The sequence below is a fragment of the Devosia sp. J2-20 genome (assembly GCF_055808475.1).
On sequence record NZ_CM147870.1, the window covers coordinates 113,775 to 229,117 of the forward strand.

A 115,343-nucleotide genomic window follows, 5' to 3' on the forward strand; every position below is an offset into this window, starting at 1 on the left:
GTTACCAGCGCGACCGCGGCATCCCACAGGCCGATGGAGTAGAGCTTGCCATCCCACATGCCCTTGGTGCCGGGCAGGAAATTGGCGATCTTGGATCTCGTCGATCTGCAGCGGCTGCATGTAACCCGACCATGCCCAGTTGGGCATGACGGGGCCATCGACGTCCAGAATGTCGGGTAGATTGCCGGCCAGGGCGCCCGCGACCACGCTGTCGTTATAGGCGGCCTGGGGGAAGCTCTCGAGCTCAACCACCCAATCGGACTGGCTGGCGTTAAAATCGCTGACCAGATCGTTGATGATGCCGGCTTCCACCTCATTGCCGGCGCCGTGATACCACATGGACAGCGTGGTCTGGGCCATGGCCGAACCACTGAACAGCGTGGCGCCCATGAGCAGGCCGGTGACGGCTGCGAACTTGTTCATTCTCAATCCTCCCTGAGTATTTTTAGCTGCGTGACGTTGGAGCGGCGCTGCTCGGTGACAGAGCCACGCCAATGCACCGGCCCGCCCACAATGGCGGGGTTGGCGCTGTCCCGGCTTTCGCCGGAAATCATGCCAAGCAGGCGCTGCGCTGCGCGCACGCCGATGGCGGTATAGGGCAGTTCCACCGTGGTGAGCGGGGGATAAAGGGTCTCGGCGATGACACGGTAATTGTCGTAGCCGGCGACCGAAATCTCATCAGGCACCTTCATGCCGCGCGAGCGCAGAATGCCGTAGACCTTGAGCGCCAGCCGGTCATTGCCGCAGCAGATCACGGTGGGCGGCTGGTCAAAGCGCAGCATGGTGTCGATGGCATCCCAGAGCACCTGGGTTTCACCTTCGGGATTGTCGATTTCGCAGGCCTGAACCAGTGCTGGATCATAGGGCAGGCCAGCCGCCTCAAGGGCATCGCGATAGCCCTGCTTGCGCAGGGGCGTGGCAATGATGTTCTCGCGCAGGGTGAGATAGGCGATACGATCGTGGCCGGCCTGGATCAGGCGGCCGACCAGTTCGCGCTGGCCGCGCCGATCATCGGGAATGACGGCAGGCGTGTTGTTCTCGTCAAAGCAGTTGACCAGCACCATGGGGGTGTTGGCCGGCACCTTGGGCAGGTGCACCTGCTGGTGGTATTCGGCGACGTAGAGCAGGCCTTCGACGCGGTGCTGGATGAAGGTATCGATCAGGCCAGGGACGCGGCTGGAATCGCCACCGGTATCGGCGATCATCAGCGTATTGCCGCTGGGCGCGATGACGGTCTGAATGCCCTGGACGATCTGCAGTTCGGGCAGGCCCGAAATCTGCGTGTCCTGCGCGGTGGTGGAAATGGCGCCGGTAATCAGGCCGATCAGCCCGGAGCGATTGGAGCGCATCATGCGCGCGGCGCTGGAGGGCACATAACCCAGAGCGGCCATGGCTGCCTCGACGGCATCGCGCGTCTTCTTGCCGACCGGTGCATCGCTGTTGAGCACGCGGCTGACCGTCTTGGGGGATACATTGGCCGCTTTCGCGACGTCGTAAATCGTAGCCATTTGGCCTCCCTGACGTCATGCATGATTTATGACACCGATGTCATGACACCGATGTCATACGAAATCGTGCCGGATCGAGTCAAGACGTTTTGGAAGGCTCAGGCGGTGGGGCAGAACGTAGAAAGCCTGCGCTGGCGACTGCCCAATCGGGTCAAGGAATGCTAACTGTGCGCCCGGACAACAGAATCCAACTTGCGAGAGGGAAAATCATGAAGCTGGAATCAATCGCCCTGCACCATGGCTATAAGTCGGAGGAGACCACCAAGGCGGCCGCGGTGCCGATCTACCAGACCACCTCCTATACGTTTGACGACACCCAGCATGGTGCCGACCTGTTCAACCTGGCCGTGCCGGGCAATATCTATACCCGCATCATGAACCCCACGACTGCCGTGCTGGAACAGCGCGTCGCGGAAATGGAGGGCGGCATTGCCGGTCTGTGCGTGGCCTCGGGCATGGCCGCCATCACCTACGCCATTCAGGCGATTGCCGGCGTCGGTGACAATATCGTTTCGGTCAGCCAGCTCTATGGCGGCACCTATAACCTGTTCATGCACTCGTTCCCGCGTCAGGGCATTGATGTGCGTCTGGCCGATCAGGGCGATTTTGACGGTATCGACGCGCTGATCGACGAGAACACCAAGGCCGTGTTCTGCGAGTCGATCGGCAATCCGGCCGGCAATGTGGTGGATATCCAGCGTCTGGCCGATATCGCGCACAAGCATGGCGTGCCGCTGATCGTCGATAACACCGTGGCGACACCCTATCTGTGCAAGCCGTTCGAATTTGGTGCCGATATCGTGGTGCATGCGCTGACCAAATATATTGGCGGCCATGGCAATTCGATCGGCGGCATCATCGTTGACAGCGGCAAGTTCGACTGGGTCAAGAACAAGGACCGGTTCAAGATCCTCAACGAACCCGATCCTTCCTATCACGGTGTGGTCTATACCGAGGCGCTGGGCGCTGCTGCCTATATCGGTCGCTGCCGCGTGGTGCCGCTGCGCAATACCGGTGCGGCCCTGTCGCCGCATAATGCGTTTCTGTTCCTGATGGGTCTGGAAACGCTGGGCCTGCGCATGGATCGCCACTGCGAAAACGCCATGGCTCTGGCGCAGTATCTCAAGGCGCACCCCAAGGTGAGCTGGGTGAACTATGCCGCGCTGGAAGACAGCAAGTATCACGAGACTGCCAAGAAGATCACCAAGGGCAAAGCCTCGGGCATTGTCAGCTTCGGCATCAAGGGCGGTTCGGTTGCGGGCGGCCAGTTCATCGATGCGCTCGAAATGATCCTGCGTCTGGTCAATATCGGCGATGCCAAGTCACTGGCCTGCCATCCGGCCTCGACCACCCATCGCCAGCTTGGTCCCCAAGAGCTGGCCACGGCCGGCGTTTCGGAAGATCTGGTGCGCATCTCGGTGGGTATTGAGCATATCGACGATATTATCGCCGACGTTGAGCAGGCGCTGGCCAAGGTCAGCTGATTGCGGCGCCGGCGGCACGACTGCCGGCTGATCTGACTGCGCTGTCTTGCCGCCCCGGGGTCATCCCTGTGGGCGGCTTGACTTGGCATGGCGAAGGCCTACCTTGGCTCCCATGAACGCTTCATTTCACAACGCCAACACTGCTCCGCGACGGGATTATCCCGTCGAAGGATTGTTGCCCTAAATCCAAGGCGCTGCCCGCCGGCACGGATTTAGGGGTTCATATATCTCCACAGCACAGGCCCTGATGGCTCCCTCGCAGCGCGGTTCACCGTGGTCTGGCGCGGGGGCGCAAGGCCGTTTTCAATTGGATCAAGCCATGCGTAACCGTACCCTTCGCCCTCAGATTACCGTTTGTGAACGGGACCACCGCCAGTTGATGGGCCTGGCCGAGGCCGGCAGTGCCGCGCTGGCCAGTGCGGCCGAAAGCCTGCTGGTCGAGATGGAACGTGCCCGCGTGGTGCCCGATGCCAAATTGCCGGCTGACAGCGTGCGCATGGGCTCGCGGGTGCGCTACGTCACCGAGCGCGACGAGGAGCGTGCGGTGACACTGGTCTATCCGGTGGATGCCGATATCGCGGCGGGCAAGGTTTCGGTGCTGACCCCGGTCGGGGCAGCGCTGATCGGGATGCGCGCGGGCAAGTCGATCAGCTGGACGGCGCGTGACGGGCGCACCAATGTGCTCACCGTGACCGCAGTGGAACAACCCCAAACCATCTAGCCAGATACAAGAAGGGCCGGTCTGCTGACCGGCCCTGACAGGACGTGCGTAAAGCGCGGGCTAGAATTCGGCCCAGTCCTTGGCAATGGCGGCATTGCCCTGGCTGGCAAACCCGGTCGCGGCCTTGCGCAATTGCTGGACGTCCCGGACGGGCAGCGCCTTGCCGGCGGATTTGGCCGCGGGCCTGCCGGCTGGTGCGCCGTCGAGCTTGAACACTTCAACGATGCGGTCGATTTCGCTCGCCTGATGTTCGGTCTGGGTGATGGCCGCATTGGTTTGTTCCACCAGTGCCGCATTGTGCTGGGTCATCTGATCGACCTGCCGCACGGCGCCGGAGACTTCTTCAATGGCCGAGGCCTGCTCGCGGCTGTTTCGGGCAATGCCCTCCATCAGCTCATTATTGGCGCGGGCGGCGTCCATCATGGTTTCCAGCTTGGTTGCCGCTTCGGCCACCAGCTTGGTGCCTTCGCCCACTTCGCCGGCCGAGGCGTCGACCAGTGTCTTGACGTCCGATGATGCCTTGGCGGCCGACTGGGCCAGGCGGCGCACTTCGACCGCCACCACAGCAAAGCCCTGACCGGCATCGCCGGCGCGGGCAGCTTCAACCGAGGCATTGAGCGCCAACAGATTGGTCTGGAAGGCAATGTCGTCGATCAGGCCGATGATGTTGGAGATCTTGGCGGAGGACTGGGTGATGCGCGACATCGCCTCATTGGCGCGCGCCATCACGTCGCCGCCCTCTTCGCCGACCGAGCGCACCTTCTGGGCGTTGGCATTGGCGTCGCGGGCGCGATCGGCGTTTTCAAGCACGGTGGCGGCCAGCTGTTCGATGGCTGCGGTAGTCTCTTCAATGGTCGCGGCCTGTTTGGTGGTGCGCTCGCTCAGATCATTGGTGCCCACCACGATCTCGCTGGTGGCGGCGCGCATGCTGGAAATGGCGGTGCGCAGCGAATGCATGATGGTGGTCAGCGTATCGGCCAGGGCGTTGGTGTCGTTTTGCAGCTGGGCAAAGGCACCTTCATACTTTCCCGTCATGCGGGCGCGCAGATCGGTATTGGCCAGGCTCGACAGCACGCGGGCAGTTTCGCCCAGGCTGTCGCCGACCGTGCCGATCAGGCCGTTGATCGAGCTGGCCAGATTGGCCAGTTCGGGGTCGGCATAGCTGGTTTCGATACGGGCCGAAAAGTCGCCCTTGCTGGCCGCATCAACGACACGGTTAAAGTCGGTGGAGAGCTGCTCCATCATCGACTGACGTTCCTGACGACGGGCCGCGGTTGCCTCCTCGACCTCGGTGGCCAGCAGTTCGGCTTCCTGGGCGCTGGTTTCGGCCTGTTCGGAGCGCTCTTGGGAAATATTGAGCAGGTGATGGGTGTTGATGGTCATCCAGACCAGACCAACTGTCTCGACGATCAGGATGACGGCATGCAGCAGCACACGACCAAAGCCGCCGCCGCCGTAAAAGATCAGATTGTCCAGCGTCATGCCCAGCACCAGATGATGCACGGCCACCAGGGCGGCGCCCAGAATGATCGCCTTGGCATCATAGAGCAGGGCGCAAACGGCCAGACCGGCAAAGAACGCCATGTGGATGTCGGTCTGCAGCGGCTGTCCGCGCGCCGAGATCAGCATGGCCATCACTTCGGCCATCATCACGGCCACCGCCATATAGCGGAAAGCCGCTGACTGGCGACTGGCCAGATAGGTTACGGCCAGGCCCGCAAAGCCCAGCCCGCCCAGCAGGCTGCCCAGTCCAAGGCCACCCTGAAACAGCAATTCGATGATCACCGCGATAGCGGCCATGGAGGCTGACAGGCCCGCGACCAGGATCGTGGCGCGACTGCGAATGGTATCAAGTGTCATGTTGTCTCGCGATCAAGTTGCGGAGCACACAGCCCGGTAGCATTGAGGAAAAACAGCGCGCCCAGGTCTCTGGCGCGGCGCTGGAAATCAGCATCGCCGGCATAGGCCACAACGATGTTGGGAAGCTGGGTCGGACCGACGGCGTAGCCACCGGCCTGCCGGACAATCGACCAGGCGGTTTCTTCGCTGGTGAAGGGCGGGAAGGCCACGGCCATCTCTCCCTTGGCCTGCGGCGCCAGCATGAAGGCGGCGATCAGCACGAACGAGACGGTCGAAAAGATCAGGGCAGGCGCAAACTGGCGCATATGGCTCATCCTCCCCCTCCTGCTGGCGGCTAATTGATTGATTTCTTTGGCCAACAATGAACGAGATTGGTTACCAATTTGATTAAGTTCCGTCTTCGATTTATTGGCCGAAGGCGCACTCGCGCACTTGTGATCGAGCGGTGAGCGGCTTCAGTTGAGCAGGACGTTGACGCTGTCGCCGCGCCCCTCGGCATCGACCACCGACAGGGTGACATAGCCGGGGCCATCGGGGGCCAACTGGCCTGACGGGCAAAATCGGGCCGGCCAAACGGGGTGCCATTAGCAAAGAAGGTGAAGGGCGGCACGCCGTTGCGAACCTTGACCATGAGCGGGTCCAAAGCGTCACCGCCGGCTCTGAGGTCCACCGTGATGCCGTCGCCGGGAAAGGCGATTTCGGGCGCCGCATCGCGGGCCACCAGACCCGCATCGGGGTGGCGGAAGCGCTGCAGCGGGCTGGGCAGTTCGGTGGTACTGGCCAGAATGGCGCCCTGAGGCGCGCGTGGCAGTGGTGCACGGCGACTGCCCAGTCGATCAAAGGCCTCAAACAGGATTGGGGCGGCGCCGGTAATGCCCGACAAGCCCGGCACGGGCGCGCCGTCGGGGCGACCAGCCCAGACCCCGATCACGGTCTTGCCGTCAAAGCCGATGGCCCAGGCATCGCGATAGCCATAGGAGGTACCGGTCTTGTAGGCGATGCGGCCGGGCGATCCGTTGAGCGGTGGCGGCACATCGGCCAGAATATCGGCGACATACCATGCGCTTACCGGGTCCAGAATGGGCGCGCTGAGCCCCTCGGCGGTTGGGTGCGTAATGCCATCGTTCAAGGCGACAGCGTCGCCGCCATGGGCGATGGCGGCATAGACTGACACCAGATCGCGCAGGGTGATCCCCACGCCACCCAGGCCGACGGCAAGGCTGGGCGCTGTATCGCTGGGCAGGCGCGGATCGGCATAGGCGCGGCGCAGACGCGAGACCAGTCGCGCCGGGCCGACCGCATCGAGCACCACCACGGCGGGGATATTGAGCGATTGGGTCAGCGCGTCGTGAATGGTGACGGTTCCCCGATTGAAGCCATCGAAATTGACCGGCACATAGCCGCCAAAGGCGGTGGGGCGATCCTCGATCAGGCTTTGTGGGTGAGCCAGTCCCAGTTCAAATGCCAGCCCGTAAATCAATGGTTTGAGGGTGGAACCGGGTGAGCGGATGGCGGTGGTCATGTCGACATAGCCATCGCTGAGTGTGTCGAACAGGCCGGCCGAGCCGATCGAGGCGAGGATTTCGCCACTCTCGATATCGGCGGCAATAATGGCGACCGAGACATTGGGGTCGATCAGCCTGGCGCGGGCCGCAGCCAGACGTTCAAGGGCATCCTGCAGGCGTTTGTCGACGGTCAGGGCAATGGTACGGGCATCAGGCTGGGCGCTGACGGCTTGCTGGGCCAGATGCGCGGCCAGCATGGGAAATTCGCGGCGGGCGTCGGGAACGGGTTCGTGTTTGGCAGCGCGGGCTTCCTCGGCAGGCAGGGCGCCCAAAGCCACCAGCCGGTCGAGCACCTTGTCGCGTCCAGCGCGGGCGGCATCGCGATTGCGGTCGGGGCGCCGGGCTTCGGGTGATTGTGGCAGAGCCACCAACAGGGCGGCCTGCGCGGTGGTCAGCCGGCTCGGTTCCTTGCCGAAATAGGCCAGGCTGGCGGCCCGGATGCCCTCGATATTGCCGCCATAGGGCGCCAGCGTCAGGTAGAGATCAAGGATCTGGTCCTTGTTCAGATCGTGCTCAAGCTGGCGCGCATGCACCATCTGGCGCAGCTTGCCCCAGGCATTGCGTGTGGGTTCGCCCTCGATCAGCCGGGCGACCTGCATGGTCAGGGTGGAGCCACCCGACACCACGCGCCCACCGGCGCTGACAAACTGGGTCGCCGCGCGCAGCATGGAGGACCAGGCGATGCCGTCATGGTCGGCAAAGCTGCGATCCTCATAGGCAATGAGCATGTCGAGAAACCGTGGATCGACCGCATCGCGACTGGTCGGCAGGCGCCAGCGACCATCTCCAGTGGTGAAGGGGCGCAGCAGCAGCCCGTCGCGATCGGTCACCTCAGCCGACACCGCCAGTGTCGCGGGGTCGGGCGTTGCCGGCAGGGTCCGGGAGATTTCGGCAATGCTGGCGCTCAACTGGATCGTGGCGGCGCAGCCAAGCACAAACAGGCCGAAGCCGATGGCCGTGACCCACCGCACCCAGGGGTGCCGTGGCGCTGGTTCAGCTATTGGCGCGGGCGCTTTCATGGGCCTGTGGCGGTGACCTCAATGGTGCCCGCATCCGTATTGGCCCGGAACTGCGGGCGGTACATATCCTCGACCGTCGCGCCAGGCTGGGTGAAACTGCCGGGGGAGACCGCGCGCACCAGATAGGCAGTGGCGAAGCTGCCGGGGTCCGAATAATAGCGGAAGGCGGCAACATACTGATCGGTCCTTGCCTCGATATGGACAGGATTGTCGAGCTGCAACCAGTTGAAGTCGGCGACACCACCGGCCGACAGATTGGCATTCTCGATTTCGAACCCGGCGGGCAGTGGATCGGCCAGTACATATTGTCCCGAGCCCAGATTGTCGGGCCAGGCGGTCAGCACCACGACCAGCCGTTCATTCTGGGCGATGGGTTCTGCCTGCGGATCGATGGGGGTGCCATCGGGCAGGAAATATTCGCGCTGCAGGATAAAGCCATTGCTGGCAGCGTCGGGCTGGTTGGCCGGATAGCCGGTAACGCTGACCTTGGCCTGGGTTGGTGTGTCGGCCTGATTGGCGATCTCGAGCGGGGTGAACCCCAATTGCTCGAAGCGGCGATAGACCGATCCGGTCAGGGTTTGGCCATTGATGGTGATGGCGCCATCGGTGGTGGCTTCGCCCAGCGCCGCTGCAGCCAGCAGTGTCCAGCTATCGTCCTGGGTTGAGGTGTATTGGGCGCGATCGCGCAGCTTGGCGAACTGATTGGCCAGCGTGTCGAGGTCAAAACCGGCCGGTTTGAACTCGGCGGCAAGCGCCAATACGCCAGCAGTATCGCGTAGACGGCTGCCATAGTCAGCGCGATAGCCGGTGCTCGACCCGCTGGCGTTCAGGCTGTCACGGGCTGCGGTGAAGGCGGTTGCCGCACGGGTCTGATCACCATAAAGCGCCAGGGCAGCACCGAGTTGGGCCTGTGCCAGTGGCGAGCCAAAGGCATCCAGGCGCGCTTCGAGATAATAGCGCAGATCGCCCATGCTGACGCGTCCCGCACGGGCCAGATTATACAACGCATAGGCCACGTCTTCGCCGCCATTGTCGAAATCGCTGGCATAGGCGAGCTGGTTGGAGAGGTTGTCCAACGCCCGGCTCATGGCCTGTTCGGGCACGGCATAGCCCGCCGCCTGCGCGCGCAGGAGGAAGTCGGTGACAAAGGCATCAAGCCAGCCATCACCGCCATCAAACGGACCCCACAGGCCAAAGCCGCCGCCTGAATTCTGCTTGGAGAGCAGATTGGCAATGGCGTCGGTGACCGTGTTGTTGAGGTCTTCGTCACCGGCTGTGCCGATCAACCTGGCGACATCGTTGAGATAGAGCAGCGGCAAAGCGCGGCTGGTGACCTGTTCAGCGCAGCCATACGGGTAGCGGTCCAGCGCGAGCAGCAGGCCGGGCACGTCGAGCCGGGCCAGCGGGCCAATAGCCAGAGTCATGGCGCCGGTATTGGCCATGTAGCTGGCAAAGAAACTGTCATCGACGGTGACGCTGGCATTGGCGTCGATGGGCAGCAGTGTACTGCTGGTCTGCGGCGCGCTGATCGGACGCACGCCCAGCGTCAGCTCCTTGGTCTGGGTACTGCCATCGGGTGCGGTGATGGTCAGCGCGAGTGGCCAGTCGCCAATGGCGGCGCCGGTCAGCCCCAGCTCAAGGGTGGTGCGCGCGCCTTTATCGAGGGTGACTTCGGTGTCTTGCGCCGTGGTGTTGATGCCGGTGCCGGTCGACAGGCTGACGCCATAGGCACCGGCGGCGCCATCGATATTGTTGATCTCGACCAGAAGCCGCGAGGCGTCATCGACGCGCAGGAAGCGCGGTGGGCTCAGGGTGACAACGACAGGATCACGCACGATCACATCGGCCTGGGCATGGCCCACGGCGGTGTCGGTCCAGGCCATGGCCATGACGCGGACCGTGCCGGAAAAGTCCGGCATGTCGAAGGTGACGCTTGCCTTGCCATCGCTATCGAGCTCGACAATGCCCGAATGCAGCGCAACGAGCACCGAGATGGGGGGCGGGTTGCCAAGGCGCGCCGCGCCACCATCGCCGCCCGAGCGCATGGCGCCGGCCATGCCCTGGGTCGGATCGATCAGTGAGCCATAAAGATCGCGAATATCCATGCCCAGCTGACGCTGGCCAAAATACCAGTCGTCGGGGCTTGGGGTCTTGAAATTGGTCAGGTTCAAAATGCCCAGATCGACGGCGGCGACAGCGACATAGGCGGTCTGGCCAGCGGCCAGATTGCCCAGGGCAATCCCGGTGGTGAAACTCTGGCGGGGCAGGGTGGTCTGCGGGGCGTCCAGTGAGACGTCCAGCTTGCGATCGCCCGGCTCGACATCGGCAAAGGCCAGACCCAGCGCGCGCGATGGCATGCGCTTTTCGCCCATATCGGCAGGGCGATAGAGAATGGCGGTCACATAGGCGCCGGGGCCCCATTCGTCGGTGACCTCGAGGTCAACCGTGGTGCCCTTTTTGGGCACATTGACAGCCTGCATGGCGATGACGCGGTTGTCGACCACCATGACCAGTGCGGTGCCGGCAAACTGCGGATCAAGCTTGAGCCGGGCGGTTTCACCGACGCGATAAGCGGGCTTGTCGAGCGCCACCTGCAGCGTGTCGGGCGTGTCCGACCCCGCATCGGCATAGTAATAGCCGGCATAGAAATCATAGCTCGAGGACGTGGCGCCGTTGCCGGTGCTGGTGACTTCGATCTGATAGCGTCCCCAATCGACATTGGCGCCGATGGTTGCCGGGCCGTCCTGAGGCGTATCGAGCGTGCCGCTGGCGACCGTGCGGGTTGTCGTGATGGGTTCCCACTGCCAGGCGCTGCCATTGCGGTACCACTGATAGGTGGTTTCGAGACGCGACAGGGTCCAGTTCAGGCCGGTCTTGGCCACGGTCTCGCCCTGCGGTGATACCGCGATAATGTCGAACTGCGCTTCGCTACCCGATGACAGACCGCTAGGGTCGGCGAACACCGGCTTGATGCCGATGCGGTCGGTATCGGCCATTACGGGTCGGGACAGGCTGCGCTCAATGGTGCGGCCATTGGTGTCGACCAGGCGCAGCAGAATCTGGGCCTGGAGGGGGCGCGTGGTGGTCTGGACGGCCGGCAACACGACTTCAGCCACGGCGTGACCTGATTGATCGGTGGTGCCGACAACGCCAAGGGGTTCGCGCGTGGTCTCCATGGTGTCGTCGAGGCGGCCAAAGGTGTAGCCGGGGAAGCCTTCGAGCGTCTTGACCGGACGGATCACCGCATCGGCCTCAATGTCCAGATCAGGCGCGGTGGCGCCATAGAGATATTTGGCCGCGACGCTGATTTCGGTCACTTCATCGGTGACCAGCGGGGCCTGGTCGGTGGTGCTCAGCTCAAAGGCCAGCCGTTCGGGCTCGAAATCCTCGACCAGAAAGCTGGTGCTGGCCAGCGCATCGGCATTGGGGTCCGAATAGAGCCGCAGCGTCCAGGAGCCGCGCATGGCGCCCTCGACCATGGGCAGGGCGGTGAAATAGCCACCAGCTCCCTGATCGCTGAGCAATTGCGTGCTGGCCACCACGCCATCGGGGCGCTCCACTTCCATGGTCAGCGGCAGGCCGGACACGGCCGCGGCGCGATCATCGCGCAACAACGCAGTCAGGAACACGGTTTCGCCGGGGCGATAGACGCCGCGTTCGGTGGTGGCGAACAGGTCAAGCGGGCCAGGCGAGGGCCGGCCTTCGACACCGCGATCGGTCAGGTCAAAGGCGGGTTTGGAGAGGTCCAGAAAGGCATAGTCGCCATCGGTCGTTTCAGCGACCAGCAATTGCGGGGCCGCGCCGCCGGTGCCACGGGCGAGACCGGGGGCAAACCGGGCCCGGCCCGTCTCGTCTGTGGTGGCTTGGCCAAGCACATCATTATTGACCGCAATCAGCCGCACGGTTGCATTGGCCACGGGTTGGGCGTCGGTCAGGCCACGCACAAAGGCATGCACACCGTCATCGCCGGCAATGCTGGTCAGACCCAGATCGGTGATGATGAACCACTGGGTCGCCTTCTCGCTCCAGTATTCGTCGTCGACCTCGCCCTTGATGCGGGCGGTGACGACATAGGCACCGGGTTCCATATTGCCCAGCGCGTCGGCAACGGGAATGGCGGTGGTGGTCAGGATATTGGCCTGACCGCGCGCCAGATCGATTTCGCCGCTCCAGACCTGCTGGCCGACGCGGTCGGCAATGTCCTGGGCGCCATAATCGGTCAGATTGCCCTGAAAAATGCCATCGCGCACGGCAGCGGCAACGCCGCGGTCGCCAATGCGGTAGATTTGCAGTTCGGCCGTATCGGCATTGATCGAGGTGATGGGCAGACCGCCACCCAGACCGGCGGGCATGACATAGGCATTATTGGCAAAGCCGACAAAGGGCGAACGGTCGGGCACATAGATGTCGAGATCGACCTCCTTGCCCAGCGTCTCGCCATCGGCCGAGGGCAGGCCGGCGCGCAGCTTGATGGCATAGCGGCTGCCATGGCTGACGCCCTCCACGCAGATCTGGTCGGCTTCGGTTTCAACCGAGGTCTGGGGCGCATTGGCCACCACGACATAGGCGGACAGATCTGTGCTGCCGAGCGGATCGGAAAACACCGCGCAGATGCGGGGGGCCGCCGCTTCGGCATCGACCACATGATTGACGACGCGGAAGCCATGCTGGGCGACGACGTCTTGCAGATGGGCAGCGACATCATCACTGGGCCACAGCTGCTGGCTCAGCCGATAGGTGGCAATCACCTCGCGCCAGCGCCCACCATATTCCATGCCATTGGCGAGCGCCCGCAGGGCCAGGGCGCGGGCATCGGTCTCCTCGGCCCGCAAAAAGGCATTGAGCGCGGCCGAGACGGCGGTGCGCGCCAGATCGCCGCTATTGTCATTGTCGGAGCCGGCAACGGCTTCGGCGCGGGTCAGGGTGGCAATGGCCAGCGCCTGCCAGACATGGGCGGCATTGGGGTTGATCGCCAGGGCCTGACGATAGGCGGTGATGGCACCGGCGGGGTTCTGTGCGGCGCTGGCGGCATCGCCATCGGCGACCAGATCGGCGTAACCCACCTTGGGCGGTGGCGCATCGGTCTGGGGCAGTTCATTGGCAAAGCGGCGGGCGGCGTCGATCAGCTCCTGGGCCGGGAAGGGGATTTCGGACTGGCGGATGGCGCTCAGGGCAGCCGGGGAGGGCGCGTGTTCGACCGTGCCGGATACCGCGCCCTTGAAGGCGGTGGGTTCGCCAACAGCGCCCTTGAGGAAGCACCAGTTGGATTTCTGGTTGAAGGTGAAGGCCTGGCAGATGCGATCATCGGCACAGCTGGCGCTGCAGGCGTCCAGATCGGTATTTTTAAGGATGGCATAGTCATAGCCGGGCAGGTCAGAATCCTGCAGCAGGGTGATTTTGGGATCGGCAGCCTGCGCTTGGGCCATACCCAGAGCCAGGATCAGTGCAGCACCCATAAACCGGATAACGCCAAGACCGTGCCGCATGCTGCCCTCCCAAGCTTCATTTGACTGGCGGGGACGATACGCCCGCCCCCATGCCGAGTCCACACACTGCCCCATGCTGGTTTTGGGGTGATGACAGTGGTTTGACACGGGGGCGGCGTGCGAAGCAATTGACCCGCAGGGCTTGGGAGGCATTGCGTGTTGGTTTATGAAATGTTCTCGTCTGGCCGGTGATTCAGACGCAAGCGGGAGAATAGGGATGGAATATCGGTATCTGGGCCGCTCGGGCCTGAAAGTCTCGGTGCTGACCATGGGCACCATGACCTTTGGTGGCTCCGAACGGGTGGGCCATACCGACCAGGCCGATGCCAATCGGCAGATCGATCTGTGCCTGGATGCCGGGATCAATCTGCTCGACACCGCCAATGTCTATAATGCCGGGGTCTCCGAGGAGATGATCGGGGTGGCGTTGCGTGAAAACGGCCGCCGCGAGCGCGCGCTGGTCGCTACCAAGGTGCGCTTCAATATGGGCGATGGACCCAATGAAGGGGGCCTGTCGCGCCACCACATCATTGCCCAGGCCGAAGCCAGCCTGCGCCGGCTCAAGACCGATGTGATCGATCTCTATCAGGTGCATGAATGGGATGGTCAGACCCCGGTTGAAGAGACCATGGCGGCGCTCGACACGCTCGTGCAGCATGGCAAGGTGCGTTATATCGGCTGCTCGAACTATTCGGGCTGGCACATCATGAAGGCACTCCAGGCTGCCGATAAGCGGCAGGCCGAGCGTTTTGTCAGCCAGCAGATCCATTACACGCTGCATTCGCGCGAAGCCGAATATGAGCTGGTGCCGATCAGTCAGGATCAGGGGCTGGGCATGCTGATCTGGTCGCCGCTGGCCGGTGGTCTGCTCTCGGGCAAATATCGCCGCGATGGCGGCCCTCAAAGCGGGCGCCATGTCGGTGGTTTCCGCGAGCCCCCGGTCTATGACTGGGACAAGCTCTACGACATTGTCGACGTGATCGTGGCGATTGCCGATGCGCGCGGCGTGTCCGGCGCGCAGGTGGCGCTGGCCTGGACATTGGGTCGCCCCGGTGTCACCTCGGTGATTATTGGCGGGCGCAGCCAGGCGCAGTTCGAGGACAATCTGGCTGCCGCCGATCTCAAGCTGAGCGCCGAGGAACGCGCCCGGCTTGATGCGGTCAGCCAGCCGCCACTTATCTATCCCTACTGGCATCAGACCTTTACGGCCAATGACCGTCTGGGCCCGGTCGATGCCGATCTCCTTGCCCCCTATGTGGAAGAGTTCAAGCGTGGCTGATTTTCTGTTTGCGCCGCATGCGCCCGTCAGTGTGCCGATTGCCCGTGGCGGCCTGTTCGCCGTGCGCCGGGTCTATTGCGTTGGCCGCAATTATGCCGAGCATATTGTCGAAATGGGCAATGATACGCGCGAGCCGCCATTCTTCTTTGCCAAGCCTGCCGATGCGGTTGTGGTGGGCGGCGCGGCCATGCCCTATCCGCCCCAAACGAGCGATCTGCATCATGAGATCGAGCTGGTTGTTGCCATTGGCAAGGATGGCAGCGACATCGCGGTGGGCGATGCGCTCAGCCATGTCTATGGCTATGCGGCGGGGCTGGACATGACGCGGCGTGACCTGCAGGCCCAGGCCAAGAAGGCCGGACGCCCCTGGGAAATGGCCAAGGCCTTTGATTGTTCGGCGCCCATCGGCACCATCGAGCCAGCCCAAACCATCGGCCATCCCGACAAGGGCGCCATCACGCTGTCGGTCAATGGGGTGGAGCGCCAGCGTGGCGATCTGGGCGATCAGATCTGGAGCGTGTCCGAAGCCATCGCCTATCTCAGCGGCTTCGTAACGCTCAAGGCTGGCGATCTGATCATGACCGGCACCCCGGCCGGGGTTGGCGCGGTGGTGGCGGGCGATGTTCTCGAGGGCCAGATTGCCGGTGTCGGCAGCGTGCGGACGACGATCGGCTGATGACGGTTTGGTCTCCCCAGCAGGACGCGGCCCTGATCGCGGTATCGGAATGGCTCAAGGACCGCGACGGCCCGCAGGTGTTCCGCCTGTTCGGCTGGGCGGGCACCGGCAAGTCGACGCTGGCGGTGCATCTGGCCCAGGATGTGCGCAAGGTGCGGTTTGCCGCTTTTACCGGCAAGGCGGCGCTGGTCATGCGCAAGCGGGGCTGCAAGGGCGCCCAGACCATTCACAGCCTGATCTATACGCTGGTCAGCGAGAAGGAAGGCGAGCCGCGCTTCGTGCTCGATGATGAAAGCCCGGCAGCCGATGCCGACCTGATCGTGATCGACGAGGTCTCGATGGTCGACGAGCAATTGGGTAAGGATCTGCTCAGCTTCGGGGTCAAGATTTTGGTGCTGGGCGATCCGTTCCAGCTGCCGCCGGTGCAGGGCGCAGGCTTTTTCACTGCTGACGAGCCTGATGTGATGCTCACCGAAATCCATCGTCAGGCGGCGGACAATCCGATCATTCATCTGTCCATGCAGGTGCGTGAAGGCGGGTTTCTTGAGCGCGGCAGCTATGGCGAGTCCATCGTGGTGGGGCGCGAAAATGTCGACCGCGATGCCGTGCTGGAAGCCGATCAGGTGCTGGTGGGCCGCAACAAGACGCGGCTGCAATACAACGACCGGTTGCGCGAGCTGAAGGGTCTGCCCTTCCACGAGCCCGTGCTGGGCGATCGCATGGTCTGCCTGCGCAATAATGCCCGCAAGAAGCTGCTCAACGGGCAGATCTGGATTGTCACCGAAGCGACGCGGCGCACCAATGGCAAATGGAGCCTGCTGCTGGGGGCCGATGAGGGCAAGGGCGAGGCCAAGGTGCTCACGCACAAGGCGTTCTTTTCGGGCGAAGAGGATGCGATGAGCTGGCCCGAACGGCGGCAGTTCGACGAGTTCACCTTTGGCTATTGCCTGACCGTGCACAAGGCGCAGGGCAGCCAGTGGGACAGCGTCTATCTGTTCGATGAGAGCTTTGTGTTCCGCGAAGAGCGGGCGCGCTGGCTCTATACCGGCATCACCCGCGCCGCCGAAAAGATCACCGTGGTTTCCTAATCCTGCGTGCTGACCGCGTCGGTGGTCCATTCGGCGCTGGTGTTCTGGTCCAGTGCATTGGCCCAGACATAAACGTTCTGCGGATTGACCGCGCCAAAGATGGTGGCAAAGGCGGTGTCGGCGGCGTCACGGCCACAGGCTATGCGCACCATGCCGTCAAGCGTGGCCATCCGCGTTGGGTCGAACAGATACCAACGGTCGCCCAGATAGGCTTCAAACACCGCGTGAAAATCCTGCGGTTCGAGCTGCCAGGCGTAGCAGCTGACAAACCGCGCCGGGATGCCCAGGGCGCGGCAGAAGGTAATGCCGAGATGGGCGAAATCGCGGCACACGCCAGCGCGCGTCGAGAACGTGCCGGCGGCGGTGGTGGCGCTGTCGCTGGTGCCAAACTGGTAATCGACTTCGGCATTGATCCAGTTGCAGATTTCCACCACGCGGCCAAAGCCAGGCGCGATATTGCCGAATTCGCGGACGGCGAACCGGGCCAGTTGGTCCGAGGGGCAATAGCGTGACGGATTGAGGAAGGGCAGGGTTTCCAGCGGGAGCGTGGCCACTGGTACCTCACCAATAAAGGCCGGTGCGCGGTGCAGCGGATCGAGCTCGATCTCGGCAGTATAGCGAACATGCAGATAGCCGGGCGGTGCGGTCAGCCGCAGATAGCGATTGCCGCTTTCATGGGCGGTCTTTTCATCGGCCGTGACATTGGGCGAGATCACCAATTGTTCGTTGAGAACCTGCTGGCGCCCGCCGCGCATGGCTTCAATATTGAAGATCAGCGTAGCTGTCTCGAGCACGTCATAGCCGACTTCGCATCCCAGAGATAAACGCACGGCGCATCCTTTATGGTCGGGTGTCAAACGCGGCACCAACGATCTGGTTCATCGAGCCGGCCAGATAGTTGGCTTGAGGATGCGGGCCCGACCAACTCAGCTTGGACCAGTGCGGGCGCAGAACAAAGACAATCTTGCCAGATCGCCGCAATCTTGACCGCTTGTGCGGCCAAGTCAGTCGAATTGCTTAACTTTCGGTCCGCCGTGCCGCTTGCGCATGGGGAACGGATACTCCATTTTATCACTAGAGATTTAGCGGCAACGCTTTTTCAACGCACGCAGGAGACACGATGCACCACGACACCCCCCTGATCACTACGATCGTCGCGGGTCTGGTGCTGGCCTATATCTTCGGCATGATTGCGCATCGGCTCAAGATGCCACCATTGGTGGGCTATCTGTTCGCAGGCGTGCTTGCGGGTCCCTACACACCCGGATTTGTCGCCGATCAGGCGCTTGGCGCCGAGCTGGCCGAACTGGGTGTCATCCTGCTGATGTTTGGTGTTGGTCTGCATTTCTCGCTCAAGGATCTGATGAGCGTGCGCGCTCTGGCCATTCCGGGTGCTCTGGCACAAATCGCGCTGGCGACCCTGCTGGGGCTGGGTCTGGCGCTGATCCTGGGTTGGGGCGTGGGGGCCGGCATTCTGTTCGGTCTGGCGCTGTCGGTCGCTTCGACCGTGGTGTTGCTCAAGGCATTGCAGGATCGTCGCCTGATCGAGACCGAACGCGGTCGCATCGCGGTGGGCTGGCTGATCGTGGAAGATCTGGCCATGGTGCTGGCGCTGGTTCTGGTGCCCGCCATTGCCAGCCTGGGCGGCAATGACAGTGGCGTGCATGATCCATTCGTGTCCTTTGTCAGCCGCATGGCCGGGATTGAGCTGGGTATCTGGGGCGTGCTCAGCCTGACCCTGGTCAAGGTCGCGGCCTTTGTCGGCTTCATGCTCATTGTCGGACGCCGGATCATTCCATGGGCGCTGCACGGCACCGCACACACCGGCAGCCGCGAATTGTTCCGTCTGGCGGTGCTGGCCATTGCGCTGGGCGTGGCGCTGGGTTCGGCACTGCTGTTTGGCGTCTCGCTGGCGCTGGGTGCCTTCTTTGCCGGGATGATCCTGTCGGAAAGCGAATTGTCTCATCGTGCGGCGCAGGAAACCCTGCCGCTGCGCGACGCTTTTGCCGTGCTGTTCTTTGTGTCGGTCGGCATGCTGTTTGATCCCATGATTATCATCACCAACCCCCTGCCGGTGCTGGCCACGGTGTTCATCATCATTATCGGCAAGTCTGCTGCCGCCTTTGGCATTGTGCTGCTGTTCAAGCGGCCCATCGCCACCGCGCTGACCATTTCGGCGTCGCTGGCGCAGATCGGTGAGTTCTCGTTCATTCTGGCCAGCATGGGCGTGGCGCTCGCCATTCTGCCGCGCGAGGGACAGGATCTGATCCTGGCGGGTGCGCTGATTTCCATCGTGCTCAACCCGGTGGTGTTCTGGGCCATTGATCTGGCCAAGCCAAAGCTGGAAGCCAAGTCGGCACGCCGCAAGGCCGCGCGCGCCGAGCGCAATGGCGAGCGGATTGAACCTGATAGTGTCGAGCCCACCGAAGCGATTGCCAGTGAAGAGGTCGCCGAGGCCGATGTGCTCGAACTGGTCGAAGAAGATGTCATCGAGCCATCGCACAAGACCGGCCACACCGTCCTGGTGGGCTTTGGTCGCGTCGGCAAGGTGGTGGGCGAGAGCCTGCATAGCGCTGGCGCGCCGCTGGTGCTGATCGAAGACACCGACCATTTCGTGGCGGTGGCGCGCGACATGGGCATTGAAACCGTGCTGGGCAATGCCGCCAGCGAAGAGGTGCTCGAGCTGGCCAATCTGGCGGCGGCCGAATGCCTGCTGATCGCCATTCCCGACGGCTTCGAAGCCGGTACGGTGTGCGAAGTGGGGCGCAAGCTCAGCCCCTCGATCCGCATTATTGCGCGGGCGCATTCAGTTGAAGAAGAAGAGCATCTGCGCAGCCTGGGCGCGGATGTGGTGATCATGGGCGAGCACGAAATCGGCATGGGCATGCTGGCCTGGCTGCGCGGCGAGCGTGTCGCGCCGGTTGTGGCCGAGGCGGTGGTTGTCGAGCCCAAGCTGGCGCCGGTCGATAATCTGCTGGAGAAGGCGGCCACGACACCTGCCGCGGTAGCTTCTGCCATCGCCACCACCGATGAGAGCGAAACGCCTGAAACAGCAGAACCGACGACCGAGACTGAGCCTGAAGGCGAAATCCCCGTGCTCGAAGCTGTTGTTGTCGATGATGTCATCGAGCTGGCGCCCCCGGCCGAGCAAGCCGACACACCAGCGTCCCAGGACGATGCTGCCGAAGTCACAGTGGACGAGGTCAGCGCGGACGCGGCAGCGGAACTGGATGAGCAGAAGGCCGATGAGGTCAGCGAAGGCGGCCCGGCACCCGCAAGTGAGGATGCCGATACCGCTGAAGACGGGGTGGCGCCAGAGGTGCAGCCCGAGCCCAAGAGCTGACAGCTTGCGGGCGGGCAATGTTGGCTGGCGCTGTATTTTGGCGCAAGCTGGAGGGGTGCGCCGCGTCAGGGCGCAAGGAGTAGTTTGGTTAGATGATTTCGCAAAAGGCCAAATACGCGCTGCGGGCGCTGGTATCGCTGGCACGCGTGGATCGTGGTGAGACCATGATGATTGGCGAGATTTCCAAGGCGCAGTCGATCCCCAAGAAATTCCTCGAACAGATCCTGCTTGAACTCAAGCGGGCCGGGTTCGTCGCCAGTCGGCGGGGCCGCTCGGGGGGTATGAACTGATCAAGGCGCCCGAGGAGATCATGTTCGGCGAAGTGCTGCGCCTGATCGACGGGCCCATCGCGCCGCTGCCCTGCCTGTCCAAGATTGCCTACAAGAAATGCGCCGATTGCCAGGACGAGGGTGCCTGCGAAATCCGCCACGTCTTCGAGCGCGTGACACTGGCCACCCGCGCCGTGCTCGACAGCACCACACTGGCCGATTCCCTGCGGCTCGAGGATTTGCCGGTTTAGGTTCAGAAGGCACCGATTGTGTCGAGCATGGCGCGGCGCATCTCCGGATTACTCCAGAGCACGAAGCCGCCAATGATCAGGGCGGCCAGCACCGCCAGACCCACGACCTTCTTGAGCAGCGAGAATGCCAGCCAGACGATGAACAGCCCGGCCAGACCAAGGCCGATCAACGTCATATCATCTGTGGGCATTACCAATATCCTGAATAGTTTGGCTGTGGTGCGCTAGCCGAAGACGACGGTCTTCTTGCCATTGAGCATGACCCGGTTTTCCAGGTGCAGCTTGACGGCACGCGCCAGCACGCGGCTTTCGATATCGCGACCGGCGGCCACCAGATCCTCGGCACTCATGGCGTGGGTGACGCGAGCGGTTTCCTGCTCGATGATCGGGCCTTCATCGAGATCGGGGGTCACATAATGCGCGGTGGCGCCGATGATCTTGACGCCGCGCTCATGGGCCTGGTGATAGGGCTTGGCACCCTTGAAGCTGGGCAGGAACGAATGATGGATGTTGATGACCTGCCCGAACAGCCGGGTCGACAGATCATTGGAGAGCACCTGCATATAGCGCGCCAGCACCACCAGATCGGCCCCGGCCTTCTGGATGATCTCGAGCACCTGCGCCTCCTGGGCGGCCTTGGTGTCCTTGGTCACAGGCAGCAGGTGATAGGGGATGCCGGCGTCCTCGGCGATCTTGCGCGCATCGGGGTGGTTGGAAATGATCGCGGCGACGTCCGCATCGAGCCAGCCCACGCGAATCTGGTAGAGCAGATGGAGCAGGGTGTGGTCGAATTTGGAGACCAGAATGACGATACGCTTGCGCTGGCTTTCGCCCACCAGGCTGGTCTTCATGGAAAACCGTTCAATGGGCGCCTTGAGCGCGCGTTCAATGGCGTCGCGGCCCACGCCCTGGGGCGCGGTAAAGGCCAGGCGCATGAAAAAGCGGCCGGTTTCGCGATCCCAGAACTGGTTGGATTCAGCGATATTGGCGCTCAGCGCGGCCAGCTCGGTGGTAACCGCGGCGACGATGCCGGGGCGATCGGCGCAGGACAGGGTCAGGACAAAATTGGCCGCGGACATTGTGCAAACTCCAGAAATCTCGCCAGCGGTATCAATGGCTTGGGCGCTCGCGTCAAGGGTGCACGTCGGGGCAGGCGCGCCGATGCGAAAAAGGGCCGCCCTTGCGGACGGCCCTTTCCGAGCTTAACGGCCTCGAGTGCCGAGGAGATGGGTGCTAGTCGAGATCACTCCCGCTCGCTACCAAATATCCAAGACCTGCTTCGAGAACCACAACCTCAAAAGACACTGGATCACCTCCTATTCGTTCGTTGAACATGAGGGGATGGTGCGCCGATTTTTCGCGTCTGTCTAGAGCGGCGACTTTTTGGGCCGACTGCGCAATTGCACCAGTGTTGCCGCGAACACGCCCAGCGCCACCAGACCGATAATGATGGTGGCCAGCGCGTTGACGTCGGGCGACACGCCCAGCTTGACCTTGGAGAAGATCACCATGGGCAGGGTGGAAGAGCCGGGGCCCGATACGAAGCTGGCGATCACCAGATCATCAAGCGAGAGTGTAAAGGCCAGCAGCCAGCCCGAAATCAGCGCCGGGGCGATGATGGGCAGGGTGATGTCAAAGAATACCCGGACCGGGGTGGCGCCCAGATCCATAGCAGCTTCTTCCAGGCTGAGATCGAGATCGGAGAGGCGCGACTGCACCACGACGACCACATAGGCCATGCAGAATACCGAATGGGCGATGATGATGGTCATCAGGCCGCGCCCGGCAGGCCAGCCAATGGCACTTTCCATGGCCACAAAAAGCAACAGTAGCGCCAGGCCGGTGATCACGTCGGGCATCACCAGCGGTGCCGAGACGGTGGCCGCCAGGGCGGTGCGCCCGCGGAAACGGCGGAAGCGGACCAGCGCAACGGCACACAGCGTGCCCAGCACCAGCGCAATGGTGGCAGCGGTGAAGGCCACCTGAATGGAGAGCCAGGCGGCGTCGATCAGCTGCGGATCGGCGAAGACCTCGGCGTACCATTTGGTCGAAAAGCCCGACCACACGGTCACCAACCGGTTCTCGTTGAACGAGAAGATCACCAGCGACATGATCGGCGCGTACAGGAAGGCAAAGCCCAATACGGTAGCGGTGAGGAGCAGGCCGTTGCGGCGCATCAATTGGCCCTTTCCTTGTCCAGCGTGCTGTCCTGTGCCCGCTGCAACAGCATGATCGGGATCACGACAACTACCAGCATGGCGATCGCCACGGCAGCCGCGCGCGGCCAGTTGGAATTGGCGAAGAACTCGTCCCACAGGACGCGCCCGATCATCAGCGTGCCGGGCCCGCCGAGCAGGGAAGGAATGACGAATTCGCCGATGGCGGGAATGAAGACCAGCATGGAGCCGGCAATTATGCCGGGTATGGAGAGCGGCAGGGTGATCGAGAGGAAGGTGCGCCAGGGCCTGGCGCCCAGATCGGCGGATGCCTCGAGCAGGGCGCCGTCCAGCTTCACCAGATTGGTGTAGAGCGGCAGGATCATGAAAGGCAGATAGGTATAGACGATGCCGACATAGACGGCGAAATCGGTCTGCATCATCACCAACGGCTCGATGCCAAACAGGCCCAGAAACTGGTTGATGACACCATTGCCGCGCATGAAGCCGCTGAGCGCATAGACCCGCAGCAGGAACGAGGTCCAGAATGGCAGGATAACCAGCATGAGCAGGATATTGCGCCACTGATCGGGGGCGCGCGCCACCGTATAGGCCATCGGATAGCCAATGAGCAGGGCGATGATGGTGGAGATCAGCGCGATCTTGATCGAGCTGAGATAGGCCGCGACATAGAGTGCGTCAGTGAACAAATAGAGATAGTTGTTCAGATGCAGCGTCAGCTGCAGCGTGCCGTCTTCATTGGTCAGCAGCGGCGAATAGGGTGGGCGCCCGAACTGCTTGACGGTCAGCGAAATGCCAAACACCACCGCCAGCGGCACCAGAAAGAACAGGGTCAGCCAGATGGCGGGGGCAAAAATCACAAGCGCCCGGCCGGACAGGCCCATGGCCGCCAGCGTGCGTTCAACACCGGACCAGACACGGCGCTTGGGCAGCGGTGTATCGCCCTCAAAGCTGCTCATACCGTCAGCACCGAACCGGAACTGTCGCCCCAGGTCACATAGACCTGCTCATCCCAGGAGATGGCGTCGGGGTTGGATCGGGTAGTGTTGGTCTGGGTCACGCGCAGGCGTTTGCCGCTCTGCAGCACCACGCGATAGACGCTGACATCGCCGAGATAGCCAATATCCTCGACCACGCCCTGGGTGATATTGGCGCCATGGGCGTTGTCGGGTTTTTCGCGGCTGAGCATCAGCTTTTCGGGGCGAATGGCCCAACTCAGGCGCTGGTCGGGGGCGCATTCCACGCCGTGGCCGACATAGATATCGCAGCCCAGCTCTTGGGAGCGGATGCGGATATAGGCGTCCTCATCCTCGGTAACCACGCCGTCAACGAGATTGACCGAGCCGATAAAGCCGGCCACGAATTTGGAGTTGGGGAATTCGTAGATGTCGGTGGGCTCACCGATCATGGCGATTTCGCCCTGGTTCATCACCCCGATGCGGGTGGCCAGGCTCATCGCCTCTTCCTGATCATGGGTCACCACGATGAAGGTGACGCCCAGTGTCTCCTGGATCTTGACCAGTTCGAACTGGGTTTCCTCGCGCAGCTTCTTGTCGAGCGCGCCAAGGGGTTCATCGAGCAGCAGCAGTTTGGGGCGCTTGGCCAGCGAACGGGCCAGCGCCACGCGCTGGCGCTGGCCGCCGGACAGCTGGTGCGGTTTGCGCCGACCATAATCGGCCAGCTTGACCAGGCTGAGCAGTTCAGCGACGCGGTCATTGATTTCGGCGCGGGGCAGGCCATCGCGCTTGAGGCCATAGGCAATATTCTGCTCGACATTCATATGCGGGAACAGCGCATAGGACTGGAACATCATGTTGACGGGGCGGTTATAGGGCGGGACATGAGACATGTCCTGACCGTCGATTTCGATGGTGCCGGCGCTGGGTTCTTCAAAGCCGGCCAGCATGCGCAGCAGGGTCGATTTGCCCGAGCCCGATCCGCCCAGCAGGCAGAACAGTTCGCCCTTGTAGATATCGAGCGAGACGTCGGACACGGCGAACACGTCGCCAAACCGCTTGGTGACATTGGCGATGCGGACGAAGGGTTTGGCATCGCTTTTGCGCCAGGGGCGGGTATCAGCGGCGATTTCGGGCTTTTTGGCCATGTCAGTCCTGGTGGTGGAAGCGGGGCGAAGTTGTGGCTTCGCCCCGTTTGCAGTGAGCGCTTACAGACCGGTCTTGATGCGGGTCCAGGAGCGGGTCATCAACTCGCTGAATTCAGGCGAGGTGGCCTTGCGTGGGTAGAGCTTGGCGGCGACATCGGCAGGTGGGTAGATCGCCGGATCGTTCTTGATCTCGTCATCAATGAACTCGACAGCGGCCGCATTGCCCGAGGCATAGAACACGTAGTTGGTGTTGGCTGCGGCCACTTCGGCTTTCATCATGTAGTCGATGAACTTGTGGGCGTTGTCGGGGTGTGGTGCGTCACCGGGAATGGCGAACAGGTCGAACCACTGCAGCGCGCCTTCCTTGGGAATGAAGTAGGCCACTTCAACGCCCTGGGCAGCTTCGGCAGCGGCATCGCGGGCGATGAACACGTCGCCGGAATAGCCCACGGCCAGGCAGATTTCGCCATTGCCCAGATCGTCAATGTACTGCGAGGAGTGGAAGTAGCGGACATAGGGGCGCACGCCCTGCACCAGCTCTTCGGCCTTGGCCAGATCGTCAGCACTTTCCGAATTGGGGTCGATGCCCAGATAGTTCAGTGCCGCGGCAAAGATCTCATTGGGTGCGTCGAGCATGGCAATGCCGCAATCGGCCAGCTTGGCGGCCAGCTCGGGCTTGAACACGATATCCCAGGTGTCGATGGGCTGATCTGCACCCAGCGCTTCGGTAACCTTGCCGACATTGTAGCCAATGCCGGTGGTGCCCCACATATAGTCGATGGAGTGGGCATTGTCGGGGTCATGGGCGGCGGTGCGCTCCATCACGCCGGGGTCCATATTGCCCAGATTGGTCAGCTTGGACTTGTCGAGTTCCTGATATAGGCCCGCCTGCACCTGGCGCTCCAGGAAGAAGCCGGAGGGGACCACGATGTCATAGCCCGAATTGCCGGCCAGCAGCTTGGCTTCGACGACTTCATTGTTGTCGTAGACGTCGTAATTGACCTTGATGCCGGTCTCCGCCTCGAAATTGGCGATGGTGTCTTCGGCGATATAGTCGGACCAGTTGTAAACGTTGAGGACGGCTTCTTCCTGGGCCAGCGCGGGGCTGGCGACCATGAGGGCGCCGAGGGCAAGTGCGAGCGACTTGTTCATCTGGACGGGAGCTCCTGTTGGGGTCGTTTTGGTCTTTTGGTTTTGGGTGTGCGGCACAGGCGTGCGGCTGGCATTGGTCCACCCCACCGGGGCAGACAGGCTCGAAAAGCCAGGGCTTATCTTTCAAGGCCCGGCTGATGGGGCGCAAAATCACTCTGCGGTGCAGAAAAGGAGCGCTCGGAAGCGCTGGACAACTCGACTGAACGGGGCCCGGTGGGGGGCGCATATCGATCTGCGGCGATGGCAAGATCAACGATCAAGGTGTTCAGCGAAGTGCCCTTTCTCGGTTCGAGGTATGCCAAAGCGTAAATTGAAATGCCCCGGTGGACAAGGGATTTACCGCCATGGTCTGGTAGGGGTTGACGCTTTGCCGCATCAGGGCGCAAAACCCGCGCCGACAAAGGCCCGCGGGCCTGCATGACCATAGTAGTGAAAAGCAATTATATGACCGCCAAGGCCTATCTCTCGATCACCCCTGAAGTTGCACAGGCATTGGCCGACGGTCAGCCCGTGGTGGCGCTGGAATCCACCATCATCACCCATGGCATGCCTTATCCGCAAAATCTGGAGATGGCCAAAAATGTCGAGGCGGTGATCCGCCAGAACGGCGCCATCCCGGCTACCATTGCCATCATGGATTCCAAGTTCTGTGTCGGGGTGTCGGGCGATGATCTGGAGCGGCTGGCGCTTGAAGGCGGCAAGGCTGCCAAGGCAAGCCGGCGCGATGTCAGCGCGCTGCTGGTCAAGGGCGCCATTGCCGGCACCACTGTTGCCACCACCATGCAGATTGCCGCGCTGGCGGGCATCAAGGTGTTTGCCACGGGCGGTATTGGCGGCGTGCATCGCGGTGCCGAAGAAACCTTCGATATTTCGGCCGATTTGCAGGAGCTCAGCCGCACGCCAGTGGCGGTGGTCTGTGCCGGTGCCAAGTCGATCCTGGATATCGCCAAGACGCTTGAAGTGCTTGAGAGCAATGGCGTGCCGGTGCTGGGTTATGGCACCGATGAATTCCCCGCCTTCTGGGCGCGTCAGAGCGGCCACAAGGTCGATCACCGGTTTGACGATGCCGCCGATATTGCCAAGGTGATTGCCCATCAGGTGGCGCTGGGCATGGGCGGCGTGCTGGTCGCCAATCCGATCCCCGAAGCCGATGCGCTTGAGCCCGCTGCCATTGAGGCGCGGATTGCCGAAGCCATTGCGGGCGCTGAAGCCGAAGGCGTGTCGCGCAAGGATCTGACGCCATTCCTGCTCAAGCGCATCTTTGAATTGACCGATGGCAAGTCGCTGGTCGCCAATATTGCGCTGGTGGAAAACAACGCCAAGGTTGCTGCCAGGATTGCGGTGGCCCTGGCAGCAGACGCGGCATGAGCGGCAAAATCCTGGTCGTCGGGGATGTGATGACCGATGTCATCGTGGTCCCCGAAGGCCCTATGGTCAAAGGCAGTGACCGGCGCGCCACCGTGCGCAGCCGGCCCGGTGGGTCGGGCGCCAATCAGGCGGTCTGGCTGGGTGCCATGGCGGCCGATGTGGTGTTTGCCGCGCGGGTCGGGCAGTCCGACCGGGCCATGTATGAGAACTATTTCCGCGGGCTCAGCGTGGTGCCGGTACTGGCCGGTGACGCCGAGCAACCTTCGGGCGTGCTGGTGACCATTGTCGATACCGATGGCGAGCGCAGCTTCCTGACCGACCGGGGCGCCAATCTCAATCTGAGCGCCGATGATCTGCCCGACAGCCTGCTCGACGAGGTCAGCATGATCATGGTGTCGGGCTACAGCTTTTTTGCGCCCGGCCCGCGTGCGGCGGTGCAGTCGCTGTTTGCCGCCGCCAAGGATCGCGGCATTGCCATCGCGATTGATCCCGCTTCGGTGGGGTTTCTGGCAGAGGTTGGTGCTGATCAGTTTCTGGACTGGACGAGCGGGGCTGACTGGCTGTTTGCCAATGCCGATGAGGCAGCCCTGCTGACCGGGCTGGATGATTATCAGGCCCAGATGGTGGCGCTGGGCGCCCACTATGGGAATGTCGTGATCAAGCGTGGACGGGATGGTGCGGCGCTGGGCGGGCAGGCCGGTCTGCGCGTCGAACTGCCCGCGCCCAGCGTCACCGTGGTGGATTCCACCGGGGCGGGCGATGCGTTTGCGGCGGGCTTTCTGGCGGCGCTGCTCGATGGCGAAGATGAAGCCTCGGCAATGGCCGAAGGCATCGCTTCGGGGGCCAAGGCCGTGCAGACCATTGGCGGCCAGCCGGGCTAGCCAAATCCCTGGGCCACCGCTACATCTGCGGCCAATCGAGGGAGACAGATATGAGCGGCAAGAAAGTGCGTTGGGGCATTCTGTCCACGGCCAATATCGGCATGGCCAAGGTCACGCCCGGCATCCAGAAATCGGCGCATTCCGAGGTGGTGGCGATTGCCTCACGCGATCCCGGCAAGGCGCGGGCGGCGGCCGACAGGCTGGGCATTGCCAGGGCCTATGGCTCGTATGAGGAGCTGTTCGCCGATCCCGAGATCGATGCGATCTACAATTGCCTGCCCAATCATCTGCATGTGCCCATGACGGTGGCGGCGGCCAAGGCGGGCAAGCATGTGCTGTGCGAAAAGCCCATCGCGCTGAACGCGGCCGATGCCGAAGCCCTGCGCGAGTGTCCGGCCGACCGGATTGTGCTCGAAGCCTTCATGGTGCGGTTCCATCCGCAGTGGGAGCGCGCCCGCGCGATCATTGCCTCAGGCGAGCTGGGTGAGATCCGCTCGATCAATGCGGTGTTCACCTATTTCAACGCCGACCCCAATAATGTGCGCAACAAGGCCGATATTGGCGGTGGCGGCATCATGGATATTGGCTGCTATCCGATCACCGCGGCGCGCTATCTGTTCGAGGCCGAGCCGACGCGCGTGGTGTCGCTGATCGAGCGCGATGCCAATTTCGGTACCGACCGGCTGGCCAGCGTGATGGCCGATTTCGGCGGCGGGCGGCAGCTCAATTTCACCTGCTCGACCCAGACCGTGCCGCATCAGCGGGTGCAGGTGTTCGGGTCCAAGGGCAAGCTCGAGATCATCATCCCGTTCAATGCGCCCGCCGATATGCCCACCGCGATCACCATCGACAGCGCAGCGGCGCTTGATGGCTCGCTGGCGCGGCGCGAAATCCTGCCGGCGGTCGATCAATATACCGCGCAGGCCGAAGCTTTTGCGCTGGCCGTGCTGGGCGAAAAGCCGCTGGCCTGGGGCATCGAGGATGCGATTGCCAGCATGAAGGTGATCGACGCGATCTTTGCCAGCGAAAAGAGCGGCGGCTGGGCGAACGTCTAGGCGATCTCGGGAGCAATCAGCCGTTCGCACAGCATCATGATGCCGGCGCGGACGGCGGCTTCGTCGATCAGCTTTTGCGCCACGCCATAGCAGGCAGCCTGGACCACACGGCTCAGTTCGGTGGGTTCGGCCACCCCGGCCGCGCGCAGGGCATCGACGATCTGCGCATTGGTATTGGTGTCGAGCGCGCGCAGGCGGTCCGAGATGCGGCCATGGCTGCTGAACAGTTCCTGGGCGAAGGGCGAGCTCTCAACGATGGCGGCGATGACGCCATATTTGCCGGCCATGGCGGCGCCGATGCGCCGGGGCAGCGGGCCCGGCCCGGCCATGCCGGCGTCAAAGGCTTCGGTCAGCGCCCCCGTCAGTTCATCGAGAATGCCGGCGAACACGGCTTCCTTGTCGGGATACTGGGCGTAGAGCGTGGCCTTGGCGATGCCGGCCTGGCGGGCAATGGCTTCCATGGTGGTGCCGCGCAGGCCATCGCGCAGCATCAGAAAACGCGCTGCATCAAGGGTGCGACGGCGTTTTTCGGTAGCTCTGGCATCGGCGGCGGCACTCAAAATAAAGGCGCTCCACTTGAACGAACTGAACGAATAACATATCTATCGTTCAATTGATAACGGAGACTGACATGTCTGATCGCGTTTTGCTCACCGGGGTTTCCGGCTTTCTGGGCGGCCATGTCGCTCTCCAATTGCTCAATGCTGGCTACACCGTTCGCGGCAGTGTGCGCAAGCTGGCCAAGGCCGACAAGGTCCGCGCCACGCTGGCCAGAGCGGGTGCCGATATCTCCCGGCTGGAATTCGTGGCGCTAGACCTGCTCAGCGATGATGGCTGGGCCGAGGCGATGGCCGATGTGCGCTATGTGCAGCATACCGCCTCGCCCTTCGTGCTCAATACACCCAGCGATCCGCAGGAACTGATCCGCCCCGCCGTGGAGGGCACGCGTCGCGCCATTGCTGCGGCCCTGGCTGCCAAGGTCGAGCGCATTGTGCTGACCTCCTCGATTGCCGCGATCCAGTATGGCCAGAGCGATACCAGCCGCGCCTTTACCGAGGCCGACTGGAGCAATGTCGAGAGCCCCCATATCGGCGCCTATGCCCAGTCCAAGACGCTGGCCGAGCGCGCCGCCTGGGAGATGATGGACGCCGCCGGTCGGCATGATGATCTGGCGGTGATCAATCCGGCGGGGATTTTCGGGCCGCTGCTCGATGAGGATCCCGGCACGTCTTCAATGCTGGTGCAGCGCCTGCTCGATGGCAAGCTGCCCGCCGTGCCCAAGCTGGCCATGTCGATGGTGGATGTGCGCGATGTGGCGGCCCTGCAGGTTGATGCCATGACCAACCCGGCGGCGGGCGGGCAGCGCTGCATCGCCTCGGAGGGCACTTATATGATGGCCGAAGTGGGCAAGATGCTGGTTCCAGCCTTTCCCGATCGCCGCGTTCCCACGGCCGAGCTGCCCAATTGGGTGGTGCGCATCGTGGCGCTGTTTGATCGCGATGTGCGCGACAACATGCATGAAATGGGTACGGTCAAACGCGTCGACGGCAAACGCGGCAGCGAACGCCTCGGCCGCCCCCTGATCGGCACCGACGTGTCCAGCATCGCGACCGGCAAGAGCCTGATTGAGCACGGGCTGGTCTAGGATCAACGCACCGCCATGAAGCGGGATGGCATTGGGGTCACTATCCCCGCCATCCCCTTGCTGGGTCAGATCGTGCGGCTCTATCATCGCCATTGTGTGGGGCTGTAGCTCAGTTGGGAGAGCGCGTCGTTCGCAATGACGAGGTCAGCGGTTCGATCCCGCTCAGCTCCACCATGCTTCGGGCATACTATGCGCGGTAGCTTTCCAGCATCATTGGGTTTGCTCGCTGGCAGTCGCGCGCGGCAATAATAGACTGGCCTCATGGCATTCACTGTGCGGCGGATGCACGTGGCTATTCAGGAGTACTCTTGGATCTGCTCGTTCGCGCGGCTCCTCTACTAAACGGATATTGCAACGCCGGAGCAACTCATGCTCATGTCCCAATAAAGGAGGTGTTACATGGATAGCCGCGAACTTGCACTACGGGCTTTTGAACGACAGGACACTTTTTTTTGATAATCTAAATGAAGCTACGGTTCAGAGCGGTACTCTGGCCATTCGATCTACATTCTTGCTCAATGGTGGCGCCTGTTTGGCTCTGTTGGCCTTCGCGGCCAACACGCTGACGGCTGATGCTCTCGGCGAAGGCCAAGCACGATTAGTGGTGCAAATTCTTGGGTCCCTTAGTGTCTTTGCGTGGGGGCATTCCTTTCCGTGGTTGCGACAGGGCTGGGCTATCTCGCCAACAGAATTGCAGTAGAGGCCCACTATCGAAAAACTCGACACTGGGAGGCTCCGTTTATGCGCCAGTCTGTCGCTTCGTCTCGACTTTTCAAAGCAACAAATATTCTTCAGATAGTAACTATCTTAACAACCGTAGCTGCGCTGATCCTGTTCTTGTCCGGACTGCTGATCGTTGCTCGCAATATCCCCGTGGTTTAGTCTGGACAGCCCCCTACCCCCGCGCCTTCATCTGCCGATCCAACCCCTCTGAAATCACCGCCTTCATTGCCACGCGCGCTTCTTCGGGGTCGCCGGCCTGAATGGCTTGGGCGATGCGGGTATGGGCCTTGACGGTAGAGGCCATGGCCGTGGGGTCCTTGATGGGCGAGCTGATGGTGAAGGCGGCGGTCAGCGCCAGTTCGACCAGCGTGCTGATCGAGGCCATGAAGGGGTTGGCCGAGGCCTGGGCGACGGTGCGGTGGAATTCGAGGTCCGTGCGGGCAAAGTCTTCGGGCGTGGTGGTTTCGCCCATGGCCCGGGCGCAGTCGATCAGTGCCTGAGCCTGCTCGTCGGTGCGGCGCAGCGCGGCCAGCGCAGCCGATTCCAGCTCCACCCCGATGCGGATTTCGGCCAGGCTGCGCAAAAAGGCTTCGTCCGGCCCGGTCTCGAAATGCCAGGCCAGCACATCGGAATCGAACAGGTTCCAACGGGCGCGCGGCAGCACGCGGGTGCCGATGCGGGCGCGGGCCTCAATCATGCCCTTGGCGGCCAGCGTCTTGAGCGCTTCGCGCAGCACGGTGCGCGAGACGGAAAAGCGCTGCAGCAATTCGGCATCGGATGGCAGAATGCTGCCCTCGGGAAAATCGCCGCCGACAATGGCCACGCCAAGCTGCCAGAGCACTTGGGAATGCAGATTGCGCATGGGCACGCGGCCGGCGATCGAGGCAATCAAATCACCCGATGTGCGTGGTCGCGCGGTGCGCATGGTCATGCCGGTATCCTCAGCCCGATGGGGCGGTTGACCTAAGCATGGTGCCATTAGTGTTACAATATGAATTGCCGCCTGCCCGCGGCTCGATGCATGCAAGCGCTGGACAGCGTCGCGCTGCTTGGCCAAGGGTAGCGGCAAAAAGAGTCACCCCCATGACCGACCATGTCACACCCGATCAGATCGACGCCGTTCTGGCCCATGTCGATGCCGGGCTCAATGCCAGCCTTGAGCGGCTCTATGCGCTGCTGCGCATCAAGTCGATCTCGACCGATCCCGCCTTCAAGGCCGAGTGCCAGCAGGCTGCCGACTGGATTGTCGGCGAGCTCAAGACCATTGGTTTTGATGCGGCCGCGCACGCCACCGAGGGGCATTCGGTGGTCTGGGCCAAGGGCCCCGAGCAGGATGGTGCCCATGTACTGTTTTACGCCCATTACGATGTGCAGCCGGTCGACCCGCTCCATCTGTGGGACAGCGATCCGTTCGAGCCGGTGCTGAAAACCGATGCGCAGGGCCGCAAGATCATCGTGGCGCGCGGCGCCTCCGATGACAAAGGCCAGATGATGACCTTTATCGAAGCCTGCCGCGCCTGGCAGGCGGTGACAGGCACGCTGCCGGTCAGGATTTCGCTGATGCTCGAAGGCGAGGAAGAAAGCGGCGGCAAGAACCTGCCGCCCTTCATGGAAGCCCATAAGGATGCGCTGAGCGCCGCCGATATCGCTTTGGTCTGCGACACCGATATGTGGGACCGCCAGACCCCCTCGATCACCACCATGCTGCGCGGCATGGTTGGCGAAGAGATCGAGATCACCTGCGCCAACAAGGATCTGCATTCGGGCATGTTCGGCAATGCCGCACGCAATCCCAACCAGTTGCTGGCCGAGATCATCGCCAGCCTGCGCGCCCCCGATGGCAGCGTGACGCTGGAAGGGTTTTACGACGACGTCGCCGAGGTCAGCCCCGAGATCAAGGCGCAATGGGCGTCGCTGGGTTTTGACGAGGCCGCCTATATGGGCGAAGCGGGGCTGTCGATCCCGGCTGGCGAAGCGAACCGCAGCGTGCTCGAAATGCTGTGGGCGCGTCCGACCTGCGAAATCAACGGCATGATCGGCGGCTATACCGGCGATGGTTTCAAGACGGTCATTCCGGCCAAGGCCAGCGCCAAGATTTCGTTCCGGCTGGTGTCGGGCATGGACCCCGACAAGATCCGCGCCGCCTTCCGCAGCCACGTACAGGCGATGGTCCCGGCCGACTGTTCGGTCAGGTTCACCAGCCATGGCGGCGCGCCCGCCATCACCGTGCCCAGCGATGGCACGCATTTGCAGCAGGCGCTGAACGGGCTCAGCAGTGAATGGGGCAAGCCTGCGGTGATCACCGGCTCGGGTGGCTCAATCCCGGTGGCCGGGGATTTCAAGCGCATTCTGGGGCTCGATACGCTGCTGATCGGCTTTGCCCAGATCGACGATGCGATCCACAGCCCCAATGAGAAATACGATCTGGCCAGCTATCACCGCGGCATCCGCTCCTGGGTCCGCGTGCTGGCCGCACTGGCGGGGTAGGCTGTCTGCTCGTCTCGTCTCAAGCGAGGGCGGCGTGACATGTCCACGGCCACCAAAACCACCTCCCCCGTAATGGGGGAGGTCGGCAGGGGTGAAACCCTGGTCTGGGCGCAATGGCTCAGGCGAACATCAGTGCCAGCATGGCGATGACGGCCGGGACAGTCTGGATGAACAGGATTTTCCGGCCCACCGTGACGGCGCCAAAAATGCCGGCAATGGCCACGCAGGCCAGAAAGAACATCTGGATCTGCCAGGCAAAGCCGGGCAGCGGATAGACCAGTCCCCAGATCAGCCCGACAGCCAGAAAGCCGTTATAGAGCCCCTGATTGGCCGCCAGGGTCTTGGTCTGGGCGGCAAAGTCCGGCTTGAGGTTGAACGCCTTGGCGGCGCGCGGCGTGGTCCACAAAAACATCTCGAGCACGAGAATGTAGATGTGCAGCAGCGCAATCAGGGCGACGAGAAGCGTGGCGATCAAGCTCATGGGACAGGCCTTTTATGGGGCGTGACGCCGATCGAGCCGAGCGGCGTCCAGAGGGGATTGGCCTCCCTCATCTCACGCCAGCACGGCTCAGAGCAAGCGCGTGAGCCTAATGGTCTTCCTGCGCGTCGGCAGTACCCAGCAGCCAGTAGCCCGCGGCCTTGACATATTCAGGGTCAAAGCCACGGTCGTCGGTCAGGTGCGCACGGACCGCCTTGCTCATGGAGGCCTCGCCCGCGACATAGGCATAGGCGACCCCATCGGGGAAGCTGGTGGCCTTGATGCGGTCCAGGATCAGGCTGGTGCTGCCCGCCGGGGCGCCATTGCGATAGACATAGCTCAGGCTGACATCGGCAGCGCCGGGGAAGGGCTGGTGTTCGTCCGGATTGTCCACCTCGATCACCGCGATCACCCTGGCGTCCTGGGGCAGCTCGGCAATGCGACGGGCCAGCGCGGGGATGGCGGTTTCATCGCCCGCCAGCAGATACCAGTCAAACGCGGTCGGCACGATCAGCGAACCGCGCGGGCCACCGATCACCAGCTTGTCGCCCAGACTGACCTGCGCGGCCCAGCTCGAGGCAGGGCCATCGCCATGCAGCACGAAATCAATATCGAGCGTGCCGGCATCGACATCATATTGGCGGGGGGTATAGTCGCGCATTTCGGGGCGCTCGCCCTCGGCGAATTCGGCACCGCGCGGGCCGATCGGCACGATCTTGGGTTCAACGCCCTCGGGAAAGAAGAACGCCTTGATGTGGTCGGCATGGCCGGGCGCGGCAAAGCCGGTCATGTCACCCTTGAAACTGATGCGGCGCATTGTGGGGGTGATGTCGGTCACGCCGGTCACTTCGAGCAGGCGCATACGGGTTTCGTGGCGAACGCGCTGGGGTGCGCGCGGATCAGAGGTCACATCCATGGCTTGTATCCTGATTAATTTAGTCAGGATTTAGCGGTGGCGGAACGGAAAATCAAGGCATGTGCCGCTCGATGCGCACAGTGTGTGCACCAGTTCGGCCCTGATGCTACATCAATCCGAGCATGGCATCCTGCGCCCGACGCAGCGCAAACAGCCGCGTGGAGGTGTCCGGCTGGCTGTTGAACTGGGTCAGCAATTCGCCCTTTTTGACCGCCGCAGTGACCTTGCCACCCTCGAGCAAACCGACCGGAACGGCCCTGGCAGCGCGGCTGTCGGTGATGGTCATGGTGTAGCTGCGATAGCAGGTTTCCCCAATGGCATCAAAGGTTTCGCCTGCCTTGAGGTCGCGCTTGGCGACCGCGCAGACCTCGGCAACCGGGCTGGGCAGCGGCACCATGTCGGGCTTGCCATGCAGCATGATGCGGGCGCAGGTCAGCGGCACTTCCAGGCTGGTCAGATGATAGGGCCGGAAGAAGGCATAGTATGGCCCGTGCCCGATATGGAGATCATCCATCCGCTCGATGATCCGCGGGTGCTCCGCCTTGACGATCACGAACACGCCCGGCGCGACGCCCTTGCCAACGGTAAAATCGACCACGCCGCTCTTGTTGAGAATTCCGCCATCTGCCTTTGGAATCAACACCTTGGCCATGTCGTCGCGGTCTGTTCTGGGGCCGTGCATGCCCGGTACGTCGGGCACCAGCCCGGTGGCATTGGCGATGGCGGCCATCTCGACCATGGTCTTGGAGCCATCGACAAACTCGACCAGCATGCGCGGGTTCATGTTCCGGCGCGTCGCCTCGGCGCGATAGTCATCGGGTACCGCATCATGCTTGAGCGGGTTGTTCTTGCCCTTGCCGGCGGCGACGATGGGCAGACCCAAAGCGCTAACAAATTCAATCAGTTCCATGCAGGAGCTGGGTTCATCACCCGCGCCGACCGAATAGACAACACCAAGCCGATCGGCCTGTGCCTTGAGATAGGGGCCGATGGTGACATCGGCTTCGACATTCATCATCACCAGATGCTTGCCGTGTTCCATGGCCAGCAAATCGTAATCGGCAGCCACGCCGGGCTTGCCAGTGGCGTCGATGACAACATCAATGTTGGGCGTGGTGACCAGAGTTTCGGCTGAGGTGATGGCGATCTTGCCCGCTTCGATGGCGGCAGTGGCCTGGCTGGGCGAGTCCGCCACGCGGCCTTTTGAATCCTCGCCATAGGCAATGGTCATGGCATCCAGCGCGGTGTGCGGGCGGCGGGTGGCAATGGCCGCCATCTCGATGCCCTGCATCAGCGACATCTGGGTGACCAGGTCGGTCCCCATTTCGCCGGACCCGATAACCCCCACGCAGAATCGGCTTGCCGGAGTCGGCGCGCTGGGCAAGTTCGCGCGCCAGGCCAGTGAGGGCGATTGGATTGGTCATGGTGGGTCCGTTCTCGTCTCGTGCCCCTGCGTTACCCCTCAGCCGAGGATCAAGGCAAGTGAAACAGCAGGTTGAGAAGTCAGCGCGCCAGAGGAGAATGAAATCTCCCGCAGCGGAACTTTATTGTCAAAATGACCATATTGCGCGGGTTGAGCGCACCCCGGCTGGGCAATTTTAGCACTTCTTAAACCGTTCGAGTGGAAACTGAGGCTTGGAGAAACCTCCCGGGGCACACGTAAGACATGAGCACTAAGGCCGATAACACCATCGCATTGCCAGCGGTCATCGACCTTGATTCGCTTGACGGCATCAGGGACGGGCTCCTTGACGCCATCGAAACGGGCCCGGTGACGATCGCAGCGAGCGCGGTTGAGCGTGTCAGCACAAACGCGCTGTTCATGCTGATCAGCGCGGCTGAGACGGCCCGGAGAAACCATTTCGAGTTCGCTATTGAACAGCCGAGCGCGGCCATGACCTGCGCAATTGAGCGTCTGGGCCTTGGCGCTCAGTTTTCGGAAATGATGAGAGGATGACGACTTTGCGGGTTCTAACCGTGGACGATTCGAGGACTATCCTCGCCATGCTGCACCATACCTTGAGCAATGCGGGATTTGAGGTCCTGCAGGCTGAAGATGGCCAGCAGGGTCTTGATGTACTCAAGACTGAAACCGTTGATGTGGTGATCACCGACATCAACATGCCGGTGATGGATGGCATCGAGTTCATCAAGAATGTCCGGGCAACCGGTAATCACCAGAGCTTGCCGATCCTGATCCTGACGACGGAAACGTCGCAGGACAAGCGTGATCAGGGCAAGGCAGCCGGAGGGACCGGCTGGATCGTCAAACCATTCGATCCTGAAAAGCTGATCTCCGTCATTCACCGCGTGGTGCACTAACAGCAAGCCCAGAACGGTTGGACTTTCCCGCATGAGCGATCTCGACGACTTCAAAGCCACCTATTTCGACGAATGCTCCGAGCTCCTCAACGAGCTGGAAGAGCAATTTGCTGCGATCGAGGCGGGCGAACGCGATGCGGACCGGCTCAATGCGGTGTTCCGTGCCATCCACTCGATCAAGGGCGGTGCCGGGGCATTCGGCTTCTCGGCGCTGGTGGGCTTTGCCCATGCCTATGAAACCCTGCTCGATTATGTGCGCGATGGCCGGGTTGAGTTGACCGATGATGTGGTGGTGCTGTGCATCCGCGCCAATGACATCATCGCTGACCATGTCAATGCGGCTCAGACCGGGGAAGCCCTGGCGGCTGACTACGGCATGGAAGAAAAGAACCGTTTTGATGCCCTGGCGCGTGGCGACAAGGGCGAAGATGAAGATCTCGGCGGCGAGATGGTCGAGGAATTCGACCTCGATTTTACCCCCGTGATGGTCAATCTTGGTGGCGATGACGCCGCTGAAGACTCGGCGGACGAAACGGCCATGGCGCTCGATAGCGACCTGACCAGTGCGCTCGACGAGACGCCGATTGCAGCCGAACCAGCTGCTGGCGTTGCAGACGAAGTGGCGCCCGATGACGCCTTTGATGCGTCGCCGATGCAGATTGAATCGGGCCATTGGGAAATCAAGTTCACCCCGCATCGCGCGCTTTATGCACGGGCCAATGATCCGCTGCTGCTGTTCCGCGAACTGGCTGTGCTGGGCGAATTTCACGTGCGCGCCGTTCTTGGCGACGTGCCACCGCTTTCCGATTTCGAACCGTTTGCCGTTTATTGCAGCTGGGAAATCACGCTGGTTTCATCGACGCTGAACGAAGCCATGATCCGCGAGGTCTTCGAGTTCGTCGAGGGCGATTGCGATATCTCGGTGGCGCAGCTTGGTGCCAGCGTCATGCTGGATGTCGAAGATGAAGAGGCCAGTTCGCCAGCCGCGGAAGCGCCGGCATCAGCGGCCGAACCGGCCAATGATGCTGATGATCTGCTTGCGCTTGCCGATGACGAAGTCGCCGGCCTGCTTGATTTCGATCAGGAGGAAACGCCAGAGCCTACACTGGCCGCGACCGCTCAGGACAGTTTTGAGGAGCCACCGGCTCTCAGCTTTGCCGAACTGGCGGCCTCGATTGCGCCGACACCGGTCGCCAAGGCGCCGCCGCCACCAAAGCCCGTTGCACCTGCTGCCCCGGCCTCGGCCGAAGGCGAGGAAAGCAGCGGCCGCAGCGTTGGCGTGCAGTCAATCCGCGTTGATCTGGACAAGGTTGACCGTGTGGTCAACATGGTCGGTGAACTGGTGATCACCCAGTCCATGCTGACCCAGCAGATGGATGAGAATTTGCGCGTGCGCTACACCGAACTGGTGCGCGGGCTCGAAGTGCTGGCCCAGACCACGCGTGGTCTGCAGGACTCGGTCATGGCGATCCGCGCGCAGCCGGTCAAATCGGTGTTCTCGCGCATGCCGCGCCTGGTGCGTGAGCTGGCCACCAAGACCGAAAAGAAGATCAAGCTCGAGACGATCGGTGAGAACACCGAAATCGACAAGACGGTGATCGAGCAACTAAGCGATCCGCTGACCCATATGATCCGCAACTCGGCCGACCACGGCATTGAGAGCCCGGAAAAGCGCGCGGCCAACGGCAAGAGCGAGATCGGCACCATCCGTTTGTCGGCAGAGCAGGCTGGCGGCAATATTCTGATCATCGTCGAGGACGATGGTGGTGGGATTAATCGTGAGCGCGTCCTGCAGGTCGCACGCGACAAGGGCATTGTGGCGCCGGATTCCAATCCATCCGAGGAGCAGATCGACCAGTTGATCTTTGCCCCGGGCTTCTCCACTGCCAGCGAAGTCAGCGATCTGTCCGGCCGTGGCGTCGGCATGGACGTGGTGCTGAGCAATATCAAGAAGATCGGTGGTTCGGTGCATGTGCGCAGCTGGACTGGCAAGGGTACGCGGATGACACTGCGCCTGCCGCTGACGCTGGCTGTGCTCGATGTCATGCTGGTGCGGGTGGGTGGCAGCCCCTATGTGGTGCCGCTGTCCTCGATCGTGGAAACCATTCAGTGCTCGCGTGCCAGCTTTGAGCGCGTGCCCAGCGGTGGTCAGGTGCTGCAGGTTCGGGGCGAATACGTTCAGGTCATCGATCTGGTCGAGCGCTTCGAGCTGGTATCCGATACACCCGAAGAGAACCGCTTTGTGGTCCTGTGCGAAGCTGAAGGCAGCCACAAGGTTGCTTTGGTGGTCGATGACATCATTGGTCAGCAGCAGGTCGTTATCAAATCTCTGGAAGAGAACTTCCAGAGCGTGGAAGGCGTCGCCGGCGGCACAATCCTGGGTGACGGCAATGTTGCACTGATTGTTGACGTTCAGGGCCTAAAGTCCACGATAGTGCATAAGAATGCAGCCTAAGGGCTGATTGTAAAAGTGTAGGTCGTCCAGAACAGGCGACAGAAAGGCTAGAGACTATGGAAGCGCTTGGTATGCGCGACGAAATCGGCGACAAGGCCGCCGTCGCCGCTCACAATTCCCTGCAGTTGATCGCTTTCTCGATCGGCGAACAGACTTATGGGGTGGAAATCACCACAGTGCGCGAAATCCGCGCCTGGAATGGCGCTACGCCGCTCCCCAACACCCGTGAGTTCGTTCGTGGTGTGATCAATCTGCGCGGCACCATCGTACCGATCTTTGACCTGCGCGCCCGCTTCGGCGACGGCCCGACATCGCCCACCAAGAACCACGTTGTGGTGGTGATGAGTGTTGGCGACAAATGGGTTGGCATTCTGGTCGACGCCGTCAGTGACATCCTGACCGTGTCGCGCGATGACATCCACAATGTCCCCGAAGGTAATTCGGTTGATACCGAACTGCTCAACGGCATTGTCACCCATGACAGCCGCATGGTGGGTCTGATCGATCTGCACGCAGTGGTCAGCGGCGCCAAGCTGGACGGCTAGTCCGCCCGATATTCGTTATTGTGTTGAAGGGCGCCGCGAGCGCCCTTTTTCGCGTCTGGCCAATGCGGACCCAAAACGCGTTTACCGCGACGCGGCAGCGGCCGGGTGCGGTGGATCAGTCTGGGAATGTTGAGAAGGTGGGCCCTGGTACGTATCGCGGCGGCAAATCAAAAACCAGATCAGCCATTCCGGATAGGCGGTGGGCGGTGCCAGCGCGGCTGGCAGACAGATCAGAACAGCTCGGCGTCGCCGTGGTTCTGGTGTGCCGCGATGCCCGAAAGCGAGGGGACGCGAAGTTCGTCAAGCGTCAGGGTTGACCAGATTTCGTTATAGACACTCTCGGGGGCCGATGCTGGCAGCAGCGCAAATTGCCGCGTCGCCAGCGCCATGTTGTGGCACCTTTGCTCGATGCGATCCTGACCCTGCAATGCTGTAATGATGACCGCAACGGCATCGCGCACCGAGGGGTCCTTGTTGAGTTTGCCATCAGCAAGAATCTCGAGAGCCTCGGTGATGCCTTCCAGCATCGAAGCCGATTGGCGCGCGGTCTCGTCGAGTTCTTTGGCGAGTTTATGCAGTGACATACAATCTTTCCCTAGCCCTGAGGTCGCAGACTAACGCGGGATTCCTAAAGCAGTTCTTGCAAAGGACCGTTCTTATTTCATCCTTGGTCTTTGTGGTTAGCGATTGGCTAACGAGTTTACCGCTACGATCCGAACAATAAGGACCACTGGGGTACGAGCGCGATAGATGGCACTGGCGAATTCATTACCGCCCGAATTTGATCGCGGCGTGGTCACGACCGTCCATCAGGGCGACTGTCATGTTTCCAACGCAACGGACCTGACGTTCTCCACGGTGTTGGGTTCGTGCATCTCTGCCTGCGTGCGCGATGTTGTCGCCAATGTGGGTGGGATGAACCACTTCCTGCTCGCCGAACAGTCCGGAGCCGCCAAGGATCGCTACGGCGCATCGGCGCGCTATGGTGCGTTCGCCATGGAGCAATTGATCAACAAGGTGCTCAGCCAGGGCAGCGGCCGCAAGGGAAACCTGGAAATCAAGGTGTTTGGGGGCGGCAAAATCAATGCGGCGCTCGACGATGTCGGGCTCAAGAATATCGAGTTCGTGCATGAGTTTCTGGCAGCAGAAGGTTATACGGCGGCCAGCAAGGATCTGGGCGGCACCTACGCGCGTCGCGTATTGTTCAAGCCACATTCGGGTCGCGCCTTCGTCAAACGCCTGGATAGCGATTCCGGTGCCAATGTGGCGCGCGAGGAAATCGCACTGGCCAAGCGTCGTGTGGTCATTCCGGCACCGGTGGACGATATCGAATTGTTCTGATTGTCGCGCTGGTTGCCCTCCGAGGCAGACCGCGCGCCCTTCGTTTTTCAAGTTATGGCACTAAACGGGTCAGCGGCAATTGTCGCTGGCCCGTTGTTGTGTCCGGTACGTGCTGTATCAGAATGAGCCAAGTGTTCAGCTTCTGACAATCTGCGTTAGCAAAGCCTTTCAAGCAGGTGCCGGCCGATAGATTTGGTTAACCATTGCGCGCGTATGGTTGTTCATGTTGCCACGCGCCCTGCCAACCCCTGTTTCAGGCATGTCATGCCCAGCCTGCGTCTAGTCCTGATATTCGCCGCGATCTGGCTTGGTGCCGGCGCGCTGGGGCTTGGCTTCGCTGGCGCATTCGAGCCTGGCTGGCAGCAGATCAGCTTTGTTGCGGTGCTGTTGCTGATTGCTGTGGTGGCAAGTCTGGCGGTTGCGATCCGTGCCGACATGGCTGCAGCCAATACGCTGGCCGCCATTACCCGCGCGGCAGGTCTGGCAGAACGCGCGGGCGAGGTGCTGTCCATGGGCGAGATCGTTACTCGCCTGGGCACGCGTCTGGAGCGGGCACATCAGTTCAAGCTGGCAGTTTCGGCCATTCACCAGCCTCTGGTGGTGGTTGATGAAGGCGGGCAGATAGTGGTGGCCAGTCTGGGCATTACGCGGCTTGTTCGCGAAGCCGTCGAGGGGGCGTCACTCGATGCCCTGTTTGGCGAGGGCTATCTCAGTGCGGGTGGTGGCGCGCCCGAGCAAAGCCTGGTGCTGCTGGCCGATCAGCGTTTCGAGGTGCGGCGCCATCCCTATGCAGCGAAACGATTTTTACTTGAGTTTATTCCCGCGGGCACTTTTGTGCAGGACGATGATCTTGATGCCTTTGTTGGGGCGCTGGGCAGCGGCCAGACCGGCTTTCGATTCGAGGCCAAAGCCGTGGCTGCCAACCCGGCGCTGGCAGCGCTCAATGGTGGGCTGGCCGAACTTGATGGCGGGCTGCATCAGCTTGAAAGCCTGATCAGGGCGGGTGGCGAACTTCCTGACGCGCTGGATGGGCCCTTGGGCGCCCTGGCGCAGCAGATCGACGACTTCGCCCGTTCGATGGATGATCAGCTCGAGCAGGAACGCCAGACGCGGGTGCGGCTCGAGGCGAGGCTGGTGCAGATCGGGCAACTGGTCGAGCGGTTTGAGACGCGCATGGCCGCGATCAATGGTGCGGCGGCCGATAATCTCAGCGATGCCCGGGAAGCCAATGCGGCGCTCAAATCGGGCGGTGCGCAACTGCAGCGTGCGCGCACGATTGGCCACAATGCACAGAACCTGGTGGGCGCCGCCGATCAATCTGCCCAGCAGACCCATCTGGTGGTCAGCGAGGTCGACAGAATGACCAGCGAAATCGACAAGATGGTGCAGGCGATCGAGGACGTTTCCTTCCGCACGAACCTGCTGGCGCTCAATGCTGCGGTGGAGGCTGCGCGGGCTGGCGAGAAGGGCGCGGGGTTCGCTGTTGTTGCCGACGAAGTGCGCCAACTGGCCCAGCTGATCAACCGTTCGGCCAAGGATATCCGCGCCGTGGTCAGTCGAGGTCGTGTTCAGGCGGAAAATGGGGTCAATGAATCCAAGACCTTACAGAAAATGATTGCCGATCTTGAGGTCCATTTACGCAATCTAAGTAATGAAACCGACACTATTACAACGACCCTGAGCCTGGGCGAGACGGCGATGAGCCGATTGAGTGGGCGAATGGGGTCGTTCGGCGACGTCGCTACAGTCGAAACCCGACCGCAGCGACGCGCGAGCGCTTAGACAGGCGTCCAGCAGGGGCGTCTGGGGCAATTGGGGTAGTCTGTATGGAACAGGGGGAAATCTCCCTTAGCGAACGTGAATTCGCGCGGATCAAAGGCCGCGTGTATCAGGTCGCGGGAATATCGCTGAGTGATGCCAAGCGCACGCTGGTCATCTCACGCTTGTCCAAGATTGTGCGCGCGCTGGGTCTGCCCAGTTTTGACGCCTATATCGATTTTCTCGAGCGCAAGGGAACGGCCCAGGAAGGCCAGGAATTCGTCAATGCGCTGACCACGAACCTGACGCGCTTTTATCGCGAAGACCATCACTTCGATCATCTGCGCAAGCATATCGAGGCGCTGGTGGCATCCAAGCCACGTGGCAGCCGTCTGCGTATCTGGTCCGCCGGATGCTCGACCGGGCAGGAGCCCTATACGATCGGTATGGATCTGCTGGGGGCCTTTCCCGAGCTCAAGCGCTGGGACTTCAAGATACTGGCCACCGATATTGATACGGCCGTGATCGAGAAGGCCGCGCGAGGCATCTATCCCGAAAATGAACTCAACGGTCTGTCGCGTGAACGCGCCGCGCCGTTTGGCAAGCCGGGAGACGGGACCATCGTGATCCCCGCGGCGGTGCGCAATCTGGTGTCGTTCAAGCCGCTCAATCTGATCGGGCCTTGGCCGATGAAAGGGCCATTCGATGCCGTGTTCTGCCGCAATGTGGCGATCTATTTCGACAAGCCAACGCAGGGCGAAGTGTTCGGCCGGTTCAGCAAGCTGATGGCGCCCGAAGGCTATCTCTATATCGGCCACTCGGAAAATCTGGGCTCGGGTGGTGATGGGTTCCGTCTGGTTGGCAAGACCATCTACCAATCCAAACTGAAACTGAACAAGCAGGAAGCGGCATGAGCATCAAGGTCCTTGTCGTCGACGATTCGGCGCTAATCCGTGAAGTCCTGACGCGCATGCTGTCGCGTGACGGGGACATTGAGGTGGTGGACACCGCCACCGATCCCATTGATGCGCGCCAGAAGATCAAGGACCTCAATCCTGATGTCGTAACGCTCGATATTGAAATGCCCAATATGAACGGGCTGCAGTTTCTCGAAAAGCTGATGCGGTTGCGTCCGACACCGGTAATCATGGTGTCGACCCTGACCAAGAAGGGGGCCAGCGAGACCCTGCTGGCGCTTGAACTGGGCGCGGTCGATTTTGTGGCCAAGCCCAGTGCCGAGTTTGCTGGCGGTATCGAGGCGTTTGGTGTCGGTCTGCGCGAAAAGATCCGCGCCGCCGCCAAATCCGATGTTCGTGGTCGTTCAGCCAGCCGGGCCGAGCCGCCCAAGCTGGCCGTCAAAACGGCCGCGGCGCCAAATGGTGCGCTGATTGCCATTGGGGCATCGACCGGTGGCGTTGAGGCCATCCGTGCCGTTCTCTCGCAAATGCCTGCTGACTGTCCGCCAATCGTGATCGCCCAGCACATGCCGCCAGGCTTTACCGGTCGCTTTGCGGCGCGCCTGGATGAAGTATGCGCGATCAAGGTGATTGAAGCCGAAGACCGCATGCCTTTGCTGCCGGGCCATGCCTATGTGGCCAAGGGCGATTTCCACCTGCGGGTGGAGCGTTCCTCAGGCCAGCTCAAATGTCGCCTGACCCAGGACGAACTGACCTCGGGCCATCGCCCCAGTGTCGACATCCTGTTTGAGTCAGTGGCCAAGACCGTGGGCAATATGGCCGTCGGGGCCATCCTGACCGGTATGGGCCGCGATGGGGCGCGGGGGCTCAAGCTGATGCGCGATGCCGGCGCCTACACTGTTGGCCAGTCCAAAAGCTCGGCCCTGGTGTACGGAATGCCGCGAGTCGCGTTCGAAGAAGGGGCCGTCGTCGAGCAGGCGCCGGTCGAAGATATTGCGAGCCGTCTGGCTAACGCCTTGGTACGGCTCAAATCTGCAGCGTAAGGGCCAGGGTATACAATCACTCAATGCGGATTGAGAGATTTGTAACGCTTCTTGCCTAGTGTTTGATGCAAGCCCGGGGTTGGTATTTCCCCGGCACCAGGAAGGTGAATTCGAACATGCCTAAAGCCAGCGCAGTCAGTGTTCTCATCGTCGATGATCAGCAGTCCATGCGCGGTATCTGCAAGTACATCCTCACGCAGCTCGGCTTCAAAGACATCATTGAGGCCAAGAGTGGCCGTGATGCCTTGGGAAAGCTCGAAAAAGCCAATGTCGATCTGATCATTTCCGACTGGAACATGGAAGACATTGACGGGCTGACCCTGCTCAAGGTGATCCGCAAGCATCCGCGTACTCAGGGCATGCCATTCATCATGGCAACGGGCCGTTCCGACAAGGAGCAGGTCAAGGAAGCCATTACGTGTGGCGTGAACAATTATATCATCAAGCCATTCGACGCTTCGACCATGAAGAAGCGTATCGAGGCCGTGATCGGGGCACTGAGCTAGTTCAGCAGCCGCGCCTACTACAAGCCTGAAGTTGAGCCCCCGCCCCCCACAAGGGTCGGGGGCTCAACTGTTTTCGGCTGCTTCGCCGCGCGTAAGAAGTGGTTAATGGAGCAGGAGTATCGTTTCCACAGATCGGCCTGATCCGGTCTGGGGAGGACTGCCGCTATACCCGTCAATTGCCGATGGGGCCCGATGACGCGATTACGCGCCGGGCATGGCAGTCATTGAGGAAAGCTGGAGTGTTCAATGGGATTTCTGCCACAGTTGAAGATCGCCCAAAAGCTGCCACTGGCGCTGGTCGGGTCGGCCTTGTTGGTCAGCGTTGGCGTGGGGATCGCCAGTTACCTGATTGGATCGGCAACGGTCGATCAATTGTCGCGGCGGCAGATCGATACCATTGCCCGAAATTCAGCCTCCGAGCTTGAAGCCTATTTCAGCAGCATTGCCGAGGATCTGGTGATCACCGCGACCACTGAATCCACGCAGACGGTCCTGCGCGACTTTAACATCACCTGGGGTCAATTCCTGACGGCAAAGCCGCCACAGGAACCCAAAGATGCGCTGCAGATGGCCTACATCACCAACAACCCTGACCCGGAGCAGCGCGAACTGCTCGATGTCTCGCTCGAGACCAAGCGGACCAATTACGACTTTGCGCATTCCAAGGTGCACCCGGCATTCCGGCGCCAGCAGGATGCGCGTGGCTATGCCGACCTGATGCTGATCGATCCCGATGGCAATTTGATCTATTCGGTCAAGAAACGCGACGATTTCGCCACCAATCTGGCGAGCGGTGACGGCGCCGCGTCCGGTCTTGGTCGTGCTTACCAAGCTGCAGCTGCCATGACTGAAGCAGGGCAGGTAGCGTTTGTGGACTTCTCGCCCTATGCCGCGGCAGCCGGGGCACCGGAAAGCTTTGTGGCGACACCTGTTTTCAACAACCGCGACAAGCTGGTTGGGGTGCTGGCGGCGGCCCTGTCGACGGCCTCGGTTGACGCGATCATGGCCAAGTCTGATGGACTGGGTGAAACCGGCGAGAGCTTCTTTGTCGGTGCCGATTATCTGATGCGTTCGGATTCCCGTTTTTCCGATACGCCAGACGCCCTGATCACCAAGTTCGATAATCCCGTGATCACCACCGCGCTTGGCGGTACCGCAGCCAGCGGCGTGTCGAGCGATTATCGCGACATGAATTTGATCCTGACGGCTCAGCCGCTCAGTTTTGGTGGGGTAAACTGGGCCGTGGTGACGGCAATCGGCGAAGACGAGGCCTATGCCCCGATCACCGATATGCGCAACATGATGCTGGCCATTGGTGGCGGCCTGTTGGCTATTGCTGCCATTGCCGGGTACTTCTTTGCCCGCTCGGTCAGTGGCCCGATCAGCCGGCTGACTACGACCATGGAAACACTGGCCGAGGGTGATCTGGCCGCCGAGGTGCGCGGGGCAAACCGCACTGACGAAATTGGCGCGATGGCCCGCGCGGTCGAAGTGTTCCGCGAGAATGGTTTGAAAGTGGCGCAGATGACCGAGGCCGAAGCGGCCCAGATCGTGCGCAGTCAGGCCGAGCGCGCCGCCATGATGCAGGACTTGCAGCGCGCCTTTGGTGCGGTAGTCGATGCGGCCATTGCAGGTGACTTCAGCAAGCAGGTGGACGCTCAATTCCCCGATGATGAGCTCAATACGCTGGCTCGCTCGGTCAATAATCTGGTGGCCACGGTCAATCGTGGCGTTGGCGAAACCGGCGAAGTCCTCGCCGCCCTTGCCAATACCGATCTGACGCAGCGCATGACGGGTGATTATGAGGGGGCGTTTGCCAAACTCAAGGTCGACACTAATGCGGTGGCCGACAAGCTCACCGAAGTGGTGGGCCAGCTCAAGGATACCTCGCGGACGCTCAAGGCCGCCACGGGTGAAATCCTCAGTGGTGCCAACGATCTGAGCGAGCGAACAACCAAGCAGGCTGCCACGATTGAGGAAACCTCGGCGACCATGGAGCAGCTGGCAGCAACCGTGCTGGCCAATGCCGAGCGGGCCAGCGAGGCTTCCACAGTGGCGTCGAGCGTGACACGCACCGCCGAAGAGGGTGGTCAGGTGATGCACCAGGCCACGGAGGCCATGGCGCGCATCACCGATAGCTCGGCCAAGATCTCCAATATCATCGGCATGATCGACGACATCGCCTTCCAGACCAATCTGCTGGCGCTGAACGCCTCGGTGGAAGCAGCCCGTGCTGGTGACGCAGGCAAGGGATTTGCTGTGGTGGCCGTGGAAGTGCGGCGCCTGGCGCAGTCGGCGGCTTCGGCCTCGGCGGATGTAAAGGTGCTTGTCGAGCAGTCGGCGAACGAAGTGCAGGGCGGCTCGCGTCTGGTGGCCGATGCGGCGGTCAAGCTGGAGTCCATGCTCAGCGAAGCGCGGTCCTCCAATGCGCTGATGAACGGAATTGCCAAGGAAAGCCGCGAACAGGCCTCCTCGATTGACGAGGTCAATACAGCGGTCCGCACCATGGACGAGATGACCCAGCACAATGCGGCTCTGGTCGAGGAGATCAATGCTGCCATCGAGCAGACCGAAGCGCAGGCCACCGAACTGGACCGCATCGTGGACATTTTTGCCATTGATGAGGCATCGGCCAAACAGCACAGCCGGGCGCCAATGGCACCTGCGGCTCAGGCGACCCCGGGCAATGGTTTTGCCGAAGGCGCACGCGGGCTGCAGAACAAACTCAAATCGGTGGCCAAGTCATACCTGTCCAACGGCAGCGCTGCGGTGGACCGCGACTGGAATGAATTCTAGGGGCGCATAACTGGAGATCACGTAACGGGGCCCGCGGGCCCCGTTGTCATGACGGCCTTTGCAACCGGTTTCGGGCGGCAACCTGACGTTAAGAACCCTTGGCTTAACTTGTCTACCATACAAGTCGACGTGTTTTTTCGTCGGGGGAGCGAGACGTTTTATGAAAGCCATTTCCGGATTTTGGGGTAACATCAAGCTGACAACGGCGATTGCCGGGCTGGTGTTGATGAGCATCACGGTCACCATCGTGGCCTATTCGGTCAACGGCTATTTTGATCTGCGCAAGCAGTCGGTCAATCAGATGATCGCACAGCAGGACGCCAATTTGCAGGTAGCCGGCACGATCCTGGAAAAGCGCCTGTCCGGGTCGGTTGTCACCTGGGCCGAGGATGGCTCCATTGAGGCGTTCCAGACCTACAACATCCCGTTCTTCCATGACACTGGCGCCATCGACTCGGTGACGCGCATCACCGACGGTGAAGCCGTGATCTTCGGGCTCGACGCCGAGACCAATCAGTTCATCGCCAAGTCCACCAGCTTTGAAGCCGAAGACGGCTCGCGGGTGATTGATTTTGCGCTCGACACGAGTTCGCCCGAGCACGCAGCACTGGCGGCCGCTGAACCCTATTTCGGCACAGTGACGATGCAGGGTACCCGCTTCTTCGGCGCTTTCGAGCCTATCAGTAATCTCAAGGGCGATCTGCTGGGCGGTTTCTTTGTGGGCAGTGATGCAGCACTCGCCGAGGCCGCCGCCAATAGTGCCGTGCCCGGCATGGTGGTGATGGGGCTGGTCCTGATCGCGGTGATGGGCGCAATTTGCCTGGTGATCACACGCCTGCTGATGCGTCCGATTCCCCGAATCGCGGCAGCCATGGAATCCATTGCCGATGGCGATTTTGCTACCGAAGTGCCCTATGTCACCCGCGGCAATGAGCTGGGCGCCATGGCCCGTGCCGTTGAAGTGTTCCGGGCCAATGGCCTTCGGGTGAGCGAAATGACCGAGGCCGAGGCGGCACGGATCATCGCCGATCAGAAAGATCGTCAGGCGATGATGACCGAGTTGCAGTCCGCCTTCGGTCAGGTGGTTGATGCCGCCGTCGCCGGCGATTTCAGCAAGCAGGTGGAAGTCGAATTCCCTGATCCCGAACTGAACGGACTGGCGCGCAGCGTCAATTCGCTGGTCAAGACATTCAATCGTGGTGTGGTGGGCATTGGCCAGGTGCTGGGCGCATTGGCCAATACCGATCTGACCCACCGCATGGAAGGCGAGTATGAGGGCGCCTTTGCCACGCTGAAATCGGACGTCAACGCCGTTGCCGACAAGCTCAATGAAGTGGTTGGCCAGTTGCGCGAGACCTCGGGTACGCTCAAGACAGCGACCGGAGAAATCCTCAGTGGCGCCAATGATCTGAGCGAGCGCACCACCAAGCAGGCTGCCACAATCGAGGAAACCTCCGCCACTATGGAGCAGCTCGCGGCCACGGTTCTGGAAAACGCCCGCAAGGCCGATGAGGCCAGCCGCAAGTCGCAGACTGTTTCGCACACCGCTGAAGAGGGTGGTGCGGTGATGAGCCAGGCGACCGGCGCAATGGAAAAGATCACCAGCTCGTCGGGCAAGATTTCCAACATTATCGGCATGATCGACGACATTGCCTTCCAGACCAATCTGCTGGCGCTGAACGCCTCGGTGGAAGCGGCCCGTGCTGGCGACGCCGGCAAGGGTTTTGCCGTGGTGGCCGTTGAAGTGCGCCGTCTGGCGCAGTCTGCGGCCTCGGCTTCGGCTGATGTGAAGTTGCTGGTCGAACAGAGCGCCAGCGAGGTTTCTGGGGGAACCAAGCTGGTGGCCGATGCCGCTGGCAAGCTCGAGGCGATCCTTGAAGGCATTCGTGAGAACAGTCTGGTGATGGAAGGGATTGCACACGACAGCAAGGAACAGGCGTCTTCGATCGAGGAAGTCACTGTTGCCGTGCGGCAGATGGATGAGATGACGCAGCACAATGCGGCGCTGGTCGAGGAGATCAATGCCGCCATTGAGCAGACCGAAGCGCAGGCCGTCGAGCTTGACCGGATCGTTGACGTGTTCGCTGTTGGTGATGATGGCACCCGCCACGCGCGTGCGCCAGAACGCCATCGCGCGCCCGAGCGCCGTGTTGAAGCGACCCCGGTGCGGCAGAAGGCGGCGGCCAAAGCCTATCTCAGTCATGGCAGTGCGGCCATTGATCAGGACTGGAACGAGTTCTGATAGCACCCAGCAATCAAAAACGACTTCAAGGGCGCCCACTGGGCGCCCTTTGACGTTCACGCCAAGTCGATCTGCCGCGTGATGCAGACGTTGCGACGAAAGACCAAGATGAAAACAGCTCCAGGTACGACTGAATTGCGAAATGCAATCGTTTGCGGCGCGTTGTGGACAACGAACAGTTAATGCCTGTGTCGTATTTTGCGGTCTGAGGGTTTAATCTACGGGCGCTGTCGAGCGCCGTTTCAGCCCGGTCCGGGGGGATTTGACATGCGTAAATTTAGCCAGATTTTTGGCAATATCAAAATGACCACAGCAATTGCGGCGCTGGTCATCACATCCATCATTGGCTCGATTGCCGTTGTCTCGGGGGCGATCTATCTCAATCTTCATGCCCAATCGGTCGTCGACAGCGAATTGCAGCAGGATTCCAATCTGGCGGTTGCTTCGACAATTCTGGAGCGGCGCATTTCCGGCTCGGTGCTGAACTGGGCCGAGGACGGGACGATTGATGGCTTCCAGAGCTGGGCCATCCCGCCATTCTACGACAGTGAAATCATTGACTCGGTGACGCGTGTCACCAAGCAGGATGCCACCATTTATGTGCTGGATTCGGCCACCAACACCATGATCAGCAAGACCACCAGCCTGACTGCCCCTGACGGCGAGCGCGTCGCGGATATGGTGCTCGATGAAGGCAACCCGGCCTATGCGCCGCTGATGGCTGGCCAACGCTATGTCGGCGAACTGAGCGTCAACGGGGTCGAGTATTTCGGGGCTCTGCAGCCGATCGAGAAAATGAGCGGCGAAATCATGGGTGCCATCTTTGTTGGCACGCCAATGGCTGCGGTGCAGGCGACGGCAAATGGTGTGCTCACGCTGATCCTGATCGTGGGCGGTGCGGTTACCGTGGCGCTCAGCCTGGTGGGGCTTGTGGCCTCGCACCTGATCACCCGATCCATTCCACGCCTGGGCGGTTCGATGGATGCGATTGCCGAAGGCAATTTCGAGGTTGATGTTCCCTATACCGAGATGGGCAATGAAGTGGGCAACATGGCCCGCGCCGTCGAGGTGTTCCGCCAGAACGGGTTGCGCGTCAGCGAAATGACCGAGGCCGAGGCGGCCCGCATTATCGTGGACCAGGAAAACCGCCAGAAGATGATGAGCGAGCTGCAGGACGCCTTTGGCGTGGTGGTGGACGCCGCCGTCGCGGGCGATTTCACCAAGCAGGTCACCGTCGAATTCCCCGATCCGGAGCTGAATGGGCTGGCCTCGGGCGTCAACAATCTGGTGTCGACCTTCAATCGCGGTGTGGCGGAAATGGGCGAGGTGCTTGGCGCCATGGCCAATACCGACCTGACCGAACGGATGGAAGGCGACTATGAGGGCGCGTTTGCGACCCTCAAGACCAACATCAATGCTGTCGCTGACAAGCTGACCGAGGTGATCAGTCAGCTGCGTCATACATCGGGCTCGCTCAAGACGGCGACCGGCGAGATCCTGTCGGGTGCCAATGATCTGAGCGAACGCACCACCAAGCAGGCCGCAACAATCGAGGAAACCTCGGCTGCCATGGAACAGCTGGCGACCACTGTGCTCAAGAATGCTGATCGGGCCAAGGAAGCCAGCAGCAATGCGGCGCAGGTTACCCGTACCGCTGAAGAAGGCGGCGAGGTGATGGACAACGCGACGCTGGCCATGGAGCGGATCACCGAATCCTCGGGCAAGATCTCCAACATTATCGGCATGATCGACGACATCGCCTTCCAGACCAATCTGCTGGCCCTGAACGCCTCGGTTGAAGCGGCCCGCGCTGGTGATGCGGGCAAAGGCTTTGCCGTGGTGGCCGTGGAAGTGCGCCGTCTGGCGCAGTCGGCCGCCAGCGCATCGAGCGAAGTCAAAGTGCTCATCGAGCAGTCGGCGGACGAAGTCAGTTCCGGCTCAAGGCTGGTCAGCGATGCTGCCGGCAAGCTGCGCAGCATGCTTGAAGCGGCCCGTGGCAATAACAGCCTGCTGGAATCGATCTCCCATGACAGCCGTGAACAGGCTTCAGCGATCGAGGAAGTGACCACCGCGGTGCGGACCATGGACGAGATGACCCAGCACAATGCGGCACTCGTCGAGCAGACCAATGCGGCGATTGAGCAGACCGAGGCGCAGGCAACCGAGCTGGATCGCATCGTGGAGGTGTTTCAGATCGGACCCCTGCAGGGTCAGGGCGCGCAGCGCGAGCAGCAGGACGCGCGCGCCCTGCAGAACCGCCTGGTCTCTGCTTCTCCTCATCTGGGTACACACGGCAATGCCGCCCTGGCAGAGGACTGGGACGAAATCTGACCGCTCCAACGATTGCACGATGATCGTCCCCGTTATGCCTCAGGCATGGCGGGGATTTTCTTTGAGGCCAAGTCTTTCGGAATTATTTGTTTGTTGCCAGCACGATAGAGCGCTGCTTGCGCGCGCTGGCCGTATTAAACACTCAGTTAATCGGGACCTGATAATTTTGCACATTAATTAGGCGCGACACTTGAGTGCAGCGCGCAGGTATTAGGGCAAATGGTATGATCAAGCGCGTTGGCCAATTCTTTGGCAATATCAAGTTGACCACCATGATCGCCGCTTTGGTGATTTCAGCGATTATCGTTTCGGTGTCGGTTGTTTCGGCGGCGATATACATCAATCTGAGCGCGTCGACCAATGATACGGCGATGGCGCAGCAGATCACCAATCTTAAGGCGGCGGCAACCATTCTTGAGGGCAGTCTGCCGGGCGCAGAAGTGCAATGGGCCGAGAACGGCGATCTTGCCGGGATCCAGACCTGGAGCATGCCGCGCCGCTTTATCGATAACGGGCTGGTGGATTCCATCGCCCGGGTGACAGGCGAGGCCGCCACGATCTTTGGCTGGGATGAAACCGAGCAGGATTTCATCCGCATGACCACGACCATTGAAGATGCCGCTGGCGAGCGCATTCTGGGTACGCCGCTGGGCAAGGATGGTGCTGTCTATAAATCGATGATGGAAGGCGTCACCTATTTCGGCGAGGCTTCGATTGTCGGGCGCCCCTATTTTACCGCCTATCAGCCGATCCTTGATCAGGGTGGCGTGGTTTCGGGCATCCTGTTTGTTGGTATCGACAAGGCTGCGGTTGAAGCGGTGATCTACGATACGCTCAACGTCTTGCTGGTGGTTGGCTTGGCCGCGCTGGTGGTGCTTGGCGCGATTGGCTACATGCTCTCGCGTCTGATGATGGCGCCGGTGCCACGCCTGGCAAAGACCATGAAAATTGTTGCCGATGGCGATTTCGCTGCCGAAGTCGCCTATGCCGACCGCGGCAATGAAATTGGTGAGATGGCCCGGGCCGTCGAGATCTTCCGTCAGAACGGTCTCAAGATGAGCGAAATGACTGAAGAAGAGCGGGCCGCCTCAGTGCGTCGCCGCGAAGAGCGGACGGACATGATGGTGGCGCTGCAGGCGGCGTTTGGCGAAGTGGTCGATGCCGCTATTGCGGGCGACTTTTCCAAGCGCGTGCATGCCCAGTTCCCCGATGAGGAGCTCAACTCGCTGGCGACCAGCGTTAACAGCCTGGTTGAGACAGTGGATCGCGGTATTGGCGAGACCGGCACAGTGCTTGGCGCCCTGGCCAATACGGACCTGACCAAGCGCATGACCGGCACCTATAACGGCGCCTTTGCGCGGTTGCAGACCGACACCAATGCGGTAAGCGAAAAACTCACCGAGGTGGTTGGCAATGCCAAGCAGATTTCGGGTGCGCTCAAGCAGGCCACGGGTGAAATCCTTTCGGGTATGAACGATCTGAGTGAGCGGACCACCAAGCAGGCCGCGACCATTGAGGAAACCTCGGCCGCCATGGAGCAATTGGCTGCGACGGTATCTGAAAATGCCCGGATGGCCGAAGACGCCAACAGCAAGGCACAGACAGTGTCAGGCAGTGCGACCCAGAGCGGCGAGACAATGGCTGAGGCCAATGCGGCCATGGAGCGGATCACCAATTCGTCGGCCAAGATCTCCAACATTATCGGCATGATCGACGACATCGCTTTCCAGACCAATCTGCTGGCGCTGAACGCCTCGGTGGAAGCGGCACGGGCTGGCGATGCCGGCAAGGGTTTTGCCGTGGTGGCCGTGGAAGTGCGTCGTCTGGCGCAGTCGGCCGCCAGCGCATCGGCCGACGTCAAGGCATTGGTGGAGCAGAGCGCCAGCGAGGTTTCCGGCGGCTCCAAGCTGGTGTCCAATGCGGCCAACCAGCTGACCGCCATGCTCGATGCTGTCAACGAGAACGCAGCGCTGATGCAGGCCATAGCCAAGGCCAGCCGCGATCAGGCTTCGGCCATTGACGAGGTGTCGGTTGCTGTGCGGACCATGGATGAAATGACTCAGCACAATGCGGCGCTGGTTGAGCAGACCAATGCGGCGATTGAGCAGACCGAGGCTCAGGCCAGTGAACTGGACCGGGTCGTGGATGTGTTCACCATCGTGGAGGGTACGGCGCGACCGGTGGCCCGCAAATCCAGGCCAGATACAGTGGCGCCGACGGGTATCGTGGACAAGGTCCGTTCGGCGGCGCAGTCCTATCTCAGCAATGGCAATGCGGCGATCGCCAAGGACTGGAACGAGTTCTGATTACCCTACATATCACTGCACGAATTATGGGCGCCGCGAGGCGCCCATTTTTTGCCCTATTACCACGTGGTTTACCCAGCCTTAATACCGCCGTGGAATATTTAGCAGGATGAATTTCATGATCCTACTGACCAAGTAACCTCCCGGTATGAAGGCAGAGTAGGCGGCAGCGGTGCCGAAGACTGGAGAACAGCATTGACACAATTATTCACTGGCAGCATTGGACGCCGCCTTTCCAGTCTTCTAATTATGTTTGCCCTGGGTTTGACGGGTATCGTGGCCTACCAGCTGGTCTCCCTGCGCTCCAATCTCGGTGACTTCAAACGCACCGAAATTCAGAGCGTGGTGCAGGCCGCCGTCGGTGTTGTTGAGAGCTATTACGCCCTTGCCGAGAGTGGCACTTTACCTGTCGAAACAGCCCAGAACGGTGCACTCGATGCGCTGCGCAGCATGCGCTACCAGGGTGATGAGTACCTGTTTGTCGACAACTATGACTACATCAATGTCATGCATGCCTATCAGCCGGCCAAGGAAGGCACTGAACGTCGCGACGTTACCGACGGTAACGGTAAGCGCTACATGGAAGAGATGATCAACGGCGCCAAGGCCGACGGCAGCTACTTTGTGAACTATGCGTTCAAAGACAAGGATGGCGTGTTCAAGGACAAGGTAACCTATGCTCAGGCGTTTGAGCCCTGGGGTTGGACGATTGCCTCGGGTGTGTTGTTGACCACGGTTGATACCATCTTCTGGGAATCTGCTCTGACCAGTGCGGGCATCGCAACGGGTGTGATGGTACTCGTACTGGCGTTGGGATGGTTGATCGGACGCTCAATCAGCAAGCCAGTGGCAATGCTGACCACCAATATGGAACGGCTTGCTAATAATGACTTCGATATTGATCTCGAAGGCGACAAACGCGCCGACGAAATCGGCAATATGGTGCGCGCCGTTGCGGTGTTCCGTGAACAGGGGCTCAAGGTCAGTCAAATGACCGAAGCCGAAGCTGCCCGCATTGTCGCCGACGAAGCGCAGCGCCGGACCATGATGACCGAGTTGCAGGGTGCCTTTGGTGATGTGGTGGACTCCGCGATCGCTGGCGATTTCACCAAGCGGGTGGATGCGGAATTCCCGGATCCCGAACTGAACACGCTGGCAGGCAGCGTCAACAGCCTGGTGGCGACAGTCGAGCGTGGTCTGAACGAAACGGGCCACGTGCTCAAGGCTTTGGCCAATACCGATCTGACCGAACGCATGACCGGTGACTACAAGGGCGCCTTTGCGGCGCTGCAGTCTGACACCAATGCGGTGGCTGATCGGTTGACCGATGTGGTTGATCGTCTGCGCAATACTTCGCAGTCGCTGCGTACGGCAACGGGCGAGATCCTGGCCGGTGCCAATGATCTGAGCGAACGCACCACCAAGCAGGCTGCCACCATTGAAGAAACCTCGGCCGCCATGGAACAGCTGGCCAGCACCGTGCTGCAGAATGCCGATCGCGCCAAGGATGCCAGCGTCAATGCGAGCAAGGTCACCCAGACTGCCGAAGAGGGTGGTCAGGTGATGGAAAAGGCCAACCAGGCCATGACGGCGATCGAGACCAGCTCGGGCAAGATCTCCAACATTATCGGCATGATTGACGATATCGCCTTCCAGACCAATCTGCTGGCGCTGAACGCTTCGGTTGAAGCGGCACGGGCTGGTGATGCAGGCAAGGGCTTTGCCGTGGTGGCCGTTGAAGTGCGCCGTCTGGCGCAGTCGGCGGCCTCGGCTTCGGCTGATGTGAAGGTGCTGATCGAACAGTCGGCTGGCGAAGTGGATCTGGGTTCGCGCCTGGTGTCGGATGCGGCAGCGCGACTGACCAGCATGCTGGATGCGGCCCGCGCCAATAACCAGCTGATGGAAGGCATTGCCCGCGAAAGCCGCGAACAGGCCTCGGCCATTGAAGAGGTCACCGTTGCCGTCCGGTTGATGGACGAGATGACCCAGCACAATGCGGCGCTGGTGGAAGAAACCAATGCGGCCATCGAGCAGACCGAAGGTCAGGCGAGCGAGCTCGACGAGATCGTAGCAGTATTCACCACTGCCGGCTCATCAGCCAAGCGCGTCACGCCCAAACTGGCACCTGCAAGCAAGGCGCCACCGAGGGCGGAGGCGCCGGTCCGCAAGGCCGCAGCGCAATATCTCAGCCACGGCAACGCTGCAGTGTCCACGGACTGGAACGAGTTCTAGGGTCGGTCCAGACCAGAGCATTTTCAGTGGGCGCCGACAGGCGCCCACCTTTTTTTGCGCAGAGCCAGAGTTTACCGGGATTTAAGGCGGATTCGATAAATTGTTCCCGAGGGGAAATTTAAACGTCGGTGTTCAGCCGGTTCGTGTCAGTTGCGACCCTTGTCGTGACTGTCGCCGACTGCGGTGGGCCCTCGCAACTCAAAGTCTGAACCGAATGCCAAAACTCAGTATCGTCAGCCGAATTTATGCTTTGGTGGCGCTTTCGCTCGTCACCCTGGGCCTGATGGCCTTCATGGGCACCAGCCAGCTCAACTCCACGCGCGAAGATCTGCGCCATGCCGAGCTGGAATCCATCACCGAGGCGGCGATGTCGATCGTCAAATCACAGTACGAACTGAGTGAGTCTGGCGCGGTCAGCGTCGAGCTTGCCCAGGCCACCGCAAAGGAAGCCGTACGCGCCATGCGCTATCGCGGCACCGAATACCTGTTCATTTTTGATGATGCTGGCCAGTTGGTGATGCACCCAATCGCTCCGCAATTGGAGGGCACCAGCCAGCTTGAGCTGGAAGACCCCACCGGCAAGCGGTTCTTCGCCGAGATCCTCGCCAAGACCAAGGCCAACGGCACCGCGTTTGTCGATTATCTCTATACCCGTGGGCAAGAGGAAGAACCTGTCGAAAAGGTGACCTATGCGTCCCATTTCAAGCCCTGGGGCTGGTCGATCGCGACCGGTATCTACGTCGATGATCTTAAGGAAGCTGCCTTTGAAACCAATGTGATGCAGGGCGCCATTGGCGGCGGTATCTCGTTGATCGTTCTGCTGGTAGCCGGGTTGATCGGACGCTCGATCACCAAGCCACTCTCAAAGCTGACCAAGACCATGCGCTCGCTGGTGGCCGGTGACTTCAGTGTTGAGGTTGAAGGCCAGACACGCGGTGACGAAGTCGGCGATATGGCGCGGGCGGTGGAAGTGTTCCGTGAGAATGGCCTGAAGGTGAGTGAGATGACCGAGGCGGAAGCGGCGCGCATTGTCGCCGACGAAGCCCAGCGCCGCACCATGATGACTGAATTGCAGGGCGCCTTTGGTGAAGTTGTGGATTCCGCGATTGCTGGCGACTTCAGCAAGCGCGTGAACGCTGAATTTCCCGATCCCGAGCTGAACACGCTGGCGGGCAGCGTCAATAGCCTGGTGGCGACCGTCGAACGCGGTTTGGACGAAACCGGTCACGTGCTCAAGGCACTGGCCAATACCGATCTGACCGAACGCATGAGTGGTGAATATCAGGGCGCTTTTGCTGCCCTGCAGTCTGACACCAATGCGGTGGCTGATCGCCTCACCGATGTGGTGGATCGCCTCAAAAGCACCTCGCAGTCGCTGCGCACGGCAACAGGCGAAATCCTGGCCGGCGCAAACGATCTGAGCGAACGCACCACCAAGCAGGCGGCGACCATCGAGGAAACCTCGGCGACCATGGAACAGCTGGCCAGCACGGTGCTGCAGAATGCTGATCGCGCCAAGGATGCCAGTGCCAATGCCAGCGCAGTTACCCGTACCGCTGAGGAAAGCGGCGAGGTGATGCAGAAGGCCAATGAGGCGATGACGGCGATCGAAACCAGCTCGGGCAAGATCTCCAACATTATCGGCATGATTGATGACATCGCCTTCCAGACCAATCTGCTGGCGCTGAACGCTTCGGTTGAAGCGGCGCGCGCCGGTGATGCGGGCAAGGGTTTTGCCGTGGTTGCTGTCGAAGTGCGCCGCCTGGCACAGTCGGCGGCGGCCGCATCGGCTGACGTGAAGGTGCTGATCGAGCAGTCGGCTGGTGAAGTCGGCCTGGGTTCGCGTCTGGTTTCCGATGCAGCTGGTCGTCTGACCAGCATGCTGGAAGGCGCTCGCGCCAATAACCAGCTGATGGAAGGCATTGCCCGCGAAAGCCGCGAGCAGGCCTCGGCCATTGAAGAAGTCAACGTCGCTGTCCGGCTGATGGACGAGATGACCCAGCACAATGCAGCACTGGTTGAAGAAACCAATGCGGCAATCGAGCAGACCGAAGGTCAGGCGAGCGAGCTCGACCAGATCGTGGCGGTGTTCACGACGGTGGGCTCGTCCGGTCAGCGGATGGCGCCAAAGCCAACTGCCGCACCAAAGGGAGCGCCTCGCGCTGCCGCGCCTGCCCGCAAGGCTGCCGCGCAGTATCTCAGTCACGGCAACGCAGCGGTTTCGGCCGACTGGAACGAATTCTAGACTGATCGAAAATTTGACCTGACGGGCGGCGGTTGTGGATATCCACAACCGCCGTTTTTCGTTTGTTTTGTGACGGTTGGCTGACAAAGCTGAAAGCTCTTCGTTAACCAATAGCTGAGTAGAGTTTTAGACGACATGACCGCGGAGAGGAGCTGCGGGCATGCCTTGTTACAAGGCAGTATTGCCGCAACTCCGGAAGTCTCCATGCCCCAGTTGAAACTTGCCTTCAAATTGCCCGCTATGGTGGTGATCATCGCTTTGGCGACAGGTGCCGGTCTGGGTCTGGCGGCCTATTTTGCTGGCAATGCCATTGTCACTCAGCAGGCTGAGCAGCGTCTGTCGGCGGCCGCGTCAAATGCGACGTCGGCGCTTTCGGCCTATCTCAAGGAAGTCTCCGAGGATCTGACGCTGTTTGCGGGGCGTGCCGAAATCGCTGCCAATATCGATCTGTTCTCCGGCGCCATGCGCTCGCTCAAAGGTCAGGGTGACCCGACTGAGCTGCTGCAGGATGCCTATATTGCGCAGAACCCAAACGCCGCTGGCGAACGCCTGCTGCTCGATAGTTCGGACAAGTTGCCGGTCTATGATCTGCACCACCGCGCGCTGCATTCTGATTTCCGCGACCTGCTACTCAAGCGCGGTTACTACGACATTTTCCTATTTGATACCGGTTTCAACAATGTCTATTCGGTCACCAAGGAAGCCGATTTCGGCACCAATTTTGCCGAGAACGGCGGGCCATGGGCTGAATCTGGACTGGGCAAGGTGGTGCGCGCCGCCATGGCCGCAGAGGCCGGTCAGGTCTTCCTGACCGATTTTGCGGCCTATGGTCCGAGTGCGGGAGCGCCAGCAAGCTTTATCGCGACGCCGGTTTACGATCAGGGCTGGCTGATCGGGGTGATCGCCTATCAAATGTCCTCAACCCGCATTGGCGCGGTGCTGAACCGTACGCAGGGGCTTGGCGAAACCGGTGAAATGTTCCTGGTTGGCCAGGACAATCTGGTGCGCAATGACGCGCCGGGCACGCCTGAGAATGACGTGTTTACGCTCAAGCTCGAAGGCTCTGCGGTCACTGCGGCCCTTGGGGGCACGGCGGCAATGGCGCCGCTCGAGCATCATCAGGGCGCTGCCTATGTGGCGGCCAGTGAACCGCTGAGCTTTGGCGGCGTTGACTGGGCTGTCGTGGCGCTTGAAAGCCAGGCCGATATTGCGGCGCCTTCGGCGGGTCTGCGCAATACCATGCTGGGGATTGGCGCGATCATGCTGGTGCTGGCGGCTATTGTCAGTGTGTTGCTGGCCCGCACCATTACCCGGCCTGTTTCGCGTCTGACGGATGCCATGGCCGAGATTGCCGATGACAAGTTCGAGCTGGTCGTGCCCGGTCTCGAGCGCGCCGATGAGCTGGGCTATATGGCCGAAGCGGTCGAAGTGTTCCGCAGCAATGGCCTCAAGATGCGCGATCTGCGCGCGGCCGAGCTGGATATGAGCGACGAACGCGCCGGTCAGGTGCGGGTTATCCAGAATCTGCAGCGCGATATCGGTGTTGTGGTCAGTGCTGCGATTGATGGCGACTTTTCACAGCGTCTGGCGGCTGATCAGACTGACGCCGATCTGCGCCAGCTGGCCAGTAACGTCAACGCGCTGGTCGATACGGTCGACCGTGGTCTGAATGAAACCGGCACCGTGCTGGCGGCGCTGGCCCGTGCCGACCTCAGCGTGCGAATGCATGGCGAGTACAAGGGTGCTTTTGGTCAGCTCAAGTCGGACACCAATGCCGTGGCCGAGCAGCTCAGCGATATCGTCATGCAATTGCGTGACACCTCGGGTGCGCTCAAGACGGCGACAGGTGAAATTCTTTCCGGTGCCAATGATCTTTCCGAGCGCACGACGCGTCAGGCAGCGACTATTGAAGAAACCTCAGCGGCGATCGAGCAGCTCAGCCGCACCGTGCTGGACAACGCCAATGAGGCCGATGCGGCCAGCCGTCAGGCACATTCGGTTTCCGGCGATGCGGAAGCCAGTGGCGCGGTGATGGGGCAGGCGACGGCCGCGATGGATCGCATCACGCAGTCTTCGGCCAAGATCTCCAACATTATCGGCATGATCGACGATATCGCTTTCCAGACCAATCTGCTGGCGCTGAACGCGTCGGTTGAAGCAGCCCGCGCTGGCGATGCCGGTAAGGGTTTTGCCGTGGTGGCGGTGGAAGTGCGGCGTCTGGCACAGTCGGCAGCGTCCGCTTCGGCTGACGTCAAGGCACTGATCGAACAGAGTGCTGTCGAAGTCGATGGCGGGTCGCGTCTGGTGGGTGATGCCGCTGAACGTCTGGTGGCAGTCCAGGAAGCGATCAAGTCCAACGCCCTCTTGCTGCAGGGTATCGCCCGCGCCAGCCGCGAGCAGGCGTCCTCAATCGACGAAGTCACCGTCGCGGTGCGGCAGATGGACGAAATGACCCAGCATAATGCGGCGCTGGTTGAGGAAACCAACGCGGCCATCGAGCAGACCGAAGCCCAGGCCAGCGAACTCGATCGGGTGATCAGCGTCTTCACGCTGGAGCCAAGGGCTGGTGATGAACATGGCTACGCACCGCCACCGCGCCTCAAATTTGCCTCGGGTGGCTAATCACCAGCGCGCGTTCTGAACGACTTAAAGGGTGCCCTTGGGCACCCTTTACTTTGTCTGCTACCGGCGCCTTCACTGAACATTAACCACGCTGCAATAGCTTTCATGGTGGACGCAGATCTTATCGCTGCGCAGGTCGCCCTGCGCTTACGGATCGATCGTTCATGCTCAATCCAATGCCGATACAAGCCAAAGCCCACCGGACAGTATTTCGTCCGGCGGCCCGTCATGACGCGCTGGCGGCGCGCATCCTATTTCATAGCTATTCGATTTTCTTGGACCGGTTGACGCGCCAGTGCTTGGCGGCGGCCGGGGGCTGGAGGGCCTGTAATGAATGGACTTTTTTCGCGTATCAACAATGACGAGCGAGCCAAGGTTGACGCGATCATGCGCAGCCAGGTGGTTATCGAATTCCAGCTGGATGGGACGATATTGAGCGCCAACGAGAATTTCCTCGGCGCGCTTGGCTACAGGCTCGATGAGATCGTCGGCAAGCATCACCGTATGTTTGTTGATCCAGACGATGCGAAATCAGCAGCGTACAAGCAATTCTGGAGTGATCTGGCAGCGGGAAAGTTCCAGTCTGCAGCCTATAAGCGGATTGCCAAAGGTGGCCGCGAGATCTGGATTCAGGCGACCTATAACCCGGTTCTGGACAAGGCGGGCAAGCCGATCAAGGTCATCAAGTTCGCCACCGACATTACGGAACAGACCAACCGCGCCGCAGACCATGAAGCGCAGATTGCGGCCATCTCGCGCGTACAGGCCGTGATCGAGTTCAATCTTGATGGCAGCGTGCGCAACGCCAATGAGAATTTTCTCCAGACGGTGGGTTATGGTCTCACCGAAATTGTTGGCAAGCACCACAGCATGTTTTGTGACCCAGGCTACGCCAAGTCGACGGAATACAAGCAATTCTGGGAGCGATTGCGTGCCGGCGAATATGTGGCGGCCGAGTTCCAGCGCTTTGGCAAAGGGGGCGGGAAGTCTGGATCCAGGCGTCTTACAATCCGGTGCTGGATGCACGCGGCAAGCCGGTCAAGGTGATCAAGTTTGCCACTGACATCACGGCCCGCAAACGCGATGAACGCATCTGCGGTGAACTCACCAGCAGTCTGACCAAGATGGCGGAAGGCGATCTGACGGGGCGGATCGATACCCAGTTCTCGGGCCAGTTCGAGCAATTGCGATTGGCCTTCAACCAGTCGCTGATGCGTCTGACCGATATTGTCGTCAGTCTGCGCGGGACATCGAGGGCACTCAAGACCGCGACCAGCGAAATTCTCAGTGGTGCCAATGACCTGTCTGAACGCACCACCCGGCAGGCAGCCACAATTGAGCAGACATCGGCCTCGGTTGAGCAGCTTTCGGCTGTCGTGCTCGACAATGCCAAACGGGCAGCTACGGCTAGCCAGAAAGCACGAGACGTTTCGAGCAATGCCACTCAGGGCGGCGCTGTTATGAAGGATGCCAATGGGGCAATGGCGGCCATTGAGCTAAGTTCAGGCAAGATCTCCAACATTATCGGCATGATCGACGATATCGCCTTCCAGACCAATCTACTGGCGCTGAACGCGTCGGTTGAAGCGGCGCGTGCCGGTGATGCCGGCAAGGGCTTTGCGGTGGTGGCTGTCGAAGTGCGCCGGCTTGCGCAATCGGCAGCTGATGCGTCCAACGACGTCAAAGCACTGATCGAGGCGAGCGCCAAAGAGGTCTCGACTGGCTCGCGGCTGGTTGGTCAGGCCGCCGAGAAGTTGCTCGATATTCTGAACGGGGCGCAGGAAAGCTCAGCGTTGATCGATTCCATCGCGCAGGCCAATCAGGCGCAGTCGTCCTCTTTGGACGAGGTCTCGATTGCGGTACGTCAGATGGACGAAATGACCCAACATAACGCGGCACTGGTCGAGCAGACCAATGCGGCGATCGAGCAGACCGAAGCCCAGGCCAGCGAGTTGGACGTTATCGTCGACGTTTTCAAAATGGCTGACAGTGCCCGCTCGGCTTCACGCAAGCCACGCTCGATCGCGGCATAGGCAGGGCAGATGCCAACCGGCGCTGTTGCTGACAGGTCTTGTCAGCAGCGGCGTTGGAGGGTGAGATGCGGTCAGTAGCGCCGCGTTCCGTCCAGCCGGGAGCACCTGTCATGCTGACCACTGTTGTCGACCCGGTCTATTCCGATGATTTTGCCTGCCTGGTGGCGCCGCTGCCGCCCGCCATCGTTGAGCGAACGGCGCGACTGGTTGCAGTGATCGCCGCCCATCCGGGGTTGAGCGGCAAGGTGATGAAGGGCTGGAAGTCGGTCAATTTCCGTCACGCGGTTGCAGGGCATGTCTGTTCGGTGTTTCCCCACGATGATCGGGTGTCACTGTATTTCGAACATGGCCGCCAACTCGACCGGGCAGAGGGGTTGCTGGAAGGGGACGGGCTCAGGAAGGGGCGCTATCTGCGGCTGATGCCCGATGATGACATTCCCGTTGATGCCATCGGCATTCTGCTCAGCGAAGCCATTGCCCTGTTTGCCTGAAGCTGCTTGAACAGCGTCATACGCTGGAGGATGGCATGGCAAAGATTGGTCTGGTGGCGCATGACGACAAGAAGGACGAATTGTGCGTCTGGGCGGCGCGTCACAAAAGGAAGCTCTCTGAGCACCAATTGTGGGGCACCGGTACAACCGGCAGCCGGATCATCGAAGCCACGGGTCTGCCGGTAGGCCTGCTCAAGAGCGGTCCACTGGGCGGCGATCAGCAATTGGGTGCGATGATTGCCGAGGGACGGCTGGACGTTCTGATCTTCTTTATCGACCCGCTATCGGCTCAGCCGCACGATGTCGACGTCAAGGCACTGACCCGCCTGGCGACCCTTTACGACGTGATGTGTGCCAATAATGAAGCCACTGCCAACGCTGTGCTGGCGTATCTGTGACCACAACCCCCGGTTTGCGCTGGCTTTAGGTTGACCGTTTGTCCGCCTTATGAGCAGATGCCGCAAAATCGCCCGGATTAAACCGGGCACCCTTGGCTTCAGGAATCGGGACGGATTTGGTGTCCTCTGACTTGGTTATCGACGTTCGCAACGTCACGAAACATTTCGGCGGCCTCACTGCCGTCAACAATTGCTCGCTCTCGGTGCGGCGCGGATCAGTCACCGGACTGATCGGGCCCAATGGCGCGGGCAAGTCCACGCTGTTCAACATCGTGGCCGGCAATATCGTACCTGATGAAGGCGCGGTGATCTTTGACGGCGCTGATGTAACCGGCCTGGCGCCGCATGAGCTATTCCGCACCGGCATGCTGCGCACCTTCCAGATTGCGCATGAGTTTTCCAATATGACGGCGCTGGAAAACCTGATGATGGTGCCCGGCGATCAGCCTGGCGAGTATCTGGGCAATGCCTGGTTCCGTCCCGGCATTTCCAAATCGCGCGAGACCGAAGTGCGCAAGAAAGCGCTCGACGTCATCGACTTCCTCAAGCTGGGCCATGTGCGCAACGAGCTGGCAGGTAATCTGTCGGGCGGGCAGAAGAAGCTGCTTGAGCTGGGGCGCACCATGATGGTGGACGCCAAGGTGGTGCTGCTCGACGAGGTGGCCGCTGGCGTCAACCGCACGTTGCTCAATGATCTGGCCGCCAATATCGAGCGGATGAACCGCGAGCTGGGCTATACTTTCTTTGTCATCGAGCATGACATGGATCTGATCGGGCGGCTTTGCGACCCAGTGATCGTGATGGCGCAGGGTGAGAAGATCGCCGAGGGCCCGATGGCCGAAATCCGCGCCAACCCGGCCATTGTCGAGGCCTATTTCGGCACCCCGGTGGAGACTGCGTAATGGCGTTGATTGAACTCAAGCACGTCGTTGGCGGGTATGGCGGCGCGCCGATCCTCAATGGCGTGGACATGGCTATCGACCAGTCTGATATCGGCGTGATCGTGGGGCCCAATGGCGCGGGCAAGTCCACCACGCTCAAAGCGATCTTTGGCCTGCTCAAGGTGACTGGCGGAACGATTGAATTTGATGGCGAGGATGTCGCCAATTCGCTGCCCGACAAGCTGGTGCCCAAGGGGCTGAGCTTTGTGCCGCAGGAAAAGAACGTGTTCACGTCCATGAGCGTGGAAGAAAACCTTGAAATGGGTGCCTTCACACGGCGGGACAGTTTCGCCGAGACCATGGAATGGGTCTACGAGATGTTCCCCGTGCTGGCCGAGAAGCGGCGCCAGCCAGCGGGCGAGCTTTCAGGCGGACAGCGGCAGATGGTGGCCATGGGCCGCGCTTTGATGAGCAAGCCGCGTCTGCTGATGCTTGATGAACCCTCTGCGGGGCTGTCGCCGCGTTATGTCATCGAAATTTTCGAGACCATTGTGCGCGTCAATGCCGAAGGCGTCGGCATCCTCATGGTCGAGCAGAATGCGCGCCAGGCGCTGGCATTTGCCTCCAAGGGCTTCGTCCTTGCGGGCGGGCAAAACCGTTTCACCGGCACGGGGGCTGAACTCATCGCCGATCCCGAAGTCGCCAAAAGTTTCCTCGGGGGCTGAGCCGTGACCGAATTTATCTTCTTTCTCAATCAGGTGGTGATTTCCGGCGCCGTGCTGGGCTGCATCTATGCGCTGGGCGCGGTGGGGATCACGCTGATTTTCGGCATTCTGCGCTTCGCCCATTTTGCCCATTCCGAGCTGATGACGTCAGGCGCGTTCTTTGCCTTTCTGCTGGCCGGGCTGTTTGCCAGTTGGGGTATCGTTACGCCCATTCCAACCGGCTTCGTCGTGCTGCCGCTGGCCATGGCGCTGACGGCTCTGTTGGCTCTGGGGATCGACAAGGGCTTTTATGCGCCGTTGCGCAAGCGGGGCGCCAAGCCCGTCATCCTGCTGATCGCCTCGATCGGCGTGACGCTCATGGTGCAGGGCCTGATCCGTCTGTTCTTTGGTGCCGGCAGCTATTCGTTCTTTGAAAACGAGAGCAAGGAAATCTTCCGCATCGATACCAGCTTCCTGGGGTCCACCCGGCCTCTGGTGATGACCGAGCCGCAGGTGCTGATGATCGTGGTCACCATCATCTCGGTGCTGGCGCTGCATCTGTTCCTGACGCGCTCGCGTCTGGGCAAGGCAATGCGCGCCATGGCGAGACAATGCCGATCTGGCCCAGGTGTCAGGCATCAACACCGCGCTGGTCGTGCGGGTAACGTGGATCGTGGCGGGCGCTCTGGCCTGTATGGCTGGAACCATGCTGGCGCTGGACGTGACGCTGAAGCCCGATCTGGCCTTCAACATCATCATTCCAATCTTTGCCGCGGCCATTGTGGGTGGCCTTGGTCAGGCCTATGGCGCCATTGCCGGTGGCCTGCTGATCGGCTTTGCGGAATCGCTGGCGGTGTTCAACTGGACCATGGTGCTGCGGCCGCTCAACGGGGTGCTGCCGGACTGGCTGCAATTGCCCAATACGCTGGCGCTGGTGCCGACTGAGTACAAGCTGACCGTCGCCTTCGTTATTCTGGTGGTTGTGCTGCTGGTGCGCCCCACGGGTATCTTCAAGGGAGCCTCGTCATGATGCGGCGTTCGCTGACCCTGTTTGCGGGCCTGTTCGTGCTGATCCTGGTGATCGGCTGGATGATGGGCCTGCCCTTCACCTCAAGCCGGCTGGTGGAAGCCACCGCCTACTCACTGATCGCGCTGGGCCTGAATATCCAGTGGGGTTATGGCGGGCTGTTCAATTTCGGCATTATGGGTTTTCTGATGCTGGGCGGGTTTGCCGTCACCTTCATCTCCTATCCCATCAATCCTGATTTCTGGGGCTCGGATGGCCCCATGATGCTGGGCCGGGCAGCGCTCGCATTCGGCGCCGGTGCCTTGCTGATCTATGGCGCGCGGCAGAGCCATCGTCTTGGCGTGCGCGGCGGCTGGAAGACTTTTGTGACCGTGCTGGCATGGTTTGTTGCCTATTGCGTCTATCGTAGCCAGATCGACCCGGCAGCGGCCTATATTGAAGGCACGGCGGGCTTTGTCGGCGGCCTTGGCATCAATCCGGTCGTTGGCTGGCTGTTTGGTGGCGTCCTTGCTGCTGGCGTGGCTTATATCGTGGGCAAGATCGCGCTGGGTCTGCGTACCGACTATCTGGCGATTGCCACGATCGGCATTTCGGAAATCATCCGTGCGCTGATCAAGAACATGGACTGGCTGACCCGCGGTACGCTGACCGTGTCGCCGGTGCCCTGGCCCACGCCATTGCCACAGGATTATCAGGCCAGTGGTGTTGATCAGATCAGCGCGCTGCTGCTGGCGCGCGGTGGCTATCTGGCGCTGGGGCTGGTGGTGCTGGCCGCAGTCATCTGGCTGGTGTCACGTGCCTATGCAGGTCCCTGGGGCCGCATGATGCGGGCCATTCGTGACAACCACATTGCTGCAGCGTCGATGGGCAAGAATATCAAGGCGCGGCAGCTCGAGATCTTCATCCTTGGCTCGGTGCTGATGGGTATCGGCGGAGCCATGCTGGTCAGCTTTACGCAGATCTTTGATCCGTCGAGCTATCAGCCGATCAACCACACCTTTCTGATCTGGGTCATGATCATTGTCGGCGGTGCTGGCAATAATTGGGGCGCGGTCTTTGGTGCGGTGTTGATCTGGATGGTCTGGGTGATTTCCGAACCCCTGGCCAAGGCGATCTTTGAGACCGTCAGCTTCTGGTCCACCAGCATGGGCTGGCCCGAGATCCCGGAAATTGAGTCACGTTCAGCGCAGATGCGGGTGTTCGTGCTGGGGCTGGTGATTACCATCGCCCTGCGCTACGCGCCAAAGGGTCTGATCCCCGAACAGGTGCGGCGCGAGGGCTAAGGCCCTGGCGCGTCCGCTACGCGCGGGCACTCACCCAAAGCCAGCTCGTTGGCAGCTTGTCATAGCCGCTGCCAGGGCGTGCGCTGATGCTCAGGCTTTGCCAATTGGCGGCCGCTTGGAAGTGGCTCTCAAGCGTGGCTTGGTCGGGATAGTTGTAATAGCGCTCGAACTTATCACGACCTTCGCCAGTACCGGCCTTGAAGCTGGAAACAAACAATCCGCCTGGTTTGAGGGCGCGGTGAATCCGCGTCAGATCCTCGGTGAGCTCATCTGCTGGTGCGTGCAATAGGCAGGCATTGGCCCAGACCCCGTCGTAGCAGGCGGTCGCTGCCAATTGATCAAAGCGCATAATGGAGACGGGCTGGCCGATACGGCGTTCCGCCTCGGCGGCCAGTTCTGGCGATCCGTCGGTAGCATCAAGCGCGATGCCCTGGGCCAGCATGAAAGCGGCATCGCGGCCCCCGCCTGTGCCCAGTTCAAGAACCTTGGCGCCAGTGGGCAATGCGGCAATGAAATCACGCAGGTTCTGGTCGGGCTCGTCCGAGCCATGCTGGGCATAGGCCGGCGCGGTCTCGGCATAAAACTTCAGCGTTTGGGCGTCCGCCATGACCTTGCTCCAAAACAAAAGGCCCGGGCTTACTGCCCGGGCCTTCGTATTCATACAGGTTGATCGGAATTAGTCGATCAGGCCCTTTTCGACGAACTTGCCGCCTTCAACGGTGAGCTCGACAATGATGCCGTCAACGTCGCCTGCTGCGTCAAAATCGAGAACGCCACCGGCGCCTTCATAGTCGATGTCGGTGCCGGCCTTGATCAGCTCGACAGCCTTGCTCCATTCGCCGGGCAGGATCTTTTCGCCGGGTGCGGAAGCAACTTCACGCAGGGCAGCGGAGAGACCTTCGCGCGAAGCCGAACCGTTCTTCTCGATGGCCAGAGCCATCAGGAAGGCCGCGTCATAGGCCTGTGGGGCATAGGTTGCGTTGGCGGTGAAGCCGTCGCTATCGAAGCCGTTATAGATGTCGACGGCTTCGCCGCTGGGGGCGCCAGCGCGGGTTGCGATCAGGCCATCAACCGAAGCGGCGTCGATGCCGGTGAGCAGGTCGTCGCCAACCATGCCGTCGCCACCGATATAGGTGGTGAAGTTGCCGGACTCGACTGCCTGACGCAGGATCGTGTTACCCGAAGAGTTGGCATAGGCCAGGATCACCAGGTTCTGCGAGGCAACGAGGTTGCCCAGCTCAGCGCGGTAGTCAGCCTTGCTGTCTTCGTGGGAAACGTTGGCTGCAACAGTACCGCCACCGGCGGTGTAGGCAGCTTCCAGCGCTTCAGCGAAGCCCTTGCCGTAGTCGTTGTTCACGTAGGTGACGGCAATGTCGGTGATACCCTTGGCCAGCAGCAGGTTGGCCAGCTTCACACCCTGGAGCGCGTCCGAAGGGGTGGTGCGGTAAACGAGGTCGTTGTCCTCGAGGGTGGTCAATGCTGGTGCGGACGATGCTGGCGAGATGAACACTACGCCGCCGGACAGACCCGAACCGTTGAATGCGCCAATAGTTTCGCCGGTGCACAGAGCACCCACAATACCGGTGACGTTGTCGGTGTTGATCAGCTTGTCGGCAGCAGCCGCAGCAGCGGTTGCGTCGCATGCGCCGTCAGCGGAGATCAGGTTCAGTTCGCCGCCCAGGATACCGCCCTGTTCGTTGACCTGCTTCACGACCAGTTCAGCACCAGCGAAGATAGGTGGAGTCAGCGATTCAATGGGGCCGGTGAAGCCGCCGATGAAACCGATGGTCGCGCCGGTGTCCTGTGCGATGGCTGGCGCTGCTGCAACCAGAGTGGTAGCGGCCGCGGCCAGGGTCAGCGTTTTCTTGAGATTGAACATGTACGTCCCTCTGCTTGGTTGTTCCGTGGAGCGGCCCTTGCTTGGACCGTCTTGCCAGGCGAAACAACGCGTAAAGGGGGCGCAACCCGCGCCCCGCTGGGCAGACTGTTGCACATATCGGGCTGGTGAGTCACCGGGTATCGCGCTGATATCGGCGTGGTCGTTGCTGTTGCTTAACAGGGGCGCTTTTTGCATAGATTGAACAGTTGAAGGGGAGCGCGTGGTGTACACAGCAGGCCGAACGAAGTTTGTCGCATTGCTGTTGCTGGGTCTGATGAGTGCGCCGGCGCTGGCGCAGTTCACCGTGCTCGATCAGGCGCAGGACAATCTGGGGTCGGGCGTGACCGACACCAGCACGCCGCCGCCCTGCGGAACCCAGACCATCAGTATCGCCAGTATGAACTGGCCGTCGGCGCAATTGCTTGCCGAAATCCATGCGCAACTGCTCGCCGAGACATACGGGTGTGCTGTGCGCGTGACGCCTGGCGATCTGGCGTCGACCGGCTCGTCCATGGGCTCAAGCGGACAACCGGCCGTAGCCCCGGAGACGTGGCCAACCCGCGTCGCCGATGTGTGGAACACGGGTATCAGTGCGCAGATGTTGCGCCCCGCGGCCTCCACCTATGTCGAGGCAGGTTTTGAGGGCTGGTTTGTCGCCAATGCGATTGTGCAGGCCCGCCCGGCCTTGCAGCGCGCAGCCGATCTGGCGGCGGTGCTGCCCATGCTCAATGCTGGCCGTAAAGTGCAGTTCATTTCCTGCCCGGCGGACTGGGCCTGCGCCGTGATCAATCGCAATCTGCTCGCGGCCCATGGGGTGAGCGAAATGGTGGAACTGGTCGAGCCGGGAAACCGGTTCGAGATGGACTCCCTGATCGCCGAAGCAGTCAGCCTGCGTGAGCCAGTGCTGTTCTATTACTGGCAACCCAACGCGGTTCTGGCGCAGCTGGATCTGTTTGCGCTCGATATGGGCGAGTACGATGCCGAGGCTGCCAAATGCCTGGCGCAGCGAGTTTGTGCGACGCCGCAGCCCAGTGCCTTTCCGCCGGAGACCGTTCTGGTAGCGCTTAGCGAGTGGGTGTTCACCGACATTCCGGCGATCGCGGGCTATTTTCAGCGCAGCAGCCTGCCGCTGGCCGAGATGAACGCCTTGCTGGCCCAGCTCAATGCGCCGGGCGCGACGGTGGCCAGTGTGGCCGAGAGATTTGTCGCAGAACGCGACGATATCTGGCGAAACTGGACAGGGGCTGGCGCGCCATAATGGTCAAGAGCGGCCGGCGGGCAGATGTCATCGCTGTCATTGCTCTGTCACAGAGCGCGGCTAGTTTGTCTGGCTCTGTAGCCGTTTCCGTGTAACTGTTTGGTAAATAACGGCTTTTATTGTATGACTTTACGGATTGTTCACCTCTGAGGGCCAGTTTTGCGGTGGACCCGGCTGTATCGGGCCGGACCGGATAACTTTGCCATGCGCCGCAACCCTGCGCTTTCCAGAATTCTCGACGGCTATCGCAGTATCGCGATCGTGGCCGCGATGGTGGTCATTGCCATTTTTACGGGCAGCGTGATGGCGCTGCTGGGCATGATGCCCAGCGTGGGCGTGACACTGCCGGTTGCGTCGCTGATGTGTGGTGTGCTGCTGCTTGGGCTGCTGGCGGGTGGGCACCGCATGGTGCGACTGCGCATCGCGGCGGCCAGCCAGGCGTCCTATGATGTTCTGGCCTCGGTGCATCGTGATGCACTGACGGGGCTGGCTACCCGCTCGTTCTTTCTCGAAACGCTGAACAACGAAGTCTATCATGGCTCCAAGCGGGCGGTGGGCTATCTGCAGCTCGACATGGACAATCTGAAAATTCTCAATGATAGCGCGGGTCACGGCGCCGGTGATGCGGCGCTGGTGCATCTGGCGGCAACCATTCGCGAAATGCTGCCCGATGCGCTGGTTGGCCGGCTGGGTGGCGATGAGTTCGGCATTGCGGTGTTCGGGCATGACAATCGTCCGGCGCTGCGCCGGCTAGGCGAAGAACTGCTGCGTCGGCTGGAGCGGCCCGTTGGCATTGCGGGGCGCCCGGTGCGCCTGGCTGCCACGATCGGGATTGCCCTTGCCCCGCTTGATGCCACCGATGTCGACGAGCTGATCTCCAAGGCAGATCTGGCGCTCTACAAGGGCAAGCGCAGCGGTCGCAATGTGGTGGTGCCATTTGATCCCGACATGCTGGGCGACGAGCGTCATCGGCGTTTTGTCGAACGAGAATTGCGCGCCGCGCTGCTGCTTGACGAGCTTGAGCTGTACTATCAGCCGGTGTTTGATGCAGACCGCAGGGTCCGCTCGCATGAGGCGCTGGTGCGCTGGCGCCACCGCGTGCGTGGCATTATCTCGCCGGCCCAATTCATTGCCATCGCCGAAGAGAGCGATCTGATCGACAAGGTCGGCGAATGGGTGGTACGGCGGGCCTGCATTGATTTGCCGCAACTGGGCACGCCGGTGGCGGTCAACGTGTCGCCAGCGCAATTGCGACATGCCGATTTTGCGCCCCGCTTCGCCGCCCTGCTGGCACAAAGCAATACCGACCCCGCCAGCATCATTGTCGAGATCACCGAGACCGTGCCTTTGCAGGCCAGGGGAATCGAACTGGCCAATGTCGATGCGCTGCGGGCGCTGGGCGTGCGGATTGCCATTGATGATTTCGGCGCTGGCCACGCCAGCCTGCAATATCTGCGCAGCTTCAGTTTCGATGTGATCAAGATAGATCGCACCTATGTGTCCAATCTGGGTGATAGCCGGATCGACGCCATCATTGTTTCGGCCATCTGTGACATTGCGCGATCACTGCCCGTTGATGTGGTCGCCGAAGGGATCGAGACCGAGGAGCAGTTCGCCCTGCTGCGCGAGGCGGGCTGCACGCGGTTCCAGGGTTTTCTGCTGGGACGGCCGCGTCCGCTGGACGAACTGCACGTCGCCAGCGCTGCCTGATCATCCCTTTGCCAGTCACAAGTTGACAGCTTGGCGACAGCTTCTGCGTTGTCGCAGTTGCGTCACGTGCCAGCGCACGGATATAAGGGGCTGGGGAAGCCTTTGCTGGCAACGGGAGTAGTGACTTGGACTTGAAGCGGATCAACGATCACGTCAGCGTATCGGGGCAAATTCGGCCCGAGGACGTCGCAGCGCTCAAAGCCGCGGGTTTCGTCGCCATTGTCAATAATCGCCCGGACGGGGAATCCCCCGACCAACCGGCAGGCGCCGAAATCGAAGCGGCAGCAAAAGAGGCCGGAATGGCCTATCACAGCATTCCGCTGGGACGCGAAGGCGTCTCTCCTGAAATGGTAGAACAGACCAAAGCTGTGCTCGAGGGGAGCGCAGGGCCGGTGTTCTGCTATTGTCGATCGGGAACGCGTTCGACCACCCTGTGGGCGCTGAGCCAGGCTGGACAGCGTGATGCCAGTGAGATCATCGCGCAGGCGGCTGATGCCGGCTACGATATGAGCCATCTCGCAGGCCATCTGAGCCGCCGTTAGATAACTTTTTTCGCCGGCGCAGGCGGGAAACCGTCCGTGCTGGATGCATATAGCTGAGCCGGACCGTCAAGGTCCTCCACCCCTCCTGCTCGGACGGACATAAATGACCATCAAGAAAATTCTCGTCGCCAATCGCAGCGAAATCGCCATTCGCGTTTTCCGCGCCGCCAATGAACTTGGCCTCAAGACGGTGGCCGCCTATGCCGAGGAAGACAAGCTGGCGCTGCATCGGTTCAAGGCCGATGAAGCCTATCTGATCGGCAAGGGCAAAGGGCCGGTCGAAGCCTATCTGCAGATTGACGAATATATCCGTATTGCGCGGATTTCAGGCGCAGATGCGATCCATCCCGGCTATGGCCTGCTCTCGGAAAGCCCCGAGTTTGTTGACGCCTGCGAAGATGCGGGCCTGATCTTTATCGGCCCCAAGGCGCAGACCATGCGCGATCTGGGCAATAAGGTCGCTGCCCGCAACATGGCCATCGCCTCTGATGTACCCGTGGTGCCGGCCACGGAGCCACTGCCCGACGATCCGGCCCTGATCAAGTCAATGGCCGCCGAGATCGGCTATCCGCTGATGCTCAAGGCAAGCTGGGGCGGCGGTGGTCGCGGCATGCGCCGGATCATGGACGAGATCCACGCTGCTTTCGGAGGTGTCCGAGGGCAAGCGCGAGGCCAAGGCGGCGTTCGGCAAGGACGAGATGTATCTTGAAAAGCTGGTCGAGCGGGCCCGCCATGTCGAAGTGCAGCTGATCGGCGACGATCATGGCAATCTGGTGCACCTGTTCGAGCGCGACTGCTCGGTGCAGCGACGCAATCAGAAGGTGGTCGAGCGCGCGCCGGCCCCCTATCTCAGCGACGAAGTGCGCAAGGATCTGACCGATGCCGCGGTGCGGCTGGGCAAGGCGGCCAATTATCGTGGCGCCGGCACGGTCGAGTTCCTGATGGATGCCGATACCGACAAGTTCTACTTCATTGAAGTGAACCCGCGCATTCAGGTCGAGCACACCGTCACCGAAGAGGTCACCGGTATCGACATCGTAAAGGCGCAGATTCATCTGCTTGACGGTGCCGTGATCGGCACACCAGAGTCGGGCGTGCCCGATCAGGCGAACATCAGGCTGAACGGCAATGCCATCCAGTGCCGGGTGACGACCGAGGATCCCGAAGAGAATTTCATTCCCGATTATGGCCGCATCACCGCCTATCGCGGCGCGACCGGGTTCGGCGTGCGGCTCGATGGCGGCACGGCCTATGCCGGTGCCATCATCACCCGGTTCTACGATCCGCTGCTCGAAAAGGTGACCTGCTGGGCGCCGTCGGCCGAAGAGGCGATCGCGCGTATGCACCGCGCCCTGCGCGAATTCCGCATTCGCGGCGTGTCGACCAATCTGGCGTTCCTTGAGAACATCATCACCCATCCCGATTTTGTCGAGAACCGCTACACAACGCGTTTCATCGACACCACGCCCGAGCTGTTCAACTTCAAGCCGCGCAAGGATCGTGCGACCAAGCTGCTCAGCTATATCGCGGATGTGACGGTCAATGGTCATCCCGAAGTGCGTGACCGGCCCCGCCCGCCTGCCGAGGCAGCCGAACCCATGGTGCCCGAATTTGGCGTGTTGACCGAGATCGATGGTAGCCGACAGGTGCTTGAGCGTGACGGTCCGGCCGGTCTGGCGCAGTGGATGAAAGACCAGTCGCGGGTGCTGATCACCGACACCACTATGCGCGACGCGCATCAGAGCCTGTTGGCCACGCGCATGCGCGGCTTCGATATCACGCGCATTGCCCAGGCTTATTCGAACGGCCTGCCCAATCTGTTCAGTCTGGAATGCTGGGGCGGGGCGACGTTTGACGTGTCGATGCGCTTCCTCAACGAAGACCCCTGGGAGCGCCTGGCCAAGGTGCGCGAAGGCGCACCCAATATCCTGACCCAGATGCTGCTACGTGGCAGCAATGGCGTGGGCTACACCAATTATCCCGACAATGTGGTCAAGTACTTCGTAGCTCAGGCAGCCAAGGGCGGTGTCGACATTTTCCGCGTGTTCGATTGCCTGAACTGGGTCGAGAACATGCGCGTCTCGCTCGACGCGGTGGTCGAGGCCGGCAAGGTAGCCGAGGGCGTGATCTGCTATACCGGCGACATGCTGGACCCCGATCGGGCCAAGTATGATCTGAAATATTATGTCCGTCTGGCCAAGGAGCTGGAGAAGGCTGGCGCGCATGTGCTGGGCCTCAAGGATATGGCGGGTCTACTAAAGCCTGCTGCGGCCAAGAAGCTGATTGCGACGCTGCGCGAAGAAATCGGTCTGCCGATCCATCTGCATACCCATGACACTTCGGGTGCGGCGTCAGCCACGGTGCTGGCAGCGGTAGATGCCGGGGTCGATGCGGTCGATGTGGCGATGGACGCACTGAGCGGTACGACCAGCCAGCCAACGCTCGGCTCGATCGTGGCAGCGCTGCGTGACGGTGACCGCGACCCGCTGCTGGACGCCGGGGCCATTCGCCAGATCTCGTTTTATTGGGAAGCGGTGCGGACGCAGTACCGCGCCTTCGAGAGTGATCTCAAGGGCGGCGCGTCGGAAGTCTATCTGCACGAAATGCCCGGTGGTCAGTTCACCAATCTCAAGGAACAGGCCCGCTCGCTGGGACTGGAAACGCGCTGGCACGAAGTCGCCCAGACCTATGCTGACGTCAACCAGATGTTCGGCGATATCGTCAAGGTGACGCCAAGCTCCAAGGTGGTGGGCGACATGGCTCTGGCCATGGTGTCGGCCGGCCTCAAGCGTGCAGATGTGGAAGACCCCAATCGCGACATCGCCTTCCCCGATTCGGTCGTGGGCTTTTTTGCCGGTGATCTTGGACAGCCTCCAGGCGGCTTTCCGCAGGCGCTGCAAAAAAAGGTACTGAAGGGCAAGGAAGCGCTCACCGAGCGCCCGGGCTCCTATCTCAAGGATGTTGATCTTGAGGCAGAGCGCGCCAAGGTCGCCGAGGAAGTCGGTCATGAGATCGATGATTACCGGCTCGCCTCCTATCTGATGTACCCCAAGGTCTTCACCGATTTCGAGAAGACCCAGGAGCTTTATGGCCCCACCGAGGTGTTGCCGACGCCAGTCTATTTCTACGGGCTGAGCGAGGGCGACGAGATCCTGGTCGATATCGAGAAGGGCAAGACGCTGGTCCTGCAATATCTCGGCCGGGCGCCGACCAACGATAAGGGCGAAGTGCGCGTGTTCTTTGACCTCAATGGTCAGCCGCGCACCATCGTGGTACCCGATCGCCTCAAGGCCGGGGATATCAAGGTGCGTGCCAAGGCGGCGCTGGGCGATGCCAAGCAGGTGGGGGCCCCGATGCCGGGGGTTGTCTCGTCCTTGCACGTCAAGGAAGGCCAGAACGTTGCGGCGGGCGATGTGATCTGCTCGATCGAAGCGATGAAGATGGAAACTGCCATTCATGCCGAGACGGATGGCGTGGTCGCCGAAGTGCTGGTCAAGCCGGGCGATCAGATCGACTCCAAGGACCTGCTGGTCCGCTTTGAATAGACAAAAGGCCCGGAGAGATCCGGGCCTTTTTCCTGTCAGCGGGCGTTGAGCTGGACGCTGATACTGCCGTCGCTTTCGAGCACCAGAAACTGCACGTCGGCTATATCGCGTCCGCCCTGGGCGCGCACCACGCTAAGCGCTTCGTCGCGCGTGACGCGTTGACTGGTCAGGGCCGATTGGCAGAAGCGGCCGTCCTTGGCCAGCAGGGTGGGCTCGCTGCGTACGATCTGGGCAAAACGGCTGGAGCGGACCGAAAAGAAAGTTACGAGGAACTGGGCAAAGATCAGCAGGGCCAGCGCGACGGCCCCTTCAGCCAGCGAGATCGATTCCTGGAGCAGAATTGCCGACAGGGTCGAGCCCAGAGCCACGGTGACGACAAGATCAAAGGCATTGAGCTTTGCCAGCGTGCGCTTGCCCGAAATGCGCAGGAATAGCACCAGCACGATATAGGCCAGCGTGCCGACGATCAGGGTCCGCACGATATCCTGCATGTCCTGAAAGAACATTTCTGACCAATCCATGGCGCTCTCCGCTGCAAAAACAAAAGGACACCGGGTGAGCGGTGTCCTTTGTATGCAACGTAAGAGCGTCGGGAAGGTTCAGTCCGGCAGCGGCCCGTTTCTAGCGGCGCCGCGCGGTGCCATCGATAGTGGGGCCGTTGCGGTCATTGCGCTCGCGGTGATCGGCGCGGGCCTTGATGGGCAGGCGCGCCACGATCCAGCTGACCATCAGAGGGACCAGAATGATGTCATCAACCCAGCCCAGGAACGGGATCAGATCGGGAATCAGATCAAACGGGTTCACCAGATAGAACGCCACGAACGCAGTGGCTGCCTTGAGGTAGAACGGCGTTTCGGGGGCAAAGAAAGCCTGCCAGAGCTGGACAACTTCCTTGCGGAACAGAACGATACGGGGGAGGAGCGTTTTGAACATGATCTATAAATGGTCAGTGCTGGCGCAGGTTCAAGATCGCGCTGATCACATTATTGCATATCAAAGACTGATGAGCCCGAGTGGCGCGCTTTCATTGCGATCACGCAAGCGTAACATTGCTCTTCTAGCCTCGGCAGCCTATTTCTCCGGTGAGAAAGCAAGAGGTGTTTGATGGCTGGCCCGGCAATGCGCAGGCAATCAGTTGGTGTCAATGTTGGCGACGTGATGGTGGGCGGTGGTGCCCCCATTGTCGTGCAGTCCATGACCAATACCGATACCGCCGATATTGATGCGACCGTCAAGCAGGTCATGCAGTTGTCGCGCGCCGGCTCGGAAATCGTGCGCATTACGGTGGACCGCGACGAGTCTGCGGCGGCCGTGCCGATCATCCGCGACCGGCTGGCGGTGCTGGGCTATGACGTGCCACTGGTGGGTGACTTCCACTATATCGGCCACAAGCTGCTGACCGATCACCCAGCCTGTGCGGAGGCGCTGGCCAAATATCGCATCAATCCAGGCAATGTCGGCTTCAAGGCCAAGCGTGACACGCAGTTCTCGACCTTGATCGAGCTGGCGCTGAAATATGACAAGCCGGTGCGCATTGGGGTGAACTGGGGTTCGCTCGATGAAGAACTGCTCACCAGACTGATGGATGAAAACGCCGCGGCCGGGAGCCCGTTGGGTGCTGCTGCCGTGCAGCGCGAAGCAATCATTCAGTCTGCGCTGATGTCAGCCCAGCGCGCCGAAGAGATCGGGCTGGGCCGCGACAAGATCATCCTGTCCACCAAGGTCAGCGATGTGCAGCATCTGATTGCGGTCTATCAGGATCTGGCGGCACGTTGTGACTATGCGCTGCATCTGGGCCTGACCGAGGCTGGCATGGGCACCAAGGGTGTGGTGGCGTCCTCGGCCGCGCTGGGCATTTTGCTGCAGCAGGGCATTGGCGACACGATCCGGATTTCGCTGACGCCCGAGCCGGGTGGCGATCGCACCACCGAGGTCAAGGTGGCGCAGGAATTGCTGCAGACCATGGGCTTCCGCCAGTTCGTGCCGGTTGTGGCAGCGTGCCCGGGTTGCGGCCGCACCACCTCGACCACCTTCCAGTCGCTGGCCAAGGATATCGAAGAGCATCTGTCGCGCTCGATGCCCGAGTGGAAAGAGCGCTATCCCGGCGTCGAAACGCTGTCGGTGGCGGTAATGGGCTGCATCGTCAACGGCCCCGGGGAATCCAAGCACGCCAATATCGGCATTTCACTGCCCGGCACGGGCGAGACACCCGCTGCACCTGTGTTTGTCGACGGCCAGAAGGTTGCCACGCTGCGCGGGGCCGATGTGGCGGATCAGTTCAAGGTGATGGTAGCCGACTATATCGAAAAAAAGTTCGGCACCGGCGAACAGAGTGCCGCCGAATAGCTACTCGGTCGGCACCGTTGGCGGCAGATCAGGCGCGTTTTGCGGCACCGGGTTGTTCTCCAGATCCGCGATCAGCGCTTTCATCTCGGCAATCTCGCGCACCTGCGCCTCGATAATGTCATCGGCGAGTTCGCGCACCCGCGGATCGCGGATATGGGCGCGACCGCTGGTCATGATGGCAATGGAGTGGTGCGGGATCATGGCCTTCATATAGTCGATGTCGCTGACGGTTTCCTGGCTGCGGACCAGCCAGAGCGAGCCGGCAAACACAGCAATGGCGCCCACGAAAATGGCGATATTGGCGGTACGATTCTTGTACATTGCGAGCATGAACGCGAGCATGATGATCGCCATGACGGCACCCATGAGCAGCGCCATCCACATGCGGGTCTGGCTGAACAGAATATGATCGAGCGCGAAGGTGTTGAGGTACATCAGGCCGAACATGACAATGGTGGACACCACGATCATGGCGGCAAAGCGCATATAGGACATGGGCGTTCTCCTTGTTGGTGACCCAACGAGTGAGTGCCCGCTTGGTTCAGTTCCCACGGACCACACCTGACCAGCTAGCCGGTCGTCAGCCTGTCGCGACCGCTCGATTTGGACGTGTAGAGCAGCTGATCGGCCCGGTCGTAGATGGTGTCGAGGTCTTCGCCCGAAGTCGGGCTGGTGGCGCTGATGCTGATGGTCAGGGGGGCAGCCTCGCCGGGTGACAGCGCGATGTCGCTGACGCGCCCGCGCAATGCCTCGAGCACGGGGCGGGCGCGGTTCATATTGCAGTCGTAAAGCAGTAGGGCGAATTCCTCGCCGCCAAGGCGGGCTGCCAAATCCATGGGGCGGCGTGCCGCCTGGTGGATCACACTGGCCACCTGGCACAGTGCAATGTCGCCAGCGGCGTGGCCGTTGCGGTCGTTGAACGCCTTGAAGTGATCGATGTCGATAATGGCCAGGACGATCTCATGGCCGTTGCGGGCGGCATGGGCAATGGCAGTATCGGCGTGGTGCTCAAACAGGCGTCGATTGGCCAGATCGGTCAATGGATCGGCTTGGGCTTGCCGCGAGAGAATCGCCGTGAGCAGGAACTGGTGACGATGCGCGCGCTCGCGCAGATAGGCGCCGACAGCGCCGACCGGGACAGCAATGAAAAGCATGACCACCTGCCCCAGATGCTGGGTGAACTGGCTGGTGTCGAGCCAGATGATACCTGCCAGTGTGGCGACCACAGCGGGGATCAGGGCGGCGATCAAAGCGGCGTAAAAGGTCATGGCCAGCGGCAGGAAGGCGGCCATCACAACAACTACCAGAGCCGTGTCAGCGGCCTCCATGCCGTGCGATTTATAGATGACGGCATTAAGCGCGGCGATCAGACCGACAACCGAGAAGACCCAGAAGGCCACAGCGCCCACCGGCAAGCGCTCACGCAGGGGCGTTGACACTGAAATCAGGGCCATGGCGAGCACGAGCAGGACACTCCAGCGGCCAATCAGCAGCAGCCACATATCGGCATAGGCCACACCCTGATTGAAAACGTCGAGCCGGATCAGGTCATAGGCGACAAAGCCGGTCCAGATGAACAGGGCGAGCCAGGCGCAGATAATGGCGGGGCCAAGCTGCTCCCTGCCAAGGCTCTGTCGGTATTCGGCTTCAAGTGCCGGCTCGAACCGCAAGGCGCCAAACCCGTCGCTGAGTTGACGGGCATGGGCTTCATCTGGCGCTGGCTGAGACGCCAAAGCGTCCTGGCTGGTCAGGGATTGTAGCACGGCGTATCTCCACGCACCGACCACTGGACAGATCGGGACGGGCACATGCTATTGGCAGGGCATTGCCAACAGGTAAATTAGTGTTGTTCTTGAGGTGGTTGGCAGGCATCCACCCACTGATCGCCGCACAATTGGGCGAGCTGGTCGACCGACATGCGCACCGAGGCGTGGGTGTAGCCGCCCGCCGGTATCACCAGATCATAGACCTTGAGCGACACATCGAGCCGAATGGGGAGCGGACCAGGCAGGCCAAAGGGGCAAACACCACCGACCCTGTGGCTGGTCAGTTGCTCGACCTCTTCGGCCCCCAGCATGCGCGGCCGCCCGCCAAAGGCAGCCTTGGACTTCTGATTGTCGAGCCGGGCGTCGCCACGGGTCACCAGCAACATCACCTCGCCGCCGACGCGAATGCACAGTGTCTTGGCGATCTGGCCGGGCTCGACGTCATGCACGATCGCGGCGGTCTGCACGGTGGCGGTGGAATCGGTGGTTACCTCGACGGTGAGGTCGGGCGCGCGTTTGGCGAGGTCATCAGTGACGGATTGCAGGCTCATCGGCATACTTTCAGAACAGGCGGGCGAGGCGGTCTTGATAGTCCTCGCGCGTTTTGTAATGCACAGGCGTGGTCAGCGCCCGGCGCATGAAATCGGGATCGATCTCGCGTCTCCCGTCAAGGGCCATCATTTCGGCCACCGTGATGCGCTCACCAGCAAAGGGTTCATGGCGCACGGGCTCACCGGCATGGAAGGCGCCTTCCTTGATCACCCGGCAATAGGCGCCGGGGCGGCCTGCCTGATGAAAGCGCTTGGCGAATCTGGGGTCACCCATGCGGGCGGCAAAAACCATGCAGGGGGTGCGGTGTGAGGTCACCTCAAGCACCACTTCATCGATGATGAAGCGGTCACCAATGGCGACCTTGCGTCCTTCAACGCCGCCAATGGTCAGGTTCTCGCCGAATACGCCCGGGCCGATTTCGGCATCCAGTTCCTTGGACCACCAGTCATAGTCGTCGCGAAAATACAGATAGACCGCCTGATCCTTGCCGCCATGATGCTTGCGGTTGAGAATGGCGTCGCCAACAAGGCCGTCGCGGGTGATGGCGACTTCACCATCAATGGGGCGCTTAAAAATCCCGGTCTTGGCTGACTTGCCCGGAATGGGTTCGGGTTGACCGATATTGATGCTGGCAATGATGGCCATGGCTAGTTTTCCCGGCTGGCGAAATATCGCGCTGTTGCACGCAGCCCGTCGGCCTTGGGGCCAAAGGTGAGTAGCGCTGATAACGCCGATGTCACGGTATCGTTCAGGTGCTGGCGCGCACCGTCAACGCCCAGCGTGGTGACCAGGGTCTGCTTGCCCAGCGCTGCATCCTTGCCGGTGGCCTTGCCCATGGTGGCCGCAGAAGCCGTGACGTCGAGAATGTCATCGGCTAGCTGGAAGGCGCGACCGGCCGCCTCCGCATAGGCTGTGAGTACGGCGAGGGCGCGGGCGTCGGCCCCGCCCAATATGGCCCCCATGCGCACGCTGGCGCGGATCAACGCGCCGGTTTTCATGGCCTGCATGGTGGAAATATCGTCGCCGGAAAAACCGCCCTGTTCTCCCTCAATATCGCGCATCTGGCCACCCACCATGCCGCCGCCGCCTGATCCCTGTGCCAGTTCACGCACGAGGGCGATGCGTACGGCCGGGTCGGGATGGCAGGCCTGGTCGGCCAGCAAATCAAAGGCGTGGGTCAGCAGCGCATCGCCGGCAAGAATGGCGGTGGCCTCATCGAAGGCCTTGTGTACCGTCGGGCGACCCCGGCGCAGGTCATCATCATCCATGGCGGGCAGGTCGTCGTGGATCAGCGAATAGCAGTGCACCATTTCAACGGCGAGCCCGGCAATCAGGGCGGCATCGGCGGGCACGTGAAAGATCGCGGCGGCCTGACGAACCAGCAAGGGGCGCAGGCGCTTGCCGCCTTCCAGGCTCCCATGGCGCATGGCTTTGACCAGTGTATCGGCGGCCGGGCCCGGCCCCGAGAGCTGGGCAACGCTGAGCCGGGTGCCCAGCACTATTTCCACGGCCTTGGCGCAATCGGTCATGTCGGCAGAAAAATCATACATGTGCTGTTGCTAGCCGGTTTGGTGGCGGGGCGGCAAGTCACCTGAGCAAGTCAGCGCACTGCACGAGCTTCATGGCTGTCCAAAGCCGATAATTGTGCCTTTCGTGCGCCTATCTTGATGGCTATGGAATGGCCATGGCACGACGCAAACTCAAAGGCATCTGGGCGCTGCTGCGCAATCTGGGCATTGCGCTGGCCGTGGTGATTGCCATCCCGATCGTGCTGACGCCGCTCTATCTGGTGGTGAACCCGGTTTCGGTGCCCATGGCCTCACGGCTGCTGACTGCGCGGCCGATGGACCGCCAGTGGCGCAATATTGATGACATCTCCGACCGGCTCAAGGCGTCGGTGATCCTGTCCGAGGATGGGCAGTTCTGCCGCCACTGGGGTGTCGATGTAGGGGCGCTGCGCGATGAGGTCGAGCGCTTCATGGCGGGTGAAGATGCGCGTGGCGCCTCCACCATCACCATGCAGGTGGCACGCAATCTGTTCCTGTGGAACCGGCAGAGCGTGGTGCGCAAGGCGCTCGAAGTGCCGCTGGCGGTCTATATAGATCTGGTGCTGCCCAAAAAGCGCATCATGGAAATCTATCTCAATATCGCTGAATGGGGCCCTGAGGGGCAATTCGGCATTGCTGCGGGGGCCGAGCGCGCCTTTGGCATTGAGCCGCAAAACCTGGACTGGCGCACGGCCACGCTGCTGGTGACGGCGCTGCCCAATCCAATGTTGCGGCAGCCCGGGCGACCCTCGGCAGGCATGGTGCGAATTGCGGGCATTATCGAGACCCGGGTGCGCGAGTATGGTGCGCGCGCCAGTTGTGTAGGCAAGGACGGGCAATTGGCGCTATAAGGCTGGTGTCGGGCGCCTGTTTGCACTCTTGTTGGATTTGTCGCGCGGAGTCGCCAACAACCCTCTAGCCAAGGGGCCAGAGTTGCTCTATAGAGCCCACCAATCCCTTCAGAGATAAGTCTCTGGGCCGCTCATTGGCGGCGCAACGATATTGAATTCGGAGTACCGACCATGGCAGTGCCAAAACGAAAGACCTCGCCGATGAAGCGCGGCTTCCGCCGCTCGGCCGACGCTCTTGCGAACCCAACCTATGTCGAAGACAAGGATTCGGGCGAGCTGCGCCGTCCGCATCACGTCGACCTCAAGACCGGCATGTATCGCGGTCGTCAGATTTTTGAAGTCAAGAAGTAGTTCTTGAGCCTGGCAGCGCCATGCGCTCCCTTCTGATATGCAAACGGCCGATCCTGTAACGGGGTCGGCCGTTTTTCTTTGCCTTGCCGCCATGAGGAGCGGCCCAATTTTCCGGAGTTTGCCATGACGATGCGCGTTGAATCGGACACTATGGGCACCATCAATGTGCCTGCCGACAAGTATTACGGCGCCCAGACGGCGCGCAGCCTGGCCAATTTCGATATTGGCGGCGAGAAGATGCCCAAGGAAATCGTCACCGCGTTCGGCATTCTGAAAAAGGCCGCGGCACTGGCCAACCACAAGCTGGGCCTGCTTGATGAAGCCACACGCGATCTGATCGTTGCGGCGGCTGACGAAGTCATTTCGGGCAAGCTCGAAGCTCATTTCCCGCTGGTGGTATGGCAGACCGGTTCGGGCACGCAGTCCAACATGAACGTCAATGAGGTGATCTCCAACCGCGGCATCGAACTGGCCGGTGGCACCATGGGGTCGAAAAAACCAGTGCACCCCAATGACCACGTCAATATGAGCCAGTCGTCCAACGATACCTATCCAACCGCCATGCACATTGCAGCGGTCGAGGCCGTCGAAGGTTATCTGCTTGAGCGCGTTGGCCTGCTGCGCGATACGCTGGCCGCCAAGGCCGAGCAATATATGGATGTGGTCAAGATCGGGCGCACCCACCTGCAGGATGCAACGCCGCTGACGCTGGGTCAGGAAATTTCCGGCTGGGTTGCCCAGATCGATTACGCGCTGGCCAATATCAAGGCGACGCTGCCCCAGCTCAAGGAACTGGCGCTGGGCGGCACGGCCGTGGGTACGGGTCTGAACGCGCATCCCGACTATGCCGTTGCGGTGGCCAAGGAGATCGCCACGCTGACCGGACGCGATTTTGTGACCGGTCCCAACAAGTTTGCCCTGCTGGCCGGCCACGATGCCTTTGTGGGCTCTTCGGGCGCCCTCAAACAGCTTGCGGTCGCTTTGATGAAGATTGCCAACGACGTGCGCTGGCTGGCCTCCGGCCCGCGTTCTGGTCTGGGTGAAATCACCATTCCGGAAAACGAACCCGGTTCGTCGATCATGCCGGGCAAGGTCAACCCGACCCAGTCCGAAGCCATGACCATGGTTGTGGCGCAGGTGATGGGCAATGACGCAGCGATTGGATTTGCTGCCAGCCAGGGCAATTTCGAGCTGAACGTGTTCAAGCCCGTGATCGCCTACAACTATCTGCAGTCGGTACGGCTGCTGGCTGATGCGGCCAAGTCGTTCAACGATCACTGCGCAGTGGGCATCGAACCGGATCGCGCGCGCATCAATGAACTGGTCAATAAGTCGCTGATGCTGGTGACCGCGCTCAATCGCAAGATCGGCTATGACAATGCCGCCAAGATCGCCAAGACCGCGCACAAGAATGGCACCACGCTGCGCGAGGAAGCCATCGCCCTGGGCCTGCTGACCGGCGAAGAGTTCGATGCCGAGGTCAAGCCAGAACAGATGGTGGGCCCGCTCAAACTCAAGAAGTAGGGCCCCCGTTACAGTCTTGAAATGCCGGAAGGGGCATGCGGGCGCGTCCTGCATGCCCTTTGCGCTTTCAGACAGGTCTGGCATGGTGCGCTGCCGCCAGTGGAGAACCCTTCAATGACCGAGACCGTGATGATGCCCACCCATAATGCCCCACGCCGCAATGGACGTTTCATCCCGCCGCTGCTCAGCGTGCCGTTCGTACTCTATAACGTAGTGGCGTTTCTGTTCTTCGCTGGCGTGCCGCAGGGCTGGGAGCAGGGGTTGTTTCTGATCCCCATGGTGTCGGGCACGCCATGGGCGATCACCGCCGGCGATTTCCTGCTGGTGATTGGCATCATCATGCTGTTTTTCGAGGTGTTGAAATCCACCAATAGCGGGCGCAATTCCATTGTCGAGCATATGCTCTCAATGGTGCTGTTTGTCGCTTTCCTGGTCGAGTTCCTGCTTGTCGGCGCCGCCGCGAGTTCAGTGTTCTTCCTGCTCATGGTCATGGCGCTGATCGATGTTGTCGCCGGTTTCACCGTCTCGATCACCAGCGCCGGGCGCGATGTGACGATGAATTAGTCCTCAGGCCACAACCGTTTTCCGGTATCCAGCAGGCATACGCTTGACCGCGATGCTGGCGCCGCTGGCGTAGGCACCGATGGCCCCTTCGGCACTGGTGCGGCGGCGGGCGCGTTGAGGCGCCATATTGGCGCGCGCTGCCAGCAATTGACTGACAAAAGCAGCACCGGTCTGGGTGCGTTTGAGCGAAGGACGTGGGCGCGATGCTTCGATCAGCATGGGGAGCCCGGGTGTATGTGTCTCATTAACGGCCATAATCGCCTCGTTTGTCTCGAAACGGGCCGGCGTGTCTCAAAATGAAACAGAACAACTGGCCCTATACCCCCTAAGGGGCAATCGGTGTGCCAGATGATAACGGTTTGTTAATGATTGGGGATGCGAACGCTGGGCGTAGTTAACATTAAAGATTCGTGAACAGGGGCTTTGCAAAGCTGAAGACGCGCAAAAACGGCGCCCCGAAGGGCGCCGCTGGCAGGCTCAGATAATGGAGCGGGTAGCGCTAGAAGTTGTCTTTGCCCTTGCGGATCGCGGCAAACACCTCGGCGGGGTCGGCGCCTTCAAGGCCATAGTGCCTGGCCAAAGCAGGCTCGTCGGCCCGCATGAAGGGGTTGGCGGCCTTGTCCTCACCCAGCGGGAAGGGAATTGTCGGCTTTCCAGCAGCCCGCAATGCTGCGACCTCATTGGCGCGCTTTTGCAGTGCGGTGTTGTCGGGGTCGACCGAGAGCGCGAATTTGGCATTGCTGGCGGTATATTCGTGCCCGCAATAGACGAGCGTGTCGTCGGGCAGGGCGCGCAGCTGCTTGATGCCTTCCCACATCGGGCCGGGCGTTCCCTCAAACATACGGCCCACACCCAGTGAGAACAGTGCGTCGGCACTGAACAGGTGCTTGCCGACAGGATCGTGGAAAACGATGTGACCCAGTGTGTGTCCGGGCGTGTCGTAAATGTCGAAGCTTGTTTCTCCCAGCGTGACCGTGTCGCCGCCGGCCACCAGTACATCGAGATCGGCAATCTTGTCCGCCTCGGCCTTGGGGCCCACAACGCGGGCGCCAAACTCGGCCTTGAGTTCGGGAATGGCTTCGACATGGTCGAGGTGGTGGTGGGTGATGAAGATATCGGTAAGATCCCAGCCGCGACGGGCCAGGGCCGCCTTGATGGCCGCGGTTTCCGGGGCATCGATGGCGGCGGTGCGGCCGCTCGCCGTATCGTGCACGAGATAGCCGAAATTATCGTCTCGCGCGCCAAAGACATCAACGATCACAGCCACTGCACTACTCCGAAAAAGAACCAATTGGTTGAAAGCTAGGGAGCGCGCGACGACATGACAACCAGCGATTAGACAAGTCCGGGGAAACCGGCAGAGTTGTGATCATGACTGCAGACGTCAACCGCCTCATTGCCTTCTATAAAACGCCTCTTGGCCGGATCTGCCGGGCATTGGTGCGCGAGCAGGTCATGGGGCTGGCCGATGATGTGCGCGGCAAGCGCGTGCTGGGGCTGGGCTTTGCCACCCCCTATCTGCGCTTCACCCTGAGTACGGCCGAACGGGTGCTGGCTTTCATGCCCGCGCGGCAGGGCGCCTCGGCATGGCCGCGTGAGGGTCCGTCGCACACGGTGCTGTGCGATCCGCTCGAAATGCCGCTGACCGATGCAGCGATAGACCTGACCATCGCCATTCACGCCATGGAACATGTGGCAGATGCCGAAGAGCTGATGCGCGAACTGTGGCGGATCACTGCCCCCAATGGCGATCTCATCCTGGTGGTGCCGCGTCGGCGGGGCATCTGGGCGCAGCGGGACAATACCCCGTTTGGACAGGGCAATCCCTATTCGGGCGGACAGCTCGACAGACTGCTGCGCGAATTCGGCTTTGTACCGGTGGCGTGGCGCGATGGCCTGTTCCTGCCGCCGTTTCAGAGTTCGCTGGTGCTCAAGTCCACCCGGTTGTTTGAGCGTGTCGGTCGGCTGTTCGGGCCGGCCATGAGCGGGGTGATCTGTGTGCGGGCGCGCAAGCAGGCGTTCCCGGCGATTCCCCGCCGCAAACGCGCGGAGCGATTCGTTCGCGTGCCCGGCATGAGCGCGGCAACGGCGCGGCAGGGCTGAGGCGGGCGTGTCACTGTGCCGTTCCGGGACAATTAGCACCGATCTGGCAGCGCCATGTTCAGCCTTGATCCAAAGGGGAACGAACAGGGGGCGAATCGAGCGTCGTGCATAAGTGCTCGTTCGTTCACGGCGATATATGGTGTGCTTGAATGGGGCCGACCACTAGAGCGGCTGCTTCGTTGCGCTGGATCCCGCCGCACAGCCGAAACCGGTTCATCTTGGTAACCAAACCCTTAATTTCGGGCAAAATCGGACAAAGATTTCTGTCTGGTTCCGTCTGAAAAGGCGATTTAACTCAGCCCATTAACAGTTCAGGCCCCGCAAATGGGGGCCTGAAAGCGATCCGTTAGCAAAACAGCGATTGACCGTCCCGAAGCGGGACTTGGCTGCGGCCTGTCGGGCGCTAGAAACGCATCCCGGTCAGCACCATGGACAGATCGCCCATATTGGTGCCCAGCAGCACGCGATAGGGGATGAAATAACCGGTCGGGCCCAGCGGGGCATACCAGATGATGATGCGATCACTGTCTGCCAGGTAATTGGTGATCTCGGAGCTAGTGAAGTGGCCCGAGACAGGGCTGTAGTCGACCGAGCACAGCACAACCGGGCCCTGATAGCCCGTGCGGGCCGAGGTTGCCTTGTCGGTGCCGGCAAAGCGCATGGCAATGTTGAAGCGCTCGACGCCGGTGAAAATGCCGACGCGGCGATCGCATAGCGATTTGTCGAGCGCCCCGCCCTTGAAGACAAAGGCCGACAGAAAATCGCTGACCCCGGTCAGGTGCCGGCGCTCCAGCGGAACGCGGTCATAGTTATCAAGAATAGGCGGCTCGACCTTGAACGAGCCGACATCGCGACCCGAGAAGGTCACGTCCACATCGAAGGTGTCGCCATTGGCCCTGGTTTCAAGACTGAAGGCGCGGGCGGCCAGGCGATTGCTGGTGGAACTGCCCGAGGCGCTGGCCTTGGCCGTGCCGCTGGCAACCATGGCGCCCAGCCCGGCCACATTGGCCGACAGGTCCAGGCTGTAGCGCGACCCGTCATCGGTCAGGTCCACATTCATGGTGGCTATATTGATACCACCCAGGGTCAGCACATAGCCGGCCTTGGCGTCGATTTCGGCGGCGCTGGTGGGCAGGCTTGCGAACAGGGCCAGTGCGGCAAGGGTGGCAAATCTAAACTGGGTCAAGGTCGGGCGTCTCTGCAATGGGCGGCGCGAGATCAGACTAGGGTTCGAAAGTGCCGTCTGGAATGGTCCTGTGCAAGCCGCTCGCGCTGGATTGAGCCCGCGTTTGTCTTGACGGGGCCCCGCATATTCTCTAAAGAGCCCCCAGATTTCAGGACAAGATAGGCCTGCTGCAGGACATGTTCCCGCAATACAGGCCTTTGCAACAGGATAGAAAACCATGGCACGGCGCTGTGAACTTACTGGCAAGGGCGTTATGGTTGGCAACAACGTTTCGCACGCTCTCAATCGTACCCGTCGCCGGTTCCTCCCGAACCTGCTGAACGTGACGCTGATTTCGGAGGCACTCAACCGCCCCGTCAAGCTGCGCATCTCGGCTTCGGCCCTGCGTACCGTTGAGCACCGCGGTGGTCTGGACGCCTTCCTGCTCAAGCAGAGCGACGACACCATGTCGACGCTGGCTCAGGGCCTCAAGAAGGAAGTTCGCGCAGCTCTGGCTGCCTAAGCGAACGCCTTCATCGACGAATTGACCGCGTGGGGTTATGCTCCACGCGGTTTTTGTTTTGTGCCAATCTCGGCACATCCCGCCCCGGTCTGATGCCGGTTCGCGGTTACATAGAGGTGCATTCTGATGCTGGCTCGTTTTTCGGTGGCTCTGGCCGCCATGGTTGCGGTTGTCGCGGCCTCAAATTTTCTCGTTCAGTTCCCGGTCGATATCCAGATGGGACCGATCCATCTCGGTGATATTCTCACCTGGGGTGCGTTTACCTATCCGGTAGCGTTTCTTATCACCGATCTGACCAATCGCACCTTTGGTCCGGCCCGGGCCCGCGTGGTTGTGATGGCCGGTTTTGCCGTTGCCGTGCTGATTTCGATCTATCTGGCAACGCCGCGTATCGCCATTGCCTCTGGCACGGCGTTCCTGACCGCCCAGTTCCTCGATATCTCGATCTTTGACCGGTTGCGCACCAGCGTGTGGTGGAAGGCCCCTGTGGTCTCCTCACTGATCGGCTCGGCGATCGATACGGTGATCTTCTTCTCGCTGGCCTTTGCGGCGCCCTTCGCGGTGCTCGACAGCCTGTTTGGCCGCGAAGATGGCTCACTTGCCTTCCCCGCGCCGCTGCTGGGCGTTGGTCCTGAGGTTGAGCTGTGGGTGTCGCTGGGTCTGGGCGACTTCCTGGTCAAGCTGCTGCTCGCAGCACTGCTGCTGGTGCCCTATAAGAGCATCAGGGACTGGCTGGCCGGCCGTGAGGCCGTCGCAGCCTAGATCACAGGTGGGAGGCGGCTGAAGCGATCAGTCGCCTTCGCCGGGCGCTTCGGAGAAGTATTTCTCGAACTTGCCGGATTCGCCGTCCTTGTCCTTGGCCTCTGGCAGCGGATCGCGCCGCTCGGTCAGATTGGGCCAGACGGACGCAAACTTGGTGTTGACCTCGAGCCAGTGATCGAGCCCGCTTTCGGTATCGGGCTTGATGGCCTCTGCCGGACATTCAGGCTCGCACACGCCGCAGTCGATGCACTCGTCGGGGTGGATCACCAGCATGTTCTCGCCCTCATAGAAGCAGTCCACAGGACACACTTCCACGCAGTCGGTGTACTTACAGGCGATGCAGTTATCGGTGACGATGTAGGTCATCTAGGCGGCAATCCCGAACAGGAGCCCGGTCCGCACAAGGGGTCGCGGCGGGGCAAGTCTCAACAGTCCGGTGCTAAACTTTTTTCCGTGCCCTGCAAGGCTGGCGGGTGGCAGGGTTTGGCGTGATTGGCACGCTAGAAGGCAAAATTTATCAAGCGCTTGGGCTGGGCCAATGCCGAAACACCAGATCTTCGGGGTCCTGACCCCTGGCGTCAGGGGCGTGCATGGCGCCCATGCGCCGGGCAAGCGCGATCGAGCGCGTATTGTCTTGGTCGATATAGCTGACCAGATTGGGTAACCCCAGATGCTCAAACGCCCAGTCGCGCAGCTCGACTGCTGCTTCGAAGGCATAGCCATGCCCTTCGTGGCCAGCATAGACAAACCAGCCCAGTTCCTTTTCGGGAAAAAGCGGGCCGTGATTGATGCCGACCTCGCCGACGCAGGCTCCGGTGGCGCGTCGCTCGATCATCAGGCAGCCATGGCCGAATAACTGCCATTGGGCCACATCATTGCAGAACATGCCCCAGGCGGCGCGCCCATCAAAGGGGCCGCCCATATAGCGTGCGCGCGGCGACGCCATCAGCTCAGCGTAGGCGTGGAAGTCCGTATGTACCGGCGGGCGCAGGATCAGCCGCTCGGTCTGCAGCGTGGGGATGGGTTTCATCGCTCATCCTGGGTGCCGCGCAGGCGGTCAGTCTCGCGCCGTTCCTTTTTGGTGGGGCGACCGGCGCCTTCATCGCGCGGAGCGATGGCAGCGTCATAGGGCGACAGTTCGGCTTTGGGCAGGGGTGGCGGGGAGAGGTCTTCGTAGAGTCCCTGAGCCTCGCTGGCTGGGCCGCGGCGGGTGCCGGGATCAATGATGCGCCACACCGTGATACGATTGTGCAGTGACATGGTCAGCACATCGCCGGCGCCGACCTTGTAGTCGCTGCGCTGGGTGGGTTCGGAATTGATCCGGACACTACCTGCTTCGATGAATTTCTGGGCCAAGGTGCGCGATTTTATGGCGCGCGCAAAGAACAGGAACCTGTCGAGCCGCTCCTTGCGGGCGGCGGGCTCGACAGGCCCCCCAATTGCTACTTGGCCTTGCCGTCGCGCAGGGCGGCAAGCTTGGCGAATGGGCTGTCGGGATCGAAAGCCTTTTCGCGCTTTTCTTCACGCGGCTGCTGGAACTTGGCGCGCTCACCCTTCTGGCTGTCGGGGCGGCGATTGTCGTTGCGACCACGCCCTTCGGGCTTGGCCTTGGGATTGAGGTGCTGGGCCTTGGTCAGGTCCTGCACTTCGCCCTCAGGGCGCCGCTTGGATGGCGTGCTGCGCTGACGCTCACCCTCGGGCCGGCGACGGCTTTCATGCCGCTTATTGTCCGGACGCTTGCCGCTGGGGGACCAGATCTCATCGTATTCTGGTTCTGCTGGGGCTGTCTCGCCTGCCGTGGCTGCTGTTTCGGGCGCATCCTCGACAATGGTGGTGGCGGGAATGGGCGCCGTCTCAGCCGGTGTTGCGGGGGTGGTGACTGCCTCGAGAGGGGCCTCATCGGTGGCGTCTGTCGAGGCGGGATTGTCGGTCAGAGTTTCCTCAAGCGCCGGCGCTTCTGCGCTGGCGTCGGCAGGCACTACAGGTGCCGCAACCTTTGGCGTGCGTTTGACGCGATAGCCAAGCGAGCTCAGGATCGAGGCGAAATCTTCGCCCGAGCAGCCCAGCAGCGAGGTCATTTCCACGGTGACGCGGAAGCCGTTGCCCTCGGCTGCACCAGCGGGCAGGTCGCCCTGGCTGCGGGTTGGATCAAGCGCAATGAGCGGACGGATGATGTCAGCCAGACGTTCGAGAATGTCGACCCGGACGGCGCGCTTGCCAGCAACCTTGAAGCCGGCAATCTCATACAGGCGCGTATCGACTTCGGGATCGACCACAAAGCTGGTGCGGCCCGAGAGGACGATATGGGGAATGTCGGTCACGCCAGCCTGGCGGATGCCGCCATTCTTGAGCGCAAACAGAATCAGTGCCAGCTCGCGCGGGGCGGGCTTGAGCGAAAGCGGCAGATAGATGTGATAGGCGCCGAACTTGATGCCCAGCTTACGCATCTTGCCGCGGACGTCCTGATCGAGATTCTTGACCTCGTCGGCAACCTGCGGACGCGGGATCAGGCCCAGATGCTCAAACAGCTGGAACGCGATGCCACGTGCCGTGCCATCGAGATCAGCTGGAGCCTCAAGCGCCATGACGGGTTCGAGGATGGTGTTGACGTGGTGGCGCAGCCACAGGCCGAGACGATCCTGCACACGTTCCAGATCCGGACCGGTCAGGGTTTCGTCAGCCAGGATCAGAATGCGCGGCCGATAAAGGGTCTCGCCCTCGATCAGTTCGGCGACAATGTCGCCCTTCCAGCGCAGGCGACCGTCGGTGGCCAGCACAAATTCTTCATTGGGCGCGCCAGCCAGGCGTTCGGCCCGGTGGTGTATTTCGGGCGCCACCACTTGATCGGCGGCGGCGCGCAGACCCTTGGTGTCGGCGTCGCCATCATTGCGCGCCAGGGTGAAACGGAAGCCTTCGAGCGTGCCGATGAGGTGGCCTTCCAGCCGTACTTCGCCGCGCTCATTGATCTCGGGAGATGCCATACGTTTGTCTTTCAGGTGACGAAGCAGCACGCTGGTGCGCCGATCGACGAAGCGTTGAGTAAGCCGCTCGTGCAGCGCATCACTCAGTCGGTCTTCAATGTCTCGGGTCTTTTCGCGCCAATGTGAAGGGTCTGCAAGCCAGTTTTTGCGGTTCGCGACGAAGGTCCATGTTCGGATCTGCTTGATCCGGTTGCTCAAAGTGTCGATGTCGCCGCTTGCATTGTCGCAAAAGCGGACCTGCTCGGCAATCCAATCTGCGTTGACCTTACCATGCTTGACTAAGTCAGAGTAAATACGGGTAACGATTTCACCGTGATTGGCCGGTGAAATGCCCTGATAATCAGGGATTTGGCAACATTCCCAGAGCAAACGCGCGCCGTCCAGCCCACGCGCCAGTTTGCCGGCTTCATTGCGTGAGACAAATTCGAGCGCGCGTTGATCCTTGGCGATGGGCACACGGGCCAATGTGCGGGTGTCCGACGTCGCTTCGAGACTGTTGAGCAAGGCGGGGATCGACGAATAATCCAGCCGATTGTTGCGCCATTGCAGCACTTTGACGGGCGCAAAATCGTGGGTTTCGAGCGCCACGACCATTTCTTCGTCGAATCCCTGGGTCCCGCCGGTCACGCCAAAGCTGCCATTGCGGGCGTGACGACCGGCGCGGCCGGCGATCTGGCCGAGCTCGGCGGGGGTCAGTGGGCGGCTGGTATGGCCGTCAAACTTGCTGTCATCGGCAAAGGCCACGTGGTGGATATCGAGATTGAGTCCCATCCCGATGGCGTCGGTGGCGACGAGAAAATCAACATCGCCATTTTGGTAGAGTTCAACCTGAGCATTGCGGGTGCGCGGGCTCAGGGCGCCCATCACGACTGCTGCGCCGCCGCGCTCGCGACGGATCAGTTCGGCAATGGCGTAAACCTGTCGCGCCGAAAAGGCGACAATGGCCGAGCGTGCCGGCTGGCGCGAAATCTTCTTGGAGCCCGAATAGGTCAAGTGGCTGAAGCGGGGGCGGTCAATGATCTGGGCATGGGGCAACAGGCTGCGGATCACTGGCGCCATGGTGGCGGCGCCCAGCAGCAAGGTTTCGTGCATGCCGCGCGCATGCAGAATGCGGTCCGTAAAGACGTGACCGCGGTCAAAATCGGTTGCGGTCTGGATTTCGTCAATCGCCAGACAATCCACACGGATATCGGTGGGCATGGCCTCGACCGTGCAAACCCAATAGCGCGGCTTGGCGGGAACGATACGTTCCTCCCCGGTAATCAGCGCCACCGACTGCTCTCCCACGCGTTCAACAACGCGCTGATAGACCTCACGCGCCAGCAAGCGCAAAGGCAGGCCAATCATCCCGGTGGGATGGGCCAACATGCGTTCAATGGCAAAATAGGTCTTGCCGGTATTGGTGGGGCCAAGGATCGCCTTGACGGATTGGGCGGGCGCGGAGGTCATTTCGCATCAATGTAAGGGGTCGTTGCGACACTTGCGAGTGGTTCACGCAAATGTCCCAAGAAAGGACAGCATACAGGACCTTTGTGTGGCAGGTCTTAAGTCTTGGAACAAGGGGCGAACGAAACGGAACCGAATCGGCGCGAATCGGATAATCCGGCTTCGTTCACGGCTAGGGGTGGTGGGTGTGCAGCGCCAGCGCACACAAGAGCCGTCGAGTTGGGCTGAAATGACACAAAGACGGCCCCGATTGTCTTCAACTTCCCTTACAGCTGGTAAAGATCGGGCTCTTAGCGGTGTTTGTGACCAGAAGCTTAACGGCACTGCGCCGGATTTTTCTGCGGCGTTTTTGCCTGTACGCCCGCCATTGCTGGGCTGGGTGCGACCATCTTCATCATAAAGCTGATTGACGTCCTGTTCCGGGACAGGCGCCCGGTGGTGCTGCAGGGGAGCGGACGCGACGAGAAGCGCTTTGCCATCTTGGTGCAGTTTGACTATGGTCCGCGCGGTTTTTCAGCCCAGAAATGGCATCATGTCAGACGATATTCGCCCCGTCCCGCAGCCCGGTATTCTTGATATCGCGGCCTATCTTCCCGGCAAGTCAGGCGCAGCGGGCAGCAATGCCGTCAAGCTGTCGGCCAATGAGTCCCCGCTTGGCGCCAGCCCCAAGGCAATTGAGGCGTTCCAGTCGGCAGCAGCGCAGCTGGAGATCTATCCCGAAGGCTCCTCCAAGATCCTGCGCACGGCCCTCTCGGAAGTCCACGGCGTGGATGCGGACCGCATTGTGTGCGGCAATGGCTCGGACGATCTGCTGCATCTGGTTGCCCAGTGCTATCTGGGCGAAGGCGATGAGGCGGTGATGAACCGCTATGGGTTTTCGGTCTATCCGATCATTACGCGGGCCGCCGGTGCGCGCATCGTTCTGGTCGATGAAATCGATTATACCGCCGATGTCGACGCCTTGCTGGCAGCGGTCACGGCCAAGACGAAAATCGTCTGGCTGGCCAATCCGAACAATCCCACAGGGACCTATCTCAGCGATGCAGAAGTGCGGCGGCTGCATGCCGGCCTGCGCCCCGATATCCTGCTGGTGATCGACAATGCCTATGCGGAATATGTGACTGCCGAGGATTACGACGTCGGCCAGAAGCTGGTGGCCGAGGCCAATAATGTGGTCATGGTTCGGACCTTCTCGAAGATGGGACTGGCAGCGGCCCGTATCGGCTGGCTTGTCGGTTCGCCCGAACTGGTCGATGTGCTCAACCGTGTGCGCGGGCCGTTCAATGTCAATCTGCCAGGGCAGTTGGCCGCGGCGGCAGCAACGCGCGACACTGAATTCACCGCGCGTCTGCAGGCGCACAATGCGCAGTGGCGTGACTGGATCGCCCAGGAGCTGGATTCAAACCACATGCATGTGGTGCCCAGCCAGGGCAATTTCGTGATGGTGCTGTTCCCCGACGCCGAACATGCCCGGCTGGCTTTCGACACATTGGCCGAGCGTGGGCTGATTGTGCGCGAGATCGGGCCGTCCTATGGCATTGAGGCGGGGCTGCGCATTTCCATTGGTTCAGAGCAGGCGATGCGTGGCGTTGTCGGCATTCTCAAGGCATTGGTCGAGATTTCATGAGCGTTCATTTTCGCAAGCTGGCCCTGATCGGCATTGGTCTGATCGGTTCTTCGATTGCTCTGGCCGCGCGGCGGCAGGGGCTGGTCGAGGTGATCTCCATTGCCACCCGCAAGCAGGATACGCTGGATGAGGCACGCGAATTGGGGCTGGGCGATATCTATACGCTTGATGCCGCCGAAGCCGTGCGCGGCGCCGATCTGGTCATCCTGTGCACGCCGGTGGGGGCTTATGAGAGCGTGATCAAGACGATTGCGCCTGCGCTAGAGCCGGGTGCCATCGTTTCTGATGTCGGTTCGGTAAAGGGCCATGTGATCAAGGCGCTGGCGCCGCACATCCCCGAAGGTGTCAGCCTTATTCCAGGCCATCCGCTGGCGGGCACCGAGCATTCGGGACCCGCAGCCGGGTTTGCCGAGTTGTTCACCGGGCGCTGGTGCGTGCTGACCCCGACCGAGGATGTCAATCCGGCACAGACCGAAAAGCTGGCAGCATTCTGGCGCGCCATGGGCAGCCAAGTTGAAGCCATGGACGCGGCTCACCACGACATGGTGCTGGCAATTACCAGTCATATTCCGCATCTGGTGGCTTACAATATAGTAGGCACGGTGGCCGATCTCGAAGCGGCGACGCAGTCAGAAGTGATCAAATTCTCGGCTTCGGGCTTCCGCGATTTCACCCGTATTGCCGCGTCCGACCCGGTGATGTGGCGCGACGTGTTTTTGACCAATCGCGATGCCGTGCTTGAAATGCTGGGGCGGTTCACCGAGGACTTGAGTGTGTTGCAGCGCGCCGTTCGGACGGGCGATGGCCCGGCGCTCGAAGCCATGTTCACCCGCACCCGCGCTATCCGCCGCTCGATCATTTCGGCGGGGCAGGAGACGGCTGCGCCAGACTTTGGCCGGCCGCATGAAGCGCCGCCAGCCTCGCCCCTACCGATTGTGCGCGAACATGGTGGCGGCGACGACGCCTAGGCAGGTGGAGGCCTAGTAGAGCGGGGGCAGGGCGGCGATGGGTATCAGGCCCGAATAGATGCCGCCGGACCGGAAGTTGATCTGGTTGGCATAGGAGCCGTCAGGGGCCGGGGCGCCCAGTACCAGCGTGCGCCACGGTTCTTCAAGCAGCGGACCGATACGTTCGGCCACCCCGGTCGAGGCAATGGTGATCTGACCATCGATCTGGCCCTGCGCGTCGAATGCCAGCGCGCCCGCCGCATCCAGCGTCGAGCCGGCGTCAGTGCCGCGCACGGCGATGATCTTGAGCTGGCCATCGGCAGCCTGCAGGCTGGGCAGCAGATTGGGATCGCCCCAATTGCGCACATCGTCGAGGCAGCCCGGACAGTTCGAGCTGCACTTCGGCATTGGTGTCGCTCAGGGTCAGGGCGGGATAGGCCAGATCATTGGCCAGCATGTAACCGGCCAGCGCAGCGGTCTGGCGCTGTGCATCGTGCTGCTCGGGAATGTCAAACAGGTGCAACTCGACCAATGGGGTTGCCGCGATCTGGTTTTGGCCAAACAGCGTATCGGACCACACCACATCCCTGCCCGAAACCGATGCGCGGGCAATGCGCCAGTCGGACAGGCGCACACTGGCTTCGAGTGTCGACCAGGACACGCTATTGCGCGTGCCGGTAAAGGTGTCGCTCACCTGCAGCGGGCCAAGGGCTGAGGCCAGCATGTGGGTGGGGGCATAGACGCGGACGGATGCGCGCAGACCGGGCAGGTCGAACACCATGTCGCCGCTGACGATGCTGGCCTGGGTACAGTCGGCGTCGAAGCGGAAGGGAAAGCCACCCACATCCAGTGTCTGGCAGGTGATCTGCGGGCTGGTGATGCCGTCAGCCTGCGCCTGGGCGGCGATCTGCTGTTTGACCAGACCGGCCAGAACGAGCCAGGCAAGGCTCCAGGCCACGACGACGGCGAGCACGACACTGCCCAGAATGATGATTCGTTTCTTCATGGCTGGCACTCTTAGCGGTGGGGATGGCAAAGCGCTATCGCATCATGTGGCGCCGGGGTGGTGCAAACCGGGTCGCCCCTGAAATGCAGGGCCGCTATCGCTGGATGGCAATTGTCTTGGGCGGCAGGTTTGCCTAAGTTTCTGGTCAGGATATGGCAATGACAGAACACAGCGACGAGAACACAAACTGGGTCTTTGGCTACGGCTCCCTGATCTGGAATCCCGGCTTTCCTCATATTGGCGCGCAACAGGGGCTGCTGCGCGGCGCGCATCGCAGCCTGTCGATCGTTTCGCATCATCATCGCGGTACGGTGGAGCGTCCGGGCCTGGTGTTTGGTCTGGCGCGCGGTGGTTCATGCCGCGGCATGGCCTTTGAGGTGGCTCGGCATGACTGGGCCGATGTGCAGGCCTATCTTGAAGAGCGTGAACAGGTCACGGCGGTCTATCGTGATGTGACGCGGCCGGTGCATCTGGCCGACGGGCGGGCGATCCGGGCGCTGACCTTCGTGGTCGACGAGCGCCACGAACAGTTTGCCGGCAAGCTCAGCCTGGAGCAGCAATTGGCGATGGTGCGGGCAGGGGTTGGCCTGTCAGGGCGCAATATCGACTATGTGCTCAATACGGCGACGCATTTGCAGTCACTGGGCATAACCGACCGGCAATTGCAGGCGCTTGCAACAATGCTGCGCGAGGAAGAAGCCGCGGCGGCTTAGGCCGCCTGCGCTTCAGGGAGCGGTTCAGCGCCCTCGAGATCCCAGATTGTGGAAAGTCGTTCGGCATCGGCGCCGGGGGTCAGCAGGCGGAACACGCGATCTGCGCAATCAAGGGCCAGACGGAACCGGGAGCGGCTGAGTGGATCGTTGACCAGTTCGCTGGTCGAGCCCACCCACAGCACATGCGCCCCCTTGGCGATGATATAGAGTTCGGCATCACCCATGCAGAAATGGTCGATATTCTCGCTGGCCAGATCATAGGCGCGGCCCGAACGACCCTGCCAATGGCTGTGGCGGCCAAAATTGTGACTGACGACTTTGCTGTAGTTCCCGGCCATATCACGCCATCCTGATAGCGAGCATTGCATTAGAACAAAAATAGAACAAAATGCAATCTATGTCAAGCCCGGTGCAGGCTTGTATCTATATCTATGGTTCTGTTCGCTCCTGCCGTCAATATATAGTGCTTAGACGTCGGGTGTCGCGGCTTTCTTGAGGGCATCGAACTTGCTCCGAAGATCGGGCCCGATCGGGCGCGACAGACCTTGCGCTTCAGCCTTGAGGGCCAGTTCGTTGGACTGTGATTCGATGGCTTTTTTGAGTCGATCCATAAACACGTCGGGGGCCAGGCCCGCTTCAATGGCGGGCAGGAACTCAGCTTCGGCAGTGCCGGGCCAGATAACGGGGCTGTTGCGGCCCCAGAACAGGCCAGAATTGAGCGCTACGGGCACCACGGGCACATTGAGTTCCATATAGAGCCTGACGATTCCCTGGCGGTAGTCGGCGGGCGCCAGGGCAGCGCGGCGGGTACCCTCGGGGAAAATGACGATGCGGCAGCCGCGTTCAATGGCGGCGTGGGCCTGGCGCATCATGGAGGGGATGGCCTCGGCGCCCTTGCGGCGGTCAACCTCGATACAGTCGAGCGAGCGGGCAGCCCAGCCGAAGAAGGGAATGCGCATCAGCTCCTTCTTGACGATATAGGCCGGGCGACCGGTATAGGGGAACAGAGCAAAGACGTCCCAGTCGCTCTGGTGCTTGGCCGCGATGATGCAGCCGCCCTCGGGGATGTTGTGCTGCCCGCTGACCTTGGTTTTGACGCCGGTGAGCCAGCGCAACAATTGCAGGCTGGAAGCGCACCAATAGACCGCGATGGCCCAGCTGGCCTTGGTGCGGCCGGTGATCAGCGCAATGGTGCCCAGAATGATGGCGACGATCGCGGTTTGACCGATGAACAGCGCATAGAACACTGCGGTACGAATTGCCTGAATGACCACTCGAAAATCTCCTTCGGCGTCCTGCCGCTGTCAGCGTCATAACGGGCAGAAGTGATTTTGGCGAGGCGTTTGCTGGCGTTTGTGGCCAGAAGCGTCGTGGTTCAGGAGGTCTGGGCGAGGTAGCGCCGGACCGTGTGGCGCGAGGTTATGGCGGTCAGGGCAGCAATCACCGGGATGACGGCTGCAATCGAGATCATGCCATCAAGGCCCAGCGCAAAGCGCCCGAACAGCACGCCGACCTGGGTACCTGCTTCGCTGGAGAGCATATTGCCCGCAGCGGTGCCCACCAGAACGAAGAACAGCAATGCGGCGACCGCGCCAAGCAGGCCGCCCTGCAAGCCAATCGAGAGAAAACGCCCCTGAAATTCGCCAGCGATGAATTTGTTGGAGGCGCCAATATAGTGCAGCACGTCAACAATTTCACGGTTGGTCGCCATGGCGCCGCGGGTGGCAAAGATGATGGCGAGCACGGTCGCTGCGCCAATCAGCAGCAGCACCAGCAGGCCCGAGAGCACAATGGTGCCGGCCATGGTGTTGAGCTGCTGGCGCCAGACGGCGTGGGTATCGAGGCTGGCCCCGGTGACGGCTGCCAGATTGCGCTCGAGCCCGGCAATATCGGCATCCTGCGGGTCGGCGAGCTGCACCACGACAAGCCGGGGGATTTCGATCGCCGTCAGATCAAGCCCGGCGCCAAGCCAGGGCTCAAGCAGCTTTTCGCTCTCTTGCAGCGTCAGGGCGCGCGCCGAGGCGACACCTGGCGTGGCCTGCGCCAGCGAGACGGCGGTGCGCAGATTGGACTCCATCACTTCGCCCTCGACAGGACGGATCTGGATGGTCACTTCGCGACCGACATCGGCCGACCAGGCGATGGCAGATTTCTGGACCAGCACAACGCCACCCAGAGTGACCGCCGAGAGAAAGCCCATAATGGTGATCATCAGCAGCAGGGTGCGACCGGCGACGCTTTTTTCGGGGACGATGGGGGCGGCGCCGACGCGGCGTGGCAGCAGAGCCAGAATGCGCTCAATCATGAATGGCCAGCTCCCCATTGCTCAGCAGCATGCGTGGATAGTTGAACTTGTCGAGCAGCGGCAGTTCATGGGTGGCCAGAATGATGGTCATGCCCAGCGTCCGGTTGAGCTCGGCAAACAGGTGCACCAGCCGGCTCGACAGATCGGGGTCGACATTGCCGGTGGGCTCATCAGCCAGCAGCACTTTGGGCCGGGCGATCACGGCGCGTGCAATGGCGGCACGCTGTTTTTCGCCGCCCGAAAGCAGGGATGGCGGGGCGTTCATCCGTTCGCCCAGTCCCACCCATTCGAGCAGCTCGGTGACATTGGGGCGATATTCGCTCTCGGGCTGACCCAGCACGCGCAGTGGCAGCGCAACGTTTTCAAATGTGGTCAGGTGATCGAGCAGCCGGAATTCCTGGAATACGATGCCGATATGACGACGCATCTGCAGCAGGCGGTCCTGGCTGAGATCGCTGACGTCTTCGCCAAACATGGTGACGCGGCCGCGCGATGGCTTGAGCGAGAGCAGCAGTAGGCGCAGCAGGCTGGTCTTGCCGGCGCCCGATGGCCCGGTCAGGAAATGGAACGAGCCCGGCTCCACTGAGAAACTCAGGTCACGCAGTACCTCGGGGCCATTGCCATAGCGCAATCCCACATCGGAAAATTCGATCAAGATTGCAGGCTCCCACTTGCTCGGCTTGGTTCAGGCGAGATCAGGCATTGGCCGCATCATAACAGCGGCGATGGTCTGATGCGGCACGCGCACCTGCTTGGCCGGACCAAAGCGGCATAAATGTGGTGGATTTCGTGTGGCGACAGCGAGGTTTGAGGAGTCTTAACACCCTGCCGCTAATTTGAACGACGTCATTCCCTTGTTCTGCGTCATCAGTCTGGCCTCATGATCATTTCCTGTCCCCATTGCCAGACCAAGTATCAGGTCACCTACGAGGCTATCGGCTCGGCTGGCCGCAAGGTGCAGTGCGCCCATTGCCAGCAGGCCTGGGACCAGGGCCCGATCCCCAAGGACGAGCCGCCGCCAGAGGTCAAAAAGGCCGAGCAGGCGATCAATGAAGATGGTCTCGATGATGCCATGGGCGTCGAAGAAAAGGCTGCAGCGGCGCTGACGGCGGCCGCGGTTGCCGCCAAGGCTGAAAAAGAACGCGTGGCCAAGGCTGAAAAGGAAAAGGCGGCCAAGGCCGCCAAAACCAAAAAAGCCACCGATAATGAAGATTCCGCTCGCGGTCAGGCCGCGGCAGGCAAGCTTGATCCCGCCATTGTACGCAAGCGCCGCAAGGCGTTTTCGGATGGTGAGGATCGTGGTGAGGAAGAGCAGCCGCTGACCCGCTTGCGCCTGGCGCTGCGGATCGTTGGCGCTACTGCCCTGATCGGGGTTCTGGGCTTTGCTTATTTCGGCCGCGTCGAGGTGGTACAGCGCTTCCCCGCCATGGCCGGGGTTTATGACGCCGTCGGGCTGGGCATCAATGTGGTGGGGCTGGATTTTTCCGACGTCTCGACGCTGCAGACACTGCGCAATGGCAAGGAAGTGCTGATTGTTTCCGCTCAGATCGTGGGTCGCTCGCCGACCCCGGTCAAAGTGCCCGCCGTGGTGGTGACCCTGCTGGGGCCGGATGGCGAAGGCGTTTATCAGTGGAGCGTTCAGCCTTCCGTGCGCGACCTGATGGCGGGCGAACGCTCGACATTTGATACCCAGCTCACCCTGCCGCCGGGCAATGCCTCGCGGGTCCGCCTCAGCTTCGCCGGCGGCTCAGGCGCCAAGGGCCTGTCCAGCGGCAAAGCGCCGACCCCGGCCGCTGCCAATCACGGCCCGGTTACAACTGATCCTGCTGCCGCCGATCATGGCGCGCCAGCCAATCCCGCTGCTGAAGCGGCCGCCGAAACCGATCACGGCGCCGCCGCCGCTCCTGCAAACGCCAGTTCGGAGCATCATTGATGGCCCGCATTCTTGTTGCTGAAGACGATCCCTCCGTTCGCGCCTTTGTGGTGAGCGCCCTGACCATGAAAGGCCATGAAGTCGTGGCTGAAGAGGATGGGGGGCTGGCTGCCGAGACTGCCGATGCGGAAAATGGCCGTTTCGATTTGCTGCTGAGCGATATCAAGATGCCCATCATGGATGGCATCGCCCTGGCGCTGGACGTCGCGGCCAAATATCCCGACATCATCATCGTGCTGATGACCGGCTTTGCCGATCAGCGCGAGCGGGCTCATGGGCTCGATGCGCTGATCTACGATGTGATCGTCAAGCCATTCACCCTGGCTGATCTGCTGGCCAAGATCGATGATGCCCTGGCCGGCAAACCGGTCGAGGTGCTGTCACTGGGTCGGCAGGCGCGCGAGAGCTAGACCCAGTCGGGTACGCTATCCATGCCGATCAGTTCGTCCAGCGACTTGCGCGGGCGGATGACATGGAACTTGTCGCCGTCCACCAGCACTTCGGGGATGAGCGGGCGCGAATTATAGGTCGAGGCCATCACGGCGCCATAGGCACCAGCGCTCATGATTGAGAGCAGATCACCTTCCTGAACCCCGGCAATGGTGCGCCCCTTGGCGAGGTAGTCGCCGGTTTCGCAGACCGGGCCCACAATATCGGCAGTGATCGGGGGCAGGTTTGAATAGGTCACCGGCACCACATCATGGTGGGCTTCATAGAGCGTGGGGCGCAGCAGATCGTTCATGGCCGCATCAACGATGATGAAGCTGGTGCTGCCTTCTTTGACGTATTCGACCTTGGTGACCATGATGCCGGCATTGCCCACCAGCAGGCGGCCCGGTTCGATCACCAGGGTGCAGCCGAGCTGGCCGATCTTGTCGCGGACCACCGAGGCATAGGCCTCGGGGTGCGGCGGGGCTTCCTGATCATGATGATAGGGAATGCCCAGACCGCCGCCGATATCGATGTGACGGATATTGTGACCATCAGCGCGCAGCTCGGTGACCAGTTCGGCCATCAGGCCAAAGGCATTGCCGAAGGGTCCCAGATCAGTGATCTGGCTGCCGATATGCATATCGACACCGACGGCCTCGACGCTGGGTAGCGCGGCGATGCGGGCATAGACCTCCCGGGCCCGGGCAAAGGGAATGCCGAACTTGTTCTCGGCCTTGCCGGTCGAGATCTTGGCGTGGGTGCGGGCATCGACATCTGGATTGATGCGCACCGAAACCCGGGCGGTCATGCCCATTTCCGAAGCGACCATGGAGAGGCGCTCAAGCTCGGGTTCGCTTTCGAGGTTGAAGCACTTGATGCCGGCGGTCAGGCCGCGGCGCATTTCGGTGATGGTCTTGGCGACACCGGAAAACACGATCATTTCGGGCTTGATGCCGGCGGCAAGGGCGCGTTCGAGCTCGCCCAGCGATACCACATCGGCGCCAGCGCCCTCCGAGGCCATCAGCTTGAGCACGGCCTGATTGGAATTGGCCTTCATGGCGTAGGCCAAAAGGGTGGGAATGCCCTCAAAGGCAGCTTTGACCACCCGGACATGGCGGCGCAGCGTGGCGCTGGAATAGACGTAAAAGGGCGTTCCGACCTTGTCGGCAAGTTCGCTCAGATTGACGTCTTCAGCATAAAGCGTGCCGTCACGGTGTTCGAAATGGTGGACCAAGGTGCTGCCCTCAAATGTGTCTGGTGCCCGCCATGACCGGCGCGGCGCGCCAGGGATCATCGGGGGTGTTCAGGAAATTAGCGCCCGAGGTCTAAGGCAGACGGGCGCAAAACGAAAGCAAGACTTATCGATCCGGCTCATAAGCGGCTTCGATCTGCTGGGCGACGAGCGCCTGCAACTGCCACAGATGGGGATCATGAATGCCCACATCCTCGAGATGCTTGACGGTTGAGTAGAGATACTCGGCCATCGATCCGCGATTGCCGACCGCCTTGGCAAGCACTTCGGCGATCTGTTCGGGGGACAGGCCGGTGACATAGCGACCGGAGTGGCGGTCCATGCAGAAGGTCAGGGCGCGGATGGTTCGCTCGCCGGTGCGGGCATTGACCCAGCGGGGTGGAAAGGCCGAGGGCAGCCAGCCCATTTCGCGTTCCAGCAATTTGGTCATGCACTGAGCCAGCCGATCGGGTGGCAGGCGATAGAGCACGCCATTGCAGGCGCCGCCGCGATCGAGTGCCAGCATCAGACCAGGGTTCTGTTCGGAGCCGCGGAAGCGCGTGTTCCAGCCCAGACAGAAGGCGCGGTGCCAGCCATGGACCAGCGCGGTGCGCATTTCAACAAAATCGCAGGCCGGCTTCCAGATCAGCGAGCCATAGGCAAAGACCCAGACCTCGTCATTGGCGAAGGGCTCGGGTCCCAGCAACTGGGTCAGGGTCGCCGCATGGTCTTGGGGCGTTGCGCTGTGCATGCCCTGGGGCGGCGGCGGCATCTCGTCGGAAATGACGTCAGGCTGCAGATAGGCGACGTGACGCTCGGTGAGCTGCATCTGTCGCGTTCTGCCAGCCATAAGTTCGGATCCAAATCAGTCGGTTGCAACTCAAAATATGCCGGGGCGCAGACTATGCAACCCCGCCATCACCATGGCCGCCATGCTTCTTGCGGGCGGGGGCCCGGGGTTCGTGCGGCTTGCCGGTCAGTTCGGTTTTCCAGCGCGCCGCCTGGATCAGCACATTGGCGGGCGCGGTGCCGCCATAGCTCTGGCGGGCCGCCACCGAAGCCTCGACAGTGAGCACCTTGTGGATGCGGCTATCGATGCGCTGGTCGATGGATTTGAAATCCTCAATGGTCAACCCTTCCAGGCCGCAATCTTTCTTCTCGGCCAGTGCCACGACCTGTCCGGTAATGTGGTGGGCGTCGCGGAAGGGAATGTCGAGTTCGCGCACCAGCCAGTCGGCAATATCGGTGGCGGTCGAGAAGCCGGCAGTGGCCGAGGCGCGCATCTTGTCGCGATTGGCGATCATGTCGCCGACCATGCCGGTCATGGCGGCCAGCGACAGCGACAGGGAATCAAGGGCGTCGAAAGCGACTTCCTTGTCTTCCTGCATGTCCTTGGAATAGGCGAGCGGCAGTCCCTTCATCACAATCAGCAGCGAGTTCAGCGCGCCGACAATGCGCCCGATCTTGGCGCGCACCAGTTCGGCGGCGTCAGGATTGCGCTTCTGCGGCATGATCGAGGAGCCGGTGGTGAACTTGTCGGACAGTTTGACGAAGCCGAACTGGGCCGAGCTCCAGATCACCATTTCCTCGGCAAAGCGGCTCAGATGCATGGCGCAGATTGCGGCAGCGGCCAGCGTCTCCAGGATGAAATCTCGATCCGAAACGGCGTCCAGCGAATTGGCGGTGGGGCGATCAAAGCCGAGCTTTTGCGCGGTCATGTCGCGGTCGATCGGGTAGGGCGTGCCTGCCAGTGCCGCCGAGCCAAGCGGGCTTTCATTGAGCCGCTTGCGCGCATCGATCAGCCGGCCGGCGTCGCGGCCAAGCATTTCGACATAGGCCAGCAAATGGTGGCCAAAGGTCACGGGCTGGGCGTTCTGGAGATGGGTAAAGCCGGGCATGATGGTTTCGGCTTCGTCTTCAGCCTTGGTGGCCAGCGCCAGTTGCAGCGTCGAAATCTGGATGACCAGGGTATCGATGGTGTCACGCACATAGAGCTTGAAGTCGGTGGCGACCTGATCATTGCGTGAACGGGCCGTGTGCAGGCGACCGGCGGCATCGCCGATCTTTTCGCGCAGCCGGCTCTCGACATTCATATGAATGTCTTCGAGTGCCCGCGAGAACGTGAAGCTGCCGCCCTCGATTTCGGCGAGTACCTCGTTTAGACCGGCAATAATGCTGTCGCGGTCTTCCTGCGTCAGAATGCCCGTCTCGGCGAGCATTGTGGCATGGGCGATCGATCCGGCAATATCCTGGCGGAACAGGCGCTGATCGAAACCGATCGACGCGTTGATTTCCTCCATGATGGCGTCGGGGCCAGTGGCGAACCGGCCGCCCCACATCTTGTTGCTCATCGAATACCTCGGAGACCTGTTATGACCGATACCCATGCGCCTCGCCCCGGAGCATCCAGCCGGGTTCGGCTGCTGGTCACGCTGGGGGTGGCGGGATTGGCGGTAGCTATAGCGACGTGGGTCTGGCTCGGCAATGCCGGGGTGGCCAAGGAATGCCCGGTGCAGCCAGAGGCGGCTGCGGCCATTGACGCGGCTGCTGTTGGTGAACTGGCAGCGCTGAATGGTACCGGCGAGGGGCGTGGCTATGCGAGCCTGAGCTTCAAGGATGCCGCGGGCGTCGATATGAGCATTGCCGACTTCAAGGGTAAGGCGCTGCTGGTCAATTTCTGGGCGAGCTGGTGCGTGCCTTGCCGCGAGGAGATGCCCGCGCTTGATGCGCTGGCGACCAAGTATAATTCGGACAGTTTCATGGTGCTGCCGATCAATCTCGATATTGGCGAGAACGGGCTGGCCAAGGCCGAAAAATTCCTGGCCGATAACGGGTTTGCCAACCTGCCGCTCTATGCCGACAACACATTTGCGGCCTTTGATCGTCTCAAGCAGCAAGCGGTCGCGGTTGGCCTGCCCGCGACGCTGGTTCTGGATGAGCAAGGGTGTGAACTGGCTGTGCTGCAGGGCCCTGCCGAATGGCATACGCCGGACGGCGAAGCAGTCGTTGAAGCGCTGCTGGCGCTGGCCAACTAGGCCAGGGCGATCAGGCCTGCTTGTCGATCTTGAGGCCCTGACCGGGTGGCGGCGGGGCCAGCGTGGCCTGTGTCAGGGTATTGAGCAGTTCGGACTGCATGTCGTGCTGCTTCTTGAACACGGCGATCTGGACGCTGTTCTGCGTCTGCGCGGTGTTCATGGCCAGCATTTGGGTCGAGAGATCGGCGTTCATACAAACCGCCTTTCATGGTTGTCCGGATACCCAGACTAGCGTTCAGGCGTAAACAAAGTTTTCGGCTGTGGCGGAAATTGCAGTGGTTTTGCTGCCCCCGCGCTTAACGCGTCCTTCACCATCCCGTCAGGATTGATCGCTGTGGGGGGAACCTTCACCCATTGCTTACATCTGCCGTTCCACAGTGCGCCAACGATTTGAAGTGGCGGGGGAGCCATGTTCGCACAAGCCATGTTCATCGCTCTGACGCAGAGCATCAGCCTGCTGGCGCTGATGGCGATTGCCTTTGGTGTGGTCGAGCGACAGGCATGGCCCCGCACCGTGAGATCGGTCGTTCAGGGCGCTATCTTTGGCATCGGCGCCGTGGCTGCGATCATGGCCCCGGCCCATATCGGCTCGGGTGTGATGGTTGATGCACGCGGCATCATTATCGGCTTTGCCGCTGCCTTTGGTGGCTGGCCGGCAGCCGTCGTGGCCATTGTGATTGGTGCGGGCTATCGGCTCTGGCTGGGTGGCATGGGCGCTGTTCCGGGCGCTGTCGGCATCGTCATGGCTGGTGTGCTGGGGTTGAGCTGGCGCTATTTCCTGCGCCCCAAGGCCAGCGTGCAGCCGCGCCATCTGGTGGTGCTGGGGCTGGTGGTGTCCTGCTATCTGCTGACCGGCATCGCCATGGGCTATGCAAGCATTTGGGGTCTGGTGAGCGTGATCGGCCCCTATATGGTGTCGACCTCGGTGGCCGGCGCGGTGCTGCTGGGCCTGTTCGTTGAACGCGAATTGCGCCAGATCAAGCGTGAGGAACAATGGAAACTGCGCGCGCTGACCGATCCGCTGACGGCGCTGCCCAACCGGCGCGGTTTTGAGCGCGGCATGAGCGGGCTGCGCACGTCCGACAAGGAAGCGGCGCTGATCGCCATCGATCTGGATCACTTCAAGCGGGTCAATGACACTTATGGCCACGCGGCGGGCGATTACGTGCTGCAGAAGGTGGCCATGGTGCTGCGCGGCAGCCTGCGCAATCGCGACCTGCTCTCACGACTGGGCGGCGAGGAACTGGCCGTGCTGTTGCCCGAAACCGATCTGGAACTGGCGCAACTGATCAGCGAGCGGCTGCGCCGTGCCATTGAGAATGTCGAAATCCTCTGGGAAGGCACCTCCATTTCCATCACCGCCAGCTTTGGCGTAGCGGTGGCGCAGGGAACATTGCCGATGGACGAGATGTTCCAGCAGGCCGATGAGGCGCTCTATGCTGCCAAGCGGGGCGGCCGCAATCGGGTGGTGTTTGCTACCGGTGATGCGCTGGTTCTACCCGAAGCGGCAATGGTCGGGTCGGCGCCGCAAAAGCCCGCCAAGCCGTTTGTGGAACGTCGCCGCTCCAATGATGAGCCGCACGCGGCCTAGCGCCGCGCGCCTGAGCTTCAGCCCTTTTTCACATCGCCATTATTGCCGGGCACCCATAGCACGTCCTTGGTGCCATTGGCATTGGCCACGCGCGAGAGCACAAACAGCAGATCAGACAGCCGGTTGAGGTAGCGTACTGCCTCGGGATTGGTGTCGGGCTCGGCTGCGGCCAGTTCAACGGTAATGCGCTCGGCACGGCGGGTTACGGTGCGCGCCACATGCAGCGATGCCGACAGGGGCGAGCCGCCCGGCAGCACGAAGCTGGTCAGGGGCGTCAGGGTTTCATTGTAGATATCGATCTGCTTTTCGAGCGCCTCGGTCTGGACCGGACGAATGCGCAGCGAGGGATACTGGGCGTCCGCTTCATCGGCGCCCGGTGTTGCTAGATCGGAGCCGACATCGAACAGATCGTTCTGGACGCGGCTGAGCAGCTTGTCGATCTTGGGCTGGTTGGTCGAGTGCAGGCGGGCCATGCCGATACAGGCATTGGCCTCATCAATGGTGCCATAGGCTTCCACCCGCAGATCGTATTTGGGGCGGCGCGGGCCACGGACCAGACCGGTGGTGCCGTCATCGCCGGTCTTGGTGTAGATGCGGTTGAGCTTGACCATATCCGATTAGCCCTGTCCGCCGCCGCCAAAGAAGAACAGCGCGCCCATCAGCAGCACCAGGGCCACAGCCTGACCCATAACCCGCAGGCGCATCAGCCGCTGGCTGGTATTGCCCGGTCCGCCCTTGAGCATGTTCCAAAGCCCCATGCCGAGCACGACGACCACAAAGATCAAGGCAAGGGCGATGGCGAGATTGAGCACAGTTTCCATGATAATCCTACTGATCAGTTTCTAGCTGTTCATATACGCAACGAGACCGTCAGCCAGAGCATCATAGATGGCACGAATTCGGTGCGAGGTGTACAATTCCTTGTGTGTGGTAAGCCAGACGGGCAATGGCGGAATGGCCAAATCCACTGGCAGGGCGACCATTCCGGGCGTGTTGCGCACCAGATGGGCCTGGCCGAACCCTATACCGAGCCCGGACTTGATCAACTCCCACTGGTGCGGCTGATCGTCCGAACGCAGCGGAAAGTTGTCGCGCGATATCGTGTAACCGAGCCTTCTGGAATGGGCGATGATGGCGTCGGAGCTGTCAAAGCCAACGATGTCGTGCTGCCAGAAATCCTCGATTGCGGTGGGACGACCACGCCGCGCCAGATAGCGTTCATGGGCGGTTGCGATAATCGGGATATCACCCAGATGCCGGGTTACCAGTTCAAGCTGGGTGGGGCGGAACATGCGTATGGCAATGTCGGCCTCGCGCATCAGCAGGTTCTCCGAGGAATCGGAGGGAACCGTCTCGATGGCGATATGGGGATAGTGTGTGCGAATGCCGACCAGTATTTCGGGCAGCACATAATTTGAGATCATGGCGCTGGCGGTAATGCGGACTGTCCCGCGCGCCTGGGTCTGGGCGCCATCGGCTATCATGGAGGCTTCCGCCAGCGCGGTCTGGGCGCGGGTAATGGGTGCAAGAAGCTGCAGTGCGGTGGCGTTGGGCTTGAGGCCGGACAGGCTGCGTTCAAACAAGGGCAGGTCGAGCTGGCCTTCGAGCGTTTCGATGTGCCGGCCAATCGTGGGCTGGCTCAGCTGCAGGGCGCGTGCGGCGCCCGAGAGCGAGCCATGCTCGATCACTGCCGCAAAGCTGCGCCACAAGGACCAGTCCGGCTCTCTATTCATTTTTGAATATCAAATCTAGAAAAATGCCCAATCGCCATAAATAATTGTAAGGGGCATTGTCTGTTTCAGCAACCATGCAGGAGCAGAAAATGAGCAAGGGTAAAGTCACCGTTCTGGGCAGTAACGGTCATATTGGTCACGCGGCCATGCTGGCCTTTCGGGATGCGGGCTGGGATGTGACCGGGTTGGGCCGATCCAATCGCCGGCCAGTTGGCGGAACGCATTTCATTGCTGGCAATGCCGACCATCTCGGCGTTGTGCGCGATGCCATTGCGGATGCCGACGTCGTCGTGCACGCGCTGCACCTTCCCTATGATCAATGGGGCAATGGCCGCGCCGAAGCGCAGTTGCAGGTGGTGATCGATGCGTTGGGTGATAGCGGCAAGACGCTGCTGTTTCCCGGCACGATCTATAATTACCGGGCCAATGACCGCACCGTTTCCCCCGCAACGCGGCAGAGCGCGGAAGCGCCGCGCGGCGAAATCCGCATCGCCCTGGAGGCCATGTTGCGCGCCGCCGCTGCAGAGCGCCGGTTTCAGGCGATCATTCTACGTGCCGGAGATTTTTACGGCCCGGGCAATCGGGGCGAGTGGTTCGAACAGGCCATGCTGATGAATCTGGGCAAGGGCCAGATCCATCATATGGGCGATCTGGCGCTGCGCCATAGCTGGGCCTATCTGCCCGATCTGGCACGCGCCTTCGTCGTGCTGGCAGAGCGCCGGGCAATGCTGGACGGTTTTGAGAACTTCCACTTTGCCGGGAACTGGATCTCACACGGCCAGATGATGGACGCGATTGCCCAGGCGCTGGACCGCCCGGTTACGGTGTCGCCAATGCCCTGGTGGGTGCTGCGTGCAATCGGACTGGTCAATCCGGTGATGCGCGATATCTATCGCATGCGCTATCTCTGGCTCAACGAGATGGAACTGGTCGATCCCCGGCTCGATGCTATTGTCGGCCCCGATTTCGCAACCCCGTTCGGGGCGGCCGTTGCCGCCACAGTGGGGGAATTGATCGAGAGCCGGAAGGCTGCGTGAGGTGACGACCATGGAAAACCAGATCACCCCGTCTTTCGTCCTGTGGCAGCGTGCCGAGGGCGCGCTGGTGCTGATCGCGGCGCTGGTTGTGTTCTGGCATATCGATAGCGGTCTGGTCTGGTGGAGCGCAGTGCTGCTGTTCTTTGCGCCCGATCTGAGCTTTGCCGCCTATGGGCTGGGGCGCGGTGTCGGCGCAGCGATCTACAATCTAGTGCATGTCTATGCCTTTGGCCTGTTGCTGCTGGCCGCAGGGCAGGTGCTGGCAATGCCACTGCTGGCGGGGCTTGGGGCGCTCTGGCTTGCCCATTCAGGCTTTGACCGGGCG

Annotated in this window: 100 protein-coding genes, 1 tRNA gene and 6 pseudogenes (3 of these 107 running past the window's edge); 58 read left to right on the forward strand and 49 right to left on the reverse strand. The window is 61.4% G+C overall.

Annotation, left to right across the window (positions count from 1 at the left end):
- Positions 1-59, reverse strand: the start of a protein-coding gene (locus AC0L37_RS00595; protein WP_282222276.1) for a sugar ABC transporter substrate-binding protein. 835 nt of this gene lie to the left of the window's left edge; only the first 59 of its 894 coding nucleotides appear in the window; it begins with the start codon at positions 57-59; its stop codon lies off the left edge, out of view.
- On the reverse strand, positions 1-423 hold the 5' portion of the coding sequence (locus AC0L37_RS00600; protein ID WP_282222275.1) for an ABC transporter substrate-binding protein. Its footprint begins 21 nt before the window's first position; 423 of the gene's 444 nt are visible here — the first part of the coding sequence; it begins with the start codon at positions 421-423; its stop codon lies off the left edge, out of view. The genes AC0L37_RS00595 and AC0L37_RS00600 overlap by 80 nt, the downstream gene beginning before the upstream one ends.
- A 2-nt stretch (positions 424-425) precedes the next feature.
- The gene (locus tag AC0L37_RS00605; protein ID WP_282222274.1) at positions 426-1,508 is read right to left on the reverse strand and encodes a LacI family DNA-binding transcriptional regulator; all 1,083 of its coding nucleotides are present in this window, start codon (positions 1,506-1,508) and stop codon (positions 426-428) included.
- A 209-nt stretch (positions 1,509-1,717) separates the two neighbouring features.
- On the opposite strand from AC0L37_RS00605, the gene AC0L37_RS00610 reads away from it, so the two are divergent.
- Positions 1,718-2,992 carry an O-acetylhomoserine aminocarboxypropyltransferase/cysteine synthase family protein gene (locus AC0L37_RS00610; RefSeq protein ID WP_212659818.1) on the forward strand — a complete coding sequence of 425 codons (1,275 nt, stop codon included), beginning with the start codon at positions 1,718-1,720 and terminating at the stop codon, positions 2,990-2,992.
- Positions 2,993-3,311: 319 nt separating this feature from the next.
- The gene (rnk, locus tag AC0L37_RS00615) at positions 3,312-3,713 is read left to right on the forward strand and encodes a nucleoside diphosphate kinase regulator (protein ID WP_282222273.1); all 402 of its coding nucleotides are present in this window, start codon (positions 3,312-3,314) and stop codon (positions 3,711-3,713) included.
- Between the two features lie 60 nt (positions 3,714-3,773).
- On the opposite strand, the gene AC0L37_RS00620 is transcribed toward rnk, so the two are convergent.
- From AC0L37_RS00620 to AC0L37_RS00635, 4 genes are read right to left on the reverse strand one after another with little or no spacing between them, the layout of a single operon-like run.
- Positions 3,774-5,573 carry a methyl-accepting chemotaxis protein gene (locus tag AC0L37_RS00620; protein WP_282222272.1) on the reverse strand — a complete coding sequence of 600 codons (1,800 nt, stop codon included), beginning with the start codon at positions 5,571-5,573 and terminating at the stop codon, positions 3,774-3,776.
- Positions 5,570-5,887 carry a hypothetical protein gene (locus tag AC0L37_RS00625; protein WP_212659816.1) on the reverse strand — a complete coding sequence of 106 codons (318 nt, stop codon included), beginning with the start codon at positions 5,885-5,887 and terminating at the stop codon, positions 5,570-5,572. The genes AC0L37_RS00620 and AC0L37_RS00625 overlap by 4 nt, the downstream gene beginning before the upstream one ends.
- Before the next feature lie 20 nt (positions 5,888-5,907).
- Positions 5,908-8,109 (reverse strand): penicillin-binding protein 1C, encoded by a 2,202-nt coding sequence (pbpC, locus tag AC0L37_RS00630; protein WP_282222271.1) that lies wholly within the window; start codon positions 8,107-8,109, stop codon positions 5,908-5,910.
- 44 nt (positions 8,110-8,153) lie between these two features.
- On the reverse strand, positions 8,154-13,643 hold the full coding sequence (locus AC0L37_RS00635; RefSeq protein WP_282222270.1) for an alpha-2-macroglobulin family protein: 5,490 nt from the start codon (positions 13,641-13,643) through the stop codon (positions 8,154-8,156).
- 217 nt (positions 13,644-13,860) lie between these two features.
- Here AC0L37_RS00635 and AC0L37_RS00640 point away from each other — a divergent pair, with 217 nt between their 5' ends.
- From AC0L37_RS00640 to AC0L37_RS00650, 3 genes are read left to right on the forward strand one after another with little or no spacing between them, the layout of a single operon-like run.
- Complete coding sequence (locus AC0L37_RS00640; RefSeq protein WP_269371623.1) at positions 13,861-14,922, forward strand: aldo/keto reductase; 1,062 nt, start codon at positions 13,861-13,863, stop codon at positions 14,920-14,922.
- Positions 14,915-15,598: a fumarylacetoacetate hydrolase family protein gene (locus AC0L37_RS00645; protein WP_282222269.1), complete on the forward strand. Its 684-nt coding sequence runs from the start codon at positions 14,915-14,917 to the stop codon at positions 15,596-15,598. Before AC0L37_RS00640 ends, AC0L37_RS00645 begins: the two co-directional genes overlap by 8 nt.
- Complete coding sequence (locus AC0L37_RS00650; protein WP_282222268.1) at positions 15,598-16,686, forward strand: ATP-dependent DNA helicase; 1,089 nt, start codon at positions 15,598-15,600, stop codon at positions 16,684-16,686. Before AC0L37_RS00645 ends, AC0L37_RS00650 begins: the two co-directional genes overlap by 1 nt.
- Here AC0L37_RS00650 and AC0L37_RS00655 read toward each other — a convergent pair.
- Positions 16,683-17,516, reverse strand: a complete 834-nt coding sequence (locus AC0L37_RS00655) for a transglutaminase-like domain-containing protein (protein ID WP_212659810.1) — start codon at positions 17,514-17,516, stop codon at positions 16,683-16,685. The genes AC0L37_RS00650 and AC0L37_RS00655 overlap by 4 nt on opposite strands.
- Positions 17,517-17,806: 290 nt before the next feature.
- On the opposite strand from AC0L37_RS00655, the pseudogene AC0L37_RS00660 reads away from it, so the two are divergent.
- Positions 17,807-19,648 (forward strand): annotated as a pseudogene (locus AC0L37_RS00660) (cation:proton antiporter domain-containing protein); the annotation flags it as partial.
- Between the two features lie 473 nt (positions 19,649-20,121).
- A pseudogene (locus tag AC0L37_RS00665) lies at positions 20,122-20,549 on the forward strand (RrF2 family transcriptional regulator).
- A gap of 2 nt (positions 20,550-20,551) precedes the next feature.
- Here the strand turns inward: AC0L37_RS00665 and AC0L37_RS00670 are convergent.
- From AC0L37_RS00670 to AC0L37_RS00695, 6 genes are all read right to left on the reverse strand, one after another.
- Positions 20,552-20,740: a hypothetical protein gene (locus AC0L37_RS00670; protein ID WP_282222267.1), complete on the reverse strand. Its 189-nt coding sequence runs from the start codon at positions 20,738-20,740 to the stop codon at positions 20,552-20,554.
- A gap of 33 nt (positions 20,741-20,773) precedes the next feature.
- Complete coding sequence (gene purU / locus AC0L37_RS00675; RefSeq protein WP_212659805.1) at positions 20,774-21,628, reverse strand: formyltetrahydrofolate deformylase; 855 nt, start codon at positions 21,626-21,628, stop codon at positions 20,774-20,776.
- Positions 21,629-21,916: 288 nt separating this feature from the next.
- A complete protein-coding gene (locus tag AC0L37_RS00680; protein ID WP_212659804.1) occupies positions 21,917-22,726 on the reverse strand; it encodes an ABC transporter permease subunit in 810 nt (269 codons plus the stop codon).
- Positions 22,726-23,685: an ABC transporter permease subunit gene (locus AC0L37_RS00685; protein ID WP_212659803.1), complete on the reverse strand. Its 960-nt coding sequence runs from the start codon at positions 23,683-23,685 to the stop codon at positions 22,726-22,728. Before AC0L37_RS00685 ends, AC0L37_RS00680 begins: the two co-directional genes overlap by 1 nt.
- On the reverse strand, positions 23,682-24,830 hold the full coding sequence (locus AC0L37_RS00690) for an ABC transporter ATP-binding protein (protein ID WP_282222266.1): 1,149 nt from the start codon (positions 24,828-24,830) through the stop codon (positions 23,682-23,684). Before AC0L37_RS00690 ends, AC0L37_RS00685 begins: the two co-directional genes overlap by 4 nt.
- Positions 24,831-24,890: 60 nt before the next feature.
- A complete protein-coding gene (locus AC0L37_RS00695; protein ID WP_212659801.1) occupies positions 24,891-25,982 on the reverse strand; it encodes a polyamine ABC transporter substrate-binding protein in 1,092 nt (363 codons plus the stop codon).
- A 444-nt stretch (positions 25,983-26,426) separates the two neighbouring features.
- Here AC0L37_RS00695 and AC0L37_RS00700 point away from each other — a divergent pair, with 444 nt between their 5' ends.
- Genes AC0L37_RS00700 through AC0L37_RS00710 form a run of 3 tightly spaced genes read left to right on the forward strand, consistent with a single transcriptional unit; the run spans position 26,427 to position 29,286 of the window.
- Complete coding sequence (locus AC0L37_RS00700; protein WP_212660075.1) at positions 26,427-27,350, forward strand: pseudouridine-5'-phosphate glycosidase; 924 nt, start codon at positions 26,427-26,429, stop codon at positions 27,348-27,350.
- Positions 27,347-28,231: a carbohydrate kinase family protein gene (locus AC0L37_RS00705; RefSeq protein WP_282222265.1), complete on the forward strand. Its 885-nt coding sequence runs from the start codon at positions 27,347-27,349 to the stop codon at positions 28,229-28,231. The genes AC0L37_RS00700 and AC0L37_RS00705 overlap by 4 nt, the downstream gene beginning before the upstream one ends.
- Positions 28,232-28,281: 50 nt before the next feature.
- Positions 28,282-29,286, forward strand: coding sequence for a Gfo/Idh/MocA family protein (locus AC0L37_RS00710; protein WP_282222264.1), 1,005 nt, complete (start codon positions 28,282-28,284; stop codon positions 29,284-29,286).
- Here the strand turns inward: AC0L37_RS00710 and AC0L37_RS00715 are convergent.
- A complete protein-coding gene (locus AC0L37_RS00715) occupies positions 29,283-29,846 on the reverse strand; it encodes a TetR/AcrR family transcriptional regulator (RefSeq protein ID WP_282222263.1) in 564 nt (187 codons plus the stop codon). The genes AC0L37_RS00710 and AC0L37_RS00715 overlap by 4 nt on opposite strands.
- Before the next feature lie 71 nt (positions 29,847-29,917).
- Here AC0L37_RS00715 and AC0L37_RS00720 point away from each other — a divergent pair, with 71 nt between their 5' ends.
- A complete protein-coding gene (locus AC0L37_RS00720; protein WP_282222262.1) occupies positions 29,918-30,931 on the forward strand; it encodes an SDR family oxidoreductase in 1,014 nt (337 codons plus the stop codon).
- A gap of 98 nt (positions 30,932-31,029) precedes the next feature.
- Positions 31,030-31,105 (forward strand) — tRNA-Ala (locus AC0L37_RS00725).
- Positions 31,106-31,826: 721 nt separating this feature from the next.
- On the opposite strand, the gene AC0L37_RS00730 is transcribed toward AC0L37_RS00725, so the two are convergent.
- On the reverse strand, positions 31,827-32,585 hold the full coding sequence (locus AC0L37_RS00730; protein ID WP_282222261.1) for a FadR/GntR family transcriptional regulator: 759 nt from the start codon (positions 32,583-32,585) through the stop codon (positions 31,827-31,829).
- A 152-nt stretch (positions 32,586-32,737) separates the two neighbouring features.
- On the opposite strand from AC0L37_RS00730, the gene AC0L37_RS00735 reads away from it, so the two are divergent.
- Positions 32,738-34,141: a M20/M25/M40 family metallo-hydrolase gene (locus tag AC0L37_RS00735; RefSeq protein WP_282222260.1), complete on the forward strand. Its 1,404-nt coding sequence runs from the start codon at positions 32,738-32,740 to the stop codon at positions 34,139-34,141.
- Positions 34,142-34,259: 118 nt separating this feature from the next.
- Here the strand turns inward: AC0L37_RS00735 and AC0L37_RS00740 are convergent, their stop codons facing one another.
- The 3 genes and pseudogenes from AC0L37_RS00740 to AC0L37_RS00750 all read right to left on the reverse strand — a co-directional run bounded on the left by AC0L37_RS00740 (position 34,260) and on the right by AC0L37_RS00750 (position 36,959).
- Positions 34,260-34,616: a DUF1304 domain-containing protein gene (locus AC0L37_RS00740; RefSeq protein ID WP_282222954.1), complete on the reverse strand. Its 357-nt coding sequence runs from the start codon at positions 34,614-34,616 to the stop codon at positions 34,260-34,262.
- 112 nt (positions 34,617-34,728) lie between these two features.
- Positions 34,729-35,535, reverse strand: coding sequence for a siderophore-interacting protein (locus tag AC0L37_RS00745; RefSeq protein WP_269371588.1), 807 nt, complete (start codon positions 35,533-35,535; stop codon positions 34,729-34,731).
- A 106-nt stretch (positions 35,536-35,641) separates the two neighbouring features.
- Positions 35,642-36,959: pseudogene (locus tag AC0L37_RS00750) on the reverse strand (NAD(P)H-dependent oxidoreductase).
- Positions 36,960-37,201: 242 nt separating this feature from the next.
- Between AC0L37_RS00750 and AC0L37_RS00755 the strand changes: the two are divergent.
- The 4 genes from AC0L37_RS00755 to AC0L37_RS00770 all read left to right on the forward strand — a co-directional run bounded on the left by AC0L37_RS00755 (position 37,202) and on the right by AC0L37_RS00770 (position 40,857).
- The gene (locus AC0L37_RS00755; RefSeq protein ID WP_282222259.1) at positions 37,202-37,492 is read left to right on the forward strand and encodes an STAS domain-containing protein; all 291 of its coding nucleotides are present in this window, start codon (positions 37,202-37,204) and stop codon (positions 37,490-37,492) included.
- Positions 37,489-37,857, forward strand: a complete 369-nt coding sequence (locus AC0L37_RS00760) for a response regulator (RefSeq protein WP_212659790.1) — start codon at positions 37,489-37,491, stop codon at positions 37,855-37,857. The genes AC0L37_RS00755 and AC0L37_RS00760 overlap by 4 nt, the downstream gene beginning before the upstream one ends.
- A gap of 31 nt (positions 37,858-37,888) precedes the next feature.
- Complete coding sequence (locus AC0L37_RS00765; protein ID WP_282222258.1) at positions 37,889-40,312, forward strand: chemotaxis protein CheA; 2,424 nt, start codon at positions 37,889-37,891, stop codon at positions 40,310-40,312.
- A 71-nt stretch (positions 40,313-40,383) separates the two neighbouring features.
- Positions 40,384-40,857 carry a chemotaxis protein CheW gene (locus AC0L37_RS00770; protein WP_269371583.1) on the forward strand — a complete coding sequence of 158 codons (474 nt, stop codon included), beginning with the start codon at positions 40,384-40,386 and terminating at the stop codon, positions 40,855-40,857.
- Positions 40,858-41,087: 230 nt separating this feature from the next.
- On the opposite strand, the gene AC0L37_RS00775 is transcribed toward AC0L37_RS00770, so the two are convergent.
- Complete coding sequence (locus AC0L37_RS00775) at positions 41,088-41,441, reverse strand: hypothetical protein (protein WP_212659787.1); 354 nt, start codon at positions 41,439-41,441, stop codon at positions 41,088-41,090.
- 166 nt (positions 41,442-41,607) lie between these two features.
- Between AC0L37_RS00775 and AC0L37_RS00780 the strand changes: the two genes are divergently transcribed.
- The 20 genes and pseudogenes from AC0L37_RS00780 (at position 41,608) to AC0L37_RS00875 (ending at position 70,013) form a co-directional block, all read left to right on the forward strand.
- On the forward strand, positions 41,608-42,198 hold the full coding sequence (locus tag AC0L37_RS00780) for a chemotaxis protein CheD (RefSeq protein WP_212659786.1): 591 nt from the start codon (positions 41,608-41,610) through the stop codon (positions 42,196-42,198).
- Between the two features lie 264 nt (positions 42,199-42,462).
- On the forward strand, positions 42,463-43,980 hold the full coding sequence (locus tag AC0L37_RS00785) for a methyl-accepting chemotaxis protein (protein WP_282222257.1): 1,518 nt from the start codon (positions 42,463-42,465) through the stop codon (positions 43,978-43,980).
- Positions 43,981-44,024: 44 nt separating this feature from the next.
- A complete protein-coding gene (locus AC0L37_RS00790) occupies positions 44,025-44,870 on the forward strand; it encodes a CheR family methyltransferase (RefSeq protein WP_282222256.1) in 846 nt (281 codons plus the stop codon).
- Positions 44,867-45,916 (forward strand): protein-glutamate methylesterase/protein-glutamine glutaminase, encoded by a 1,050-nt coding sequence (locus tag AC0L37_RS00795; RefSeq protein ID WP_212659783.1) that lies wholly within the window; start codon positions 44,867-44,869, stop codon positions 45,914-45,916. The genes AC0L37_RS00790 and AC0L37_RS00795 overlap by 4 nt, the downstream gene beginning before the upstream one ends.
- Before the next feature lie 116 nt (positions 45,917-46,032).
- Positions 46,033-46,422, forward strand: coding sequence for a response regulator (locus AC0L37_RS00800; protein ID WP_212659782.1), 390 nt, complete (start codon positions 46,033-46,035; stop codon positions 46,420-46,422).
- Positions 46,423-46,668: 246 nt separating this feature from the next.
- Positions 46,669-49,218, forward strand: coding sequence for a methyl-accepting chemotaxis protein (locus tag AC0L37_RS00805; protein WP_282222255.1), 2,550 nt, complete (start codon positions 46,669-46,671; stop codon positions 49,216-49,218).
- A gap of 160 nt (positions 49,219-49,378) precedes the next feature.
- The gene (locus AC0L37_RS00810) at positions 49,379-51,460 is read left to right on the forward strand and encodes a methyl-accepting chemotaxis protein (RefSeq protein ID WP_282222254.1); all 2,082 of its coding nucleotides are present in this window, start codon (positions 49,379-49,381) and stop codon (positions 51,458-51,460) included.
- 267 nt (positions 51,461-51,727) lie between these two features.
- Positions 51,728-53,791 (forward strand): methyl-accepting chemotaxis protein, encoded by a 2,064-nt coding sequence (locus AC0L37_RS00815; RefSeq protein ID WP_282222253.1) that lies wholly within the window; start codon positions 51,728-51,730, stop codon positions 53,789-53,791.
- Positions 53,792-54,015: 224 nt separating this feature from the next.
- Positions 54,016-56,097: a methyl-accepting chemotaxis protein gene (locus AC0L37_RS00820; protein WP_282222252.1), complete on the forward strand. Its 2,082-nt coding sequence runs from the start codon at positions 54,016-54,018 to the stop codon at positions 56,095-56,097.
- Between the two features lie 276 nt (positions 56,098-56,373).
- Positions 56,374-58,329 (forward strand): methyl-accepting chemotaxis protein, encoded by a 1,956-nt coding sequence (locus AC0L37_RS00825; protein ID WP_212659781.1) that lies wholly within the window; start codon positions 56,374-56,376, stop codon positions 58,327-58,329.
- Positions 58,330-58,543: 214 nt separating this feature from the next.
- Entirely contained in the window at positions 58,544-60,574 is a 2,031-nt protein-coding gene (locus AC0L37_RS00830) for a methyl-accepting chemotaxis protein (protein WP_282222251.1), read from the forward strand.
- 204 nt (positions 60,575-60,778) lie between these two features.
- A complete protein-coding gene (locus tag AC0L37_RS00835) occupies positions 60,779-63,196 on the forward strand; it encodes a methyl-accepting chemotaxis protein (RefSeq protein WP_282222250.1) in 2,418 nt (805 codons plus the stop codon).
- A 330-nt stretch (positions 63,197-63,526) separates the two neighbouring features.
- Positions 63,527-65,190 (forward strand): annotated as a pseudogene (locus AC0L37_RS00840) (methyl-accepting chemotaxis protein); the annotation flags it as partial.
- A gap of 149 nt (positions 65,191-65,339) precedes the next feature.
- Complete coding sequence (locus tag AC0L37_RS00845) at positions 65,340-65,720, forward strand: DUF1801 domain-containing protein (protein ID WP_282222247.1); 381 nt, start codon at positions 65,340-65,342, stop codon at positions 65,718-65,720.
- Between the two features lie 35 nt (positions 65,721-65,755).
- The gene (locus tag AC0L37_RS00850) at positions 65,756-66,118 is read left to right on the forward strand and encodes a methylglyoxal synthase (protein WP_212659776.1); all 363 of its coding nucleotides are present in this window, start codon (positions 65,756-65,758) and stop codon (positions 66,116-66,118) included.
- A gap of 119 nt (positions 66,119-66,237) precedes the next feature.
- On the forward strand, positions 66,238-67,020 hold the full coding sequence (locus AC0L37_RS00855) for an ABC transporter ATP-binding protein (RefSeq protein ID WP_212659775.1): 783 nt from the start codon (positions 66,238-66,240) through the stop codon (positions 67,018-67,020).
- Complete coding sequence (locus tag AC0L37_RS00860) at positions 67,020-67,724, forward strand: ABC transporter ATP-binding protein (RefSeq protein ID WP_212659774.1); 705 nt, start codon at positions 67,020-67,022, stop codon at positions 67,722-67,724. The genes AC0L37_RS00855 and AC0L37_RS00860 overlap by 1 nt, the downstream gene beginning before the upstream one ends.
- A gap of 81 nt (positions 67,725-67,805) precedes the next feature.
- A pseudogene (locus tag AC0L37_RS00865) lies at positions 67,806-68,246 on the forward strand (ABC transporter permease subunit); the annotation flags it as partial.
- Positions 68,247-68,358: 112 nt separating this feature from the next.
- Positions 68,359-68,733: an ABC transporter permease subunit gene (locus AC0L37_RS00870; RefSeq protein ID WP_473313880.1), complete on the forward strand. Its 375-nt coding sequence runs from the start codon at positions 68,359-68,361 to the stop codon at positions 68,731-68,733.
- Positions 68,730-70,013, forward strand: coding sequence for a branched-chain amino acid ABC transporter permease (locus AC0L37_RS00875; protein WP_282222246.1), 1,284 nt, complete (start codon positions 68,730-68,732; stop codon positions 70,011-70,013). The genes AC0L37_RS00870 and AC0L37_RS00875 overlap by 4 nt, the downstream gene beginning before the upstream one ends.
- A 16-nt stretch (positions 70,014-70,029) precedes the next feature.
- On the opposite strand, the gene AC0L37_RS00880 is transcribed toward AC0L37_RS00875, so the two are convergent.
- Positions 70,030-70,620, reverse strand: a complete 591-nt coding sequence (locus AC0L37_RS00880) for a class I SAM-dependent DNA methyltransferase (RefSeq protein ID WP_282222245.1) — start codon at positions 70,618-70,620, stop codon at positions 70,030-70,032.
- Positions 70,621-70,689: 69 nt separating this feature from the next.
- Entirely contained in the window at positions 70,690-71,892 is a 1,203-nt protein-coding gene (locus AC0L37_RS00885) for an ABC transporter substrate-binding protein (RefSeq protein ID WP_212659770.1), read from the reverse strand.
- A gap of 220 nt (positions 71,893-72,112) precedes the next feature.
- Here AC0L37_RS00885 and AC0L37_RS00890 point away from each other — a divergent pair, with 220 nt between their 5' ends.
- From AC0L37_RS00890 to pyc, 4 genes and pseudogenes are all read left to right on the forward strand, one after another.
- Positions 72,113-73,150 (forward strand): glycine betaine ABC transporter substrate-binding protein, encoded by a 1,038-nt coding sequence (locus AC0L37_RS00890; RefSeq protein ID WP_282222244.1) that lies wholly within the window; start codon positions 72,113-72,115, stop codon positions 73,148-73,150.
- A gap of 204 nt (positions 73,151-73,354) precedes the next feature.
- Positions 73,355-74,860, forward strand: coding sequence for a putative bifunctional diguanylate cyclase/phosphodiesterase (locus AC0L37_RS00895; RefSeq protein ID WP_282222243.1), 1,506 nt, complete (start codon positions 73,355-73,357; stop codon positions 74,858-74,860).
- Positions 74,861-74,985: 125 nt separating this feature from the next.
- Positions 74,986-75,402: a protein tyrosine phosphatase family protein gene (locus AC0L37_RS00900; RefSeq protein WP_212659767.1), complete on the forward strand. Its 417-nt coding sequence runs from the start codon at positions 74,986-74,988 to the stop codon at positions 75,400-75,402.
- Positions 75,403-75,505: 103 nt separating this feature from the next.
- Positions 75,506-78,947: pseudogene (gene pyc, locus AC0L37_RS00905) on the forward strand (pyruvate carboxylase).
- A gap of 35 nt (positions 78,948-78,982) precedes the next feature.
- Here pyc and AC0L37_RS00910 read toward each other — a convergent pair.
- Both AC0L37_RS00910 and AC0L37_RS00915 read right to left on the reverse strand, forming a co-directional pair.
- Complete coding sequence (locus AC0L37_RS00910) at positions 78,983-79,468, reverse strand: DUF421 domain-containing protein (RefSeq protein WP_282222242.1); 486 nt, start codon at positions 79,466-79,468, stop codon at positions 78,983-78,985.
- A gap of 100 nt (positions 79,469-79,568) precedes the next feature.
- Entirely contained in the window at positions 79,569-79,880 is a 312-nt protein-coding gene (locus tag AC0L37_RS00915; RefSeq protein ID WP_212659764.1) for a YkvA family protein, read from the reverse strand.
- A gap of 171 nt (positions 79,881-80,051) precedes the next feature.
- On the opposite strand from AC0L37_RS00915, the gene ispG reads away from it, so the two are divergent.
- Entirely contained in the window at positions 80,052-81,293 is a 1,242-nt protein-coding gene (gene ispG, locus AC0L37_RS00920; RefSeq protein WP_473313887.1) for a flavodoxin-dependent (E)-4-hydroxy-3-methylbut-2-enyl-diphosphate synthase, read from the forward strand.
- Here ispG and AC0L37_RS00925 read toward each other — a convergent pair whose 3' ends face one another.
- The 5 genes from AC0L37_RS00925 to AC0L37_RS00945 all read right to left on the reverse strand — a co-directional run bounded on the left by AC0L37_RS00925 (position 81,294) and on the right by AC0L37_RS00945 (position 85,161).
- On the reverse strand, positions 81,294-81,788 hold the full coding sequence (locus AC0L37_RS00925; RefSeq protein ID WP_282222240.1) for a DUF305 domain-containing protein: 495 nt from the start codon (positions 81,786-81,788) through the stop codon (positions 81,294-81,296). It abuts the gene before it with no gap.
- 74 nt (positions 81,789-81,862) lie between these two features.
- Positions 81,863-83,056 (reverse strand): GGDEF domain-containing protein, encoded by a 1,194-nt coding sequence (locus AC0L37_RS00930; RefSeq protein ID WP_282222239.1) that lies wholly within the window; start codon positions 83,054-83,056, stop codon positions 81,863-81,865.
- Between the two features lie 77 nt (positions 83,057-83,133).
- Positions 83,134-83,610 (reverse strand): YbaK/EbsC family protein, encoded by a 477-nt coding sequence (locus AC0L37_RS00935; protein ID WP_282222238.1) that lies wholly within the window; start codon positions 83,608-83,610, stop codon positions 83,134-83,136.
- Between the two features lie 10 nt (positions 83,611-83,620).
- Complete coding sequence (locus AC0L37_RS00940; protein WP_212659759.1) at positions 83,621-84,256, reverse strand: MOSC domain-containing protein; 636 nt, start codon at positions 84,254-84,256, stop codon at positions 83,621-83,623.
- Positions 84,257-84,258: 2 nt separating this feature from the next.
- Positions 84,259-85,161 carry a polyprenyl synthetase family protein gene (locus AC0L37_RS00945; protein ID WP_282222237.1) on the reverse strand — a complete coding sequence of 301 codons (903 nt, stop codon included), beginning with the start codon at positions 85,159-85,161 and terminating at the stop codon, positions 84,259-84,261.
- A gap of 134 nt (positions 85,162-85,295) precedes the next feature.
- Here AC0L37_RS00945 and AC0L37_RS00950 point away from each other — a divergent pair, with 134 nt between their 5' ends.
- The 4 genes from AC0L37_RS00950 to AC0L37_RS00965 all read left to right on the forward strand — a co-directional run bounded on the left by AC0L37_RS00950 (position 85,296) and on the right by AC0L37_RS00965 (position 88,448).
- Positions 85,296-86,009: a transglycosylase domain-containing protein gene (locus AC0L37_RS00950; protein WP_282222236.1), complete on the forward strand. Its 714-nt coding sequence runs from the start codon at positions 85,296-85,298 to the stop codon at positions 86,007-86,009.
- Between the two features lie 171 nt (positions 86,010-86,180).
- Positions 86,181-86,360, forward strand: a complete 180-nt coding sequence (gene rpmF, locus AC0L37_RS00955) for a 50S ribosomal protein L32 (protein WP_212659756.1) — start codon at positions 86,181-86,183, stop codon at positions 86,358-86,360.
- Between the two features lie 123 nt (positions 86,361-86,483).
- A complete protein-coding gene (gene fumC, locus AC0L37_RS00960) occupies positions 86,484-87,884 on the forward strand; it encodes a class II fumarate hydratase (RefSeq protein ID WP_282222235.1) in 1,401 nt (466 codons plus the stop codon).
- Positions 87,885-88,016: 132 nt separating this feature from the next.
- A complete protein-coding gene (locus tag AC0L37_RS00965) occupies positions 88,017-88,448 on the forward strand; it encodes a hypothetical protein (protein ID WP_282222953.1) in 432 nt (143 codons plus the stop codon).
- 3 nt (positions 88,449-88,451) lie between these two features.
- Here AC0L37_RS00965 and AC0L37_RS00970 read toward each other — a convergent pair whose 3' ends face one another.
- Together AC0L37_RS00970 and gloB are read right to left on the reverse strand one after the other, a co-directional pair.
- Positions 88,452-88,667, reverse strand: coding sequence for a hypothetical protein (locus AC0L37_RS00970; RefSeq protein WP_282222234.1), 216 nt, complete (start codon positions 88,665-88,667; stop codon positions 88,452-88,454).
- A gap of 280 nt (positions 88,668-88,947) precedes the next feature.
- Complete coding sequence (gene gloB, locus AC0L37_RS00975; protein WP_212659753.1) at positions 88,948-89,715, reverse strand: hydroxyacylglutathione hydrolase; 768 nt, start codon at positions 89,713-89,715, stop codon at positions 88,948-88,950.
- A gap of 104 nt (positions 89,716-89,819) precedes the next feature.
- Here gloB and AC0L37_RS00980 point away from each other — a divergent pair, with 104 nt between their 5' ends.
- On the forward strand, positions 89,820-90,551 hold the full coding sequence (locus tag AC0L37_RS00980; RefSeq protein ID WP_212659752.1) for a class I SAM-dependent methyltransferase: 732 nt from the start codon (positions 89,820-89,822) through the stop codon (positions 90,549-90,551).
- A gap of 403 nt (positions 90,552-90,954) precedes the next feature.
- On the opposite strand, the gene AC0L37_RS00985 is transcribed toward AC0L37_RS00980, so the two are convergent.
- Positions 90,955-91,737, reverse strand: coding sequence for a DUF3108 domain-containing protein (locus tag AC0L37_RS00985; RefSeq protein ID WP_212659751.1), 783 nt, complete (start codon positions 91,735-91,737; stop codon positions 90,955-90,957).
- A gap of 217 nt (positions 91,738-91,954) precedes the next feature.
- Between AC0L37_RS00985 and rpmB the strand changes: the two genes are divergently transcribed.
- Entirely contained in the window at positions 91,955-92,239 is a 285-nt protein-coding gene (rpmB, locus tag AC0L37_RS00990) for a 50S ribosomal protein L28 (RefSeq protein ID WP_212659750.1), read from the forward strand.
- Positions 92,240-92,365: 126 nt separating this feature from the next.
- Positions 92,366-93,001 carry a VUT family protein gene (locus AC0L37_RS00995; RefSeq protein WP_212659749.1) on the forward strand — a complete coding sequence of 212 codons (636 nt, stop codon included), beginning with the start codon at positions 92,366-92,368 and terminating at the stop codon, positions 92,999-93,001.
- Between the two features lie 27 nt (positions 93,002-93,028).
- Here AC0L37_RS00995 and fdxA read toward each other — a convergent pair whose 3' ends face one another.
- The 4 genes from fdxA to AC0L37_RS01015 form a co-directional block, all read right to left on the reverse strand.
- A complete protein-coding gene (gene fdxA, locus AC0L37_RS01000) occupies positions 93,029-93,367 on the reverse strand; it encodes a ferredoxin FdxA (RefSeq protein WP_212659748.1) in 339 nt (112 codons plus the stop codon).
- Positions 93,368-93,518: 151 nt separating this feature from the next.
- Positions 93,519-94,031 (reverse strand): GNAT family N-acetyltransferase, encoded by a 513-nt coding sequence (locus AC0L37_RS01005; RefSeq protein WP_282222232.1) that lies wholly within the window; start codon positions 94,029-94,031, stop codon positions 93,519-93,521.
- Positions 94,028-94,441 (reverse strand): RNA-binding S4 domain-containing protein, encoded by a 414-nt coding sequence (locus AC0L37_RS01010; RefSeq protein WP_212659746.1) that lies wholly within the window; start codon positions 94,439-94,441, stop codon positions 94,028-94,030. Before AC0L37_RS01010 ends, AC0L37_RS01005 begins: the two co-directional genes overlap by 4 nt.
- A 2-nt stretch (positions 94,442-94,443) precedes the next feature.
- Complete coding sequence (locus AC0L37_RS01015) at positions 94,444-97,431, reverse strand: helicase-related protein (protein ID WP_282222231.1); 2,988 nt, start codon at positions 97,429-97,431, stop codon at positions 94,444-94,446.
- Between the two features lie 529 nt (positions 97,432-97,960).
- On the opposite strand from AC0L37_RS01015, the gene hisC reads away from it, so the two are divergent.
- Together hisC and AC0L37_RS01025 are read left to right on the forward strand one after the other, a co-directional pair.
- Entirely contained in the window at positions 97,961-99,055 is a 1,095-nt protein-coding gene (hisC, locus tag AC0L37_RS01020) for a histidinol-phosphate transaminase (protein WP_282222230.1), read from the forward strand.
- Positions 99,052-100,023, forward strand: a complete 972-nt coding sequence (locus AC0L37_RS01025) for a prephenate/arogenate dehydrogenase family protein (RefSeq protein WP_212659743.1) — start codon at positions 99,052-99,054, stop codon at positions 100,021-100,023. The genes hisC and AC0L37_RS01025 overlap by 4 nt, the downstream gene beginning before the upstream one ends.
- Before the next feature lie 12 nt (positions 100,024-100,035).
- On the opposite strand, the gene AC0L37_RS01030 is transcribed toward AC0L37_RS01025, so the two are convergent.
- Both AC0L37_RS01030 and AC0L37_RS01035 read right to left on the reverse strand, forming a co-directional pair.
- Positions 100,036-100,296, reverse strand: a complete 261-nt coding sequence (locus AC0L37_RS01030) for a DUF2125 domain-containing protein (RefSeq protein ID WP_473313912.1) — start codon at positions 100,294-100,296, stop codon at positions 100,036-100,038.
- Positions 100,283-101,008 (reverse strand): DUF2125 domain-containing protein, encoded by a 726-nt coding sequence (locus tag AC0L37_RS01035; RefSeq protein ID WP_473313915.1) that lies wholly within the window; start codon positions 101,006-101,008, stop codon positions 100,283-100,285. The genes AC0L37_RS01030 and AC0L37_RS01035 overlap by 14 nt, the downstream gene beginning before the upstream one ends.
- A gap of 158 nt (positions 101,009-101,166) precedes the next feature.
- On the opposite strand from AC0L37_RS01035, the gene AC0L37_RS01040 reads away from it, so the two are divergent.
- The gene (locus AC0L37_RS01040; protein WP_345790837.1) at positions 101,167-101,721 is read left to right on the forward strand and encodes a gamma-glutamylcyclotransferase; all 555 of its coding nucleotides are present in this window, start codon (positions 101,167-101,169) and stop codon (positions 101,719-101,721) included.
- Here the strand turns inward: AC0L37_RS01040 and AC0L37_RS01045 are convergent.
- The 4 genes from AC0L37_RS01045 to ftsE form a co-directional block, all read right to left on the reverse strand.
- On the reverse strand, positions 101,718-102,059 hold the full coding sequence (locus tag AC0L37_RS01045; protein WP_212659740.1) for a hypothetical protein: 342 nt from the start codon (positions 102,057-102,059) through the stop codon (positions 101,718-101,720). The genes AC0L37_RS01040 and AC0L37_RS01045 overlap by 4 nt on opposite strands.
- A 129-nt stretch (positions 102,060-102,188) precedes the next feature.
- Positions 102,189-102,995 (reverse strand): lysophospholipid acyltransferase family protein, encoded by an 807-nt coding sequence (locus tag AC0L37_RS01050; protein WP_212659739.1) that lies wholly within the window; start codon positions 102,993-102,995, stop codon positions 102,189-102,191.
- Positions 102,996-103,096: 101 nt separating this feature from the next.
- Complete coding sequence (locus AC0L37_RS01055) at positions 103,097-104,026, reverse strand: cell division protein FtsX (RefSeq protein WP_212659738.1); 930 nt, start codon at positions 104,024-104,026, stop codon at positions 103,097-103,099.
- Entirely contained in the window at positions 104,019-104,681 is a 663-nt protein-coding gene (gene ftsE / locus AC0L37_RS01060) for a cell division ATP-binding protein FtsE (RefSeq protein ID WP_212659737.1), read from the reverse strand. The genes AC0L37_RS01055 and ftsE overlap by 8 nt, the downstream gene beginning before the upstream one ends.
- A gap of 225 nt (positions 104,682-104,906) precedes the next feature.
- On the opposite strand from ftsE, the gene AC0L37_RS01065 reads away from it, so the two are divergent.
- Together AC0L37_RS01065 and AC0L37_RS01070 are read left to right on the forward strand one after the other, a co-directional pair.
- Complete coding sequence (locus AC0L37_RS01065) at positions 104,907-105,959, forward strand: MJ0042-type zinc finger domain-containing protein (RefSeq protein ID WP_282222228.1); 1,053 nt, start codon at positions 104,907-104,909, stop codon at positions 105,957-105,959.
- Positions 105,959-106,369: a response regulator gene (locus AC0L37_RS01070; RefSeq protein ID WP_212659735.1), complete on the forward strand. Its 411-nt coding sequence runs from the start codon at positions 105,959-105,961 to the stop codon at positions 106,367-106,369. Before AC0L37_RS01065 ends, AC0L37_RS01070 begins: the two co-directional genes overlap by 1 nt.
- On the opposite strand, the gene lysA is transcribed toward AC0L37_RS01070, so the two are convergent.
- The 3 genes from lysA to argH all read right to left on the reverse strand — a co-directional run bounded on the left by lysA (position 106,366) and on the right by argH (position 109,973).
- On the reverse strand, positions 106,366-107,625 hold the full coding sequence (gene lysA, locus AC0L37_RS01075; protein ID WP_473313922.1) for a diaminopimelate decarboxylase: 1,260 nt from the start codon (positions 107,623-107,625) through the stop codon (positions 106,366-106,368). The genes AC0L37_RS01070 and lysA overlap by 4 nt on opposite strands.
- Before the next feature lie 124 nt (positions 107,626-107,749).
- Positions 107,750-108,472 (reverse strand): gamma-glutamylcyclotransferase, encoded by a 723-nt coding sequence (locus AC0L37_RS01080; protein WP_212659733.1) that lies wholly within the window; start codon positions 108,470-108,472, stop codon positions 107,750-107,752.
- 52 nt (positions 108,473-108,524) lie between these two features.
- Positions 108,525-109,973 carry an argininosuccinate lyase gene (argH, locus tag AC0L37_RS01085; RefSeq protein ID WP_212659732.1) on the reverse strand — a complete coding sequence of 483 codons (1,449 nt, stop codon included), beginning with the start codon at positions 109,971-109,973 and terminating at the stop codon, positions 108,525-108,527.
- A gap of 21 nt (positions 109,974-109,994) precedes the next feature.
- Between argH and AC0L37_RS01090 the strand changes: the two genes are divergently transcribed.
- Positions 109,995-110,657, forward strand: a complete 663-nt coding sequence (locus AC0L37_RS01090) for a TlpA family protein disulfide reductase (RefSeq protein ID WP_212659731.1) — start codon at positions 109,995-109,997, stop codon at positions 110,655-110,657.
- Positions 110,658-110,667: 10 nt separating this feature from the next.
- Here AC0L37_RS01090 and AC0L37_RS01095 read toward each other — a convergent pair whose 3' ends face one another.
- The gene (locus AC0L37_RS01095) at positions 110,668-110,850 is read right to left on the reverse strand and encodes a putative motility protein (RefSeq protein ID WP_212659730.1); all 183 of its coding nucleotides are present in this window, start codon (positions 110,848-110,850) and stop codon (positions 110,668-110,670) included.
- Positions 110,851-111,066: 216 nt separating this feature from the next.
- Between AC0L37_RS01095 and AC0L37_RS01100 the strand changes: the two genes are divergently transcribed.
- Complete coding sequence (locus AC0L37_RS01100; RefSeq protein ID WP_282222227.1) at positions 111,067-112,248, forward strand: GGDEF domain-containing protein; 1,182 nt, start codon at positions 111,067-111,069, stop codon at positions 112,246-112,248.
- Between the two features lie 17 nt (positions 112,249-112,265).
- Here the strand turns inward: AC0L37_RS01100 and AC0L37_RS01105 are convergent, their stop codons facing one another.
- The 3 genes from AC0L37_RS01105 to AC0L37_RS01115 are packed head-to-tail and all read right to left on the reverse strand — an operon-like array spanning position 112,266 to position 113,981.
- Complete coding sequence (locus AC0L37_RS01105; RefSeq protein ID WP_282222226.1) at positions 112,266-112,859, reverse strand: cob(I)yrinic acid a,c-diamide adenosyltransferase; 594 nt, start codon at positions 112,857-112,859, stop codon at positions 112,266-112,268.
- A 6-nt stretch (positions 112,860-112,865) separates the two neighbouring features.
- Entirely contained in the window at positions 112,866-113,069 is a 204-nt protein-coding gene (locus AC0L37_RS01110) for a twin transmembrane helix small protein (RefSeq protein ID WP_212659727.1), read from the reverse strand.
- 21 nt (positions 113,070-113,090) lie between these two features.
- Positions 113,091-113,981: a LysR family transcriptional regulator gene (locus tag AC0L37_RS01115; protein WP_269371507.1), complete on the reverse strand. Its 891-nt coding sequence runs from the start codon at positions 113,979-113,981 to the stop codon at positions 113,091-113,093.
- Positions 113,982-114,070: 89 nt separating this feature from the next.
- On the opposite strand from AC0L37_RS01115, the gene AC0L37_RS01120 reads away from it, so the two are divergent.
- Both AC0L37_RS01120 and AC0L37_RS01125 read left to right on the forward strand, forming a co-directional pair.
- On the forward strand, positions 114,071-115,018 hold the full coding sequence (locus AC0L37_RS01120; protein WP_282222225.1) for an NAD-dependent epimerase/dehydratase family protein: 948 nt from the start codon (positions 114,071-114,073) through the stop codon (positions 115,016-115,018).
- Between the two features lie 10 nt (positions 115,019-115,028).
- Positions 115,029-115,343, forward strand: partial view of a DUF4260 domain-containing protein gene (locus AC0L37_RS01125; protein ID WP_282222224.1) — the 5' portion only. 72 nt of this gene lie beyond the right edge of the window; the window shows 315 of its 387 coding nt (coding positions 1-315); its start codon is at positions 115,029-115,031; the stop codon falls past the right edge of the window.

Coding starts and splice junctions, on each gene's coding strand:
- AC0L37_RS01120 (WP_282222225.1), top strand. CDS start 114,071: ATGAGCAAGGGTAAAGTCACCGTTCTGGGCAGTAACGGTCATATTGGT.
- AC0L37_RS00650 (WP_282222268.1), top strand. CDS start 15,598: ATGACGGTTTGGTCTCCCCAGCAGGACGCGGCCCTGATCGCGGTATCG.
- AC0L37_RS00830 (WP_282222251.1), top strand. CDS start 58,544: ATGCCAAAACTCAGTATCGTCAGCCGAATTTATGCTTTGGTGGCGCTT.
- AC0L37_RS00945 (WP_282222237.1), bottom strand. CDS start 85,161: ATGTATGATTTTTCTGCCGACATGACCGATTGCGCCAAGGCCGTGGAA.
- rpmB (WP_212659750.1), top strand. CDS start 91,955: ATGGCACGGCGCTGTGAACTTACTGGCAAGGGCGTTATGGTTGGCAAC.
- AC0L37_RS00815 (WP_282222253.1), top strand. CDS start 51,728: ATGCGTAAATTTAGCCAGATTTTTGGCAATATCAAAATGACCACAGCA.
- AC0L37_RS01015 (WP_282222231.1), bottom strand. CDS start 97,431: ATGACCTCCGCGCCCGCCCAATCCGTCAAGGCGATCCTTGGCCCCACC.
- AC0L37_RS00935 (WP_282222238.1), bottom strand. CDS start 83,610: ATGAGCCTGCAATCCGTCACTGATGACCTCGCCAAACGCGCGCCCGAC.
- AC0L37_RS00670 (WP_282222267.1), bottom strand. CDS start 20,740: ATGCCCACAGATGATATGACGTTGATCGGCCTTGGTCTGGCCGGGCTG.
- AC0L37_RS01100 (WP_282222227.1), top strand. CDS start 111,067: ATGTTCGCACAAGCCATGTTCATCGCTCTGACGCAGAGCATCAGCCTG.
- AC0L37_RS00700 (WP_212660075.1), top strand. CDS start 26,427: ATGACCGCCAAGGCCTATCTCTCGATCACCCCTGAAGTTGCACAGGCA.
- AC0L37_RS00970 (WP_282222234.1), bottom strand. CDS start 88,667: ATGCTGATCGAAGCATCGCGCCCACGTCCTTCGCTCAAACGCACCCAG.
- AC0L37_RS01110 (WP_212659727.1), bottom strand. CDS start 113,069: ATGGAAACTGTGCTCAATCTCGCCATCGCCCTTGCCTTGATCTTTGTG.
- AC0L37_RS00995 (WP_212659749.1), top strand. CDS start 92,366: ATGCTGGCTCGTTTTTCGGTGGCTCTGGCCGCCATGGTTGCGGTTGTC.
- AC0L37_RS00895 (WP_282222243.1), top strand. CDS start 73,355: ATGCGCCGCAACCCTGCGCTTTCCAGAATTCTCGACGGCTATCGCAGT.
- AC0L37_RS00845 (WP_282222247.1), top strand. CDS start 65,340: ATGCTGACCACTGTTGTCGACCCGGTCTATTCCGATGATTTTGCCTGC.
- AC0L37_RS00820 (WP_282222252.1), top strand. CDS start 54,016: ATGATCAAGCGCGTTGGCCAATTCTTTGGCAATATCAAGTTGACCACC.
- AC0L37_RS00710 (WP_282222264.1), top strand. CDS start 28,282: ATGAGCGGCAAGAAAGTGCGTTGGGGCATTCTGTCCACGGCCAATATC.
- AC0L37_RS01045 (WP_212659740.1), bottom strand. CDS start 102,059: ATGGCCGGGAACTACAGCAAAGTCGTCAGTCACAATTTTGGCCGCCAC.
- AC0L37_RS01115 (WP_269371507.1), bottom strand. CDS start 113,981: ATGAATAGAGAGCCGGACTGGTCCTTGTGGCGCAGCTTTGCGGCAGTG.
- AC0L37_RS01065 (WP_282222228.1), top strand. CDS start 104,907: ATGATCATTTCCTGTCCCCATTGCCAGACCAAGTATCAGGTCACCTAC.
- AC0L37_RS00780 (WP_212659786.1), top strand. CDS start 41,608: ATGGCACTGGCGAATTCATTACCGCCCGAATTTGATCGCGGCGTGGTC.
- AC0L37_RS00925 (WP_282222240.1), bottom strand. CDS start 81,788: ATGTCCTATATGCGCTTTGCCGCCATGATCGTGGTGTCCACCATTGTC.
- AC0L37_RS00940 (WP_212659759.1), bottom strand. CDS start 84,256: ATGGCCATCATTGCCAGCATCAATATCGGTCAACCCGAACCCATTCCG.
- AC0L37_RS00640 (WP_269371623.1), top strand. CDS start 13,861: ATGGAATATCGGTATCTGGGCCGCTCGGGCCTGAAAGTCTCGGTGCTG.
- AC0L37_RS01025 (WP_212659743.1), top strand. CDS start 99,052: ATGAGCGTTCATTTTCGCAAGCTGGCCCTGATCGGCATTGGTCTGATC.
- AC0L37_RS01095 (WP_212659730.1), bottom strand. CDS start 110,850: ATGAACGCCGATCTCTCGACCCAAATGCTGGCCATGAACACCGCGCAG.
- AC0L37_RS00730 (WP_282222261.1), bottom strand. CDS start 32,585: ATGACCATGCGCACCGCGCGACCACGCACATCGGGTGATTTGATTGCC.
- ispG (WP_473313887.1), top strand. CDS start 80,052: ATGGCTGGCCCGGCAATGCGCAGGCAATCAGTTGGTGTCAATGTTGGC.
- AC0L37_RS00680 (WP_212659804.1), bottom strand. CDS start 22,726: ATGCGCCGCAACGGCCTGCTCCTCACCGCTACCGTATTGGGCTTTGCC.
- AC0L37_RS00625 (WP_212659816.1), bottom strand. CDS start 5,887: ATGAGCCATATGCGCCAGTTTGCGCCTGCCCTGATCTTTTCGACCGTC.
- AC0L37_RS00765 (WP_282222258.1), top strand. CDS start 37,889: ATGAGCGATCTCGACGACTTCAAAGCCACCTATTTCGACGAATGCTCC.
- hisC (WP_282222230.1), top strand. CDS start 97,961: ATGTCAGACGATATTCGCCCCGTCCCGCAGCCCGGTATTCTTGATATC.
- AC0L37_RS00605 (WP_282222274.1), bottom strand. CDS start 1,508: ATGGCTACGATTTACGACGTCGCGAAAGCGGCCAATGTATCCCCCAAG.
- AC0L37_RS00850 (WP_212659776.1), top strand. CDS start 65,756: ATGGCAAAGATTGGTCTGGTGGCGCATGACGACAAGAAGGACGAATTG.
- AC0L37_RS01070 (WP_212659735.1), top strand. CDS start 105,959: ATGGCCCGCATTCTTGTTGCTGAAGACGATCCCTCCGTTCGCGCCTTT.
- AC0L37_RS00635 (WP_282222270.1), bottom strand. CDS start 13,643: ATGCGGCACGGTCTTGGCGTTATCCGGTTTATGGGTGCTGCACTGATC.
- AC0L37_RS01040 (WP_345790837.1), top strand. CDS start 101,167: ATGACAGAACACAGCGACGAGAACACAAACTGGGTCTTTGGCTACGGC.
- AC0L37_RS00790 (WP_282222256.1), top strand. CDS start 44,025: ATGGAACAGGGGGAAATCTCCCTTAGCGAACGTGAATTCGCGCGGATC.
- AC0L37_RS00950 (WP_282222236.1), top strand. CDS start 85,296: ATGGCACGACGCAAACTCAAAGGCATCTGGGCGCTGCTGCGCAATCTG.
- AC0L37_RS00610 (WP_212659818.1), top strand. CDS start 1,718: ATGAAGCTGGAATCAATCGCCCTGCACCATGGCTATAAGTCGGAGGAG.
- AC0L37_RS00885 (WP_212659770.1), bottom strand. CDS start 71,892: ATGTTCAATCTCAAGAAAACGCTGACCCTGGCCGCGGCCGCTACCACT.
- AC0L37_RS00915 (WP_212659764.1), bottom strand. CDS start 79,880: ATGTTCAAAACGCTCCTCCCCCGTATCGTTCTGTTCCGCAAGGAAGTT.
- fdxA (WP_212659748.1), bottom strand. CDS start 93,367: ATGACCTACATCGTCACCGATAACTGCATCGCCTGTAAGTACACCGAC.
- AC0L37_RS00685 (WP_212659803.1), bottom strand. CDS start 23,685: ATGAGCAGCTTTGAGGGCGATACACCGCTGCCCAAGCGCCGTGTCTGG.
- AC0L37_RS00980 (WP_212659752.1), top strand. CDS start 89,820: ATGACTGCAGACGTCAACCGCCTCATTGCCTTCTATAAAACGCCTCTT.
- AC0L37_RS00720 (WP_282222262.1), top strand. CDS start 29,918: ATGTCTGATCGCGTTTTGCTCACCGGGGTTTCCGGCTTTCTGGGCGGC.
- AC0L37_RS00795 (WP_212659783.1), top strand. CDS start 44,867: ATGAGCATCAAGGTCCTTGTCGTCGACGATTCGGCGCTAATCCGTGAA.
- AC0L37_RS00745 (WP_269371588.1), bottom strand. CDS start 35,535: ATGGATGTGACCTCTGATCCGCGCGCACCCCAGCGCGTTCGCCACGAA.
- AC0L37_RS00805 (WP_282222255.1), top strand. CDS start 46,669: ATGGGATTTCTGCCACAGTTGAAGATCGCCCAAAAGCTGCCACTGGCG.
- AC0L37_RS00695 (WP_212659801.1), bottom strand. CDS start 25,982: ATGAACAAGTCGCTCGCACTTGCCCTCGGCGCCCTCATGGTCGCCAGC.
- AC0L37_RS01105 (WP_282222226.1), bottom strand. CDS start 112,859: ATGGTCAAGCTCAACCGCATCTACACCAAGACCGGCGATGACGGCACC.
- AC0L37_RS00620 (WP_282222272.1), bottom strand. CDS start 5,573: ATGACACTTGATACCATTCGCAGTCGCGCCACGATCCTGGTCGCGGGC.
- AC0L37_RS00755 (WP_282222259.1), top strand. CDS start 37,202: ATGAGCACTAAGGCCGATAACACCATCGCATTGCCAGCGGTCATCGAC.
- AC0L37_RS00910 (WP_282222242.1), bottom strand. CDS start 79,468: ATGGATTGGTCAGAAATGTTCTTTCAGGACATGCAGGATATCGTGCGG.
- AC0L37_RS00785 (WP_282222257.1), top strand. CDS start 42,463: ATGCCCAGCCTGCGTCTAGTCCTGATATTCGCCGCGATCTGGCTTGGT.
- AC0L37_RS00775 (WP_212659787.1), bottom strand. CDS start 41,441: ATGTCACTGCATAAACTCGCCAAAGAACTCGACGAGACCGCGCGCCAA.
- AC0L37_RS00860 (WP_212659774.1), top strand. CDS start 67,020: ATGGCGTTGATTGAACTCAAGCACGTCGTTGGCGGGTATGGCGGCGCG.
- AC0L37_RS00705 (WP_282222265.1), top strand. CDS start 27,347: ATGAGCGGCAAAATCCTGGTCGTCGGGGATGTGATGACCGATGTCATC.
- purU (WP_212659805.1), bottom strand. CDS start 21,628: ATGTCCGCGGCCAATTTTGTCCTGACCCTGTCCTGCGCCGATCGCCCC.
- AC0L37_RS00760 (WP_212659790.1), top strand. CDS start 37,489: ATGACGACTTTGCGGGTTCTAACCGTGGACGATTCGAGGACTATCCTC.
- AC0L37_RS01080 (WP_212659733.1), bottom strand. CDS start 108,472: ATGGCTGGCAGAACGCGACAGATGCAGCTCACCGAGCGTCACGTCGCC.
- fumC (WP_282222235.1), top strand. CDS start 86,484: ATGACGATGCGCGTTGAATCGGACACTATGGGCACCATCAATGTGCCT.
- argH (WP_212659732.1), bottom strand. CDS start 109,973: ATGAGCAACAAGATGTGGGGCGGCCGGTTCGCCACTGGCCCCGACGCC.
- AC0L37_RS01035 (WP_473313915.1), bottom strand. CDS start 101,008: ATGAAGAAACGAATCATCATTCTGGGCAGTGTCGTGCTCGCCGTCGTC.
- AC0L37_RS00810 (WP_282222254.1), top strand. CDS start 49,379: ATGAAAGCCATTTCCGGATTTTGGGGTAACATCAAGCTGACAACGGCG.
- rnk (WP_282222273.1), top strand. CDS start 3,312: ATGCGTAACCGTACCCTTCGCCCTCAGATTACCGTTTGTGAACGGGAC.
- AC0L37_RS00965 (WP_282222953.1), top strand. CDS start 88,017: ATGCCCACCCATAATGCCCCACGCCGCAATGGACGTTTCATCCCGCCG.
- AC0L37_RS00735 (WP_282222260.1), top strand. CDS start 32,738: ATGACCGACCATGTCACACCCGATCAGATCGACGCCGTTCTGGCCCAT.
- AC0L37_RS01005 (WP_282222232.1), bottom strand. CDS start 94,031: ATGAAACCCATCCCCACGCTGCAGACCGAGCGGCTGATCCTGCGCCCG.
- rpmF (WP_212659756.1), top strand. CDS start 86,181: ATGGCAGTGCCAAAACGAAAGACCTCGCCGATGAAGCGCGGCTTCCGC.
- AC0L37_RS00690 (WP_282222266.1), bottom strand. CDS start 24,830: ATGGCCAAAAAGCCCGAAATCGCCGCTGATACCCGCCCCTGGCGCAAA.
- AC0L37_RS00800 (WP_212659782.1), top strand. CDS start 46,033: ATGCCTAAAGCCAGCGCAGTCAGTGTTCTCATCGTCGATGATCAGCAG.
- AC0L37_RS00875 (WP_282222246.1), top strand. CDS start 68,730: ATGATGCGGCGTTCGCTGACCCTGTTTGCGGGCCTGTTCGTGCTGATC.
- AC0L37_RS01090 (WP_212659731.1), top strand. CDS start 109,995: ATGACCGATACCCATGCGCCTCGCCCCGGAGCATCCAGCCGGGTTCGG.
- AC0L37_RS00835 (WP_282222250.1), top strand. CDS start 60,779: ATGCCCCAGTTGAAACTTGCCTTCAAATTGCCCGCTATGGTGGTGATC.
- AC0L37_RS00880 (WP_282222245.1), bottom strand. CDS start 70,620: ATGGCGGACGCCCAAACGCTGAAGTTTTATGCCGAGACCGCGCCGGCC.
- AC0L37_RS00770 (WP_269371583.1), top strand. CDS start 40,384: ATGCGCGACGAAATCGGCGACAAGGCCGCCGTCGCCGCTCACAATTCC.
- AC0L37_RS01055 (WP_212659738.1), bottom strand. CDS start 104,026: ATGATTGAGCGCATTCTGGCTCTGCTGCCACGCCGCGTCGGCGCCGCC.